The organism is Francisella sp. SYW-2 (genome assembly GCF_008711475.1).
Taxonomy (GTDB): Bacteria; Pseudomonadota; Gammaproteobacteria; order Francisellales; family Francisellaceae; genus Francisella; species Francisella salimarina.
This window is the reverse complement of record NZ_VXKO01000001.1, coordinates 1-115,343: the sequence shown is the minus strand read 5'-3', so window position 1 is coordinate 115,343 and position 115,343 is coordinate 1. Positions and strand designations below refer to the sequence as shown.

Here is a 115,343-nt window from a genome sequence, read left to right as displayed (position 1 = left end):
TTTCACGATCAATACTAATATCAACAACTGGGTTATCAAATTTAAGATCACTTTGAGCGAATACAAATAATCCGCTTTTCATCATTTTATCAATTACTTTGTTAGTAATTTCATCAATAGCCTCATAATCATTAACACTTTGAATAACTAATGATAGTGGGGCACCTCTTGGTATTCCTGGTAGTGCAGGAGTTTGATATGTATATGTTTGTATTCCTGGTAGTTCTGTAACCTTTGCCTGAGCTATCTGAGCAGCTTTTTGTTGAGAGATTTCTCTCTTATCCCATGGTTGCATAATAAAGCCGCCAAAAATCACATTTGACCCCATTACTCCATTAAGAATAAAGGTGTCTTGCTTGCCAGGTACTTCATCTAGTGTACTAGCTAATTTTGTACCAAAAGTTTCTAGGTAATTAATATTTGCAGAAGATGGAGCTTGTCCCATAATTCCTAGGAAGCCCATATCTTCATTAGGAGCTAATTCGGACTTAATTCCTTTACCCATTATGAAACAGCTAGCTAGTACAATCAGTCCTAGAACAGCTATTGCAGGTTTGATATCTAAGACAAACTCTAAGATCGCTTTATATTTCGCAGTTAATGCTGTAAAGAGTTTATCAATGAATTTAACAAGTTTTGTGCTCATCATTTCTCTATTTAAGATTTTTGAGCATAACATTGGTGAGAGCGTATACGCAACTATACCAGATATTACTACAGCTCCAGCAAGTGAATATGCAAACTCTGTGAATAGTTGTCCTGTGAAGCCTCCCATCATACCAATTGGAGCATATACTACGACTAGGGTTAGAGTCATTAATATAACAGGGTTAGCTATTTCTCTAGCTCCTTTGATGGCGGCTGCAAAAGGTTCCATTCCTTCTTCGATATGCCTATAAATATTCTCTAGTACAACGATAGCGTCATCAACTACAAGACCGATAGCAAGAATCATGGATAGAAGGGTTAGAAGATTGATTGAAAAGCCCATAAGCGACATTAAAAAGAATGATCCAATAATTGAAAGGGGAATTGCAACAATTGGAACAACAATAGCTCTAAATGATCCTAAGAATAAAAACATTACTACAGATACAATTATCACAGCTTCAAATAATGTGTGTAGAACTTCTTCAATAGAAACTTCAATAAATGTTGTTTGGTTATATGCAATATTGACATCTAGACCATTTGGTAAAGCGGCTTTAATATTTGGTAGCTCTTCAACTAGTCTATCAACCACATCTAGAGGGTTTTCCTCAGGGGAGACTACAGCACCTGCTAGGACAGCATTTTTGCCATCAAAATATACTGAAGAATTGTAGTCTTGAGCACCAAGCTCAACTTTCGCAACATCCTTGAGTCGTACTACCTGTTTATCACTTTTTTTGATAATTAAGTTTCTATACTCTTGAGCTGTAGACATACTTGTTTCAGGATTAAGTGTATAGTTTAAGTATGGTCCTTGTATTTGACCACCTGCTGAAACTAAACTGTTTGAACCTATTGCTGTTGCTAATTCTGTAGGAGTAATTCCATATTCTGCCATGCGAGTTTTATTTGGATAAATACGCATTGCATAAGGCTTATTGCCCCAAACATCAACAGATGAAAGCCCCCCTTGAGCTAATAGTTTAGGTGTTAGCTCGGAGTTGATATATGCAGATATCTCAGAAGTATTCATGGTCTTACTTGTGAAAGCTAGAATCAATGAAGGGAAGTTATCTGCAGGATTTAATTTAATAGCCGGAGAATAAGCGTCTTGAGGAAGTTGGTTAAGTACAGAGTTTACATTCTGGACTACTTCTGAAAGTACATCATTAGTATTTTGGCCAAGCTTTACATATACCGTAATTGTACTTGTACCTAGTGCTGATGATGATGTCATATAATCAATACCTTTAGAGGAGCCTACAGCTGCCTCTATCGGTCTAGTTACAAAAGCTTGGATCGTAGCAGGGTTTGCACCTGGATATGCTGTTGTAACTGTAATAGTGGCACTATCTATGTATGGGTATTGTCTAACTTGTAATTGAAAAAATGAGCCAACTCCTACAACAATAATCATAAAGCTTATTGAAAGAGATAGAACAGGTCTTCGAATAAAGAGATCAATTAAACGCATTACTGGATTCCCTGATTATATATATTATTGTCAATCTTTACACTATTGTTCAGTATTGCATCCATTCCTTTATGCACTTTATTTTGTCCTGACGTAATAATCGTAGTGCCAGGCTCTAAGCCTTTAACAAGAGCTAAGTTATTTCTAGTTTCTAAGACTTCAACATTAGCTTGTCCCACCTTGTATAAAGTCTTGTCGGTATCAACAGTTTTCATTCCTCCATCAGCGGTGGATGTGTAAGACGCTGTGACAGGTTTGCCATCTTTCATTACAGGGTTGAGTGTAAATACTGATTGACCATAAAGGCTATATGAAACAGCATTTCTAGGAATCACAATAGAGTTTTTCTTAACTGGTAAGCTAACATGAACAGTTAAAAACATTCCTGGGACAATTTTATGATGTGGGTTTTGGTATGTTGCTTGAACAGTTATAGATCTATTTGAATCATTAATAAAAGAGTTTATTGCCGTAATTTTAGCCGTAAAAGTTTCACCAGGATATGAGTCAGAATAGAAGTTAATTTCTTGACCAACATCAATCATGCTCACTTTGTTTTGTGGCACTGGGAATGTAATAAATATAGGATCAATCTTTGTAAGTGTAGCAGCATTATCACCGTTGTTGAAATATTGTCCTAAACTTATGTTTCTGATACCTATCTTACCGTCAAATGGAGCTCTAATTTCTTTGAAGCCTATTTGTGACTCTATATTTTGAACTTGAGCTAATTTAGAAAGGTAGTCAGCATTAGCTTTATCAGCGGACTCTTTTGAAGTTGCTCTTTGTTCAACAAGTTTGTTGTAACGATCTTTTGTGATCTTGGCAAGTTTAAGGTTTGATAATGCTTCTTCTAAACTAGCTTTTAGTTGACTGGTGTCTAGTTTAAATAAAAGATCACCTTCTTTAACTTCTTGTCCACTCTTAAAATTAATTTCACTTACAATACCACCAGATTGAGAAGATATCTCTGTGGATTGAATAGCTTGTGCTTCACCAATAGTGTTTATGACCTGTTTCCAGTCTGTTTTTTCTACAACTGAAGATGTTACAGCTACAGGCTGAGGCACGTATGAAGCCATACCTTTTTTAATCATACTTTGAATAAGTTCGGCAAATCCAAAAATACTTCCAAAGAGTATTAGTGTTGCTACTACAACAGCTATTGAGGCGGTACGCTTGTTTTTGAGAAGAGAAAGTTTTGTTTTTATATAGTTGATTTGGAAAATAAAGTAGACAATTGCTAGAGATATTCCAAGTTTGCCCAGTATGAGCCATGCTATGACAATGGTTGCTAGTACAAAAATCAGATAGTTTCTCTTACTAGAATTAATTTTTTCTTTAAGGTCTAAAAAAGTTTTTTTAAAATCCACTGTTATATCCCACTATTTTTTAAATATTCTTATAAATAAACTAATACAATTTATGCCTAATAGGCAAATGAAAAATATCAAGCTATATACTGCCAAACTAACACCAGAGATCTCTTCGGAAATACTAGTACAGCTACTAACAGTTCCTGTTAATGATTTTGTAGCATCAATTAACAATGGGTTACTAATAACACCACAGTCTGTTGGATCATTCGATATTGTTGATGAGAAGTACTGTAAATAAGCTTGATCGGCAGCGATATAGCAACCAACAATAGTGATTAATACAATTACTATCAGTACTATTGAACTAAATCCTTTTGAACTGTTTTTGATTAACCCTAGGATACTAAATATCATGATGCATATAACACATAGTTGTTGAATTAGGCACATTGGGCAGGGCTTCCAGTTTAAACCGAAAATGGTAATCATAACTACAGCCAATGCGATTAAGCAAACAAAAGTATTAAATAAAAAAATATTTCTAAATATGAATCTCATCATTAAATTTTTCTAAAAACAAAGAAATTTTTGTAATTGTATCATAGATTTAATTGCTTTTTTATATTATCAATATAAAGCGATTCTATAGCGTTTGAGAGATCTTCTTTTGGCACTGTTATGGTCAGGTCTTTAATATTAGAGGTATTTATGGCATGGAAAGTGTTTTTTAGCTGTTCAATAGTTTTGTTTGAAGTATTGGAATTATTTATTGTTAGATATTTTCTGTAAGTATTTGTGCCAACTTGTTGTAGCTCTTTATTTCTTATTAAATTTGCTTTTTTTAATAGTCTAAGAACATCTCTGGCACTTGTCTTTTTAAGTTCAAAAATTTTTCTTATAGTTATGACTGCATTTAAGAGTTTGTATTGATTGTTTGATAGAAGTAATTCCAGCTTTATATGTTTAACAAACTCATCTTTAATGTCTAGAAGACATAGGCATATTTTCTCATCATTTGAAGATTTTAAGTAAATTTTGCTCTCAAAGAAACTTATGTTTGGTATTGTGTCCAAAGATTTTTTTATATATGGGAATGTCACCTCCAAGGCTTCAAGATTGTCTAATGTCTCAAAAAAAATCCTTGGGTTTTTAAGTGCCTTGATAAACTCTATATGCAAGCGCTCCTTAGTTAGGTAGTTTAGCTCTCCTGACTTAATAACAGAATCGACTATATTTATAGTTTCGTCAGCAACTGAGAAGTTAAAAGCGCTAAGTTGGGCTTTGAAGCGAGCTAGTCTAACCACGCGTAAAGGATCTTCGATAAAGGCTTCTGAAGTATGTCGAAGTATCCTCTTTTTAATATCAACCTGACCATTAAAGGGATCGATTATATTATTGCTTTTATCTATTGCCATGGAGTTGATGGTCAAGTCTCTACGTTTTAAGTCTTCTTCTAATGTGATATTGCTTGAAAAATTAACTTCAAAACCATGATAGCCTTTAGCTATTTTTTTTTCTGATCTAGCTAAGGCATACTCTTCTTTAGTCTCTGGGTGTAAAAAGACTGGAAAACTAGATAGTATTTTTGTGAAGCCAGCTTTGATCATTTGAGCTTCTGTAGCACCAATCACCACCCAATCTCTGTCTTTGGGTGCTATACCAAGCAATATATCTCTAACAGCACCACCAACTAAATAAAATTCCATAGCCAAATAAACATCTTTCTGTTTGCTTTATGTTAACAGAAAAAAGTGTATAATTATCTGTTATTCGCGTTGGTTTTTTAACGGCTTTTTGTATTCTATGGCAAATTTGATTGATAAAATTGATCTTAAATCTCAGGGTTCGGGTAACCTAAGTGGTGAAATGACAAGTAAGCAAAGGGTGGGAACCCTTTATAAAAGGTTGTTGTCGCAGGTTAAACATTTGTGGCACTTTCTTGTTATTGCAGCTGTGGGTAGTGTGTTTTTCTCTGCTGCTGATGCTTCAATGATATATCTTATTAACCCTATATTGAATTATGGGTTTGGTCCTGGTGGCGATATTACTAAGCAAAGTGCTAGTATACTTATGCTTATGGGTGTTGGTATGGTAGGGCTTTTGACTTTGAGATCAGTAGGATCATTTTTGTCACAATACTTTATAGGGTCTTTAGGGCAGAAGGTTGTTTATAAATTTAGAAAAGATATTTATAAGAGATTTATGAATCTACCTGCTAGCTTTTTTGATAAGCATTCTTCAGGTCAGATTATATCGAGACTATTATATAATGTTGATCAAGTTACTGAGGCTACATCAACAGCTATTATCACAGTTGTGCAAGATGGTACTTTTGTTATAGGTCTTATAGTAGTTATGGTGGTTTCAAGTTGGCAATTATCATTGTTTTTAATAATTATTGGACCATTTCTAGGTTTGTTTATTTCTATAATAAATAAGAAATTCAGATCATTAAGTAGAAATACTCAGTCATCAATGGGTAATGTCACTCATACGGCAGAAGAAACGATAAGAAACTACAAAGAAATTAGAATCTTTGGTGCGCAACATAAACAACAGAATAAATTTTTTAGAAATCTTGATTATACTTACTCTCAGCAGATTAGAACAATTGCGTTAGATGCTCTTACATCACCTGTTATTCAGATTATTGCTTCACTAGTTCTTGCTTTTTCACTATTCACAATCGCAATCTTTGGGACTAATGAAGGAGGAGGTTCGTCTTGGTTAACGGCTGGTTCTTTTGCGTCATTCTTCGCTGCTGCTGCTGCCATTCTAAAACCAATTAAGAATCTTACCAAGGTTAATGTCGTTATTCAAAAAGCTGTAGCAGCTACAGAAGATATATTCTATATTTTAGATTATCCGGCAGAGAAAGAAACAGGTAATAAAGAGCTTGATAAGGTCCGTGGTAAAGTAACAATCAAAGATGTTAGTTTTGCATTTGGAGAGCAAAAAGTTCTTAATGGTGTAAGTACAGAGATTGAAGCAGGAGAAACCGTAGCTTTTGTTGGTAAATCAGGGAGTGGTAAGACAACGCTTACGAGCATTATTTCAAGATTTTATACCCAGCAGAAAGGTGAAATATTATTAGATAATGTTGATACACGAGATTTGACTTTAGAAAACTTAAGATCGCATCTATCTATGGTTTCACAAAATGTTCACTTATTTGATGATACTGTATTTAATAATATAGCATTTGGACTTTCAAGAGATGTTTCTGAAGAAAAAGTAGTTGATGCTCTTAAAAGAGCTAATGCTTATGAGTTTGTTCAAGAGCTTTCTGATGGTATTCATACTAATATTGGTAATAATGGTTCTAAATTGTCAGGCGGTCAACGCCAGAGATTATCTATTGCTAGAGCTCTATTGAAAAATGCTCCAGTGCTAATATTTGATGAGGCAACAAGTGCGCTTGATAATGAGTCCGAAAGAGTGGTTCAACAAGCATTAGAAAGCTTGACTAAATCTTGTACTACTATAGTTATTGCTCATAGATTAAGCACAGTAGAGAATGCTGATAAGATTGTAGTAATGGATGATGGCAAAATAGTTGAAAGTGGTAAGCATGAAGAGCTTCTGGCGAAAGGTGGACTTTATACTAGGCTATATCAATCAGGACTTCAGTAATACTAATGATAGATAACATTTGGTATAAACCTCAGCTAGGGATACTTAGTTATATTTTAAGTCCTATCGCTTTTATTTTCTCAAAAATTGCTCATAATCGTAAAATTAGGCTACAGAATAATCAATATGAGTCAAAAATTCCTGTAATTATAGTAGGTAATATTTCCGTCGGTGGAACAGGTAAAACTCCTGTGGTGAGGATGTTTGCTAATCAATACCTAGAGCAAGGTAAGAAGCCAGTTATAATTAGTCGTGGCTATGGCGCTAAGGCAGAAAGATATCCTTTTGAAGTCGACTCAAAGACACCTGCAAGTGTATGTGGTGATGAACCGGCAATGTTATTTGATGCATTAGATGGTAAGGTGCCAATAGTAATATCTCCACACAGGGTTGATTCTGTTAAATATATTGAAAAGAATTATCCTGATGCCGATGTTATTATATCCGATGATGGTTTACAGCATTATAAATTAGCTAGAACTAAAGAGGTGGTAGTAATCGATGCCAGTAGGATGTTTGGCAATGGATTATGTCTACCAGCTGGACCTCTCAGAGAACCGGTAGAAAGACTAAAATCAGTGGATCAAATAATCACTATAGGTAATCTTGATAACCAAAACTATAGTGAGTTATTAAATTATAATTCTAATATTGTCAGAGCTAAAATCAAGGCGACAAAATTTGTAAATCTTGTAACAAAACAAAGCATACCTATAGATAGTTTCTATGGTAAATCAATAGATGCTGTTGCTGGTATTGGTAACCCTGATAAATTTTTTAGCTCGTTGGATGAGCTTGGAGTGAATATCTACCATGAGCATATCTTCAGAGATCATCATAAATATACGCCTAAGGATTTTGAACATTTTGATCCTGAACAGATAGTTATTATGACTTATAAGGATGCAATTAAGTGTAAAGATTTTGCCAAGAGTAATTGGTGGTATCTTGATATAGCCTTAGAGCCTTATTGATTATTCGGTTAAGCTGAAAATTTGTCACTAGAATGGAAGTCTAGAGTATAAATCAGTTTGATATACCAAAGCATATATATTACTATTAACCTGATAAAAAAGTAGCTACAAAATCTATGAAAAAAATTGTTTTAGTTGATGGATCATCATATCTTTTTAGGGCATATCATGCTTTACCAAACCTTACTAATAGTCAAGGTGAGCCAACAGGGGCTATTATAGGTGTGATTAATATGCTTAAGAAACTGCCTGCTATGTATGATACCGAGTACGTCACAGTAGTCTTTGACCCTAAGGGTAAGAACTTTCGTCATGAGATGTATCCTGAATACAAAGCAAATCGTAAAGCGATGGATGATGAGCTTAGAGTACAAATCCAACCATTACATCAAATTATCGAGAATATGGGATTTCCATTGATAATAAAAGATGGCGTTGAAGCAGATGATGTAATAGGAACATTGGCAAGAGATCTTGAGCAACAAGGCTATGATGTCATTATATCAACCGGTGATAAGGATATGGCACAGTTAGTCACGGATAATGTGACTCTTTATGATTCTATGAAAAACGTAACTACTGATATAGCAGGGGTATTGGAAAAATATCAAATTAGACCAGATCAAATTATAGATTATTTAGCCTTGATGGGAGATTCTTCAGATAATATCCCTGGTATACCTAAGGTTGGACCTAAGACTGCAATTAAGTGGTTACAAGAGTATCAAGACATTGAAGGTATAATTGCCAATCAAGATAATATCAAAGGTAAAGTTGGAGAAAATTTACGCAATAATATCGAGTTACTCAAATTATCCTATAAATTAGCAACTATAAAGTGCGATGTGGAGCTTAATCTATCTATAGAAGATTTAAAATGTAAAAATGCAAATAAAGAATACTTATATGAGGTGTTTACACGTTATGAATTTAAATCTTTACTTAAAGATTTAAGTATTCCATCTTCACTAAAGTTAACAAAACCGCAACCTGAAAATATAGAGGTTGACTATAAGATAGTTGCAACACTAGAGCAACTTAATGATTTGGTCAAAGAATTGGAAAGTAGCAGTAGTTTTGCATTTGATACGGAGACAGATTCTCTTAATACTTATGAAGCGAACCTTGTTGGTCTATCATTTTGTGCAAAAGAGGGTCGAGCTTATTATATTCCTTTGCAGCATAGATACCTTGGAGTTCCACAGCAATTAGAACTAGAGATTGTTTTAGATAGTTTAAAACCTATTTTCGTAGATTCTCAAAAGTCTAAAGTTGCCCATAATTTTAAATTTGATGAAAAAGTTTTGTCAAAATATGGAGTTAAGATAGTTAATCAAGTTAATGATACTATGATTATGGCATATGTGCTAAAAAGTAGTGGTAAACATGATATGGATAGCTTATCAAAAGAGCATTTGGGTATTGAGCCAATCGCATATACGACATTAGCTGGAGCTGGTCGTAATCAGTTGACATTAGATCAAATAGATATAGAAAAAGTAGCTAAATATGCTGCTGAAGATGCTGATATTACATTTAGACTTTATAATCATTTCTTGAAAATGCTAAAAGATGATGAAGTGTTATATAGTCTATATTCTAAGGTTGAAATGCCGTTGACTATTATCCTTAATAATATGGAAAAAACTGGCGTTAAGATAGATGCTGATAAACTTATAGAACAAAGTGCTAATCTTGAGGACTCTATAAAGGAGCTTGAAGTTAAATGCTATGATCTTGCTGGTCAGGAGTTTAATTTAGCTTCACCTGTACAGTTAAGAGAGATTTTGTTTGAAAAGATGGGGCTTCCCCCAGTCAAAAAGACAGCAAAGGGTCAAGCTTCGACATCTGAAGAAGTTTTGGTCCAGCTAGCCGAAGAGTATGAAATAGCAGCATTAATAATGAAGTATCGCCATCTATCAAAGCTTAAAAATACTTATACAGATAAGTTGCCAAAAATGCTTGATATAAATGGTCGCGTTCATACTTCGTATAATCAGACAGGTACTGTGACTGGAAGACTTTCTTCATCAGATCCGAATTTGCAAAATATTCCTATTAAGAGTCCTGAGGGGCGTAAAATTAGACAGGCATTTATTGCTGAAAATGATTTTTGTGTAGTTGCAGCGGATTACTCTCAGATTGAACTGAGAATTATGGCGCATTTGTCAAAAGATAAAAACCTTTTAAAAGCTTTTAATCAAGGCTTAGATATTCATAGTGCTACTGCGGCTGAGGTTTTAGGTATAGGTCTTGATGAGGTTACTAGTGAGCAACGAAGAAGGGCTAAAGCAATAAACTTTGGACTTATTTATGGTATGAGTGCTTTTGGATTGGCTAAACAGTTGGAAATACCAAGAGCAGAAGCTCAAGAATATATAGATGTGTATTTTAATCGTTATCCAAGTGTAAAAGAGTATATGACTACAGCTAAAGAATTTGCAAAGCAAAATGGTTATGTTGAGACTATACTTGGAAGAAGATTGTACCTACCAGAAATTAGTGCTAAAAATACAATCCAGAGAAATGCTGCTGAAAGAGCTGCTGTTAATGCTCCTATGCAAGGTACAGCAGCAGATATTATTAAAAAAGCTATGATAGATGTTAACACTGTTATTTCACAAGAGTATAATGATGACATTAAAATGGTCATGCAGGTGCATGATGAATTAGTATTTGAAGTTAGAAAGCTCAATCTTGATGAAGTAACTGCGAAAATAAAAAGTATAATGGAATCGTCTATTAAGTTAAGTGTTCCCCTAGAGGTAAATGTTGATTCTGGTGAGAGTTGGGATCAAGCACATTAAATTATAGTTATAGGATGTTTTATGTTATTAGTAATGGATGTGGGGAACTCTCATATACATATAGGTGTTTTTGAGGGAGAAAATATAGTTTCTCAAATAAGATATGCTACTTCATCAGTCGATTCCACATCGGATCAGATAGGTGTATTTCTAAGGCAGGCATTAAGAGAGAACTCAGTAGATTTAGCTCAGATAGAAGGTTGTGCTATATCATCAGTTGTTCCTCACTTAAATTATTCTTTAGGCTCTGCTGTCATAAAATACTTTGATATGAAGCCATTCTTTATTAGTATGGAGACTACTGATCTTGATATGTCTTCTGTTGAAGCTCATCAAGTAGGAGCAGATAGAATAGCTAGCTGCATTGGAGCTATAGCTGATTATCCTAATAAAAATTTACTAATAATTGATTTAGGTACAGCAACTACTTTTGATTTAGTAACTAAGGATAAAAAGTACTTAAGTGGCTCAATTATGCCGGGCGTTAAGCTTTCACTGAATGCTTTGTGTCAAGGAGCTTCGCAGTTGTCTTCAATAACTATTGTCAAACCAGAGGTTGCTATTGGTTATGATACTAAGACTAATATTCGTTCAGGGTTGTATTATGGTCATTTAGGAGCATTAAGAGAGCTTAAGGCCAGAAGTTTAGAAGAATTTGGAGCCCCTGTTTATACTATAGCAACAGGTGGATTTGCAGGATTGTTTAAAGATGAAGGAATCTTTGATGAGATATCTCCTGATTTGATTTTGCGGGGGATTAGAATTGCATTCCTAGAGAATAACAAAAAAGGTGTTTAGTGATTATGTTAAAGAATAAAAAAGCGGTCATTTTATTATTTGATTCATTTGGTATAGGACAAGCACCTGATGCTGCTGATTTTGGCGATGAAGGATCAGATACTTTAGGTCATATTGTTGACTATTTTACTAACAATGGCATGAGTATCAAACTCCCAAACTTAGCAACAAAAGGTTTGTTGAAGGCTGCTGAATACAATAGGTGTAAAGAATTTAGTCAACAAGTTGGTCATATAGATGTTATTGAAAATGCAAAGTATGGCTATTGTGCTGAGGTTAGCAAAGGTAAGGATACACCGAGTGGTCACTGGGAGCTAGCTGGCGTGCCTGTTATGTTTGATTGGTACTATTTTACCAATAAAGGTGATCAAGGTTATTTTGATAAAGAGTTTATTGATGAATGGGTTGAACGAGCTGGACTTACCGATGGTTTTATAGATGCTGGTCATGCATCAGGAACAGAAGTTCTAAAAGAGCATGGTTGCGAGAGTTGTGTTACTAAGAAGCCAATTGTTTATACATCTGCAGATAGCGTTTTTCAGGTTGCTGCTCATGAAGATTATTATGGTTTAGATAAATTATTGAATATCTGCAAAATAGCTAGAGAAATTCTTGATGAGATGGGAATGAAAGTTGGTAGGGTTATTGCTCGTCCATTTATTGGGGAGTGTGCCGATGAATATACTCGTACTGGTAATCGTAAGGATTTTTCGATATTGCCACCGGCACCAACATTACTTGATAAGTTAACTAATCAAGGTGGTAAAGTTGTTTCAATAGGTAAAATTGCTGATATTTATGCTAATCAAGGTATATCTAAAAAAGTAAAAGCTACAGGACTAGAAGAGTTATTTGATAATACGATTAGAGAGTATGAATCAGCAAAAGAAAATACATTGGTGTTTACAAACTTTGTTGACTTGGATTCAAGTTATGGTCATCGTAGAGATCCTAAAGGGTATGGTAAAGCATTAGAGTATTTAGACTCAAGAATTCCAGACTTAGATGCTAAGCTAGATGAAGATACTATTGTTATACTGGCAGCAGACCATGGTTGTGATCCAACTGCACCAGGCTCAGATCATACAAGAGAATGTGTACCGTTTTTATTATGGGGCAGGAATATCGAAGCAGAGTTCATTGGGGCAAGGGATACATTTGCGGATATCGGTCAGAGTATCGCAGATTATATGGGTGTTGAGTCGCTAGAGTATGGTAAGTCAATATTTGGAGTTTGTGATGACAACTAAGCAAAAAATAGTATCTTTGATGGATTTGACTCAGCTAGGTGAGAGTGACACTGATGCTGATATCGTTAAGCTATGCGCAAAAGCTAAAAATTCTTTAGGTGAAGTTACTGCAATATGCGTTTATAAACAATTCGTCCCTGTAGTTAAAAAAACTTTAGGTAGTGATTTTAAAGTTGCAACTGTGATTAATTTCCCTAAGGGGAATAGCTCAGTTGAAGATATTGTCTTAGAAGCTAAAGAAGCAGTATCATTGGGAGCAGATGAGATTGATTTAGTAATTGATTATAATGAATATATCCAAAAAGGTCATTCACAAAAATCATGTGATATGATCGAGAAAGTCAAGAATGTATGCCAAGATCGTGTCTTGAAAGTCATAATTGAATCAGGCGAATTGGAAGATAACTTAATCAGTAAAGCAAGCCATGATGCGATAGTAAATGGAGCTGATTTTGTTAAAACATCTACAGGTAAAACACCAAATGGCGCAAGCTTAGGAGCCGCTAAAGTGATTTTAGAGACTATAAAAAACTCTGGATATGAGGTTGGTTTTAAAGCTTCTGGTGGTATTAGAGAAGAAGCTCAGGCCTTAGGATATATTAAACTAGCGGAAGAAATTATGTCAAAAAAATATGTAGTAGCAGATAGCTTTAGATTCGGAGTTAGTGGTTTACTCGATAACCTTTTAAATGGAGAAGTTAGTAGTGGCTACTAGGATATTGTTTTTTATACTCGGTATTGTTGTTGTTTTTGTTTTAGCTTATATATGGAGTAGTGATAGGAAAAAAATCAGGTACAAAAACCTAGTGGTTATTTTGGTTGTACAAATAGCTCTTGGCTTTTTCATGCTTGAGTCTGAAGTAGGTATAAAGGTTGTTGGTTTTATTGCCGAAGGTTTTGAGCATTTGCTTAACTATGCACATCAAGGATCAGCATTTATTTTTGGTGATCTTACTGATATGTCTAAAAATGGCTTCATTTTCTTTTTCAATGTGGGAATGCCTATTGTTCTAGTATCTTCACTGATTGGTATCTTACAGTACTTCAAAATACTACCTCTTGTAATTAAGGGCATAGGTTGGATTCTATCAAAAGTTACGGGTATGGGTAAGTTAGAATCATTTAATGCTGTTAGTTCACTTGCTGTCGGACAATCAGAAAACTTTATTAATTACAAAAAAATTATTGGCCATCTTCCTTCAAATGTATTGTATACAATGTCTGCAACGGCAATGTCTACAGTGTCTTTAGCAGTTGCAGGTGCTTATATGTCATTATTAGATCCTAAGTATGTATGTGTTGCTCTAGTGATGAATATGTTTGGGACTTTCTTTGTGTTAAATATTATTAACCCTTATGAAGCTTCCGAAGAGTTTAGTTATGATAAGTTACATGAAGAGTTTGAAGAAGAGAAGCAAGGCTTCTTTGAGATGCTTGCCGAGTACATACTAGATGGTTTTAAAGTTGCTGTTATTGTTTCTGCAATGCTTATTGGATTTATTGCTCTAATTGCAATGTTAAATGCGATATTTAGTAGTCTATTTGGTCTAAGTTTTCAGGATTTGTTGGGTTATCTATTTTATCCTATGGCTTGGATACTTAATATTAATGGCGATGAGTTGCACGCAGCAGGACAGCTTATGGGTACTAAAATGGTAACTAATGAGTTTGTGGCGATGCAGATGATGAGTACACAGTCACAGCAATTTACAGAGCACACTAAAGCGGTTATATCAGTATTTTTGGTTTCCTTTGCAAACTTTAGTTCAATTGGGATAATCATAGGAGCGATTCAGGCTTTGAGTAAAGAAGCATCTGTTAAAGTTTCTAAATTTAGTTTGAAAATTCTTTATGGTGCAGTGTTGGTTAGTTTTTTATCAGCATGTGTGGTCGGATTAATAGTTTAAAGGTAAAGTTGTGATCTCAAGACTTTTGTTCTTTATTCTTGGAGTTGTAGTTGTTTTTTTATTAGCTTTTATTTGTAGCTCAGATAGAAAAGCTATTAAATACCGCTCTTTATTTATAATAATGACTGTGCAACTAGTGATGTGTGTGGTTCTACTAGAAACACGTTTCGGTGTTGTTATTATGAATGGTTTTGCTAGTGTTTTTGATTTTTTGATTGATAAGTCTCAAGTTGGCGTAAGATTTGTTTTTGGTAATATTGATACTAATGAAAATAATGGTTTTGTTTTATTTTTAGATGTTTTGATGCCAATAGTCTTTATTTCTGCACTCATTGGTATCCTACAGTACCTTAAGATTCTACCTTTAGTTATTAGAAGTGTTGGATTTTTATTATCCAAGGTTAGTGGTATGGGTAAGTTAGAATCATTTAATGCTGTAAGTTCAATATCACTTGGGCAAGCAGAGAATTTCTTAGCATATAAAAATATTATTGGACATTTATCTCCGAATGTTTTGTATACAATGGCGGCTACGGCAATGTCAACAGTATCTTTGTCGATATTAGGATCATATATGACTATGATTGATGCAAAATATGTATGTGTGGCAATTATTATGAATATGCTAAGTACTTTTTTTGTACTACATATCATAAACCCCTATGATTATAAAAAAGAGTCTAGTTATGAAGAGTTAGAGGTTGATTATGATACGGACAGTAAAAGAGCTTTTTTTGTAGTATTAGGAGAATACATCCTCGATGGTTTTAAAATAGCTGTTGTAGTTGCGGCAATTTTAATTGGCTTTATGGCTCTAATAGCTACACTAAATTCAGTTTTTGAAAGTATATTAGGTATTTCATTTCAAAACTTATTAGGTTATCTGTTTTATCCATTTGCGTGGGTTCTACATATTCCTGCAAGTGAGCTTTTATTTGCTGGAAAAGTGATGGGTACAAAATTAGTATCAAATGAGTTTGTGGCGATGTTGATGGTTAAAGATAATATGGCTAATTTATCATTACATACTCAGGCGGTTATTTCTGTGTTTCTAGTGTCTTTTGCAAATTTTAGCTCAATTGGGATTGTGGTTGGTACAATCTACTCGTTAAGTAAAAGGTCTGGGGAGATAGTGGGTGCTTTTGGTTTAAAAATGCTGTTTGGAGCCACCTTAGTTAGTTTTCTATCAGCAGTAATTGTAGGATTGTTTATATAAAAATTATGTCAAAATTTATAGTTATAGAAGGTCTTGATGGTGCTGGCAAAAGTACAGCTATTGGTTTTATTAAGAAATATTTAGACTCTAAATCTTTAGCTACAGTGTATACTCGTGAGCCAGGGGGTACTAAGGTCGCGGAAGAAATAAGAGCTCTAGCACTTAAGGATTGTGAAGAAGAGATGGTTGCTTCGGATACTGAGCTTTTATTGATGTATGCAAGTAGAGTGCAGCATGTTGAAGCTCTAATTAAGCCAGCACTTGAAAGCAATCTTTATGTTGTATCAGATAGGTTCTACTGGTCTAGCATGGCTTATCAAGGTGGTGGCAGAGAGCTTGGTTTTGATAAGTTAAATGCTCTAAATGAGACATTCTTAAAAGATTGTCAGCCTGATTTAACAATATATTTAGATATTGATCCTGCTGTTGGATTGACTAGAGCAGGTAAAGTAGGTTCTCCTGATAGAATTGAGAAAGCAGGTTTAGCATTTTTTGATAGAACAAGAGATGTTTTCAAGAGTTTAGTGACAAAAAATAATAATGCCTATGAAATTGATGCTTCTCAGCCTATAGATGCCATCGAAAAAGAAATCTACACCATTTTGGATAAATATTTTTAGTTTTAAATAAAAATATTTCTAGTAAAATCTTTGTTAGTTGATTTATATAAGAAGATAAAAATTATGAGTGATATTTTAAAAGAAATTGCTAAAAGAAGAACTTTTGCAATTATTTCTCACCCTGATGCGGGTAAGACAACAATTACTGAGAAGATGCTTTTGTTTGGAAATGCTATTAAAACAGCAGGAACAGTAAAAGCTAAAAAAAGTGGTGTGCATGCGACATCTGATTGGATGGAAATGGAAAAAGAAAGAGGGATATCTATCACAACCTCTGTAATGCAGTTTCCTTATAATAATAAAATTGTAAATCTACTTGACACTCCAGGACATGAGGATTTTTCCGAGGATACTTATCGTACATTAACGGCAGTAGATTCAGCATTGATGGTTGTTGATGCTGTTAAGGGTGTAGAAGATCGTACAATTAAGCTTATGAATGTTTGTCGTCTCAGGGATACACCTATTTTGACTTTTATGAATAAATTTGACCGAGATACAAGAGATCCATTAGAGCTTCTGGACGAGGTTGAAGATATTATGAAAATCAAGTGTGCTCCTATGAATTGGCCAATAGGCATGGGTAAATTCTTCAAAGGAGTTTATGATTTGTATGAAGATGAAGTTACTCTTTTTGAAGGAGGGCATGGTCATGAAATTCATCCTTATAAAAAAATTAAAGGTTTAGCTAATGCTAAAAATGAAATTGGTACAGAGCTATTTGATGACTTGGAGATGGAAATAGAACTAGTACGTGGAGCTAGTCACGAGTTTGATCAAGAAGCATTCTTAAAAGGAGAGCTAACACCTGTATATTTTGGAACAGCGTTATCTAACTTTGGTGTAAAAGAGATGATGGATGGTTTTACAGCTTATGCACCTGATCCGCAGCCACGCGAGACAAATGAAAGGCTTGTAAATACAGATGAAGGTAAATTAACAGGCTTTGTGTTTAAAATACAGGCTAATATGGATGATAAGCATCGCGATAGAATTGCCTTTTTTAGGATATGTTCAGGTAAATATGAGAAAGGAATGAAAATTTATCATGAACGAACAGGCAAAATGATGCAAATATCAAAAGCTTTAACATTCATGGCAGGTGAGCGCGAGCAAGTTGAAGAGGGTTATGCTGGAGATATAATTGGTTTGCATAATCATGGTAGTATTCAGATAGGTGATAGTTTTACTCAAGGCGAGAAGCTTAAGTTTAAAGGTATTCCAAATTTTGCGCCAGAGATTTTTAAGAGAGTTAAGCTGAATGATCCACTCAAGATGAAGGCTTTACAAAAAGGATTAGTGCAACTATCGGAAGAGGGTGCAACTCAAGTCTTTAAGCCAGTGATTTCTAATGATCTTGTACTTGGAGCTGTTGGTATACTTCAGTTTGATGTGGTTGCTCAACGTCTTGCCTCAGAGTATAACGTTAAGTGTTCTTATGAAGGGGTCAATGTATCATTAGCTCGCTGGATTTTTTGTGATGATGAGAAAAAGCTTAATGATTTTAAGAAAAAATATGAGGCTAATCTATCATATGATGGTGCTGGCTATCTTACATATCTTGCGCCAACAGGAGTAAACTTGCACTTAGCGCAGGATAAAAATCCTGATATTATATTTAGTGCTACAAGAGAGCATTAAAATCATATACTTTTTAAGTAAAAAAAATATGCTATAATTTTCAAGTATTTGTTTATAAATTTATATTAGGGTGCTAGATGTTTAAGGGTATCAATAAGATTCTTGCCGCTGGATGTGCGTTGGTTATGGTAGCGCCTGCATTCGCGATGGAGATATATACAGTTAAGTCGAATGACTATTTGTATAAAATAGCAAAAAGCCATTCAGTGAGTGGTGTAAGTACTTCTGAATTAACTGATGCAATAAAAGGCATAAATAAATCTGAGATTCCAGGAATCGTTGATAATAGAATCAAAATTGGTGATAAACTTGCTATTCCTACTACTAAAGGTGAAGTTGAAGATGGTCTAACCTTGACAAGAAATCGGATGATTCAAGGTTCGTATAATCAGCCTTCTTCTAGTAATGATTCATCAAGTACACCTAAGCTTGGCGATCAAACAATGGTTTCAACAGATTCTGAATCTGATAGTTCATCATCCCCCAATGTATTAAGTGAGGATAAGATTCCAACCTTAATACCTGGAGAAGAAAATGCTCACGAAGCATATAAAAGTAATCTAGATAGCCAAATAAGTTCAGCAAATATTCAAGAAAATGAATCATATGAAGAAAGCTCATTTTCATTTTTAGGCTCACTATTTAAGTTTATTGTTTATATCGTAGTTTTAGCCGTGGCTGTTATTGTTGGTAGGAGATTTTGGGAAACAAGAAACTCGAAGAAAGAGCAGGAGTTAGAAATAATCTCAAGAAAGAAAAGAGATCACCTAATGTCACGTATTTCTCCTGTTGTTTCGGGAAATGAGTTTTATAGTTCTCGAAAGTCTAATAGTGGCCCTCAAGAAGAGTTTGATTTTTTTGATAATGCTAATAAAGTTAATTCTAATAGCCAAAACAAGGCTAGTTCAGAAGACTTTGAGCATGAGCTAAATCAAGATATTTCTGAGAACAATGAATCTGCTGAAATAACTAATAATATATACTCTGAAAGAGATAATGTTGTAGTTAAAACAGAACGAGGAGTTGTATTTGAAACTAATACTGATGAAGCACTTTTAAATGCTGATGATGAATCTAAAATTCAAGAATTAGATTCTCAAGAGCAGGCCGAGCAGGAGCTTCAATATGTAAATGAGCTTGTTGAGCAATTTTTGGATAGTGAAAAGTATGTTGAAGCAAGTATTACTATTCAAGATTCATTAGAGAAGAATCCTAATAATATTGATTTACGTTATAAGCTTTTAGAAGTTTATGCTCAGGCAGGGGACGAAATTGCTTTTGAAGGAGAAGTTCACTTTATAAAGTCTAAAAACATTGTAAGCATGTTTGATCCTTTGCATCAAAAGATAGCAAAGCTTAGAGATAAATATTTTGAGTAGTCGATTTTTATAATAATTTTTCTAGAGTATAACTAAATGTTTTTTAAAAAGAAGAAAGAAGTTCAGTCATCACCTGAAATAGAAAGAGTTCACGAACAAGATAATAAAAAAGGACTATTTTCAAGGCTTCAGTCAGGTCTATCAAAGACAGCTAGTAAGTTTGGAAGTGGCTTAAGCACCATTCTTATGGGGCAAAAAGTAGTTGATGAAGAGCTGCTAGAAGATATTGAAATGCAACTTTTAACATCTGATGTTGGTGTTGAAGCTACTGACGAAATAGTTGAGTATTTACGTGGGAAAGTAGCAAGAAATGAGCTTCAGACGGCAGATAAGCTTAATGAAATTATTCAGGATAAACTGACAGAAATTATTTTGCCGTGTCAGCAACCATTGCAGATTAATCATGAAAATACTCCTTATGTAATACTTATTGTCGGTGTAAATGGTGTAGGTAAAACAACAACTATAGGTAAACTTACCAAAAAACTACAGTCTGAAGGTAAATCAGTGATATTAGCAGCTGGAGATACTTTCCGTGCAGCAGCAGTTGAGCAGCTTCGAGAATGGGGTGATAGAAATAATACGCAAGTTGTCTATCAAAAAGAAGGAGCTGATAGCGCGTCAGTTATTTATGATGCTATAAGCTCTGCAAAATCTAGAGGTATCGATGTAGTAATAGCAGATACTGCAGGACGTTTGCATAATAAAGATAATCTGATGCAAGAACTAAAAAAAGTTGTTAAGGTAATTAAAAAAGTCGATGATTCTGCACCTCATGAAACAATGCTTGTTGTAGATGCTACAACTGGTGGTAATGCTCTTAGTCAAGCTGAGGCATTTAATGAGATTGTTAACCTAACAGGTATAACAATCACTAAACTTGATGGTACTGCAAAAGGTGGAATAGTCTTCTCAATTGCTAAGAAAATGGGACTACCACTTAGATTTATCGGTGTTGGTGAGAAGATTGACGATCTGCAAGTATTTAATGCAAAAAACTTCACAAGCGCATTGTTTAGCTCTAATTCACAACAGTAATAAGTTTAGTTATTGAAACTTCACATTAGTAGAATATTTTTTGTTAAAATATTGTCTATCTAGTTATATAAAATATTGATTCTAATGTCTAATAAAGACTTTCTTTCAGGGTTAAATCCCCAACAAAAAAAAGCGACCTTGCTAGAGGATCGTAATTCTTTGATACTTGCTGGAGCCGGTAGTGGCAAAACAAAAGTTTTAACTTCTCGTATAGCGTATCTTTGTCGTGATAAAGGAGTATCTGTAGAAAATATTCTAGCTGTAACATTTACAAACAAAGCAGCTAAAGAAATCCAACACCGAGTTGAGAAAATGCTTGGCATTTCAACTTTTGGTATGTGGATAGGTACTTTTCACGGTATTGCTCATAGATTATTGCGTAAGCATGCTCATGAGTTGGGTCTAGATAAGAACTTTAGAATTCTTGATCAAGATGAGCAGGCTCAATTAATCAAAAAAGTGATTAAGAGTTTGGATCTTGATGATAAAAAGTATCCACCAAAATTATTGCAAAATTTTATTAATAAGCAAAAAGACAAGGCTATTCGTAGTAACAAATTAACAAAACAGTATGATATTAATTATGCTCATATCTATACTGCTTATGAAGAGAGATTACAGTTAGATAATGCTTTAGATTTTGCCGACTTACTTTTGTATTTATATGAACTGTTCTCTCTTAATCAACAGCTTAGAGAATATTATCAGAGTTTATTTAGGTATATTTTGATAGACGAGTTTCAGGATACTAACCAAGTCCAATATATGTGGTTGAAGTTACTTGTTACAGATAATAACTATATGATGGCAGTTGGAGATGATGATCAGTCAATATATGGTTGGCGTGGTGCAGTCGTTGATAACATTCACAAATATGTCGCAGATCTAAACGATGTTGAAATCATAAAGTTAGAGCAAAACTATCGTTCAACAAAGAATATTCTTAAAGTAGCCAATTCTGTAATCAAAAATAATGATAATAGAATGTCAAAAGAACTATGGTCTGCTGCTGAAGATGGCGAAAAAGTTGAAGTGTATTGTGCAGTTAATGAGCGTGATGAAGCGAAATATATTATAGATAAAATTCGCCAATTACATGATGAAGGAGTTGACTATTCTGATATGGCAATTTTATATCGCTCAAACTATTTGTCGCGTGTCCTTGAGGAGAGTTGTATTTATGCAAGTATACCTTATAGGATTTATGGAGGTTTTCGTTTCTTTGATCGAGCTGAAGTTAAGGATGCCTTAGCATATTTGAGATTAGCTGTTACAAGTAATGACAACTTAGCATTTGAGAGAATTATTAATACTCCAACACGAGGAATTGGTAACAAAACTTTAGATACAATTCGTAATTTCTCACAGATTAATAATGTGTCATATTGGCAAGCCACTATAGATATTATCCAGAAAGAAATTGTAACAAAAAGAACCGCGTCTCTTCTGTTGAAGTTTATAGAAATTATAAATGCTATTTCATCACAAATAAAAGACTTAAGTCTAGATAAGCTTCTTGAAACTGTAATCAATGAAAGTGGTTTGTTGGCATCATATCAAGAAAAAGATACTGAAAAAGATCGTCAAAAAATTGATAACTTAAAAGAGTTAATAAGTGCAGCTAAAGATTTTGAACCGCAGATAGAGTTACTTGATGATAATATTGATATACTACAAGATTTTTTGTCTTTTGCGGTACTAGAAGCTGGCGAGATGCAGGCTGATGAAAATGCAGATAGTGTTCAGTTAATGACAATACATGCATCAAAAGGTTTAGAATTTCGCTATGTTTTCTTAGTAGCAGCAGAAGAAGGAGTATTTCCTCCTAGCTCGATTATTAATGCTGAAGAGGCATATACTAGTGCAGAATCTAAAAAAATCCAAGAAAAGCTAGCTGAAGAGAGACGTTTATTTTATGTTGCTGTTACAAGAGCTATGAAGGCTCTAACCATTAGCTATGCTCAAGTGCGTAATATCTTTGGTAGAAGCAGTTTCCAAGTCAAATCACGCTTTCTTATGGAAATAGACTCTGAACATATTAATGAGGGTAAACTAACTGTAGGATCTCAAAATAAACCAAAGTTAAAGCAAAAATCAAACTTTGGAGTATCTCCTTTTGACTTTCTTAAGTCAAATGATACGAAGGGCAATAAGTTCAAAAAAGGAGATAAGGTGTTTCATAAGGTCTTTGGTAAGGGAATTTTTGTCAAAGCGCAATCTCAAGGTTCAAAAGAGTTTTATACTGTGGACTTTGGTACAGATGTTGGTCAGAAAATACTGTTAGCAGATATTGCAAATCTAGTGAAAGTTTAGAATTAGTAGTATATTCATACCCAATATTATAAATTTATTTTTATCATGTTTATATAGTTGTATACAATATTGATCGAACGATCAGTATATGATACTATAAATGTGTTTAAACTTATCTAATTTGAAACTAATCATAATTATGAAATATAAAAAACCTCTTATAAAAATTCTAAGTATAATTTTAAGTTTAGTAATTATTCTTGAGATATACACAAGCTTTGATGCTGTATTTGTCAGAGATGCTTACCTATATAGTAATATATCTAGAGTTAACTCTAAAGTCAGTGGGCAAGTGCTTATAATGTATGTGCATGATGGAGACTTTGTTAAAGCGGGAGATATTTTATTTCAGCTTGACTGTAAAGATCAGTTATTAAAGAGGAATACAGTCAAAGCAGATATAAATTTTCAGAAAAATTATAAAAAGAGCTTGTTTACTAATCTTGATTTGGCAGAACAAAACTATAAAAATACAAAAGTAAGTTTGGAGCTTTCAGATCAAGATATTCTGAGGTATAAGAGATTGCACCAAGAAAAAGCTATTTCTGATATTGAATATGCTGGGAAGCAACATGCTCTTATCAATCAGCAGTCAAATTTGCTAAAAGCTAAGCAAGCAGTTCAGAGTGTGATATCTGACCTAACTGATACTAGTGATCGTATTAAGATTTTAGAAACACAAGAAGAAGCTATTCAGAATCAAGTAGATGAGTGTAATGTTCGAGCAAAAATAACAGGTAAGATAACAAACTTTAGATTAGTCAAAGGGGACTATGTTAAAAAGGGTAAGCCTTTGTTTTCAATTGTTGACAATGATTGGAAAGTTATTGCAAATGTTAAAGAGTCGTATTTATCCGAAGTAAAAATTGGGCAGAAGGTTGTAATAACAACTAGCTTAACAGGTTTGCATTTTCTAACTGGAACGATTGTTGATAAAGATGTGGCTATAAGTAAACCTGAGTATAGTGAAAACACAGCTTTGCCAGATGTTAATCCAAATATTGATTGGATTAAACTAGATAAACGCTTTCCAGTTATAATTAGGGTAAATGAAACTGATTTAAGTAAAGATTTTTCAGTAGGAGCAGATGCTCATGTCTGGTTTGTTTAGAGAGCTTTTTTATATAAGATACTCTAGTATAAATCTAAAGATTTCAATTGTCGGTGCTATAGCTTGTTTGCTAAGCATATTTATGTGTCTAGGGCTACATGTTGAAAATCCTTTTTGGGCAGCACCAGCTGTTATTGCTATCATAAGCCCGAATCTTAATGTAATTTTATATAAGGCTCCTAGAAGATTGTTGGCAACTTTTATAGGTAGTTTAATAGCTATTTTTATAGTTTTAACTTTTTCGGATTATCCATTTTTAACTTTAACAATACTTTTATGCTTAGGGGCAGTAGTTTTATATTTATCGAAAACGACTGCAGAGAATTATTTTAGTTTATTTTTAGCAGTTCATATATTGTTTTTGGGTATCGCTCTTATATTTGAGCCTGCTATAGGGTATAGCGTTGCTGAGAATAGATTTATTGCTAATGCTATTGGGGTTGCTATTACATGTGTGGTTTTTTCTTTTATTTATAAACTACCAAAGGGGGCACAAGTTAGTCCAAGAAAATCATCAAGTAATGAAGGAGTTTTGTATACTTCTACTCTTATAGTGTCTATTGTTTTGGCAGTGATAACTTGGGAGATATTTAAGGTTCCGGGCAGCTCTTTAAATATGATTATTTCAATAATAACTATAGTTGGTATAAATGACAGTTCTAGCCTTCTTAAAGGTAAGCAACGTCTATTTGGTTGTATTATAGGGATTTGTACGGCTCTTATTACTATTGGATTGTCTTCTGTTAGTATGCTTTTATTCTATATAAGTTGCTTTTGCTTTTTCACAATATTTTTATATTATAACTTATCTCATGAAAAACATACATACGGTGGCATTCAAGCTGCGATGGGGTTTGTTGTAATGTGTTTCCCAAGTGCTAGTATGGAGATATCAGTCTCAGGAGGGTTATACAGAGCTCTCGGTATTTTTTTGGGTGTTATTATTTTAAGTTCTGTTTTTAAGACTTTTAAGTATGTTTTTGATCAATAGTAATAGTAGGTCTATGAGGCGTCATGAATATTTCTGATCATGTTTCTCATGATAATAAATGCTAAAGTCAGAACAATAACAAATGCGATCGTTATACTTGTACTTGCGTTTATATTAAAATGATCACCACCATCAATAGCTAGTCCAGCGCTGAGTTGTCCAATCTCTATTACTAATGTTATAAGCATATTTGTGATTGCAATCCCAACTGCAGCAAAACTTGGAGGGCATATCTTATTAAAGTAATACCACACTAAGACTTGTGATGCTGAAAAAGTGCCGAATAAGAACGCAATACTAATAGCATAATTCTTAAATAAATGAGCATTTACTAGTACGGATATTAGAATAATTCCAACTATTGAAATGGTTATGATTTTTTTGCCACTGAATTTGTTACACATATGTGTCATTATTGGTGAAAAAATAATCCAACCAATGAAAATCGCAGTTATCATGGTTGTTGAATATATACTGTCAAAACCGTAAGACTGCTTGAAATACAGTACACCATATTGTGATGTTAAAATTACTGTTGGTGTATATAGAAGTCCTGCCCACATTGCGTTTTTCCAGATTAAACTATTTTTTATTAGCTGTTTACCTCGTTTTAGTATTTCACTAAACTTTGGCATAAGTGTCGAAGAATATCTTTCTTGTGGGATTATGATTTGAAAAAGCAGTGCTAGGGGTAGGGCTATAACCCCAGAATAGATAAAGATATTTATCCAAGAAGTATCATAGTGAGATATGATGACACTTATGTTTTGAGAAAATGCTGCAGCGAGTGTTCCGAGTGATATAACTAAACTTGTTATTATCGGGAAATATTTTGATTCAAAATTTTCTAAAGTAAGTTTTAGAACACCAATAAAAGCAAATGAAGATCCTAGTCCTACTAGTAATCTACCGAATAGTGCTAATTCGTAACCACCTGAGACAAAAATGATGTTACCAACTCCACAGAGTATAGTGGCACTGATAAGTACTTTCTTACTACCGTATCTATCAAGTAGTATTCCAGCAGGTATTTGCATTAGGAGGTATGTAATATTGTAACTAGATACTAAAAAAGAAAATCCAATATGTGTTGAAAGATTAAAGTGTTCAACTATTTGTTCTTGATAAGCACCTGTCAGTATTCTCAGAAAAAATTCATAGCAATAAAAACTAATTCCTACTACTAATACTAACGATAGTTTAAATTTTTGCATTACTAAATACCCAAAATGAATATTTCTTTAATTTATCTTTTCATTAGCTAAAAGTCTAATTAACTTTTTTTAACATGATCTAATTAGTATTAAATTGTGATAATATTGGTTTTAAATATGGAGGTGTCAATTATGAAGAATGTAGTAGCTTTTTCTATGTTATTTTTATGTTCTTTTTTTGCTTATTCTGATAATAAACTTGATCTAAAAACAGGTAAGTATTACATAACAGCAAATGATGCTTTTTATCGCCCAAGTACAGAGCGTGGAAATGAAGTGATAGATAGGGAAAATGCTTCTGATTTTTTGGTTAATGTTTCTGATAGTGCTATTGATATTACTGATAGTCTTACTTTTGATGCATATACTAGCTCTACTAACCTAATAGCTGAAGGATCTATGGGAGATCTCAAAGATACAAAGTTTTATACTCAGGAAACAAAGTTAGTTAAAAAATTGTGGAATGATAAGTTTGAGCTCTATGGTGGTACTGTGTTAGGAGCTAATCCATATCAGTTAAATAATGTTAATTCTGCATATGATACAGGGTCTCGTATAGCAGCGTTTGCTAGTGGAAGAACAGGCGCTAAGTATAATCTATCAGATAACTTTGGGCTTCTCTTGGAAGGGCAGTATAACTTAACTGGTGAAATGGCAGATAATACAGATATGTTTACAGGATTCGATGGAGCACAATATAAAGGCTCAAGAATGTTGAAAACAGGATTTGAATGGAATTTCTAAATTAGTTTTTAATGCTATCTAGATAGAGTAGCTAGTTTGGGCTCAAGAGAGATTATTTTATTTACATGTAGATGGTTTTCTAGCATAATTTTTTAAATAATTAATCTCTATATTTCAAACTATGCAAAAAATTACCAGGGTTGGATTTACAATATGGTTTATATGTGCGTTTTTTTATGCACTTGAATTCATAATACGAGCTTCAGGAAATTCACTTTATAATGACTTTTCTACAACACCATATAACCTAACGCCAGAGCAAATTAGTGTTTTAAGCTCAGCATTTTATTGGGCGTATGTTGCTTCACAACTTCCAGCAGGTATTTTATTAGATAAGTTTGGTGTCAAAAGAATTATGGCAGTCAGCACCTTGATATTTTCTATAGGGGTTTTTATCGCAACTAGAGCGACATCTCCAGAATATCTTATTTTATATAGAGTATTAGCAGGTATTGGTGGAGGATTTGCTTTCTTATCTGCACTAAAAGCGATAGCTATATGGCTTCCTAAAAGAACTTTCCCTCTATTCACGGGGGCGACTCAGATGCTCATGTATGGCGCGGGAACTCTGACTGGATTGCCACTAGTTATTTTGGCCAATAATTTTAGTATCCAAGTTATAATGTCTGGAATTCTTATTGTCTCAGTAGTGTTATTTTTAAGTGTATTGTTTTTTATACCGTTTAAGGAGCCGCATAACCAGACAGATACAGATGAGTTGGCTGATACTCATACAAAGATTGAAGATATTCCAATAGTTTTTAAAATTAAACAAATATTATTAAATGGTTTTTTTTGTTTTACAATTTATGGGACTACAGCTATATTTGCTGACTTGTGGAGCTATAGGTTCTTAAGTTTGGATGGATATTCTGAGCACTATGCTGGTTTAGCATCATCTATGATATTTATTGGGATTGCAATTTTTAGTCCTTTATGGGGAGTTGTAGCAACGTTGTTAAACAAACAAAAAGCCTTACTTACATGGGCTTCAATTTTTGGTTTGTTTATCGTTGTGGTTGTTGTGTACCTACATGTTAATCCAATAATTATGTGTATATTGTGCGTGCTATGGGGTGGGATGCAAGCAGCTCACGTGCTTAATTTTACAATTTTGCGCCAACACATCAGTCCAATGTATATAGCTACTGGTATCGCGGCAGTCAATTTATTTATACCTCTGAGTGGTGCTGTGCTTCAGCCATTTGTTGGATATATGGTTTCATCTTTGGAGAATTATGGTTTTGCGCAACTAGAGGCGCTTAAATATTCATTATTCATTTTACCAGTATTAATGTTTTTATCTGTGTTGCTGTCTCTTTTTATTAAAGAGAAAAAAGCATAAAATATTTATTTAGAAATTTATAGTTTTTTTACTTATGGAGTTTTTTATGTCAAAAGAATTTATATTAGCAGTAGACCAGGGGACCACTAGTTCTCGTGCTATTATCTTTGATAAGCAAGGTAATATTAAAAAGATAGCGCAAAAAGAATTTACTCAAATTTACCCAAAGAATGGTTGGGTAGAGCATGACCCTATGGAAATTTGGGCATCGCAAAGTAGTATTGTTAGAGAAGCTTTAGAGTATGCTAGAGTTTCTCCGCGAGATATAGCTGCAATAGGTATTACTAACCAAAGGGAAACCACAGTTGTTTGGGATAAGAATACAGGCCAGCCAGTTTATAATGCTATAGTTTGGCAGTGCCGAAGAACATCTCATATCTGTGATGAAATCAATAAAGATAAAGAATTTACTAATTATATTCGTAAAAATACAGGTCTTGTGGTCGACGCATATTTCTCCGGTACAAAAGTTAAGTGGATACTTGATAACGTAGATGGTGCTAGGGAAAAAGCAGAAAAAGGAGATTTACTTTTTGGAACAATCGATACTTGGTTAATCTGGAATTTAACTAAGGGTGAAGTTCACGCTACTGACTTTTCAAATGCTTCAAGAACAATGTTATTCAATATCAATACACTTGAGTGGGACAAAAAAATTCTAGAGTATTTAGATATTCCTGTATCAATGCTACCAGAGGTTAGATCTTCGAGTGGCGATTTTGGGCACACTCATCCAAGTACTTTGGGCGGCGCTAGAATTCCAATAGCTGGTGTGGCAGGTGACCAGCAGTCAGCTTTATTTGGTCATTGCTGTTTTGAGGAAGGTATGGCGAAAAACACTTATGGCACAGGGTGCTTTGCTTTAATGAATGTTGGTGATAAACCTGTGTTTTCTGATGCAGGGCTCCTTACGACTATTGCTTGGGCTGAGAATGGTAAGCCAACTTATGCTCTTGAAGGTAGTGTATTTATCGCGGGAGCAGTTATTCAATGGATTCGTGATGGTCTAGGTCTTGTACGCTCTGCTGAAGATAGTGAGTACTATGCTACAAAAATTGATTCAACGGATGGTGTTTATTTGGTGCCAGCTTTTGTTGGTCTCGGTACACCATACTGGGATATGTATGCTCGAGGGACTATTGTTGGTATTACTCGTGATACTAGGCGTGAGCATATCATAAGGGCAGCACTTGAGGCTATAGCTTATCAGGCAAAAGATGTTTTGGATTGTATGAAAGAAGGTACAGGTCTTGATTTAGCAGGGCTTCGAGTAGATGGTGGAGCGGTTCAAAATAATTTTCTAATGCAGTTCCAATCAGATATACTACAATCAAAGATTTCTAAGCCTAAAATTAATGAGATTACGGGTTTGGGGGCTGTGTTCTTAGCGGGTCTATCTGTAGGTTTTTGGAAAGATAAAGAAGAATTGAAATCTATTCTCACGACAGAGAAGACTTTTGAGCCACAAAAAGACCCTCAAACAGTAGCCCATGATTATAAGGGTTGGAAAAAAGCAGTAGATAGAAGTAAGGCTTGGGCTGAGTAGATAATATAGTAAAAGTTTCGTTGCTTACTGCGTAAGCTGTAACGACATACTTTTTGCATGGCAAAAAAAGTATGCAAAATTGCCTAGCACTACGCTATCGCATTTTAAGCCAATAAGAAAATAGAAAACTCGTTCAATTATAATTGAACTTAGACAGTTCTATTTTCGACTCATTGCCTTTAGTAAATGCTAATCGCTAATGTGCTTTTTATAAAGTTAAAAACATGTAAATATCAAATATGAAAAACGAATACGATATAATAGTTATAGGTGGTGGTGCAACTGGGTTTGGTTGTGCTGTAGAGGCGGTTTCTAGAGGGTATAAAACTTTGCTTTTAGAAGCCTATGATTTTGGTAAAGGAACATCTTCAAAGTCGACTAAGCTGATACATGGTGGCTTGAGGTATCTTGAGAATTTTGATTTTGCTTTAGTGAAGGAAGGGCTTGAGGAAAGATATTCATTCTTACATAATGCGCCACACTTGACTCATAAGCAGTCTTATCTTATTCCAACTCGTAGTTATTTTGAGACTATTAAATATACAATTGGTGTAAAGCTATATGAGTTTTTGTCGGGTAAGTATAAAATTGGCAAAAGCTATAATCTAAATAAACAGCAAACATTGGCAGAGCTACCAAATATTGATGATTCGAAATTGCTGAAAAGTTTAGTTTATTATGATGGTCAGTTTGATGATACTAGATTACTGATCTCATTGATGAAGACTTTTGAGGCAAAAGGTGGTACAGCTCTTAATTATCATAAGGTTGAGAAGGTCTTTAGCTCTACAAATTCAAAATTAGATACTGTAAAAGTGGTTGATACCCTGTCAGGCGAGCAAAAAGAATTTACAGCTAAACATATAGTGAATGCTACAGGGACATTTACAGATAAAACTATTGATATCGCAAATCAACAAGATTCTCATAAATATGTATCGGTTGCTCAAGGTACGCATATAGTTTTTGATAGAGAAAAGTTTCCGACAGAGCATGCAATTTTAATTCCAGAAACAGAAGATGGTCGAGTGTTATTTATATTGCCTTGGCATAATCATTTAATCGTTGGTACTACAGATATCAAAAAAGAAGCTCCAAGTATTGAGCCAAGAGCTGAGAAGTCTGAGATTGATTTTATCCTAGAGACATTTAACCAGTATGCTAAAACTAAAGCTACAGTAGCAGATATCAAGTCTGTCTATTGTGGCCAAAGACCATTGGTGTCGCCAAAGAATGCTAAAAATACAGCAAAAATTTCGCGTAAGCATGAGGTTATAGAGTCAAAAGATGGCTTAATCACAGTTGTCGGTGGTAAGTGGACAATCTTTAGAAGGATGGGGCAGGATGTTATAGATTTTATCGAGACTAAAAAAATTGCTCAAAAGACTTCCAAGACTTCTAATGAGTTACTTGTTGACGCTATTGAACCAAAAGATGCTTATCCACTAAAAGTTTATGGTAAAAATGCTGAAGATATTAAAGCAATCCAAACAGAGCTTGATAATTTTGAGTTGTTACATGATGATTTACCATATTATCAGGCAGAGGTTGTTTATCATGTTAGAGCTGAGAAGGCTCAAACTGTTGAGGATGTTTTAGCTCGCCGAACTAGAGCAGCCTTTTTAGATATTAAGGCTAGTATCGATGCAGCCCCAGTTGTTGCTAAACTTATGGCAAAAGAGTTGGATAAAGATGAAGCTTGGCAAAATCAGCAAATTGATAGCTTTATGGAATTTTCTAAGAACTTTAATGTTGATGAGTTGTATAATTAAGGGTTATTTATGTTTGAAGCGTGCATAGCTGAATTTATCGGCACAATGATTTTGATACTGCTGGGAAATGGTGTGGTTGCTGGAGTTGTTTTAAAAGGCACTAAGTCAGAGAATGGTGGTTGGATTGTTATCACATTCGCTTGGGGTTTGGCGGTGTTTTTGGGCGTGTTGGTTGCTGGCCCTATTAGTGGAGCTCACTTAAATCCTGCTGTTACATTAGCACTTGCTATTGCCGGTAAGTTCTCATGGGGGTGGGTTGTACCATTTGTTATTTCACAGATATTAGGTGCTATGGTTGGTCAGCTTCTAGTGTGGACTATGTATTATCCACACTACTCAGCTACTGATAATACTGACTTGAAATTAGCTACTCATTGTACATCACCAGCTATTAAGCATTTACCCTCAAACTTTGCTAGTGAGGTTATTGGTACTTTTGTACTTATTTTTGCAATTTTAACAATGCATGGTGTGGTTGCTCATGCTGGTGAGGCTAGTGTGACTACGGCTTATCCGATAGATATGGGAGCTTTAGGGGGAATTCCAGTAGCCTTTGTAGTTATTGCAATTGGTTTGTCACTTGGTGGTACAACTGGTTATGCTATAAACCCTGCTAGGGATTTTGGACCTAGATTGTTTCATGCTATTATGCCAATACAGGGCAAAGGCTCTTCACAGTGGAGTTATGCGTGGGTACCGATAGTTGGCCCGGTGCTGGGAAGTGTCATTGCTACAGGTTTATACTTATTTCTGAGAACAAAAGGAGTTTTCTAATAAAATGTGTGAGATGATTTATTTACCATTGTTAGCTGATGATATTCTGAGGTTATTTATTTCACTTATGCTATTTTTATGCTGTGCAATTTTAAGTTATATTTTTGCAAAGAAAAAGCCTTGGGATGCAGCCTTTTGGATTTGTTTTTCAATATCTTTGTTAGCTATGGGTGGTTTTGGATATGTTGCGCATCGTATATATTTAGAGAATACTTTTTCTTATGATGGATTTATTTCTGGTGCTGCTTTTATTACGGTATGTGGACTCTTGTTTTCAAAAAAAAGATATCATGAGTTTAATGATAGTGTTTTTAGTAGAGATGCTCTAATACTATTTGCAACATTTTTTGTTTTTGCACTTATATACATATCTACAATTAAATATAATTTTGAGTGTGTAGAAACATTCGAGTATTTCTTTATAGATGCTTTGCAGATAGTTATGTATCCATTATTGCTGTTGTTTGCAATATCAGCTTTTTTATATAGATTTTCTATATGCTTATCTGTTTTTGCTATAAGTATGGCATTATTTGTTGTGGAGAATGTGATTTTTATATTGAACACTTTGATGGGGAGAGTAAATCATCTCGAAGCTTTTGAGGAGGTTTTGTTTGCCTCAATATCAATAGTCCTTAGTTGCGCTGCTATTTTTATGCTTGCCAGTGCTAAAAAAACATATATGGAGAATAAAAAGAAATGTTTGATCAGATAGGTGTTGGAGGATCATTTTGGATGAACCTAATTATTTCAGTTTTAATTTTAGGTATAGGTTTTTGGATATCTAAATATATAAAAAAAGTAGTTTACCACTTACTTGAGGAGTATGATAAGACGGTATCACAATTTTTATCAAGCGTTGTGTATACCATTTTCTTAGTTTTAGTGGTGGTTATTGCACTAGCGAAGCTTGGAGTGCCTATATCGCCTGTTACAGGAGTTTTAACGGGGATCGTTTTTGGTATTTCTATGTCTCTTAAGACATCTTATAATATTGTGGCATCCGGGATTATGCTGGCGTTTAGTAAGCCTTTTGAGATAGGTGAGAAGGTGGACTTGGGTGGTGTAAAAGGTCAAGTTAAATCGATCGGTTTCCTGTATACAAAACTAAATGATGAAGCTGGTAATGAAATTGTTATGCCAAATAATCTAATTCTTTCTAGGGTTATTACGAGGTTTTCCGAGTTAGAAAATAAATAATGCAAAAAAACTTTCTCAATTCTGAAAATTATTTATATTTGCCGAATGGGCAGAAAATAATTCTTAATCAACAACAAATAGAAGCTATTCGCCTTATAAAAGAATTTATTGCGAGTAGGGAGTCTTATTTTTTACTCTCAGGTTTTGCAGGTACAGGCAAGACTACTGTGGTCAAAAAGATTTTGGATGAATATCCCAAAAGAGCGATAGTTTCTGCACCAACTCGTAAGGCAAATGCTGTTATTTCACAATCAACTACTAGGCAGGGTTATACTATTCATTCTTTACTTGGTTTGCAGCCTGATATAAATCTTGCTGACTTCAATCCGAATGAACCTGTCTTTGGACAAATTAATAAGGCGAGTATCAAAAATTATGACTTAATAATAATTGATGAAGCTAGTATGATAAATAAATCACTATTTGAGCTTATTGATTCAGAAATTACTAAATCATTATCATCTAAGGTTATATTTTTGGGCGATAAAGCACAAATACCACCAGTTGGCGATCAGGTTAGTCCAATTTTTCAATTAGAGAATAGATGTGAACTTACTCAACTTATGCGACAAGCAGATAGCAACCCACTAGTAGAGTTAAGTCAGCAACTAAGAGACGTTAGTGAAGAGCTACCTTATTTTTTGAATAAAAAAGAAACTGTCTTGAATAAAGAGAATGAGGGTGTACTATTTGTTAAGTCAAATGATGAATTTAGAGAGCAAATAAAAAAAGTTTTTGGGTCATCTTATGCAAAGACTGATTTGAACTATGCTAAGTTAATAGCTTGGCGCAATAAGACAGTCATGTTGGCGAATAGGATAATCAGGGACTTGGTGTTTGGAGAAGGCGCTGACTTAATTGAGAAAGGTGATGTTTTAATTGGCTATCGAGCCATAAAAGCCAATTCTAAAGAATCTTTCTTGATAAATAATTGTGTTGATTATAAGGTGGTTGAGGTATCAAAAAAGCAAAAAAATATGAATGGCCTTATGGGATATAGTGTAAAGGTGCATGAAAAAGCAAAAATTTATAAGGGTTTTGATGAAAAAAGTATTTTCATAATAGATTCAGATGATACTTGTAATTTAAATCAGTATGCTGAGATACATGATAACTTACTAGAGATTGCTAGAAGCGATAGAATGTGGTCAACGTATTATGAGTTTCGTAAAAATAACTTATTAATGATTGATGTTGAAAGATATTCTGATGGTAGTTTAAGGCCCAAGAATAGTATAATAAAAAAGGACTTGGATTATGGCTTTGCTGTTACGGCTCATAAAGCACAAGGGTCGACTTATAAAAAGGTATTTGTGCTTTTAAAAGATATTTCATTAAATAAGAATTTTATAGAAAGAAATCAAATACTTTATGTGGCGATGACAAGAGCGCAAAAAATGTGTGTGGTTTTATAAAAAACGATATAATAACTTTACATTTACACCTACGCATAGTAATATAACCTTAGTTTTTTGTTAGATGAGTTGTTGGCGTAAAGCAAAATGCAAATTATCATAAAAAAGCTTGATTTTTAGTCAAATAAACTTTATAGTTATCTAAAAGTTTTAGGGGAGGGATTCCCGAGCGGCCAAAGGGATCAGACTGTAAATCTGACGGCTCAGCCTTCGCAGGTTCGAATCCTGCTCCCTCCACCATGCGGGTGTAGTTCAATGGTAGAACTTCGGCCTTCCAAGCCGATAGTGTGGGTTCGATTCCCATCACCCGCTCCACCTAAATCTAATTTATAATAAAATATTAATAAGCTCGCATGGCTCAGTTGGTAGAGCACTCCCTTGGTAAGGGAGAGGTCACCAGTTCAAGTCTGGTTGTGAGCACCATATTTAAACTATTGTTTTTTGTTGAAAAAAAATGGAGCATGAAAATGGCTAAAGAAAAATTTGAACGTTTGAAGCCGCACGTAAACGTAGGTACTATTGGTCACGTTGACCATGGTAAAACTACTCTTACTGCTGCGATCACTAAAGTTATGGCTGAGAAAAATGGTTCTGCAGCTAAGAACTTTGATGAAATTGATAACGCACCAGAAGAGAAAGCGCGTGGTATAACTATTAATACTTCTCACGTTGAGTATGAGTCTCCAAATAGACACTATGCTCACGTTGACTGTCCAGGACACGCGGACTACGTTAAGAATATGATTACTGGTGCTGCTCAGATGGACGGCGCTATCCTAGTATGTTCTGCAGCTGATGGTCCTATGCCACAGACTCGTGAGCACATTCTACTTTCACGTCAGGTTGGCGTACCAAAAATCGTTGTTTTCTTAAACAAGTGTGACATGGTAGATGACGAAGAATTGTTGGAGCTAGTTGAAATGGAAGTTCGTGAGCTTCTAGATCAGTACGAGTTCCCTGGTGATGATACTCCAGTTGTTATGGGTTCTGCTCTTAAAGCTATCGAAGGTGAAGAGCAGTACGTTGAGAAAATTGTTGAGCTTGTACAGGCTATGGATGACTACATTCCTGCACCTGAGCGTGATACAGAGAAGCCGTTCATTCTTCCAATTGAAGATGTGTTCTCAATCTCAGGTCGTGGTACAGTTGTAACTGGCCGTGTTGAGCGTGGTGTTATTAACGTTGGTGATGAAGTTGAAGTTGTTGGTATTCGTCCAACTCAAAAGACTACAGTAACAGGTGTTGAAATGTTCCGTAAGCTTCTTGATAGAGGAGAGGCTGGTGATAATGTTGGTATCCTAGTTCGTGGTCTTAAGAGAGACGACGTTGAGCGTGGTCAAGTATTGTGTAAGCCAGGTTCAATTAAGCCTCATACTAAGTTTGAAGCTGAAGTATATGTTCTTTCTAAAGAAGAAGGTGGTAGACATACTCCATTCTTCAAAGGATATAGACCACAGTTCTACTTCCGTACTACAGACATTACTGGTGCTGTTGAGTTACCAGAAGGTGTTGAAATGGTAATGCCTGGTGATAATGTTAAGATGACTATCACTTTAATCAACCCAATCGCTATGGACGAAGGTCTACGTTTTGCTATCCGTGAAGGTGGTAGAACAGTTGGTGCTGGTGTTGTTGCTAAAATTATCGAATAATAGGTAATTTAACAAAAATATAGGTCAGTAGTTCAATTGGTAGAGCAGCGGTCTCCAAAACCGCAAGTTGGGGGTTCGAGTCCCTCCTGGCCTGCCACATAATTAAGGCGGTGTTGTATAAATTGCAACTCCGCCTTTTTTATTTCTTGATATTGTCTGTTTGCTATGGTATTTTATTGCCTACGTTTATAATTTCTCTAATTAAAAATACTCTTTTTAAGAAAAAGGATGTCTTGTGAAAAAGAATCAAGGTTTTAATAATAAGGTTTGGATAAGTGGTGCCACGAAGACCACAGAAGTTAAGAAGATTTCTAAGTCTAGTAGTGCGTTGTTGTGGTTGGTGGCTGTAGCGATAGTAGTTGCTGGTATTGCTGTTACTATGTATTCTGATGTTTTAGGTTCAAGCTACAGTTCGTATAACACTTCTTTAGCTGTAGTGGTGGTTCTGGCTGCATTAGTGGTCGCAAGATTTACAAATCAGGGTCGTCGTTTCTGGGCTTTTTTCCAAGCATCTAAGCTTGAGCTAGCGAAAGTCGTATGGCCTACGCGAAAAGAAACTATGACAATATCAGCTATGGTTATAGTTGTAGTTATAATTTTTGCACTAATTATATCTTTATTTGGTGTTATATTTGAGAATTTTATTCAGTATTTTCTGGGTTAATAAAAGGATATTGGTATGCTTTGGTATGTTGTGCAGGTGCACTCAGGTTATGAAAAAAGAGTTAAAACTCAGCTAGAAGAAAATATAGAAATAGCAGGCTTGAAAGAGAATTTTGGTAGAATACTTGTGCCGACTGAAAATGTTGTTGAGATGAGAGGCGGGCAGAAACGTAAAAGTGAAAGAAAATATTTTCCCGGATATGTTTTGATTGAAGCTAATTTGACAACAGAAGCTTGGGATATTATTAAAGCAGTTCCTAGAGTTTTAACAGTTGTTGGTTCAAGAGGGAAGCCTATTCCTCTTAGTAAGCCTGAGGTTGAAAGAATACTAGGTTTTGTGGAAGGAAATGCTTCTGCAGTTGAGCCAAGATTGAGAAAAACGTACCATGTTGGTGAGGTTGTTAGGGTTTTAGAAGGACCGTTTAATGACTTTACGGGTGTTATTGAAGAAGTTAACTATGAAAAGTCAAGATTAAGGGTTGCAGTATCTATTTTTGGTAGATCTACTCCTGTTGAGCTTGAGTTTTCACAAGTTGAAAAAGAGTCTTAGTGGTATTTACTAAGATGATAGGGAGCTTATATTTTCATATAAGTGCTATTAACCTAAATTTGGAGAATAAAAATGGCTAAGAAAAAAATAGAAGCTATTATCAAGTTGCAAGTTGCAGCTGGCAAGGCAAACCCTAGTCCACCAATTGGTCCTGCGTTGGGTCAGCATGGTGTTAACATTATGGGTTTTTGTAAAGAGTTTAATGCTAAGACACAAGGTATGGAACCTGGTATGCCAATACCTGTAGAAATATCTGTATATAGTGATCGTAGCTTTACATTTGAGATGAAGACGCCACCAGCTTCTTATCTGATCAAGAAAGCTATTAAAGTTAAGTCTGGTTCATCAAACCCTTCAAAAGATTTTATTGGTACTATTACTCGTGAGCAGTTAGAAGAAATTGCTAAGGTTAAGGATCCTGATTTAACAGCTGCAGATGTTGATGCTGCAGTAAGAATTATTGCAGGTTCTGCACGTAGTATGGGTGTAAAAGTAGAAGGGGTTGAATAATGGCTAAAATTTCAAAAAGAATGAAAGAGATCTCGGCTAAAGTAGACGCTGAGAAAAAATATCCTGTATCAGAGGCTTTTGATATCTTAAGAGATGTTTCTTCTGTTAAGTTTGTTGAGTCAGTTGATGTTTCTGTGGCTTTAGGGGTAGATCCTCGTAAATCTGATCAGGTTGTCAGAGGTGCTTCAGTTCTTCCTAATGGTACTGGTAAAACTGTGAGAGTGGCGGTTTTTGCTAAAGGCCCTGCGGCAGATGCTGCGAAAGCTGCTGGCGCTGATATTGTTGGTATGGAAGATTTGGCTGATGAAGTTAAAAAAGGTAATATGGACTTTGATGTTGTTATTGCTTCTCCTGATTCCATGAGAGTTGTGGGTCAATTAGGTCAAATACTTGGTCCAAAAGGACTTATGCCTAACCCTAAGGTTGGTACTGTAACTATGGATGTTGCCAAAGCTGTAACAGATGCTAAAGCAGGTCAGGTTAGATATAGAGTTGATAAAGCTGGTATAATTCATACTACGATTGGTAAAGTAAACTTTACTACTGATGCTTTAACACAAAACTTAGAGCAGCTTTTAGCTGATCTTAAAAAAGCAAAACCAGCAGTGTCAAAGGGTATTTATCTGAAGAAAGTTTCTGTATCTAGTACAATGGGTCCAGGAATAAGTGTTGACTTTTCGGATTTAAATATATAATATACTGCTTTGCAATTTCTTTGGGTTGTATGAAAATACAACGATCAAAGACCGTAGGAGCTGAGCTTGCTTGGCTTAATAATTTATCCTACGCAGACGATGTTGACAACCTTTTCGGTCTAAATGTCGTGTTAATTAAATAAAGTGTAGACAATAAAATAAGGAGTCGATATGGCACTTAGAATAGAAGACAAAAAAGCAATTGTCGCTGAAGTTGCTGAAAATGTCTCTACGGCATTGTCTGCAGCAGTTGCAGATTACCGTGGCTTGACGGTTAATGAAATGACTTCATTAAGAAAGCAAGCTCGTGAGTCTGGAGTTTATTTAAGAGTTGTGCGTAACAACTTAGCACGTTTAGCAATTAAAGGAACTGATTTTGAGTGTCTTGGTGATGCTCTTAAAGGTCCTCTTGTTCTTGCTCTTTCTAAGGATGAGCCAGGTGCAGCAGCTAAGCTATTCAAGAACTTCCAAAAAGAGCACAATGCTTTTGAAGTTAAGAATTTAGCTATGTCTGGTGAACTGTTTGGTCCTGAAAAGTTAGATGACTTTGCTAAGCTTCCTACTAGGGAAGAGGCACTTGCTACATTACTTAATGTTATGCAAGCACCAGTTACTAAGTTTGTTCGTACTCTTAATGAGATTCCGTCTCAAGCGGTACGAGTATTTGCTGCTGTTGGAGATAGTAAATAATTGCACTGGCTTATGAAAAAGCTGAAAAAGAATTAATTGTTAAATAAATAGGAGTTATAAAAATGTCTATAACAAAAGAAGATATCCTAAATGCTGTTGCTGAAATGAGTGTAATGGATGTATGTGATTTAGTTAAAATGATGGAAGAAAAATTTGGTGTATCTGCTGCTGCTGCTGTTGCTGTTGCTGGCCCTGCTGCTGGTGGCGAAGCTGCTGCTGCTGAAGAGAAAACTGAATTTGACGTTGTTTTAGTTGAAGCTGGTTCAAACAAAATCGCTGCTATTAAAGCAGTAAGAGGCGCAACTGGCCTTGGTCTTAAAGAAGCTAAAGAAGCTGTAGAAGGTACTCCTTTCACAGTTAAAGAAGCTGCATCTAAAGATGAAGCAGAAGCTCTTAAAAAGCAACTTGAAGAAGCTGGCGCTAAAGTTGAGCTTAAATAATAAAATTCTAAACTATAGTTTTTAGAAATTTACGACTAGTGGTCAGTTTTGGCCTCTAGTCTTTCTAGTATTGAAAGATACATAGATATTGGTGCAAATATAATCATATTTGCTTTTTATTTTGTGTAAACAAAATCTTAGGGATGTTTTTGATGTCTTACTCATACGCTGAGAAAAAAAGAATTCGCAAAGAGTTTGGGGTTCTTCCTCATATCTTAGATGTGCCATATTTACTTTCCGTTCAAACAGAGTCTTATAAGAAATTTTTAAATGCAGATGATGCAAAAGGTAGACTTCACTCTGGTCTTGAATTAGTGTTAAAGCAATCTTTTCCTGTCGAAAGTAAAAATGGTCAATATGAACTTCATTATGTTGATTATCAAATTGGGGAACCTACTTTTGATGAAACAGAGTGTCAAGTCCGCGGTGCTACATATGATGCGCCATTAAATGTAAAGTTAAGGTTGGTTGTATATAATAAAGAAGCTCTTCCTAACGAAAAGGTTGTAGAAGATATTAGAGAGGAATATGTCTACATGGGAGATATTCCTCTTATGACAATTAACGGTACTTTTATAATTAACGGTACTGAAAGAGTTGTTGTTTCACAATTACATAGATCTCCTGGTGTATTCTTTAGCAAGGATGATTCAGAAGATGGAGCGTTTTCGGCGCGCATTATCCCATACAGAGGTTCATGGCTTGATTTTGAGTTTGACTCCAAAGGTATTGTATGGGCCAGAATTGATAGAAAGAGAAAGTTTTGCGCTACAGTGATTTTAAAAGCTCTTGGATATACACAAGAGGAGATACTAAGTAATTTCTCTGATAGTAAGACAATTAGTTTTAATAATAAAGGTTTTGCACTTAAGCTTGATAATTTATCAGGAATGAAAGGTGAAGTGCTTAAATTTGATATTGTTGATGAAAATGATAAGACAATAGTCAAGAAAAATAAGAAATTAACATCTAGAGATATCAAGAAAATCAAAGACGCAGGCGTTGACTCTGTAGCAATTGATTTTGATTTGGTTAGTACTCTTAGAGTAGCAAAAGACATTGTTAATGAGGTAACAGGTGAAGTTATAGCTTACGCTAATGACGATGTTACAGAAAGTTTATTAGAAGCATGTGTAGAAGTTGGCATGCTTGAATTAGAAGTTATTGATTTTATAACTACTGAAAGAGGTAGATATATATCAGATACTCTTAAATACGATCTTACTAAAAATACAGATGAAGCACTTGTAGAAATATATAAAGTTCTTAGACCAGGTGATCCTCCAGCAGCAGCTTCTGTGAAAGCTCTCTTTGAAGGACTGTTCTTCATCGAAAGTAGATATAGCTTATCTGATATCGGTAGAATGAAGCTGAATGCAAGATTAGGTTCTGATAAAGTATCCGGAGATATTTATACTCTGGAGAATAGTGATATTGTAGGGGTTATAGAAGAGCTTATTAATATTCGTGATGGTAAAGGAAAGGTTGACGACATTGATCACTTAGGGAATAGACGTGTGCGTTCTGTTGGTGAAATGGTTGAGAACCAATTTAGAATAGGTCTTTACCGTGTCGAGAAAGGTATTCGTGAAAGTATGTCGTTAGTTCATAAAGATAAGCTTATGCCTAAAGATATCGTGAATTCTAAGCCTATTACAGCAGCAATTAAAGAATTCTTTACATCAGGTGCTTTATCGCAGTTTATGGATCAGGATAACCCTCTATCTGAAGTAACTCACAAGAGAAGAATCTCAGCACTAGGTCCAGGTGGTTTATCCCGTGACAGAGCAGGCTTCGAAGTTCGTGACGTTCACGCAACTCACTATGGTAGACTATGTCCTATTGAGACTCCAGAAGGTCCAAATATTGGTCTTATTAACTCATTGGCAAGCTATGCAAGAGTTAATGATTATGGCTTCTTAGAAGCACCATATAGAAAAGTCGTAAATGGTAAAGTAACTAATGAAATTGAGTATTTGTCAGCTATAGATGAAGATCATTATGTAATTGCGCAGGCATCGACTAAGCTTGATAAAAATAACCACTTTGTAGAAGATCTTATTCAGTGTCGTTCTGGTGGTGAAGCTATATTTACTGAGTCAAGTAGGGTTCAGTATATGGATGTTTCTGCTAAGCAGATGGTTTCGGCGGCGGCGGCATTGATACCATTTTTGGAACATGATGATGCTAACAGGGTATTGATGGGTGCAAACATGCAACGCCAAGCTGTACCAACTCTAAAATCTGAAAAACCTTTAGTGGGTACAGGTATGGAGAAGATAGTCGCTAGAGATTCAGGTAACTGTATTGTTGCAAGAAATGCTGGAGAGATAGCTGAAGTAGATTCTAATAGAATAGTTATTAAAGTTGATACTGAAAAATCACAAACAAGTAAGTTAGTTGATATTTATAGTTTGACAAAGTTCAAACGCTCAAACAAAAATACTTGTATTAATCAGCGTCCAATAGTTAATGTTGGTGATAAAGTTGAAGCAGGAGATATTCTAGCAGATGGTTTTGCAACAGATTTTGGCGAGTTGTCGCTTGGTCATAATCTTATGGTTGCATTCATGCCGTGGAATGGTTACAACTTTGAGGATTCAATTTTACTTTCTGAAAGAATAGTAAAAGATGATAAGTATACTAGTATCCATATCGAAGAATTTACTTGTGTGGCTCGTGATACTAAATTAGGTCCAGAAGAAGTAACAGCAGATATTCCAAATGTGAGTGAGTCAAGTCTTGCTAAGCTTGATGAGTCAGGTATTGTTCATATTGGTGCTAATGTTGAAGCGGGTGATATCTTAGTTGCTAAGATTACACCTAAGGCTGAGCAACAATTAACTCCAGAAGAAAGACTTCTAAGAGCTATCTTTAATGAAAAAGCTTCAAATGTTGCTGATAGTTCATTAAGAATGCCAAGTGGTACTTCTGGTACTGTAATCAATGTTCAAGTCTTCGAAAATGATAAAGGCGGTAAAAGCAAAAGAGCCCTTAAAATTGAGAAAGAGTTAATTGACAAGGCGCGCAAGGATTTTGATGAGGAATTTGCTGTAATAGAATCTGTAGTTAAATCATCAATTGAAGCAGATGTTATAGGCGCTAAGATTCAAAAGGCAAAAGGTCTTAAGAAAGGAGCTGTTCTTACAAAAGAGTTCTTGGAGAAGCTACCTTTTGCTAAGTGGTTGGAAATATCTTTTGAAGATGAAAGACTTGAGCAAAAAGTACAGAATGCTAGAGAATACTATGAAGAAGCTAAGATAGCTGTAGACGCTAGATTCGAAACTAAGAAGAAATCAATCACTCAAAGTAATGAGCTATCTCCTGGTGTGCTTAAGACTGTTAAAGTTTTTGTTGCTATTAAGAAGCGTATTCAACCTGGTGATAAAATGGCTGGACGTCACGGTAACAAGGGTGTGGTTTCAAGAGTACTTCCTATTGAAGATATGCCGTATATGGAAGATGGTACTCCGGTAGATGTTTGTTTGAATCCTTTAGGTATACCGTCGCGTATGAATATAGGACAGATTCTTGAAGCGCATTTAGGTCTAGCATCTTATGGTTTAGGTAAGAGGGTAGAGCAAACACTTGAAAAGACAAGAAAAGCAGCTGAGTTAAGAAAAACTTTAGAAGAAGTCTATAATAGTGTGGGCGATAAAAAAGTTAATCTTAAAACTTTGAGTGATGAAGAAGTACTTAATCTTTGTGAAAATCTAAAAGGAGGGGTGCCGATTGCAACTCCTGTATTCGATGGTGCAAAAGAGGAAGATATTAAATCATTACTAAAAATAGGTGGTTTTGCGGCAAATGGTCAGATGAAACTATTTGATGGTCGTACTGGTAAAGCATTTGATAGGCACGTAACGGTTGGATACATGTATATGCTTAAACTAGACCATTTGGTAGATGATAAAATGCATGCTAGATCAACTGGATCTTATAGCCTAGTTACGCAGCAACCACTAGGTGGTAAAGCGCAATTTGGTGGTCAAAGATTTGGTGAGATGGAAGTTTGGGCATTACAAGCATATGGTGCTGCTTATACATTAAGAGAAATGTTAACGGTTAAATCGGATGATATAGCTGGTAGATCTAAGATGTATAAGAACATAGTTGATGGTAAGTTAACTATGAATGTAGATGTTCCAGAGTCATTCAATGTTTTAAGAAATGAAGTTAGAGCGTTGGGTATAGACATGGATTTTGACTATTCATCTGAGGAAGAATAAGCATCTTAATTTAAAGCTACTTATTTTTTGTTATTTAAAATAAAAGTATAGGAGAATTACCTGTGAATAACGGTATCCTACATCAAAATTACAATAGTAAAAAGTTTGATATTATTAAAATATCTTTAGCATCTCCTGAGGTCATTCGTTCATGGTCTCACGGTGAAGTTAAAAAACCAGAAACTATAAATTATAGAACATTTAAGCCTGAAAGAGATGGATTATTCTGTGCAAAAATTTTCGGCCCAATTAAAGATTATGAGTGTCTATGCGGTAAGTATAAGAGACTTAAGCACCGAGGCGTAGTATGTGAGCGTTGTGGTGTTGAAGTAGAAAAAGCTTCTGTCCGTAGAGAAAGAATGGGACATATAGATTTGGTATGTCCTGTAGTACATATTTGGTATTTGAAATCTTTACCTTCTAGAATTGGCTTATTCCTTGATATGCCATTAAAGAATGTTGAGAAAGTTCTATATTTCGAGTCTTATATAGTTACAGATCCCGGTATGACTCCGTTAGAGAAGAAGCAGCTTCTTACGGATGATGAGTACGCAGAAGCTTTAGAGAACTATGGTTATGAGTTTGAAGCATCTATGGGTGCAGAGGCTATCAGAGATTTATTAGCAGATACGGATCTTGAAACTGAAATAGAGTCTTTACAAGCTGAATATGAAGAAAGTAAGTCTACAGCCAAAAGAGAAAAAGCAATCAAGAGATTGAGACTTCTTGAAACTTTCCAAGCATCTGGAAATAAACCTGAGTGGATGGTAATGACTGTATTACCAGTTTTACCGCCAGATTTAAGACCATTAGTTCCAATTGAAGGTGGTAGATTTGCAACTTCTGATCTTAATGACTTGTATCGTAGAGTAATTAATAGAAACAATAGACTTAAAAAACTGTTGGATTTAAATGCTCCAGATATCATTGTTAGAAATGAAAAGAGAATGTTGCAAGAAGCTGTTGATGCATTATTGGATAATGGTAGACGTGGTAGAGCAGTAACAGGTTCTAATAAGAGACCTCTTAAATCATTAGCAGATATGATTAAAGGTAAGCAAGGACGTTTCCGTCAGAACTTACTTGGTAAGCGTGTAGATTATTCTGGTCGTTCTGTGATTACAGTAGGTCCATCTCTAAGACTGCATGAGTGTGGTTTACCTAAGAAGATGGCATTAGAGCTATTCAAGCCTTTTGTATACTCTAAGTTAAGATTAGGTGGTTACGCAACAACTATTAAGCAAGCTAAGAGAATGGTTGAGCTTGAAGAAGCAGTTGTATGGGATATTTTAGAAGTTGTTATCAATGAGCATCCAGTTTTATTAAACCGTGCTCCTACACTTCATAGACTTGGTATTCAAGCTTTTGAACCTAAGCTAATTGAAGGTAAGGCGATACAGCTACATCCTTTGGTTTGTGCGGCATTTAACGCCGATTTCGATGGTGACCAAATGGCAGTCCATGTACCATTAACCGTAGAGTCTCAATTAGAGGCTAGAGTGTTGATGATGTCTACAAATAACATCTTATCTCCAGCGTCTGGTCAGCCAATTATTACTCCTACTCAAGATATTGTATTAGGTTTGTACTATATCACTAGAGAGAAAGAGGGCGCTCGAGGTGAAGGTAAATTATTCTCAAACTATGATGACGTTAGTAGAGCATATAATTCTGGCACTATAGATATCCATGCTAAAATCAAGCTTAGAATAGATAGACAAGTTTTTGATACTAAAGGTAATACTTATAACGAGAAAGGAGTTGTGAATACTACTGTTGGTAGAGCATTACTTCTTAATATATTACCTGAAGGATTATCATTCTCGCTATTAAATAAAGTGCTTGTCAAGAAAGAAATTTCTAAAATCATTAACCAGGCATTTAGAGTGCTAGGTGGCAAAGCAACTGTAGTTTTAGCTGATAAACTAATGTATGCAGGTTTCAAATACTCAACATTATCGGGTGTTTCTGTAGGTGTTGATGATATGACAATACCTGAAACTAAAGAAGCTAAAGTAGAAGAAGCAGAAAAAGAAATTAAGCATATTACAGAGCAATATCAGTCATCATTAATTACAGAAAATGAGAGATACAACAATATCATTAATATTTGGAGCAAAACTTCTGATGAAGTTGGTGCTTCAATGATGGATGCTATATCTAAAGATACTGTAATGGTGGATGGTGAGAATAAAGAAATTGAATCGTTTAACTCTGTATATATGATGGCAAAATCAGGCGCAAGGGGTTCTTATAACCAGATGAGACAGCTTGCAGGTATGCGTGGTCTAATGGCTAAGCCAGATGGAACGATGATTGAAACTGCTATTACGGCGAACTTTAGAGAAGGTTTGTCAGTATTGCAGTACTTTACATCTACCCACGGTGCTCGTAAAGGTTTGGCCGATACAGCATTGAAGACGGCTAACGCTGGTTACTTAACTCGTAGACTTGTGGATGTTGCTCAAGATTTAGTTGTTATCGAAGAAGATTGTGGTACTGATGATGGTTTAATGTTTTCGGCTATCGTTGAAGATGGTGAAGTTAAAGTTCCTTTAGTAGAGAGAGCTTTAGGTAGAACATTAGCTGCTGATGTTGTGACTGAAAAAGGAGTAGTTCTATTAGAAGCTGGTACTCTACTTGATGAAAACCTTGTTGAGATACTTGATGATAATGGTATTGACATGATCAAGGTTAGATCTCCAATTACATGTAAAACTCGTAGAGGCTTATGTGCTAAATGTTATGGTCGTGACCTTGCTCGTGAGAGAAAGGTTAATGTCGGTGAATCTGTCGGTGTAATTGCTGCTCAGTCAATTGGTGAGCCAGGTACACAGCTTACGATGAGAACGTTCCATACTGGTGGTGCGGCATCATTGGGTATTACAGTATCTGATATCAAAGTTAAAACTGCTGGTAAGATCAAGTTCAAAAACATCAGAACAGTTACAAATAAAGATGGCCAAAATATAGTTATATCAAGAGCTGGTGAAATTATAGTTTCTGATACTATGGGCCGTGTTAGAGAGCAACATAAAATCCCTATGGGTGCGGTTGTTCCTTTAGCAAGTGGCAAGGGTGTTGAGATTGGCGATGTTATTGCTACTTGGGATCCGCATGCTCAACCATTGATTACAGATGTTGCTGGTAAAGTAGTTTTAGAGGATGTTATTGATGGTATCACATCGAAGCATACATATGATGATCTAACAGGTCAGCAAACTATCGAGATAACTTCAATATCTCAAAGAACAACATCTAAGAACTTAAAACCTGTAGTTAAGATTGTTGATGAAAAAGGTAATGAGCTTAAATCAATTTCATTAGCTGTAGGTGCTGTATTGAATGTTGCTGATGATTCGGTTCTAGAGGTTGGTGATGTGGTCGCTAAGATTCCTTTAGAAGGGTCTAAGAACAAGGATATTACAGGTGGTCTTCCGCGTGTTGCTGAACTTTTCGAAGCTAGACGTCCAAAAGATGCTGCTATATTATCACCTTGTGATGGTGTGGTTAGATTGGGTAATAGAGACACTAAAGAGAAGCAAAGAATTGAAATCTTAGATAAGAATGGTCATATTACAGAAGAAATACTGTTACCTAAGTCTAGACACTTGGTTGTTTTTGATGGTGAACCAGTATCAAAAGGTGATGTTCTGGCGGATGGACCTACTGATCCACATGACCTTCTAAAGTATAAGGGACTTGAGGCGTTTGCTGATTATATCTTAATTGAGGCTCAGTCTGTATATCGTATGCAAGGTGTTGTAATTAATGATAAACATATTGAGACTATTGTCAGACAAATGTTAAGAAAAGCGACAATACTTGAGGAAGGTGATAGTAAGTTTGTCAAAAATGAAAGTATTGAACTAGTAAGAATACTTGAAGAAAATGACAGATTATCTAAAGAGGATAAATCATTGGTTGAGTATGAACTTACTTTAATGGGTATTACTCGATCATCTTTATCTACAGAGTCGTTCTTGTCTGCTGCATCATTCCAAGAAACGACTAGAGTATTAACAGAGGCTTCAATACATTCTCAAGTCGATCAGTTGAGAGGACTTAAAGAAAATGTTCTTATTGGTAGGTTGATTCCGACGGGTACTGGCTTAGCAGTTAGAAAAGAGTCTAATAAGATTGAGAAGATGAGAGAAGAGCTTGGTGTCGAAGATAATACACTGTTTACAGATGCATCATCATTTGACACTGAAGAGTCTTCTTCGTTTGAGAATCAAATTGAAAAAGAAGACAAGGATATCAATGAAGATATTGAAGAGTCATTGAGAAACGCCTTGGAATCTTTAGACTTCTAATAATTTTCAATAAATCCATATCACATATCTTATATATGTGATATTAAATAGTTTTTCTAATTTATCTATCAAATTAAGTTTTATAATTTCAAAAAAATTAACTATAATATTGTCAATATATTTTTTTAAGAATGTAATTTATGTTTAGTACAGTTAAAAAGTTATTTTGGCAAATATTGTTTGGTTTGGCAATTATTGTAATTGTGTTTTTGTCTATATTAAATACTGACAACGTTAGCTTTGATTATATATTTGGTAGTACAACATTGCCCTTAATGGTACTTTTGTCTATAGCTTTTGTTATTGGCTTAGTTGTTGGTTCTTTTATAACCAAGTTTATTCAGATTACAAAAACTAATGGTGGTGCAGGGACTGCTAAGAAGTAATGCTTGTTCTCGGTATAGAAAGCTCTTGTGATGAAACTGGCGTATCTGTTTATGACTATAAGTCTAAGACTATTATTGCAGATACTTTATACAGTCAAATTGAATTGCACAAGAAGTATGGTGGTGTAGTTCCAGAACTTGCATCTCGAGAGCATATAGCTAAGCTTAATGTGTTGACTAAACAAGTCCTCGAAGAGGCTGATTTAAGCTTTGATCAAATAGGTTGCATTGCATATACAGCAATGCCGGGACTGGTCGGCGCTTTGATGGTGGGGGCAACTTTTGCTAAAACTTTAGGGATGATTCATAATATTGATACTGTTGCTGTGCATCATCTCGAGGGACACCTACTATCTCCTCTTCTAGATCAAAATAGTGTTATAGAGTACCCATTTGTAGCACTATTAGTGTCTGGAGGTCATACACAGTTATTTGAAGTCAGAGGTTTTGGTAACTATTCTCTGCTGGGTGAGTCTATTGATGATGCTGCCGGGGAGGCATTCGATAAAACTGCCAAACTTTTAGGAATGCCATACCCTGGTGGAGTCGAAGTGGCTAATCTTGCTGATAAAGCTGCAGATAAAAATAGGTATAATTTACCTCGCCCAATGAAAAATAAGCCTAACTTAGATTTTAGTTTTAGTGGTTTAAAGACTGCGGTGCTAAATACTTGGTATTCAGAAGAGGATAAATCTCAAGAAAATAAGGCAAATCTTTGTTATGCTTTTCAAGATGCAGCTGTAGATGTCTTAGTATCAAAATGTAGCAAGGCTTTGAAGCAAACAAAAAATAGAAGATTAGTGATTTCTGGTGGTGTTAGTGCAAATAAATTGCTACGTTCTAAGTTGGATATACTATCCAAGAATAAGGGTTATGAGATATTTTTCCCTCCAATGAAATATTGCACAGATAATGGTGCTATGATAGCCCTTGCTGGCGCCTATAGATATGCTAATGGCTATAAGGATTCTGACTTAAGTATTAACGTCAAAGCAAGAGCTCAAATTTAGGGCTACTATAAATAACTATCAAAAATATTAGTTTCATGATATTATAGTATCGTAAATAATAAATTCCATACTCGCATCATGTGGGTTAAATTCAAAAAAAGGTTAAAGGTTCTAAATGAATAATAATGAAATAATACATCAGACCATTGAAAAAGAAGGTAGTATAGTCTGGAAGAGTGTCTTTGGACTTCTGCTTTTACCGTTGGTTACAATTATTGCTGTCCCATGGTATGCAATGACTATTGGGTTCACTACTGCTGATTATGTATGTCTTGTAGTTTTCTATGCACTTACGGGTGTGGGTATTACAATGGGATACCATAGGTTATGGTCTCATAAGACATACAAAGCTAATAAGATTGTAAGTTATGCACTTTTGCTTTTTGGTACTGCAGCATTACAGAATAGTGTAATTCAATGGTCATCAGATCATAGAAAACATCATAAAGATGTTGACGATCCTGTCAAAGATCCTTACGCTGCGACAAGAGGATTCTGGTTTTCACACTTTGGTTGGTTGCTAAGACATAGTAGCCCAGATGTTCAAGAAATTAGAGGTATTAATGATTTATTGAAAGATAAGGCATTGGTATATCAGCACAATAACTATACTGTGCTAGCTATTCTAGCATGTTTTGGTTTACCTGCGCTGCTTGGATTTGTTTTTGGTTTCTTATCTGGCGGTACATTAACTGCTGCTTGGCATAGTGCTTTGGGCTTCTTAATTTTGGGAGGTCTATTGAGAGTTGTATTAGTTCATCATGCGACTTTTTGTATTAACTCTTTAGCACATACTATAGGAAGAAGACCATACTCTACAAAAAACACAGCTAGAGATAGTTGGATAACAGCTATTGTAACTGGTGGAGAAGGTTATCATAATTATCATCATGCTTTTGCCGGAGACTATAGAAATGGTATAAGATGGTTTGATCTTGATCCTTCTAAATGGTTCATTGCTGGATTAGCAAAGATAGGTTGGTGCTATGATCTTAAAACTACGCCTAAGCATTTGATTGAAATTGCAAAAGCAAAGGTTAAACTTGATGAGGCATTAACTAAAAAGAATAAAACATTCCACTTAGGTATTGAAGAAATGTACGCTAAGTTAGTTACAAATGTCAAAAATATGTATAGTGCTAAGCAAGAATACTTAAAAGCTAAGAAAGAGAATGTATTATCTAAGGCTGATATAAGAGAAATTAAATCAAAGTATAAAGATTTAAAAATTGAATTTATTCAAGCAAAGAAAAAATATAATAAAGCTAGTACGACAGCATAATCTAAATAAATATTTCTTAAGTATTCTCTTTCAAAAACTTTCCCTCTAATCTTTTATAAATATAAGTCTTAAAACTATGTATCAAACGTTGTAGGTTATTTAGTAAATTTGTTCTTAATGCACATAATAATTTAAGTGATAATTGACTAAATGGTTCATATCTAAGCTATTTACTAGATTCTGTAGTCAAGCTCTAACAGAATGTAATATTGCCTTGATACTATATCCAAAAAGGTGTGTCTATAATCTTTTAACGAGCTTTATAACCAAAATATGCTATAACTTTATAGAAACTAGTAAGGGGTATTTAGACTTGTTGCTTTCAAGAACTACTCTTAAGATATAAATATTTAGTGATTAACGAACTATTAAATTATCTAATCTAGTCAGAGCCATCTGACTTAGAAATTTCATGAGCGCCTATAAAAGTCTATCTTAAAATTTCTAATTGAGCCAATTATATTTCCTAATATAAGTCTTTTTGCTATTATTTTGTATTTTCGATTAGATTGAAAAATAGATACTAGAAATGCTGGAGTATAGTGGCATACGAGTTTATATAATTATTCTCAATATTATATAAATAATATATAAGGTTAGTTATAAACTCTTAATAAAAAGCTAATCATTTTCATATTCACAAAGTGTTGTCATATTATTGTAATAGATTCTAATAATATAGGTGGTTGATTTTATTGAAATATAGAGAGTATAAAGAATAAATTAGATTTTAGCAGCAGACTTAAGATTATCTGCCTTATCTATTTTTTCCCAAGAGAATTCTGGTAACTCACGACCAAAATGGCCATAGTTAGAGGTTTTACGATAAATTGGTCTAAGTAGATCAAGATTTTCGATAATCTTACCGACTCTAAGATCAAAAGTTTCTGAAACTAGTTGTTCAATTTTGCTATCAGTAATTTTGCCTGTACCAAATGTATTAATCATAAGTGATACTGGCTTTGCCACACCAATCGCGTATGCTACTTGAACCTCGCATTTATCTGCTAGGCCAGCTGCAACAACATTTTTAGCGATATATCTACCCATATAGGCACCAGAACGATCTACCTTAGATGGATCTTTACCAGAGAATGCACCACCACCATGATGAGCTGCTCCACCGTAAGTATCAACAATGATTTTTCTACCCGTAAGACCGCAATCTCCTTGAGGACCTCCTATTAAGAATACACCTGTTGGATTGATGTGATACTTCGTATCTTTTGTAATTAGCTCAGAAGGAATTACCTCTTTTACAATTTCTTCTATTACAGCATCATGAAGATCTTTTTGTGAGATTGATTCATTGTGCTGAGTGGAAATTACGATTGTATCAATAAATTTAGGTTTATCATTTTCGTAAGCAAGTGTAACCTGAGCTTTTGCATCTGGTCTTAACCAAGCAAGTTTTCCTGATTTTCTTAACTCAGCTTGCTTTTTCATTAGCAGATGAGAGTAGTAAATAGCAGAAGGCATAAGAGTAGGAGTTTCATTCGTCGCAAAACCAAACATGAGCCCTTGATCTCCGGCACCAAGGTCTTCTAGTGATCCACGATCAACACCTTGGGCAATATCGCCTGATTGTTTACCAATAGCATTTATAACTGAGCAAGTCCTTCCATCGATACCTTTGTTTGCGTCATCGTAACCTGTTTCAACAATTACTTTTCTAACTAACTCTTCAATATCTATCCATGCAGAAGTTGTGATTTCACCAGCAACTAGAGCCATGCCTGTTTTTACAAGAGTTTCACATGCTACACGAGCATTTTTATCTTGTTTTAGGATTTCATCTAAGATGGCATCTGAAATTTGATCAGCTAGTTTGTCTGGATGTCCTTCTGAAACTGATTCGGATGTGAATAAATAATTTTTTGACATTTCGTTCTCCCTTTTAGTTTTGCTAAAAGGTTTCTAGAAAATCTTTTATAAAATTTAGTAGAAACGCTTTAGCTTATTATTTAGTGTCGCAAGCAAGTTGTTTGTTAAATTCAGCGACTTCGGGTATTATATATTATGTTTATGTAAAGTCAACTATTGACATTTTGGTTAAGAGACTTTAAAGTATTGCTATTAAATTTTTGCATAATTTTTGCTAGGTTTATGGCTGCTAAGCTTAGCTAAGAAAAGTTTGAAATATAAAAAGATAAAACCGGAGAATAATAAATGGTAGTAATTCGTATGGCTCGTGGTGGAGCTAAAAAGCGTCCTTTCTATAGAATCGTAGTTGCTGATAAAAGAAGCCCAAGAGATGGTAGATTTATCGAGAAGCTAGGTTTCTTTAATCCTTTAGCTAAAGGTGGTGAAGAAAGATTAAAGCTTGATGTAGCTAAAGCTGAAGCTTGGCTTGCTAAAGGTGCTCAGCCTTCAGATAGAGTAGCTAGCTTAATCAAAGAAGCAAAAAAAGTTGCTTAATAGCATCATTTTCATAATAATTTTTCTTTTATGTCACAGGACTTCGTAGAAATAGCTAAGATTGGTGCTACATATAAGCTTGATGGTGAGCTTAATTTATATCCTTTGGCGAATTCAATTGAAACTCTTTTAAGCTATGGTGACTGGTATATTCAATTGCCAGCTAATAATATTTGGCAACCCCTCAAAGAAGAAAGTGTTTTTAGAAGAGGGGATAAGTTGTATATTAAACTTGCTAGTGTTGATAGTGCAGAAGTAGCTAAGAAATATGTAAATTCCCTAATTGGTGTACCAAAAGAAGCCTTACCTAAGGTTGAAGAAGATGAAGCTTATTTCAAGGATTTGATAGGTTGCTCAGTAGTTAATACAGCTAATGATTCATTTGGTAATGTCATTGATATTATTGAAACTGGAGCTAACGAGGTTCTTGTTTGTAAGAATGATTCTGGTGAATACTTAATTCCTTATGTTAAGCAATATATAGTTAGCCAAGATCTTGAGTCTAAAAAAATAGTTGTTGATTGGGAATATGATTATTAGTCAATAATTTTTTCTTAACAATATGTCGCTACTTGCTGTGTAAGCATTAGCGACATATTCTTTTTATCTCGAAAAAAGTATGTAAAATCACTTAGCACTGCGCTATCGTATTTTATAAAATACTAATCGTTAATGTACATTCATTGCTACAAAGTGTATTTTATCTCTCAAATATTTGTGTTTGTTTGTTCTAGGTAATACAATTAGGGAAGATTTAGAATAGGTGTTCAAAATGAAATTCGGAATAATATCTATATTTCCAGAAATGTTTAGGGCAATAAGTGATTTCGGGATTACTGCTAGAGCAGTTAAAGACTCTAAAATATCTATAAATTATTTTAACCCTCGTAGTTATGCAACAGATAAGCATGCTACTGTAGATGACACTAGTTTTGGTGGTGGCGCTGGTATGGTTATGAAATATGAACCTTCATCTGAAGCTATTAAAGAAGCAAAAAGTACTTTAGGTTATAATGCAAAAGTAGTATACTTGTCACCTCAGGGTGGTGTGTTTAATCATGAGAAGGCTCTTGAGCTTTTGCAAAATGATTCACTGATACTACTTTGTGGCAGATATGAAGGGGTTGATGAGCGCCTTGTACAAGATCATGTTGATGAGGAAATCTCTGTAGGTGATTTTGTATTAAGTGGTGGTGAGCTCCCTGCTATGCTAGTTATGGATAGTTTAATAAGACTATTGCCAGATGTGTTGGGTAACAAGGATTCCATGATTGAGGATTCTTTTTATGATGGTCTTTTGGACTACCCACACTATACAAAGCCAGCTGTTTTGCCTGATGGTAACTCAGTACCTGGTGTTTTGTTATCTGGTAATCATAAGGAAATAGCGAAATGGAGGCGTAAACAGAAGTTGATAAGGACTTATGAGCGTCGTAAAGATTTAATCGAGTGCCTATGCCTATCTGAAGAAGATAAGCAAATTATAAATGATTATAAAATGGATATGGTAAGCACAAAAGGAGAAAATAATGAAAAATAAATTTGTTGAATTAGTAGAAAAGTCACAAATCAGAACAGATCTTCCAGAATTTAATCCAGGTGACTCAATCACTGTTAATCTATGGATTAGAGAAGGTGATAAGCAAAGAATTCAGGCTTTTAAAGGTTTTGTTCTTAGAAAAAGAAACAGAGGTCTTCACTCTGCTTTCACAGTGAGAAAAATGTCTTCAGGTATGGGTGTAGAAAGAACTTTTCAAACGCATTCACCTTTGATTGATAGTATCACTGTTGAGAAGAGAGCAGATGTACGTAGAGCTAAGCTATACTACATGAGAGGTCTTACTGGTAAGGCTGCTAGAATTAAAGAAAAAGTATAATTCTAGGAAAATCAAAAAGTGTCTACAGCTGTTGATGCTTTTCTTGATAATCTTTGGCTTGAGCACGGTTTAAGCCAAAACACTATTTCATCTTATCGTACAGATCTAAAGTTTTTACAAAATTATTTCTCGCAAGCAGAATTAGTTAGTCTTGATTTTGAGCAGTTATATGCTTTTATATCTTATCGTTCTAAGAATGGCTATAGTAGTCGGTCTAATGCGCGTATGATATCTACATTACGCAAATTCTATAACTGGCTTATATCGACAGGACAAGTTACTACTAATCCCACTACAAAATTAACCTTGCCGAAGTTAGCTAAAAAGTTGCCTAAAGATATGACAGAAACTGATGTCGAAAGACTACTTCAAGCTCCTGATTTAACAGATGATATCGGTATTCGTGATAAGGCAATGCTAGAGCTTATGTATGCCACAGGTTTGAGAGTTAGTGAGTTGGTTGGGCTAAATACTCATGATATTGATTTGAATGTCGGGGTAATACAAGTCATGGGTAAAGGCTCGAAAGAGCGAATTGTGCCGATAGGAGAGTATGCTCTTGAATATTTACATAAGTATTTTGAAGAGTCGCGCGAGTCTTTAGCTAAAAATTTTAAAGAGAAAGCTGTTTTTATTAGCAAACATTCAAAGAGAATAACTCGTCAATCTTTTTGGCATCGTATTAAGAGCTATGCGCTTATTGCGGGCATAAACACAGATATATCGCCACATACTCTAAGACATGCTTTTGCAACACATTTGCTCAATCATGGTGCCGATCTTAGATCGGTTCAGTTATTGTTAGGTCATAGTAATGTATCAACAACAACTATTTATACACATATATCTCAAAATCGCTTACAAGAAATATACCAAAAACATCATCCAAGAGGTTAAAATTATTAGAGCTAGCGTTATTTGCTTAACTTAGAAGGTATGTTTAAAAGTGATACTGAAACTTAAAAGTATAGTAAAAGCTAAACCAGGAAAAAGGTTTTATTTATTGCACAGATATTCTCGTAAAAAATTATCAAATCCTCTGGTTTTATTAATGTTTTTAATAATTTCAATTGTGGCTTTGATACTTGGTCTAATTATGCTATTTACTCCTGGACCAGGATTATTTTTTATAGGATTAGCTTTATTACCATTTATTGCAATAAGTAAAAAACTTGCAAGATCACTTGATAAGTTAGAGATATATTTGCGTAGAAAAATAAAGAAGAAGCTATAGAAGTTTATTTGATTAAGTTTTCCTATCTAAGATATCATCAAGTTAATGAAACATAAAAGTATTATTGATATAATTAAAGGCAGTCCTTGAATTGTTTCCCTCTAAAAATATGGAGTAAAAATGAATATTCGTAGCGTTGATTACTATGCAGATAATGCAGCCGAAGAGTTTACAAAGTCTTTGAAAGAAACTGGTTTTGCGGTTTTAAAGACTCATCCTATTGATTGGAATCTTATCCAAACTGTATATAATGAATGGCAAGATTTTTTAAAGTCAGGTGATGCTGATAAATATTTATTTGATGTTGAAAATCAAGATGGATATTTTCCAAAAGATGTCTCTGAGGTTGCAAAGGGTGAAACAGTAAAAGACATTAAGCACTTCTATCATTTATATTTTCCTAATGGTCGATATCCTGAGGAAGTAAGTGGTGCAGCTAGAGAAATGTTTGAAAAAATGATGAAGCTTGGCGAGACACTTCTTGAATGGATAGATGAGCATATGGATCCAGCTGTTGCTAGTAAGCTACCACAACGATTAAGAGATACTGTTTCTTATGAAAGTACGTTGTTAAGAATATTACATTATCCTGCTATGAAAGGTGATGAAGAGCCAGGTGCAGTAAGAGCTGCAGCCCATGAAGATATCAACTTAATTACATTGTTGCCAATAGCTTCTTCACCAGGTTTACAAGTTTTATCGCCAGTAACTAATCAATGGTATGATGTGCCATGTGATAGTGAGTCTCTAGTTATAAATATCGGTGACATGCTTCAAGAAATGACTAATGGTGAGTATATTGCAACTAAGCATAGAGTTGTAAAGCCAGAAGGTGAAATAGAGAATCTTGATCGAGTTTCAACACCTTGCTTTATACACCCTAAACCAGAAGTATATCTATCTGAAAAATATCCTCAAGCTGGAATATTTCTAGAAGAAAGATTGAAAGAATTAGGTCTAAAATAAACGTATATATGACACAAGAACAAGTTATTTCTTATTATGAGAGTCAAGCTCATGAAGATGAGGTAAGAAGTATTCTTGAAAAAGCTAAGCAAATAATAGATGCTCAATCCTCATTAAAAAATCATGCCATAGTTCTTGATATCGATGAAACTTCATTGAATCATTATTATCCTTTTAGAGAAGTAGGCTTTCCTCAACAGGAGAATCATCAAATTTGGGATGAACTACTTGCAAAAACTAGTGCTTATCCAATCAAGGCTACTTTAGACTTCTATCTTTACTGTCTTGCTAAAGGACTTAAAATATTTTTCATAAGTGCGCGTATTGCTAAGCATCTAGAAGCGACAAAACAGGCATTGTCTAATGCTGGTTATGTAGATTTTGAAGATGTATTTGTTTTTCCAGATAACTTGACAGAATATGATTCCAAGGGCTTTAAAAATTTTAAGGCAGAGAGAAGGGCTTATATTGAATCTCTAGGGTATAAGATACTTATCTCGATAGGAGATCAATCATCTGATCTAGTCGGAGGTTATGCTCTTTATACCTTTCAATTACCTAATTATTTATACGGAGAAAATTCAGTCTTTTAATAAACTGATTTTGATTTAAATATTAGATAATTCCCTATGAATATTAAAATTGCACAAGCTATAAGAAGTAGAATACTTATACTTTGATCGAATAATATAAATGCAAATAAAGGCCCCCAAATAATGTAAGTAATATTTAGTGACATTGCTAAAGTTACATTTGAGTACTTAAATGCTTGCATATATGCTAGATCTGCAATATAACCAACAACACCAATAGCGGTTATAAGTAATAGCACATAAATACTAACTGTATCGATTATAATCCAAGTGAATGGTAAGAATATTATAATTGTAGAGGTCTTACGTAGAAAAAGTAATGTATTTGCCGAGACATCAGCATTCAACACCATTTTGTAGATAACGCCTTCTAGTCCCCAAAAAATAGCTGCTAAAATTGCAAAGCTAAGACCTATAATGCTATTTGCCTGATCAAATAATTCATTATATGCTGTTAGGGTAATACCAATTAAAACAATTATAAATCCTAATATTTTCAGAGGAGTTAAGCTTTCTTTAAGAAAGATTCTCGCGCCTATCATTCCTACAGCAGGATAGCATGATGATATTATGATTGCCGTCCCAGTAGAGATATCTCTTGTCGAAAGCATGTACATAGTCATCGCAAGTCCACCTAGAAGCGGGATACAGCATATACTTATAATTTGCCAAAGCTTTAGGTCTTTAACTTTTTTTACAGATGATTTTGATACGACACTAACAGTTGCTGCAACTCCCAAATCATGTATGGATGTAAGCCACATTGAAACTAAAAAAGTCATTGTGAGAAGTGTGTGAACTTGTCCTGCTAATGTATAGTCAAGACCCCAAAATATTCCAGATAGCGAGCCAAATAGAAAAGCTCGTTTTTTAAAATTCAAACTAAAAAACCTGAGAATAAGAATAATTTATCTATACATTAGCTAATTGAATGAAATATTACAAGTATAGATGTTTATATAGTTTGAAGTTATCCGCTGATAGGCTCTTTTTGAGGTTCTATTAGTATTTCATTTATGGCAACATTTTTAGGTTGATTCATCGCAAAAATTATTGTCTCAGCTATTTGTTGTGGCTGTATGAAATTACCTGAATCATCGCTAGCATATTTTTTGACAGCCTCACTATCTGTAGACATGTTTTGCAATGGAGTAGCAACATTACCTGGTTGGATGTTGATAATTCTGACATTTTTATGAATTAACTCCAAACGAATGGCTCTAAGTGTATATTCCATAAAAGCCTTTGAACCCGAGTAAATCGCTAGACCTGGAAAGGCTTGCCTAGCAGCATCAGATGTTATGTTGATTAGCATGCCTTTATTTTTGATTAGTGATGGTAGTACAGAGTATAAAAGATTAGTAAATCCTATGACATTAGTATTTATGGTAGTTATCCATTCTTGGTAATTTCTATTCTCTATACATTGATAATACATAACACCTGCGCAGTTAATGACATAATCAAATTCACCAAAGTTATCTATACTTTGGTTTATAAAACTTTCTACTTGAATTAAATTCTGGATATCTACTGATTGAAAAAATACATTATCACCTTGAATATCAATTTCACGACGCGAGCATAAAGATATTTTCATTTGCTTTTCTCTGCATGCATTAGTAATAGCTTTACCCATACCACTAGAGGCACCGACTATTAATACATGTTTATTTGTAAGTAAGCTCATCTTTACCTCCTAGAAAAATATTATTTATATATTCAGCAGTTATTTTTGGATAATTGATATTGATTTCTTTCATGATTCTTTGGTAATTGGTTCTATCATAGTTACATATTGATGAGTCGATATTTAGCTTATCTTTTGCTAAGAATTTTGTTGAGCCATCTATAATAGCATCAAGCCAATTATTATATTCGATAGTTTCATAATTGAAACATTTAGCTAATATGTTTGCGTTAAGAAAATTTTTGTTAGTAATATTAAGGATGTTGTAGTCTGGTTTAGTCAATATAAGATGTTCTACAATCTTAGTTATATGATCTACTGGAGTCATTTCTAAGTTTATATTTTGAGGTACTTTTTTCTGAGTAATTATTTCTTTTAGTAGTAACCAGTTCGTATCAGATTTATTTATATAGCTAGGTGTTTGAGGTGAGATATTTCCTAGTCTTAAAACACTTGCATTAAGACCTTTTTCAATCATTTTATGAACAAGTTTTTCTGCTGCCCACTTTGTTTGCGAGTAGCCAGACTCTAGTGATTCAATCCAATTAATGGAATTAGATTCATCAAAAACTTTATTTAGATGTAATGGAAATATTCCATTAGTGGATATGTATATTAAATGTTTACTCTTATTAGTAAGACAAAAATCAATACAATGTGCTGTTCCATCAAGATTGCTTGGTTTCAAAGCATTATAAGGTAATAGTAGGTTAACAGAAGCTGCTGTATGAATAACTGTATCTATATTTTTAGATAGTTCTAACCATTTTTTACTATCTAAACCAAAGTTTGTTTTAGTAATATCTCCATTTAAATAGACTATTTTTGAGTTTGTTTTAACGTTAAGTTTTTTAAGAGTTTTTTCGACTCTTTGTCTCGCTTGATTTTCATCTGTAGCTCTTACCAAGCAGTAAATTGTTTGTATTTCATCATTTGATATTAAGTGAGCTAGAAGGTGAGAACCTAAAAATCCTGTTGTGCCTGTTAATAAGATATTTTTAGTATTGGCTGAGGATGAATCTTGACAAATATTTGGCCTTATTGCAGTTGTAAATTTATTAATGTCATCTAAGATCTCTTGGGTGATCTCTTGTTTTATTGAGGATTGATTATTTGTTATTAGATTATAACTATCTTGCAAAGAACTTTTTTCAACAAAATTACTGATACTAATATCAAAGCCAAACTCTTTTAGATTACTTATAAGTAACATTGCAGATAAGGATGATCCACCAAGCTCAAAAAAACAGCTTGTTAGAGATATATCATCTTCAGATATATTTAAGATATTTGACCATAATCTTTTATATTCTTGCAAATTATTGATTGCTTGAACTTCTTGAGTTTCAATGATTAAATCGTCATATTTGATACTATTTCTATCAAGCTTGTTTGAATATCTATTAAGAGGTATTTCATCGAGTAGAACAATATATTTAGGGAGCATGTAGTGAGCTAGATGAGGAGCAATTTTGTCTAGTAGTTTTTTAGAAGGCTTATTGTTATCTTTTAGATTCCACTGTTGGCGAAAAGTATCTTGATTCTCTTTGGGGATCTCTAAATATGCAATCAGTGATTCTGACATTCTTGTAGCACCAGTTTTATCGACTATACAGTGCATTATGTCGAGTTTATCTTTTATAACTGATTCAATAAATGGTAGTGAAAGGGTATAGCCTCTTAGTTTGATAATATAATCACATCGACCATATATTGTTATTAATTGTCCATCATCTGAGAGCTTACCAAAATCTCCAGTTTTATAAAGTCGCTTTTTGATAGGGCTATTTGCTGCAGAGATAAATCTTTCTGCATTCAGATCAGGCCTGTTAATATATTCATTAGCTAATCCTATAGAATGGATATATACTTCTCCTTTTTGACCATTCTTAACTATTTCTTTATTCTCATTAAGTACGACAGCATCAACCTTTGGTAGTACATGACCAACAGGTACAATGCCATCTTCTTCTAAATATTTATCATTTGGGTGTAATTTGTATACTGCAACATCGTGACATTCAGATATGGAATACAGATTATATATATTTGTGGAGCTCATGAATTTTTCTAGTTTGTATTGTAACCAGCTAGAAACTACTTCACCATTTAACCAGCATGTATCAATATTATTAAATATTTCTATAGCAGTGTCTTCAGAGGTTGATAATAAAGTTTCAATATACGAAGGTGTAAAAAGAATCTCATTAATCTTCTTGTTTTTGATATATTTTGCAAGAGCTTTAAAATCATAAAGAACTGTATCTGGAATTATATTAGTTCTTCCGCCTTTTAATAAGGGTCTAAATGCTTCCCAGAGATAATAAATATTACAACCAATCGAACTACCACTATCATATGGTTTGATAGTTTCTCTAATCTTGTATGATTCAAGTATCGCTCTATGAGATATTGAAATTCCTTTATTTTTACCTGTAGTACCCGATGAGTATACTAGCCAAAAATCTTTTTCTGGATCTATGTTTATATCAGTAGGTACTTGAATCTTAGAGTCATCACATTTTGAGATGATACTTATATAATTTATACATTTAACTGATTTAATATTTGGTATCTCATCACATAGGATTAGGTCTGAGTTTGTATCGTTAATAATATCTTTAAGCAAAGGTAAAGGAAATGATTTATCTAACTGTACGCAACTTGCTCCTATACTTGATACTGCTAAAAAGGCAATGATAATTTCATATCGTTTTGAACTATATATAGAGATTATACTATTATGATTATAGCCATTTTCTGACAAGTATCTCGCTAGATTTATAATTTGGTTAGCTGTTTGCTGATATGTAAGCTCAATGTTTTCATCAGCAATAGCTATATTATTAGGTGTTTGTTTAGCTTGTATAAAAAAGCAATTACTAAGAGTGTTCGGAATCACTATTTTAAGAGTGTTTATCTGAGTATTAATAACTATGTTAAATGATTTGACTGATGAAGATAAGTAAAGAATCAAAAAATGCTCATTTTATTAATATTTATGGAAGCTATTGTTATGAACTAAATATAATTATAAATTATCAAACTTACAAAAATTAGTTTACAATAAGGTTAGGAAGAAGATAGTTTTCTTTGAATAATGATAGATAAAAGTGGGTATCGAGCAAATGTAGCGATAGTTTTACTAAATAGACAAAATAGAGTGTTTTGGGGTCAAAGAAAGAGTAGAACTTCATGGCAATTTCCTCAAGGTGGAGTCGCAGTAGGTGAGACGCCTTTACAAGCGATGTATAGGGAATTGTATGAAGAGATAGGTTTACGTCCTCATGATGTTGAAGTGATTGCATCTACTAGAGACTGGTTTAAATATGACATTCCTGATTCGTTGGTAAGAAGTCGTGAGCCAGTATGTATAGGGCAGAAGCAAAAATGGTTTTTACTAAGGTTAAAAACTTCAGAAAATAATATTAACTTGGAGGCTAACGACTCGCCTGAGTTTGATAATTGGCGATGGGTAAGTTATTGGTATCCAATAAATCATGTGGTTTACTTTAAGCAAGAGGTTTATAGAAAAGCTTTGACCTATTTCAAAGAATATATAAATTGATTATTTGTTCAATCTTTTGTTTTCAACAAATGCTTTTGACCATAAGTAGGTAAAAATACCTATGTATCCAGCAAGAATTACGTCAGAAATGAAATGATCTAATATAATAATTCTACTAGTAGCAACAAAACAGCATATTACCAAAGCTATGACAGTGATAAATTTTTTATCAAAAAAGTTGGCTATCGCAAGTAAGCCAGCAAAAGTTAATGCTGTATGGCCAGATGGCATAGAGTTATAGGCCTTTTTGAGAGAGAAAAAGTGAAATCCATATCTATTATCAAAAAGTAACATTTCTGGTCTGTATCTTGCTAGTATGATTTTTATTATGGTAGTAATTATAATAGTCATTATCAAAGTTAATGACATAATATAAAGCTTCTCTGAAGGGTTTTTGGTTATATGCTTATATATACAAATTAGTGTTACTATAATTGCAAGTATAGCCCAAACCTTAGGGGAGAATACTTTAGATGTCATAGCAGCTACTGTACTAATTCCAGTGCCAAAAAAGTCACTAGTATGTATAAAGTTTGCTACTTTTATATCTAAGAAGCTATAACTGAGTGATACAACAATTAATATTACGATACCGTATAAAAAAGTTCTTTTTGCAAGCTTACAATCAAGACATTTCATAGCTAAATTTATTCAAAATTACCAAATTAGTTGATAAAGTATAATACTATTGTAAGTAATTTTAAATACTAAGATGTTTGATCAGGGCTGGTATAAAAAGGCTAAGTGTATAAAAAGCTCAAATTTTAATCAAAGACCTAATAGTAGTATCATCAGTCTAGTAGTTATACATTGTATAAGTTTACCGGAAGGTGAGTACAATAATACTAATGTTGAAAAACTTTTTACTAATAAACTTGATTGTAAGCAACATGGGAGCTTCTTGAGTTTGCAAGGTGTTGAGGTATCAGCACATTTTTATATTAGAAGAGATGGTGATGTAATACAGTTTGTATCCGTGGCTGATAGGGCTTGGCATGCTGGAGTAAGTCAATTCAATGGTCAAGAAGGATGTAATGATTTTTCGATAGGGATAGAGCTGCAAGGCACTGATAGTAGTTTGTATAGTCAACAGCAATATGAGTCGCTCAATATTTTATTAAAAGATTTACAACAAAGTTATCCAAGCTTGATTGATATCGCAGCTCATAGTGATATTGCTCCTGGTAGAAAAACAGATCCAGGTAGTTTTTTTGAATGGGAAAAAGTAGATTTTAAGTCTAAAGGAGGTCGCAGAGATGAGTAGAGAACAACAGTTAATAGATTTGTTGTACAAAGAAGTTGTGCCAGCAGAAGGCTGTACGGAGCCAGTTGCTTTGGCGTATTGTGCTGCAAAAACAAGAGATGTGCTAGGGCATATACCTGATAGGATAGATGTTTTTGCCTCTGGTAATATGATTAAAAATGTAAAAAGCGTAACTGTACCGAATAGTGGTGGAATGATTGGTATAGAAGCCTCTGTTGCAATGGGTACAATCGTAGGGAACGCAGCTAAAGAGCTTATGGTTATTTCTGGAGTGACTGATGCAGAGTTACCAAAAGTACAAAAATATCTAGATAAAGATTGCATTAAAGTGTTTAATGCATCTGTACCTGTAAAACTATATATACGTATAGAAGCATATCACAACGAAGATAAGGTTGTGGTTGAGTTTAAATATACACATACAAATATTACTTTAATCAAAAAGAACGATGAAGTTATTTATGAAGTTAATGATGAAGATAATAAGAGTAATCTTGTTGATGAAATAATTTCTAAATTTTCAATTAAAGAGATTTATGGAATCGCATTACAATTAGATACATCTAAAATTAGTGATATGTTAGATAAAATTGTTAAAGATAACTCTAATATATCTAATGAAGGCTTAGCTCATCAGTACGGTATCCAAACAGGTAGAAATATTCGTTCAGGAATTGATAACGGTTTCTATGGTGATGATATCCGTAATCGTGCGGCAGCTGCAGCATCGGCTGGGAGTGATGCTAGGATGGGCGGTTCGGCTTTGCCTGTGATGACAGCTGCGGGTAGTGGTAATATAGGTTTAACATTATCTTTACCATTGATCGAATTTGCTAAGTCAAAAGGTAAGTCTCAAGATAAGCTTTATCGAGCTTTATTTTTTGCAATTGTATCAACGGTTTATATAAAGTCACGTATCGGTAGACTATCTGCGTTATGTGGTCCTACATGCGCATCAGCAGGAATTGCTGGTGGTCTTGCAATGATGCTAGAACTATCGGAAGAAAAAGTTGAGAAATCTATTATTAATGCCTTAGCAGGAATTATTGGTATTATGTGTGATGGCGCTAATTCATCATGCTCTATTAAGATAGCAAACTCCGTATATGCAGCGTTTGATGCTGTAAATGCTGCAATGCTTGGTAATACGGTAACTCCACATGACGGTATTGTTGGTGATGATGTAGAAGATACTATCAAAAATATTGCAATATTGGCTACGGGCAAAGGAATGAATGAAACAGATGATGCTATCTTAGGGGTGATGACAGGAAGATTAGCTGAAGTTTGCAAATAAATTACAAAATTTATTCAATTTCAGCTTTATCACCATGATTTTCAAGCCAATCACGACGGTCTTTGGCTCTTTTTTTCGCCAAAAGCATATCTAAAATTTCAGCATCATCATAAGTATTAGAAACTGTAAGCTGTAAAAGTCTTCTCGATGAAACATCCATTGCAGATTCACGTAATTGGATAGGATTCATCTCGCCAAGACCTTTGAAACGCATGATATTTATTTTGCCAGTTAGTTTAGAATTTTCAGCTAAAATTTTTTCTTTTTCATTTTCATCAAGAGCATAAAAGGTATTCTTACCAATATCAACTCTAAATAGTGGTGGTTGGGCTATATAAATGTGCCCATACTCGATAAGTTTTCTAAAATGTTTAAGAAACATGGCACATAAAAGAGTGGCAATATGCAGACCATCAGAGTCAGCATCGGCGAGGATACAGATCTTATTATATCTTAAACCAGAGATGTCTTCGCTATCTGGATCAACACCAATTGCTGTAGCGATGTTATGAACTTCTTGAGAGTTCATAATGGTATCTGCATCAAGCTCCCAGCTGTTTAGGATTTTACCTTTAAGAGGTAGGACGGCTTGAAAGTTTTTATCACGAGCTTGTTTAGCGGAGCCTCCAGCGGAGTCACCTTCTACTATAAAAAGTTCAGTAGAACTAACATCAGAGCTAATACAGTCTGTAAGCTTGCCGGGTAACCGAATTGAAGTATTCATAATACGCTTACGAGCTGTTTTTTTATCAGCGTTGATTCTTTTTTGAGCAATACTATTAATATTTTCAATAATTTGACGCGCTTCTTCAGGATTTTGGTTTAGCCATATTGTTAGCAAATCTTTGACAGCAGTGGCTACAAATGATGTTACATCCTTATTGGAAAGTTTCTCTTTTGTTTGTCCTGCAAATTGAGGATTTGTTATTTTTACTGATATTACGTAGTTTAATTTAGCAAAGGAATCATTAGCTGTAACTTTGATGTTCTTTGCTCCAAGAGAGTTTTTTTCAATATACGCCTTAATTGCATCATAAACTCCATTTTTAAGACCTGTAACATGTGTGCCATCTTGCGGTGTTGGAATTAGATTAACATAACTATTTTTGATGCTTTCTAAAGGATCTTCACACCAGCAAAATACAGCATCTAAATAAGAATCACCATTTGAAAAATTATCTATCATAAAAGGCTCAAGAGGAAGTGTTTCAGCCTCTAATTTATGATCAAGATAACCTTTTAACCCTGTTTCAAAATGCCATGTAATCCTTTCTTTTTTTATTTCATTTAAATATTTAATTGTAAGAGCTTTACATAGTATGGCTTTGGCTTCCAAGAGATTTTTAAGAGCTTTGATATTAACTTTGATATCATCAAAATATTTTTTGTTAGGCCAAAATCTAATTTTAGTACCAGTATTCTTTTTACCAACGCTATCAATGATCTCTAAATCTTTAGTTTTTAGGCCATCTTCAAAAGTTATTTGATAAACATTACCATCACGTTTGATTTCTGCTTCAAGTTTGCTTGACAGAGCATTGACAACGGACACTCCAACTCCATGAAGACCACCTGAGTGAGTATAGTTTTTGTTACTAAATTTACCACCTGAATGTAGTTTGGTCATAATAAGCTCAATCCCAGACATTTTATGCTCAGGATGAATATCTACAGGCATACCTCGACCATCATCAGCAACTTCTATACTGTTATCATTATGTAGAGTGATATTTATTTTACTGGCATATCCCGCTAGAACCTCATCAACACTGTTATCAACAATCTCTTGTATAAGGTGATTCGGGTTTTCAGTATTTGTATACATACCAGGTCTTTTTTTTACAGGATCTAATCCTGTGAGGACCTCGATAGATTTAGCATTATAATTTTGCATTTATAAATTATTAAATATTTGAAATATATTACTTAGAGTAGATTCTATCATATAATTATTTTAATTCGTAAGCCTAAGACTATAAAGGCTTTGGATATTTACTTCTTAAGGAAGTAACAACTATAAGGGAAGAATATTATTAGTCCAATAAGTGGTAGCAATACAAAAGCAAAAGCTAAAGTAAATTCACTACCAAAATGAATTTGACTAATTACAGCAGTTGTGATTGAAGCGATGCCCATCTGCATAAACCCCATGACTGAAGATGCAGCACCAGCAGTAGTAGTAAAGTTTTCTAATGCTATGGGTGTTAATAAGGGTACACTGAATGATACACCTATGAATGTGAGAGAAAGAACACCGGTTAAAGCTATAGAAAGAGTTAGTCCTGTTAATTTTTGGAAGGCATAAATAAAGAGTATTCCTGATATCAAAGTACAAAGCATACCAAAATTAACTAGATGCTTGTATGCTATTACGCGACTTAATTTTGAGCAAATAATTGATCCTAATACTACTGCTGTAACCATAATTGTAAGTAAGTATAGGAAATTAGCTTTTTCAAGTTTCAATATATTGATAAATATATCTGGAGCTGTAACTAAACATGCGTATATCACACTAATATTTATTCCTAATACAAAGGTTGCAAAGAAGAATTGATGATCCTTAAAAAGAGAGAAGTAGTTCTGAAAGAATGATTTAATAGTCAGTGCATCCATGTTTTTTTCCTTGACAGTTTCTGGGAAAAAAAGTGCTACTTTGATAAATAATAATGTAGCTGCGACTAGTAGGATCCAAAAAATTAAGTTAGGACTAAGAAATACTCCTAAAACTGAGCCAAACGCTGGAGCTAAAGCAAAAGCGATATTCATAATAGCAAATATAGCACCCTGTTCATTAACTTTGAAAGCATCTTTAACAGCAACTGTTGCTATAACCCCTCCAGCTGCGGCACCAAACCCTTGTAGTAATCTTGCATAAATTAGAGTATCAATATTTGTACTAAGTAAACATATTATTGAGCTAATGATAAAAAAGCTTGAGCCTACTAGCATTACAGGCTTACGTCCAAATCTATCTGAAAATGGACCATATAGAAGTTGGCTAACTGAGTAACCAAGTAAATAAGAAGTGATGGTTAGTTGTACATGTGGATAATCAGTACCTAAAATAGTTTTGATCTCTGGTAAGGCAGGAGCATAAATAGTATCGCCAAAAGGTCCTAGTGAAACCATTAGTATTAGAATAAAAATTGATGGTCTTATACCTTTATACATTAGTCAGAGTCGCCTTTACTAAAATCACCAATAATTATAGTAGCATTTTTACCTTTTGGTGTAGGTTGTACTTTGTTAGATGTAACAACTCCTTCAGCTATTGAAGAGTCAGTATTTTCATTTTTCTCAGCCTTTGTTGAGGTATTTGATACCGAGGTTGAGTTTATCATTTCTTGATTTGCTGGGTTTTGTATATCTTTAGTGTTTGTAGTAGTAGCAGTAGCAGACTTTGAGCTAGTATCGTTTTTGCTGGTTTTATTAGAGTCTACCTTTTTATTTGGTAGAGCTTTCGGAGAGCTTTCAATAGAGCCTGATTTTGGTTGCTCTAGAGGATATATGACTTTGACATTTTTGCCTCTGTTGACTTTGTAGTCGCCAAGGATATTTTCATAAATAACTCTATCACTATGAGCATCGACTAAGTATGTTGTTCCACTGTCAGCTTCTATCAGTATACCTTTTTCAGTTGGAACTAGCTGTCCTGAAATTCCATAATCAAAAAAGTCACTTTTAGGTGTAAGTTTGTATCTACCTAAGTAATCTCCATTCAATGAGTTAAAGAAATGTAGGAAGCCTTGATAGTCAGCAACTACTATTAAACCTTTGTAATAAATGGGAGCAGTTATTTTACGCCATTCTAGTGTACTTTGGGTCCAGACAGTATCCCCTGTTTGGATATCATAAGCCTTGAGTTCGCTATTGGCTTGTGCTGTGAAAATCACACCGTTGTTGATAGCCATATTATTGATTATAGAGGCTTTCTTTGCCCAAAGCATTTTGCCAGTATCTTTATCTAGAGCTACAATAGCTCCTTGAAAAGCAGCGAAAATTAGGTAGTTACCGTATAGCATTGGATTAGCTGTAATATCAACCATTTTGTCAGCTGGGGACGAGCCATGTGCTATGGCAACAGGTAGGTTAATAGTTCTATCGCCACTTTCTAAAGTGAAGCCTAATACTGTACCAAAAGCAGACCCCACCATCACGGTGTCATTAAGTATGATGGGCGATGAGTCACTTGGTAGAGTTATCTCTGGTATGTTATTCGTTACATTCCATACTTTGGATCCATTTGTGGCATCAAAAGATGTTACGGAACCATCATGAGTATGAGTATATAAATGATTACTATATATTGTTGGTTGAGAAAAAATGCTACTTGGAGCATCAGTACGCCATAGTATTTTTCCATCTTTTTGATCAACAGCAGTTAATACACCTTTTACAGACCCAAAAATTACTGCATTTGCTATCGTGTTTGGTTGTGACGATAGTATGGTACCAGTATCATGTTTCCAAATTATTTTACCGTCTGTAATTGATAAACCATAGGCTACACCGTTTTGGTTGGGGACAAATACTGTATTATTTGCATAAGTAGGGGATACATTATAAATGGGTAGTCCACCGTTGCCATTACCTGTTTTTTTACTCCATTTAACTTTTACCTTTGCTTCCTTAGGAGGTTTTTCAGCAAGCGGGGTTGGTGGAGGAACATTACTTGTAGAACAGCTAGTAGCTAATAATGATAGTAGCAATGGAACTATTACTAGAAATAATTTTTTCATGATTAATTGGCGTTATTTAGAAGTTGAGTAATTATTTGCTTGAATTCAGGTGAACTGTTAGGATCTTTTAGAGCTTTGTTCCAAGCTTCTGATGCTTTAGCTTTATCTTTTTTCTCACTATAAGCTTCGCCTAATAACATTAACGGGTATGCATTGCTATCTAGAGAGTTAATGCTTTGAAGCGTACTGATAGCTTTATCTGGGTCATTACTGGATATGTATAGTTTAGCAAGTCTAACTTTTGTAATATCAGTTAAGCTATCATCAGGGTTGCTTTGGACACTCTGTTGTAATACATCAATAGCTTTAGGAAGGTTGGATATATTAATATTGAAACTCTTAGTATCTAGATCTGTTGGAGCCATATATAAATCTGCTAATTGCCAACTAGCAAATATTCCAAAACTAGTATTTGAATAGTTTTTTGTTACCTCTTCAAATTTTGATATCTTTATACCTGTCGGAGATTTTGGATTTTCGTTTGCAATCAGAGCTCTTTGGTACATATCAGATGCAGCAAACATCTTTTTTTCATTATTCGAGTTATAAAATTGTAAAATTATAGCGCAGATGATAGCTACAATTATTATACCCGCTATAGTATAGAGAGCTTGACTTTGTTTTTTAGATAGATTTTTCATAATTAATTAGCGTCTACAAATTAAGTTTGTTTATAGTAAACTTACAACATCTTAACATAAAAGTTGCCAACGTTCTAAGTTTATTGATTAGATTGGAATGTAATGTTCGAGTCTTTTATGTTAGAATATTGATTTATTTTTCTAAGTTTAATTACTAGTTATTTACATTTAAAAATTATTTGAACATGGCATTAATATCTTTAGCAATTGATTATAAAAAATCCCCAATAGAAGTTCGTAGTGAGTTTGCACTTTCAGGGCTTGATGTATCGATGTTATATAAATCAATATTAGCAATAGATAATGTCATCCATGCGGTTATTCTATCAACATGTAATCGTACTGAAGTATATCTTGAAATAACAGATCTAAGAGTCGTTGATGATGTCTTGGTTTGGTGGCAAGGATATGTTAGGAATCCAGATTTCAAAATAAGAGATTATTTTAAATTACGTCAAGGTACAGAAGTGATTATGCACTTGATGAAACTAGCTTGTGGCTTGGAATCTATGGTTTTAGGAGAGCCACAGATATTAGGGCAAGTTAAGGATTCATATACTCTTAGTAAAAAAAATCATGCTATAGGTAAAGAATTAGATAGAGTTTTTCAGAAAGTTTTTGCAACTGCTAAAAAAGTTCGTAGTGAAACTAGAATAGGGCATTGTCCAGTATCTGTAGCATTCTCAGCAATTAGCTTAGCTAAAAAGCAATTGGATAATATTTCTGCTAAAAATGTACTCATAATAGGTGCTGGCCAAACAGGAGAGCTTTTATTTCGACACGTAACAGCTCTTAATCCTAGGCATATTATGCTAGCTAATAGAACTATAGAGAAAGCCGAAAAAATTACATCTAATTTTAGTAATGCTAGTGCCTATTATTTATCAGATTTGTCTAAACTAATTAAAAAAGCGGATATTATAATTGCAGCAGTTAATGTTACTGAGTACATAGTTAAATGTGAAGATGTAGGAGAAAAGCCAAGAGTTTTTATTGATATTTCTATACCGCAGGTATTAGATCCTAAACTTGGAGATCTAGAGCAGAATGCGTATTACTGTGTCGATGATATTAATAGTGTTATAGAAGGTAATAAAGATAAAAGAAAGCATGAGAGCTCAAGAGCTCAAAAAATTATCGTAAAATCATTAGAAGATTATTTAGAAAAAGAAAAGGCAATTATTTCTAATAGTGCTATTAAGGAACTGTTTCAGAAAGCAGATGGTTTAGTGGATTTATCATTAGAAAAAAGCTTAGCAAAAATAAGAAATGGTAAGGATCCTGAAGAAGTACTAAAGAGATTTGCTTATGAAATTAAAAAGAAAGTATTACACTATCCTGTTGTTGGCATGAAAGAGGCTTCTAAGCAGGGTAGAAGTGACTGTCTTGTATGTATGAAACGAATGTTTGGTTTAAATGTGGAAAAGTAAATGAAAGATTCTATTAAAGTAAAACTACAGAGTTTGATAGAAAGACATGAAGAGGTTAGTGTTCTTTTGGGTGAGGCTGACGTTATTTCAGATCAGAATAAGTTTAGAGATTTATCGAAAGAGTATTCTCATCTTGAACCTATTGTAAAGGCATTTAAGGAATATACGCAAGCTCTTGAAGATAAAGAAGCTGCTTATGAAATGTTAAATGAGAAAGATGCCGAACTTGTTGAAATGGCAAAAGAAGAGTTAAAGTCAGCTAATGAGGCTATCGAAAGACTTGAGGACGAATTGCAGATACTTCTTTTACCTCGTGATCCAAATGATGACGCTAATATATTCTTGGAAATTAGAGCTGGAACAGGTGGAGATGAAGCATCGATATTCTCTGGAGATTTGTTTAAGATGTATTCAAAATATGCTGAGCAAAGAGGTTGGAAAATAGAAGTTATTTCAGCTAGTGAAGGAGAACATGGCGGCTATAAAGAAATTATCTCAAAGATAAATGGTGATGGTGTATATTCTCAGTTGAAGTTTGAATCTGGTGCCCATAGAGTGCAAAGGGTTCCAGCTACAGAGTCTCAAGGTAGAATCCATACCTCAGCATGTACTGTTGCAGTTATGCCTGAAGCAGATGAGGTTGAGGGAATTGATATAAATCCTGCTGATATTAAAGTTGACACTTTTAGAGCATCTGGAGCAGGGGGACAGCACGTCAACAAGACTGATTCAGCAATTAGAATTACGCATATCCCAACAGGTGTAGTTGTCGAGTGTCAAGATCAAAGATCACAACATAAAAACCGTGCTGCTGCAATGTCTATGCTTAAGTCAAAACTTCTACAAGCAGAGATTGATAAACAACAAAAAGAGCAATCTGATACACGTAAGAATCTAGTAGGTAGTGGTGATAGATCTGAGAGAATTAGAACGTATAACTATCCTCAAGGTAGAGTTACTGACCATCGTATTAACTTAACTCTTTATAAACTTGATGAGGTTATGGAAGGAAGTCTAGATAGTATTATCCAGCCACTAATCTTAGAGCATCAAGCTGATCTTCTAGCAACTATGTCAGATGAGTAATATCTCAATATCTCAACTGTTAGCTTCAGCTGTAGCTAAATTTCCTCAAAGTGACTCATCAATAAAATATGATCTACAAATGATTATTTGCGATGTTTTGGGTGTTGATAAGACTTATCTTTATCTAAATTCTGATAAGCAGTTAGATAATGCCATACTTACAAAAATAAATGGGAAAATTTTACGTCTTTTAGCGGGCGAGCCATTAGCTTATATTCTTGGTTATAAATATTTTTGGAATCAAAAGCTATATGTAACTAAAGATACTCTTATACCCCGAGCAGATACTGAAGTTATAGTTGCTGCAGTGTTAGATGATATACAAGATAATAATGCTCAACTAAAAATATTAGATCTTGGTACGGGCTCTGGCGCGATTGCTTTAGCTTTGGCCGATGAGCTCCTTAAGAGTCAAGTTGTGGCTGTTGATTTATACTCTAAGACTCTAGATGTTGCTAAAAAAAATGCTCATGCCAATAGTATTACTAATGTTAAATTTATGCTAAGTAGTTGGTATGAAAGTTTAGATGAGACTAAGTTTGACATCATAGTATCAAATCCACCATATATAGATATTGACGATGCTAATGTTGATGATAGTGTTAGGAAATATGAACCTTCAAGAGCTTTATTTGCAGGGAGTGATGGCTTAGCAGATATTAGAACAATAATATCCCAAGCAGATGCTTTTCTAAAGCAAGGAGGATATTTATATATAGAGCATGGCTTCACCCAAGCGAATGATATAGCAAATATATTTTCTCAGTATAGTTTTTGTGACATTCAGACTATTAAAGATTTAAATCATAAAGATAGGTGTACAAAAGCTAGGTTTTGTGGTTATTTATGATACGGATGACCTTCTAATATTGTATAGGCTCTATATAACTGTTCAGCAATAATGATACGTACTAGAGGATGAGGGAAAGTCATTTTTGATATGGATATTCTCTCTTTAGCAATATTTTTGATACTTTGATCTATACCATCTGGTCCACCAATTAAAATCACAACATTTGGATGGTTAAACTTCCAATTTTGCATTTTTTCAGCTAGTTTTTCCGTTGAAATTATTTTAGAGTTAACATCAAGAATTACTAAGTGATCAGAATCACTAAGTTTAGTAAGGATAGTTTTTGCTTCTTGTTCCATCCAAAGTTTGGGATTACCAGTTTTAGTTCGTTTAGCTATTGGCAATTCAATCAGTTCAAGCGGGATTGATTTGCTTAGGCGTTTTTTGTATTCATCGTAACCGTCACTAACCCATTTGGGTGGTTTTTCTCCTAAAGAGAGTATTCTTATCTTCATAAACTATCTCGTAAAGCACATAAGATTTTCAGTTGAAAGTTCTGGACTATATTTATAGTTAGCTATATTGAAATTTTTAATATTACTGATATTTTCTATTCTATTTTCAAGAATGTACCTTGTCATTAAGCCACGTGCTTTTTTAGCATGAATCCCTATAGTCTTATATGTACCATTTTTATTCTCCTTAAAATCAATATTTAACCACTTTGCATCTAACGATTTTTTATCTATTGCTTGGGAATATTCATTAGAAGCAAGGTTTATCAAAACTTTATTTTGTTGCTGGCTGAAGTATTCATTTAATTGAGCAGTAATCTTATCTTGCCAATACTTATATAGAATTTCTCCATCAATTTTAATTTTTGTACCCATTTCTAATCTATAAGCTTGCATTAAATCAAGAGGGCGTATCAGTCCATACAGTCCAGATAACATCAAAAGATGATTTTGAGCATATTCGATAGTTTCTTTATCTAGTGTATCTGCCTCAAGACCTTTATAAACGTCTCCACTAAATGTAAAAATAGCAGCTTTTGAATTTGATTCGTTATAACTCTTAGGGTCAAAGTTATTATGTTTAGTAAATACTTCTTCAGCTAATTTAGGACTAATTTTCATTAGCTTTTCAATCTCATCAACTTCATAGTGTTTAAGGGTGTTTATAAGCTTAGTTATCTGATCTTTGAATATTGGCTGTGTAAATTGATATTTTGCCGTTGCAGTTTCAAAATTTTGACTTTTAGCAGGTGATATAACTATTATCATAATATTGATTAAATTTAACTATTTTTGATAATAATACCAATTTATCTTAGATAATGGAATTTGCTTTGTTAGCTTGTAATTCTTGGATATATCTAGTAATATACCTAACGCTGACTTGGTTTCCACGCAATGATAGATTGTGAACCCCGCCAGGTCCGGAAGGAAGCAACGGTAACTTTTGATTCATGTGCCGTGTCAAGGCTAAGTCAGCACTTTTTAGAAAAAGTCAGTATTTTTGATCAGAAATTATATATAATAGTTTTCTATTATGTAAATTGTTTAAACTTTATAGATGTTCAGTACAAAATCAAATTTAAGATATCAAATTTTTATTTATGTTTTGATATTTGCTTATTTCTTAGTTCTAAACTTATGCCAACCTCTGATGATGGATGATCTTTGGCGTTCAAATATAAATGCACTTTATAATGGAACAGTTTTTGCCCATTTAAAAAGCGATTATTTATATTGGACTGGTAGAGTTTCGGCACAATTACCAGTTTATATTCTTTTTAACAAAAGTTACCCTTCTTTGATTTATGTTGTAGATATGCTAAATGCACTTGCATTAACAGTGTTGGTTGTTTACTTATATAAATTAATATTTAGAGATCAGGTAAGTATTTTATCTAGAAAGTTCGTTATATATGCTTGTTTATTTATGGGTTACTTCATAGAGAATACTTTTTTGGGTAATGCAATGTGGAAGACCATAGGCATTCAGTATCTTTGGGGTATTAGCTTGCTTGTATGGGGTTTTTATTTTCTTTTCGTAGAGAACAAGCACTCAAAAGTATTAAGTATTATTTTGGGTATTTTTCTTGGTTTATATAATGAAGCATTTTTCATGGTAATTTTTACCATTTGCTTTTACTATATAATTCATCAAATTTTCAAAAAAGATAAACTAAATAAAAATACTTTATATTTTGTTGTACCATTTGTGATTGCTGGAATTGTTATGATGACGGCTCCCGGGAATTTTGCTAGAACTAATGGGATGCTTGAAGGGCAGTCTCTTTTAAGTTATATATTGTATAATTTATCTAGTATTACGATGACCTTTTTTTCAAGAAAAGAGCTTTCATTACCTTTTATTTTTTCTTTGCTTGTAGTTTTGATCTTTGAAAAAAATATTAAAACTAAGATTTTTACACTTTTATGTTTAGTATCTGTGTCTTTAACAACATTTCTTATAATGTTTGGAATTGCCGTAAGAGTCGAAATGATATATATGCTAATATATTTTTATGTAATATGTAAGTATTTATTTAACTCAAGATTTTCATATATATTCGATAAGTTATATTTGTTGTTTGCAGTTGCTTTATTATTCTTTGCAGGAAAGTTTTTTTATGCATATCTTCAATTAGGGTATTATAATCATCTCAGAATGAATGATGTAAAGCACTATCAGCAGTTACATGAGAAAAATATATTTTTGCCATCTCTTCCTCTGATGAAAAACTCGGGAGTAATTTATTTTGAACTTATGCCTTATTCTGATGATCAGGAGTATATCAAAAGAGTAGGCTGGCATACTCAGTTATTTGCGGAGTACTATGGTTTTGATAGTGTTTTTTCAAAATAGAGTATCATCAAAAAAACTATTGATCTAAATCTGTTATGTTAATAATATAGTTGTAGTGATAGTTGTGAATAGTTATTTTTTTATTATTATCACTGTATTTTATTGTTAGAATTTTTTTGCCGTCTTTAGAAGTTAAAATCCTTTCATTTGCTTTTTCTGATACGCTAATATTTGTATTAGCAAACATCTCTTTGACAATATTGACAGGTGCATGGCTTATAATAAACTCTGTGAGGCTTTGTTTAACACCAATATTTTGGTTTGGCATTGGCAGGCTACTACTTTGGATATCTTTACCATTATAGTCAAGCTTAAATAAAGATCCCCCCCAAGCTGATAATGCTACCATTATGATATGTTTTGAGTTGGCTTCAATAATCATATTTGTTGTTAGGTTTTTTTGTTTGCCATCTTTATTATAATAAGTAGCAGAGACTATTTGCGATATTGTTTTATCAATACCTAGTTGTTGTGGTTGGGGTAGTGTTACAGTTGTATCTGGTGTTATAGCTACCTTTACATCGATTTGCTGTTTTGTTTGCAACAATGAGCAACCGCTTAAAAAGATGAATATAAAAATAGTTGAAAGAATTTTACTTTTCATAACCTTGTACCTTAATTGCTATAGGAGCTAATAAAAATGCTGCCGAAATACCTACTAGTACAGTTAGACCAAAATATTCAATAGCTGGAGTATTACTTAACGCCAAAAGCCCAAATGATAGTATAGTAGTAATAGCTGATAGTGCCAATGCTAGCATAGTACTACTGAATCTATTATGACTCTCAGCTAAGAATAAAACATAATCCATACTTATTCCTAAAACAAGTATTATCGCAAGGATGCTAAATAATGTCAGAGGAATATTGAGTAATCCAAGAAATGCTATAGATATGAAACATGATAATAATGGAACTACAATATAAACTATAGATTTTCTAAAAGAATATCTAAGAGTTAATCCTAACCATAGTAAGACAAATACAATTGCCATTATGTAAGAAATCATATTACGATAATGACTAAAAATATCACTTATCTGACTTACCTTATCAACAATATAAACATTATCGATAGAGCTAAGCAAATTTTGTAGTTTAGCAATATTAATATCTTTTGAAAGTGCTATTGCCACAGCTTTATAATCATTTGGCTGGTCTCCTAACCACAAAAATCTCATCTGTGCTGAAACAGGTTTATCTAACCATGCAGATAGTTCCAGAGGCTTAAATTTTGTATTTTTAATTTCATCTATCACTTTTACTTGTTGAGCCTTTGAGAAACCTATTTGTTTAAGATACTCTTGTGGATATTTGGTATTAATAAAGTTTTGTATAAGATTATAGTTTTGTTGTTGCTGCTCTAAGCTTGGTACATAGTCACTTATGCTAATTAGTGGATTTTTAATATTAGCAAAGCTACTACGAATAATGCTTGTTACATGATTAGCTTTTGATAGAAGAGTATTACTATCTTTAGCTAATACGACAATATAGCTGAGACCTATATCACTACCAATTATGTTTTTAAGCTGTTGTTCTTCATCTCGGAGCTCTTTAGGTGTGGATTGTAATATATGAATATCATCATTAGGTTTTATTTTATATATTCCCGCAATAATTATTATCACTAGAGCTAGTAAGATAAGAATAATTTTTTTTGTACTAATATTTTTCCATAGATTTAGATATTTATCCGTAAGCCTTAATAGAGGAATACTTTTATGGCTTTTTGATTTGATATTGATAATATATGGGAAAAAGCATATCACTGTTAGATATGATACAGCTAAGCCAACGATACCAAAAACTGCTAGTTGGTGTAGTCCAGGAAAAGGTGCAGTTGTTATGACTAAAAAAGCTATAACAACATTTAAAAGTCCTAATGTTATGCCTTTGAAAATACGATTTAGTCCTATTTTTGGAGTCCAATTAGCATCAGCTAAAAGCTTCTCAGAATAGTAAAAGAAAGCATAGTCGACAGATATACCAATTAAACTTGCGCCGAAAACTAGCGTAAATAAGAAGACACTACCAAACATATAGTGTGTAACAACAAACGCAGCAATAAATCCACAAAAGATTGAAAATAGTGTAAAAAAAAGAGGAATAATTGATCTAAATGTTAGAATTATCAAAATCAAGACGCCTATCATAGAGCCAATACCAATAGTATTTATCTCATGATGAGCATCTTCGGCTCCAGCATTTGCATAAAAGAGCATGCCAGTTTTTAGAACACTAATATCATTTGATTTAATTTGTGTGATAGCATTATTAATGCTTTTGATAATTTCAGTTTGAGTAGTTAATGAAAAGCTCTGTCCTTTAATTTCGGCTTTAATGAGAACATAGTAAGTATTATTTTTTTCAGCTACTAGAAAGCCATTACTAAGCTTCAAGTTGGAGCTTGGTTTGGGTAAACTAAAAAGATAGTTTTGATATGTAAAGAAAGGATCATTATTAAGTAGGTTACGATTAACTACTCCTGTTGGGTTATATATATTTGCTAGAGCATTTTGGTATAGTCTTTCGTAGTTTTTATCAACTAATAGTTGTTGGTCTTTATCGTTAAGTAATTGTAGTCTGTATGGGAAATAAAATTTTGCCCAAGATAGTTGTTGGTCTTGGTTTACTCCAGTATTTACCGTTGTGAAGTTATTGCTTTGTTCTAGTAAATGGCTAAACTTTGCTGCAGCATTTGTAGCCTTAGTTTGATCTTTAGAACTTATTAAAAATACAACATCATTACTTATACGGTCAGAAAATTTATTTGATGCTGAGTTAAGTTCAGGTAATGTCTGTTGGTTTGGTAACAAAGCTAGAATGTTTGTATTTAAGTTTAGTCCTTTTGTAATAATAGTTATAAATAGGATTGTGCTACTTAGAACAATTACACTCCAAATAATAAGACGGATAAAATATTTATTAATCATAATATTTAGTTTGTTGTAATATCAAAAAGTTGTATTTTGATTATATTATCTTGGGTATCAGCGACGTCAATATTTGTAATATATCTATTACCTTTTAGAGTTATCTCTTTTATAGCCTTATTAAGAGGGCTAGATTTCGGTGTGAGGGTGATAGTCCAGTTTTGAGTATTACCCTTAAAATTGATATTAAAAAATTCTGATATGGTTTTTGTATCACCTTTAAATACAGACATGAAGACACTTGTGAATGTGAACACTACAGGTTGGTCATCACGTGTAAGAACAGTAGGAGGATTATCCAAAATAGTTTGTGTAAGCTTATTTTTAGACATTTGCATTGTGGTTTTGATTGGTTGTTGCTGTTGCCATAACAGAGATCCATCATTAGTTAGTTTAAATGTTCCTGAAGATTTTAAACTTGAGTTTAAACCTGCAATTTGTCTGATTTGTATAAATTTACCCGAGATATTAGTATCTTTGGTTAATTGCTTTTCAACCGCTTGAAAGTCAGAATCGTTAGAAAGGTCTGAAGCATACAAAGGAGCCACAATAGTTAAAAAAATGCTAATTAAAGTAAATAGTTTCTTCATCTTCTAATAATCTCTTTTATTTTTTGTTGCCATTGGTGAGGTGTTACGAAACAAGTTTCTTTCTTGTTAATATCAACAGCAAGCTGTGTAGTATAACCTTGACATAACTTTATTTTAGTTAAGCTATCTAAGATAGTATAGTTTATTTTTAATCGGTTCTCGAACTCTATTAGATCACAATAAATATCAATATCTTGTCCAAATCTTGCAGATTTAATAAATTTGGCTTTTATATCAACTATAGGCCAAGCGAAACCATCTTTCTTCATAGCTATATAATCATAGCCAATTTCTTTGAGCATACTGCATCTAGCCATTTCAAAGTATTTAACATAATTACCATGCCAAACAATTTCGAGCATATCAACATCAAAAAATGGGATAGTCATTTTGTAAACATGAGTAAATAAACTATCTTTAAGCATTTACTTATTCTCCTTGATGCCAAAAATCAAAAAAATTAAACCATTGTTTTGGATACTTTTTACAATATAATTCAAGCATTTTGGCATATTTTTGTGCATATTTTTCTAAATCTTGTTGTTTTGTTTTTCTATTTAAAATAATGCTATTTTGATCAAACTCTTTGAAAATAAAATCAAAGTTATTACGATCTTTTTTTGGACATAGCATAAAGTATGTAGGGCATTTTAGAATACTTGCTAATATAAATGCACCTTGCGGGAAAAATGCAATATCATCTAAAAATGATAGTCTAAGATTTCTCTCTGGTTTAGTTACAGAAGTTCTATCAGCAGGGATAACGATAAATTCACCATTAGCAATGCGCTCATATAACTCAATTGCCAAATCTGGAGTAACATCTTGTATACATATCATATTGATCGAGTATTTAGGATTAATCTTTGTCAAAAGTTTGTTAAATGTAGGAGCTTGCTTGCTAAATACTAGAGCATTTATCTTCATACTACTATCAAAGTCTGCTAGAGATCTTGCAACATCAAGATTACCAAGATGAGCCGTAAAAATAACACCACCTTTTTGTGATTTGATAGCTTGGTTCATGGTTTTGCGATCTTGTAATGAGAAGTCTACATTATCTATAGTGATCTTATTACTCCAAACAGCTATTTTGTCTATAACCATTTCACCAAATGCTAAAAAATGTTTAAAGCTATAAAACCATAATTTTGAAGTTTTAATATTTTTATCGAGGTGTTTAATATATTTAAAAGAATAGTTACGTGCACTTTTGTACAATAAAAAATAATAGATCATAACTACTGACATGATTGAGTAGGTGAGTCTACGACCTAACAAACGAAATAAAATAAAAGTAGTTCTAAGCCCGAATAGACCACCGGCTTCTTTTATCTTAGTCCAATGTTTCACCTAATTTTTCTCCATAATAGTAATGGTAATCTAATAATCATACCAGTAACTAATTTTGTATGAGTCCAAGATATCCTGACATTATCTCGAAACATTCTAAAATTGGAGTAACCATCTTGAGGGTAAATTACTTTCGTATTTATATAGACTATAGGAAGACCTAACCAGTACATTCTCACGATTACATCTATATCAAAATCCATCTTCACTGAGAAAGTTCTTTTCTGCATAAGCTTTGTATAAGCCTCTAGTGGATATATACGAAAACCACACATTGATTCTTTGAGATTAAACGATAGAGTTTCTATTGCTACCCAAAAATTTGTAATTTTTCTACCATGAAGTCTACTTTTGGGAATACTATCATCATAGATAGGCATACCAGATATTAGTGCATGAGGGTTTTGCTGCGTTGCTTGTATAAATTTAGGGATATCGGTCGAATCATGCTGACCATCAGCATCTATTTGAAGCATATGTGTATAACCCATTTTAAAAGCTAAATTGGCACCATAACTTACAGCAACACCTTTACCTTGATTTTTATCAAGTGATTCTGTCAAAACAATATTATTAAATTCATCAGCAACTTCTCTCATGATTTGTTTAGTGTTATCTTGGCTACCATCATTTATAAGTATGATAGGTAAGTCATATCTAGCGATATTTTTGATGGTGTTACGTAGTTGCTTTCCATGGTTATAGATTGGTACTACAATACATAAATTACAATCACTACTACTCATATTTTATTTTACCCTGAGAAGCTACTTGATTATTGACAGAAATTTCAAAAGTAATTGTATTGTTGTTATTTGTGATTTTTATTTCTATATCATCATTAGGTAATATAACTTTTTTGAATTTTACTTGTGGAATATTACCAAAAGAGAGTTTATTAATATCGAATATCTGGCTTGCCAAATTTATGACAAAATCAACTTGAGCAATACCCGGTAAAATGGCCTGCTCTTGAAAGTGACCTTTAAAAAAATCACACTCGTGGAGTACTTGTGCCGATACTAAAACACAGCAATCATCAATATTTTGTATATTATTTATCTTAAGATGTTTGTTCATAGTTTATTTCGCCATAAATTTTAAATAAAGTCCCTTAATAAGCTTAAATCTTATCAAACTTATAAGCTCTAACCTATTTAATTATCATCTAATAATTCAACTAATAGTTCTAGAGTTCTTTTTCCTTGAAAGTTAGTCGGTATTTCAGTTACAAAGCGCCATTGTTTAGGTATAACTACATTTGAGTAATAGTTTAATAGATAGCTCTTTATTTGTTTAATTAAATTTTGTTTACCAAAATTTTGTAATAAGTCTTGTCCAGCTTGATTTAGACATATTATTGCTGCTATATATTCACGATAGCTTTGACGCTTGATACATACACAGTCTTTTATTAAGTCATAATCAATTAATATATTTTGCATTTGTGATATTGATAAACGATTACCAGCAATTTTGACAATCTTATCGACCCTACCTTTTAGCTCAAATTTATCGTTGTATAATGTAACGATATCTGCCATTAGTTGTTTCTTTTGCTTAAAAAAAGGAGATCTAACAACTAGTTGATCAGACTCTGTAGTAATACAAACATTATCAAAAGGCTTCCATAGTTTATCAATTAACTGTTGTCTATACGCAATAACTCCAGTTTCACTACTGCCATAAGCTTCAAGAATAGGGATGTTGTAACTATTTTGAAATTTAATCGCGATATCGGTATTTAATGCACTAGCTGATGAAATGAGCAAAGAGTTAGTGATAGGACTACTGATACTACCATCAAGGTGAGAAATAATTACAGGAGTTGTTATCAAAATATTGTTATCTTGAAGTAGCTTTTTGTGGATAAGTTCGGGTACAAATAGCCTTTCTGTGTGGATGGTTTTTTGGTATAGTAGTGGCCATATTATAGCCCAGCTAAAGCCATATAGGTGCTGGTGTGATACTGTTGTGAGCACATTGATATTCTTAAGATTAAAGCTTTGTATGACACTGTTGATCGCGGAAGACTCTTGTTCAAGATTGTCTACGGTTTTGCTATAGCTTTTATATTCACCAGTAGATCCAGATGTGAAAAATATAGTTTCACAATTTTTTAATGCATATTCATTGATGATTTTTGCTGATAAGTCAAGATCATTATCAGTTATTAAAGAGTCGTAATATTTTGCAAGCTTGGTAATTGTGCCAGGTTTGTCATTTGGTATCATTATAGTAGTTTTACCTAAAAACTGACATGCTATCCATGTGCAACAAAATAAGTACATATCATCAATAGATAACGCAACTTTGCAACTATTACTTAGAATGATATCAAGATGATTAGCTAAAGTTTTTATATCATTTAAAAACTCTTTTGCGATAATATTATTTGAATCTTTGATAAATATGATTTTAGAAGGATTTTGTGCATAAAATTCTAGTATTGATTTAAGTGTGCTTTTCAAAATATCTCCTAACAACAATTCTAATTATAATCTCACTAAGCATCATTAATCCTATAAGGATATAACTGATAAAACCGTTATAAAGTGTCCAAAATTGTATCGAACCTAATATAACAGTATATGTTGAAATACTGGCATTTATAGCAAAAAACACACACCAAGCTAATGTTACATACCATGTGTATTTTATTGCATAATCCGGTAGATGCTCTTTGCTCATACGAATTGCAAGTTTGGTAATCAAGCTTTTGTCTTGGAATAATGAATAACAAAAAACACAGAAGAGGCTAATACTTACAAAGACAGGGTATAGTAGCATAACGGTGATATTATCGACAATGATGGCTATACCTGCAAGAAGTATCCCTACAATAGTAATAAGTTTCCAAGTGATGCTAGGATCTTTTTTTAAAATCAGTAATCTTAGTATAAATATTAAGACGACAATTAAGCCAAGATACTTTATCGAGAGTGAATTTAGGCCAATATAGACTATAAATGGATATAGTATAATTATTATCAATATAAAGAATTTAAGTAGAGATTTCATTAAGTTTGTATTTAGTCTTGTGCTAGAGCTGCAATTATAGTGTCAACAACATCCCCAACAGTACGAACAGATTTAAATTCCTCAGGTTTAAACTTGCGACCTGTGAAGTTTTGCAGTTGTACTACTAAATCAACGGCATCAATACTATCTAAATCAAGATCTTCGTATAGTGTTGAATCTAGAGTGACATCATCCTTATCTATTTCAAAAAGATTATTAAGAATATCCTGTAATTGTGCGAAAATTTGTTCTTTAGAAAAGCTCATCAGTATATCCTTAAGATTTATTTTCTTCTACAAATTTAGCCAAAGATGCCACAGATTCAAAGTGTTTTTTGACATCTTCATCAGCAACTTCAAGACTTATATTATAGCGTTTTTTTAACGCAACCCCTATCTCTAAAGCGTCAATTGAATCTAGTCCTAAACCCTCTCCAAAAAGTGCTTCATCAGCATCTATTTCATCAGCTGTAATATCTTCAAGATTTAAGACCTCGATGATCATTTCTTTTATTTCTTGTTGCATGTTTTAAAGTACCTATTTTATAAAAAATCTAATTTAGTAGAGAGATTATACTGTAAAAATTTAGTTAGCCTACGAGCAGCTAGAGATGGTATTCCATCTGCCTCATCAATAAAATCTTGAGGGTTAATCTTGTCTCCTACAACTACTCTAAACAACGGCGTTGTTTCGGCAATGTTATACCATTTGGTATTTTTTGTCAAAGTAACAGGAGAGCATGAGATATGTATTATTCTTATAGGAGCATTTGTTCTAATTGCTAGTTGCGCGGCACCTCGTTTTAGTTTTGGTAACTGATTAGGAATAGTTCTGGTACCTTCTGGAAATATTAACAAATTTCTACCTTCTGCAAATATTTCATTTAAGCGTGAGAATGTTTGGTCAGGATTGATATTTGGTATATATCCAGCTGTTTCTATTACATGCTTATAATATGGGTTTTCCCATAAGCTTTGTTTGACAATATTATCGCAAAGCTTGAGTCTAGACACTATTGCAACATAGTCGATTAAAGTAGGATGATTAGCTATGAAAATACAACCTTGATCTTGATATAGTTTTTCAATACCTTCAAATTCAAATCGAATAATTCTAAAATGATGAATAATTCCAATAAAAATCTTAAAACCAATGTTTATAGTGTGTTGAGCATGTATTGTGCGAGCACTTTTATCTTTTATAAATATTCTGACTAGAGGGAAGTATATATAACCTAATATTGCTCCAAAAAAGCTAAATAAAAAGAAACATATTCCTGTAGCAATTCTGCGATAAAATCTATTTAAGTATTTATACATAATTACATCTTCTCTATAGATATACTCTTCAAAAATAATGGTTTAAATTCATTACAAGCATACCAGTTTGCAAAAATAATTGCAGATGGGAGTCGATTAAATTTTTGTAATAATGTTTTGTTGTTATTAATCTCTAATTTTAAGCCCATACTTGACTGTGATAGTGGTTCTCTTGATATGACAAAACTAATTCCATAAGCAAGATTATCTGAGATATTAAGTTCATCGAAGATTTCTGGCACATTATCATCATAACAAGTAAACAAAACGTTATCATAGTCTTGTAACTGTGTGATAGCATCAATTAAACCCATTTCAAAAGTCTCGGTACCAGCAGCTATTGAGTTAAAAGGTATTTTTAGTTTTTGTTGGATTGATAGAAGTCCAGAAGGAGTATTATGTACAGATTGAGAAAATGCGTTTGGTGAAAGGATTTCTTGATTAGAAATATCTTTAAATATAGATAATGTATTCGCTAGTTCACCATGTTGAGATGCAAATACTACGGCACCTATTTTATATTTATGGAGTTGAGGTATAGATACTGAAAGAGCGATTTTGCTAGATTTACTACATCTTCTTCTCACTGATGCAGCAATGAGGCTAGTATCGATGTAGATGTCCTGTTTTATCATTTCAAGGTATGATATATCTTTAAAATTTGATATGTCGTTTTTTCCTTGAGCTATGGCTAAAACCGAATCTATATAAAATCTCATCCAATATGCTATTTTATTCTCTTTACTAGAATCTATCATATTGAAGTAAAAAAATGTATATCTATAACCTTTTTAAGTATTAAATACAGTTAACATACACTTAATTGTATTTAAACTAATTGTAATTGTATTTATACTTACAGGAAGTTATTCAAAATTATACAGAATATGAGTGGCAATGAAATCTATCTGAATTCGCTGGGTATAATCAATTGTTTAGGTGATTCTAAACAAGCTGTTTTGCAATCATTGCTTAGTAATCAAACTGGCTTGGTAACTGATAAGAATCTATTGTCGGGTCGCAAGACAATTGTAGGGCAAGTAAATGATAATATACTTCCAGAAATTCCTCACCGATTAAAAGAATTTGATTGTCGTAATAACCAAATGGCTCTTCATGCCTGTATGCAAATAAATCATGATATAAGTCGAGTTATAGATAAATATGGAGCTGATAGAGTGGCTGTGGTTTGCGGTACTAGTACATCAGGTATAGATAATGGTGAACGAGCTTTAACTAAAAAGTTTATATCAGGTCAATTCCCCAAAGAATTTAGCTACAAGCAAGAAGAAACCGCAGGTCTTAGTGAATTTTTGAGGGAGTATTATAATCTTGAAAATATTGCTTTTACTATATCAACAGCTTGTTCATCAAGTGGTAAAGCATTTGCCTCAGCTGCTAGATTATTAAAACAGAATTTGTGTGATGCAGTTATTGTTGTCGGTTGCGATACTCTTTGTGAATTAACATTAAATGGCTTTGATTGTTTAGATGCGATATCTCAAAGCTTGTGTTTACCCTTTCATAATCAAAGAGGTGGTATAAATATCGGTGAAGGCGCTGCAGCATTTATTATGTCTAGAGATTGCTCAGAAATAGTACTTTTAGGTGTTGGGGAATCATCAGATGGTTATCATATTACAGCACCAGATCCTAGTGGTGAAGGTGCTAAATTAGCTATGATACAGGCATTGAGCTCTGCAAATCTAGCTCCTGATGATATCGGTTATCTAAATTTGCATGGTACAGCAACTATACTGAATGATAATATGGAAAGTAATGCAGTAAAAGATATATTTAAAGCACCTGTTGCGTGCAGCTCTACTAAATCATTGACAGGTCACACTCTAGGTGCAGCGGCAGCTACAGAGGTAGGGATGTGTTGGCTATTATTATCAGATAATTACAATCCTAACAAAAAACTACCAATGCAATACGATTCAGATAAGGATATTATTTCTGATATTGGTATAATAACTAGTGATATTCGATACCACAAGCCAAATTTTATGAGTAACTCGTTTGCTTTTGGCGGTAATAACGTAAGTGTAATTATAGGAAAGAAATAGATGCATAATATTGGCGATTTGATACCGCATGAACCACCTATGAGACTCGTTGATGAGTTTATCGCTTTTGAAGACAATACAGTACACTGTAGAACCATTGTGACTGATGGCAATATATTCTTCGATAAGCAATTAGATGGTATACCACACTGGGTAGCGGTTGAAATCATGGCTCAAACGGCTGCTTCCTATGGTAGAGCTAGTAAGCTTGCTACATCTGACGCTAGTACCAATGAACCTCCAGTAGCATTTTTACTCAGTGTGAGAGGTTACAAGACAGATGTTAAAAGATATAAAACTGGTAGTGTTTTAGATATATTTGCTGAATGTATTATTCTTGATAAAGGGACAGGGGTATTTAGTTGCAAAGTAGTATTGGATCAACAAGAAGTTGCATCACTTACGATCAATGCCTATCAGCCACAAAGTTTTGAAGATGTAAAAAAAGTTATTAGTAGAGAAATATAAAATATGAAAAGAATATTAGTCACAGGTGCGAGTAAAGGAATCGGTAAGGCTATAGCACTGAAACTTGCGGCTGAAAATAGGCATATAACTATACACTATAATACGGACAAAGTTGGTGCTGAAAACGTTCGTGATAGTATTCTTGATAAGGGTTTTCAAGCAGATATCATAAGTTTTGATATCTCTAATAATCAGCAGACAGAACAAGCTATTGGCGAGTATATCGAAAATCATGGTGCATTTTATGGAGTGATTAGTAATGCCGGTCTTTGTAGGGATGCTGCATTTCCAGCAATGACAAAAGATGATTGGTCAAGAGTTATAGATACTAATTTGGATGGTTTTTATAATGTTTTAAAGCCTTGTATTATGCCAATGATACAGCTTAGAAAAGGTGGCAGGATTATTACTATGGCTTCTGTATCAGGTATTGTGGGTAATAGAGGACAGGTCAACTATAGTGCTGCAAAAGCTGGTATTATTGGAGCTACAAAAGCTTTGGCTGTAGAGTTAGCAAAAAGAAAAATTACAGTTAATTGCATAGCACCAGGTTTGATAGATACAGAAATGACTGATGATATTGAGCATTATGATGAGATCATTAAGCATATACCAATGAAAAGGGCAGGTAGTGTGGATGAGGTAGCAAGCTTAGCAGAGTATCTAATGTCGGATGCTGCAGCTTATATAACAAGACAGGTGATTTCTATTAATGGAGGACTTGCTTAATGCATAGAGTTGTTGTTACTGGTATGTCAGGCGTTACAGCTCTTGGTAGTGATGCTGATACTATTTTTGAATCACTATTAGCTGGAAAAGTCGCAACTAAGAGAATGCCGTGGGATGATATTCAAGGTCTTAATACTAAACTTGCTGCTCCTGTAACAGATTTTAAAATGCCAAATTATCCTCGTAAAAAAATACGTGGTATGGGTATGGTGTCAAAGTTAGCAACCGTAGCAACCTCGCAAGCATTAGTAGATGCTGGTTTAATTGATAAGACAGATATATTAACTAGTGGTAGAACAGGTGTTGCTTATGGATCATGTTCTGGCAGTCCACAACCATTGTCTGATCTTTTGATGATTCTTACTGACAAAAAAATTGGCAATGTTAATGCAACAACTTATATCAAAGGTATGAGTCATACTTGTGGAGTTAATATAGCTTTATTCTTTGGGTTGACTGGTAGATTAATCCCGACATCTAGTGCATGTACCTCAAGTAGTCAAGCTATAGGATATGCTTATGAAGCTATTAAGTATGGTATGCAGGATGTGATGGTTGCTGGTGGCGCAGAAGAGCTTTGTGTAAGTCAGGTTGCAATATTTGATACATTATTTGCGACAAGTCAGATGAATGATACGCCAAGTCTTGCACCTAAACCTTTTGATCGAGATAGAGATGGTCTGGTTATTGGCGAAGGAAGTGCTACTTTGATATTAGAGTCATTAGAGCATGCTCAACAGCGTGGAGCAAAAATTTATGCAGAAGTTGTTGGGTATGGTACGAACTGTGATGCTGAGCATGTTACGCAGCCAACAGCCGAAAAAATGCAGATTGCTCTCAAACTTGCTTTAGAAGATGCACAGATAACACCAGATATGATAGGTTATGTCAATGCTCATGGTACATCAACAGAGGTTGGCGATATAGCCGAGAGTATTGCCACGCGTGAGGTTTTTGCTAGGGATATTAGCATCAGTTCATTAAAGGGCTATTTTGGTCATACATTAGGTGCTAGTGGCTCGCTTGAAGCATGGCTAACTATAGAGATGATGAATAGAGGTGTATTTATCCCAAATGTGAATTTACAAAATGTAGATCCAAGGTGTGCTAGCTTAGACTACCTTGTAGATAAACAAAATATAGAGACTGAGTATGTGATGACTAATAACTTTGCTTTTGGTGGGGTTAATACATCTTTGATTTTCAAAAAAATTTAGAATAAAGATTATACTTTAGTCACAAAATTGATATGATATTTAACACAATTTTCTGAAAAGTTATAGGATACATAATATGAAAAAGATGTTACTTTCATTGGTTGCTGCAGGCTGTTTTGTTTTACCTTTATCTGTTTATGCTTCGGATGATATTCATGATGTGAGTATCAAGAATGCTATGGAAGTAATGCCTGAAAAAGTCAAAAATAAACTTGGCGATTTTAAGTTTTATTTTGGTAAAGATTCTAAGCCATTTGATTATTCAGCTGAAGGAACAATATATACTAGCAAAAGGACTAATGGTGTCTTTAAAAATTATCAGAAGTCTTGTAATTGGGCTTTTTATTCAGCATTAATTGATCTAAAAGAGCAATCACAAGCTGCAGGTGGCAAAGGTGTTGCAGATATCGAATCTAACTGGAAAAATAATCCTACATCAAGTGAAGATACTTATGTTTGTGGCGAGGGTCTCTTAATGTCTGGAGTTGCATTAAAAGGAGTTATTATCAAATAGTATTTTTTTAACAGCATAACCTTGATAATGCTTTAATTCCTTGTCTAGGATTTCTCACAAAAGGGTTATTTTTATCCCAAGCATATCCCGCTAAGATTGATACGATTTGTTCTTTTATGTTTTTGGTGCTATTTTTATGAAATATTATATCCTGCAAGCTACCTTCATACCAAGCGCTAACAAATTCTCTAAAAGTATTTATACCTATATACAACTCATCAACAAATTCCTTTTGCCAATCTACATCTATACCCCTTAGATGTCTATCAAGAGTATTTGCTGCTAAGGATGCTGATTTAACGGCAATGGTTATACCTGATGAAAATACAGGGTCTAAAAATTCAGCGGCATTACCAAGCAATGCAAATCTTTCGCCATAAAGTTTAGAAACATTTGATGAGTAACCTTTGATAGTTTGAACATCAGATCTAAGTATTGAGGCGGATGTTAAGTTTGCTAAATATGGCATTTGCTTTATAAAGCTATCTAGATTTTGTATATTGGTATTGTTATCAATGAAGTTCTCTGGCTTTGCAACTACTCCAATGGATGAAGTTCCATCAGCAAAAGGTATTAGCCAGTACCAAATATCTCTATGTTCTGGATGAACGCTTATAAGAATTTTATCGCGATCAAAACTTCCAGCAACAATATTATCCTCTATATGACAAAAATATGATTGTCGTATTGGAAAGTTAGAGGGTTTCTCAAGATTAAGTAATTTTGGTAGCACCCTTCCAAAACCACTAGCATCAAGTACAAAATCAGCTTCTAATTTATATTGTTTTTGAGTTTCAAGATTTCTGACAGTCAGAGTGATACTATCTCTTTCTTCAGCTACATGGGTAACTTCAGTAGTATAAAATATTTTTGTACCTAGACCTTGAGCCTTATCAGCTAAAGCTTTGTCGAAGATCCCTCGCTTAACCTGAAAAGTATCACCATAACCTGCCGTGAATTTTTGATTAAAATTTATAGAAATAGAGTTAATATTATTATTAAAAGCAGCTCCATTTTTATGCTGAAATATTGCTTGTTGTTTAATTACATCAAGCATATCAGCTTCTTCAAAATACTGCATTGATTGAGGTAAGAGACTTTCACCTATTGAAAATCTTGGGAATATTTGTCTTTCAATGATAATTACATCATAACCTTTTTTGACTAGTATTGCTGCTGCAACCGAGCCGGATGGACCAGCGCCAATTATTGCAACCGTAGCCTTCAAATTATTATTGAGCATGCAAGCCTTAAACTTAGATTTACATCTGAATTTTAGCACTATTAATTATTATTAGATACTTTCATCGCAATTTTAGTCATAGTTTATGTACAAGATAAATACTTAGAAGGATGAGATATTTTTATTTTCTGACCTGACAACTTGAGCAGCCAGTTAAGTTTGCAACAAATTTGATTCTGGTTGATAAATATCTCATTATGGCAATTACAATACCTAACCCAACTATGGCAATTGCTGTATACACGATAGATTTAACTGGTGTATTAAGTATATTGCCTAGTTGATATACCACAACTGCAGAAGTATATGCCATTGCCGAACTCCATATAATAGATAAAATAGCCCATCCTCTGGTAGATTCTCTAACTGTGGCACCAATTACAGATATACAAGGTATATATAATAGTACGAATAGTAAGTATGAAAATGCAGCTAGACCAGAGCTAAATTTACTTGTCATATTACCCATAGCAGAGCTACTCATATTAGCATCTGCCTCGTTACTTGTGATTGGGTTAAGATCCATATTGAAAAGGTTATCCCAAGTACTATATATAGCGTCTTTAAAGTTATCTGTAATACTGTAACTATCTGGAATACCCTGACTATCATCTTGTGTATAAAGAGTATTTAAAGTACCTACAACAACCTCTTTTGCAAGCACCCCAGTCATTAAACCAACAGTAGCTTGCCAGTTATCATTATTAACTCCCATAGGTGCAAATATTGGAGTTATCTCTTTACCTGCATAGCTAAGAGCAGATTCGTTTTTAGTTACATTGATGCTATTTAGGCTTCCGATGATAACTGCTATTGGTACTATAACTTTACCTGCTTTAAGTAGGAATGATTTTAGACGATTCCAACTGTAGAGCATAATTGTACTAAAGTGAGGTAAGTGATATTTTGGTATATCTAATACAAAAGGAGTTGCTTCATTTTTTAGGAATGTAAATTTAATAACATATCCTGTCAAAATTGCTGCAATAATTCCTAGTAAATAAAGTAAAAATATTACTGAAGCACCGTGGTCAGGAAAAAATGCTGTTGCAAATACTGAGAAGATAGCAAGCCTAGCGCCACATGACATAAATGGTGACATCATAATTGTCATTAAACGATCTTCTCGAGTTTCTAGAGTTCTTGAGGCCATAATTGAAGCAACATTGCATCCAAAGCCAACAATCATAGGTACAAAAGCTTTACCAGAAAGTCCTATAGATTGCATAAATCTATCAATGACAAAAGCAGCTCTTGACATATATCCAGAGTCTTCAAGTAGAGATAAGAATATAAATAGGAAGCCAATTTGAGGGATGAATGCAAGTACTGTGTTAATACCTGTACCAAAGCCTTGGGATAATATCATAGTCAATTGTTCAGGTAGACCAATCATATTCGAGTAATATGCAACACCATCAATAAATACTGAAGCTGTAAAATCATCAAATAAAGGCTGTACTGCAGAACCAAATGTTATTGAGAAAAAGAACATTAGGTACATCATCATTAGGAACACAGGTATCCCTAAAAAACGGTTCATACATACAGAGTCCAATACTTGTGTTATGCTTCTACTGGATTTTGAAGCTGTATAGCTAACCGTGTTTTTAAGGATATCATCTACTATGCCATAGCGAGTTTCTGGTATTTTGTGTCCAGATTTAGCTATTAATTCTGAGTGCTCTGAAAGTAGTGCTTCAATATCAATATCTTGATTATCCTGTTCAAGTTGGATAGTTCGACCCTCATAAAGCTCTCCAGCTAGCCATAAGTTTGCTGTATCTGATTGACGTAGTTCTTGAAGTTGATTATCTAATCTCAATATCTCTTTAGGATAGTGAGATTTTAAGTCATAGTGTGAGGCCGACTGTGGTTTAGTGAGAGCGTTTTTAAGTTCATTTATTCCAACACCTTTTGAACCAATTACTGGAAAAACATTTATTCCTAAGAGTTTAGATAATTTGTCAAAATCAATTATAGTTCCACTTTTATTAGCGACATCTACCATGTTTACAGCTAGTATTATTGGAACATTTAACTCTAGTAGTTGTATGGTTAGATACATACTTCTTTCAAGATTAGATGCATCTAAAACATTTATTATTGCATCTGGTTTTTCTTGTATAACATAGTTGAAAGCTATTTGTTCATCAATAGAGCTACTATCGGATGCTGATAGGCTGTATATACCGGGTATATCAACTATTTCAACTTGTTGATCATCAACTTTAAAATAACCAACTTTTTTATCTACTGTAACGCCAGACCAGTTACCTACCTTTTGATTAAGTCCTGTCAGTACATTGAAGATTGTTGTTTTACCACAGTTTGGATTACCAACTAAGGCATATCTCATGATTTGATCTCCTCTAGATCTAATAGGTCTAGTTCTTTTACACGTATGGAAATATCAGCATTTCTTACACTGACTTGGCATGGACCACCAAAAATAGCTTTACGTTTTATTTCTAGGGTTTTACCAGGCAATAAACCTAAGGATAAAAGTCTGTTTTTATAGGCGACTGGACAGCTCTGGAGGTACCCTTTGATTAAATATTTAGTATTAGTCTTATATTTTGACATTTACCTATTCCATAAATGATAATTATTATCAGTATCGGTGAATTGTAATTCATATCCCATTTTTTTTCAATATTTTTTGATTATTACTTAGGTGCTACTACTATTTCCATCTCAAAAGTTTTTATAAGAGTAGAAATTATTATTTGTGCTGAAATTTTAGTAGTAATATATGTTTTAAGTAGGATTGTGTAATATAACTCAAATTGTTGTCCTGATTTGGCACACCCAGAGGGACTCGAACCCCCGCATTCGCCTCCGGAGGGCGACGCTCTATCCAGTTAAGCTATGGGTGCTATATCTAATTATGTATAAAACCGAAGTAAATCTTATCGAAAATATAATTATACACAAAAGCATATACAAGATAAAAAATAACAAAGCCAATATCAACAATAACTGCTTCTATTAGCCCCATATCTAGCATATATGCAACAAGAGGGATAGTAACAATTAAAAGACCAGCTTCAAAGAGAATGGCATGCAACACTCTTATAATAACTCCTCTTTTTGAGCGACACCCGCCTGTTTTATTCTCGACGATGTCAAAAATATAGTTATATACAAGATTCCATAGCATGGCTATTATTGATACTATGATAGCTAGTCCTGCGATATGAAACATATCTTTGTGTAGGACAAACATGGCAAATGGGGTGAAAATCACTATTCCAAAAAATTCAAAGCCTATTGTGTGAACTAAACGGGCAGTGAAGCTCATACTTTTATTGTTCAAAGTTATACCTCATGTTTTGTTGTTAATACTATATGTTTAATTATGCTAAGTTATTTATGATATTCGCTAATTTGAAAGATTGATCCCAATCAATAGCATGTCCGGATTTATCGAAATTTATAATATTTATAAAAGACTTATTCTTGATAAGAGCTATAGTCTTTTGTGTATCTTTAGGGTTAAGTATCTTATCATTTTTAGCCAAAAAAATAGTTGTTGAAATGTTCAGGTTTATAAAATTATCAAGGTTATTTTTATTTTTAACCCATTGGCTTATACTTTTTTTCTGTTTAGTATATATATTGTTATTTGGAAAAAGGTTAGCAATATCTGGATTTATGAATCGATTAACTTCACTTTCTAGGTTTTTAGGATTATAGTCGTAAAGATTATTATCAAATACAAAGTTATATATTTGTCTCGGGTTTTTTAGGTCTGGTGTTTCGCTGAGTTTTTGTGGTAGGCTAGGATTATTGTCAAGAGGGACTGCTGGAGATATTAGGAAGGCTTGCTTAAAAGTGTTTGTATTATCAAATAAAGTTTGCTCAGCAACTGCTCCACCCATAGACCAACCAAGTATATAAAGGTTTTTGAGTTTGAGTTTTTTTATAAAGGCGTTAGTGTCTTCAGATAAGGATTTTATTGAGTAATTTAAGTCATCACCATTTTGATCAGTATTAAGACTTCTATAATCAAGAATATATAAGTTATACTTTTGCGAGAGTATATCTATAAAATCTTTTGGCCAAAAGTTAGCAGTAGTACCAATACCAGTTAACATAATAAGATTTAAGTCGCTCTTGGAATTGTTAACTTGATAATAATGAACCTTATTTTTGTTTATCATTATTTCTTTACTTTGGATATCTAAAGCAAAAATACTTGTTGTAATAGTAATAAGGAATATGGTTAGTACTATTTTCTTCATCTTTTTGGAGTATTTGATTTTTATCAAGGAGATTCTAACAAAAAAAATACAAAAAAATCTTGAAAATGACTTTTTTGGCTCAATATCTAGTCATGCAAGAACTTAGAATAGGAGAATTTCTAAGCTGCACAAAAATTAAAAAATTTTTGAAAACATAAAATAGCAATAATTAACAAAGGAGTAAGATTGTTATGAACATTCGTCCATTACAAGACAGAGTATTAGTACGTCGTGCAGAAGAAGAAACAAAGTCTGCAGGTGGGATTATCTTAACTGGTAGTGCTCAAGAAAAGCCAAGTGAGGGTGAAGTTGTAGCTGTTGGGAATGGTAAGAAATTAGACAATGGTTCTACTCAACCTATGGATGTGAAAGTAGGCGATAAAGTACTATTTGGTAAATACTCAGGTAGTGAGGTAAAAGTAAATGATGAGACTCTTCTGATGATGAGAGAAGATGACATTATGGGTATTATCGGATAATTAAAAAGAATCTTAGAAATTTCAAAGGAGAAATAAAAATGGCTGCAAAAGAAGTTTTATTTTCAGATGACGCTCGTGCAAAAATGCTAGATGGTGTTAACACTTTAGCTAATGCTGTAAAAGTTACTTTAGGTCCTAAAGGTCGTAATGTCGTATTAGACAAATCATATGGTGCTCCAGCAATTACTAAAGATGGTGTATCTGTTGCTAAAGAAATCGAACTAGAAGATAAATTTGAGAATATGGGTGCTCAGATTGTTAAAGAAGTAGCATCTAAAACTGCTGATGTGGCGGGTGATGGTACTACTACTGCCACTGTATTAGCTCAAGCGCTACTTACAGAAGGTCTAAAAGCTGTTGCTGCAGGTATGAATCCTATGGATCTAAAAAGAGGGATTGATAAGGCTGCTACTAAATTAGTAGAAGAGCTAAAAGTACTTTCTAAGCCGTGTTCTGACTCTAAATCAATCGAGCAAGTGGGCACAATCTCTGCTAACTCTGACTCTACTGTAGGTAAGCTTATCGCTGAAGCTATGGCAAAAGTTGGCAAAGAAGGTGTGATCACTGTAGAAGAAGGAAAAGGTTTTGAAGATGAGCTTGATGTCGTTGAAGGTATGCAGTTTGATAGAGGTTATTTATCTCCATATTTCGCGACAAACCAAGAGAACATGACTACTGATCTAGAGAGCCCATATATATTACTAGTTGATAAGAAAATCTCTAATATCCGTGAATTACTTCCTGTATTAGAAGGTGTTTCTAAGTCTGGTAAAGCTCTATTGATCATCGCTGAAGATGTTGAGAGCGAAGCTTTAGCTACTTTAGTTGTTAACAATATGCGTGGTGTAGTTAAAGTATGTGCAGTTAAGGCTCCTGGCTTTGGCGATAGAAGAAAAGCTATGTTAGAAGACATTGCAATTTTAACAGGTGCTACAGTTATATCTGAAGAGCTTGGCATGAAGCTAGAAGAAGCTAATATGGAGCACTTAGGTACTGCAAATAGAGTACAAGTAACTAAAGATGATACTACAATCATTGATGGTGCTGGAGATAAAGATGCTATTGCAAATAGAGTTTCTCAAATCAAAGCAAATGTTGCAGAAGCTACTTCTGACTATGATAAAGAGAAGCTACAAGAAAGATTAGCTAAGCTATCTGGCGGTGTTGCTGTAATTAGAGTTGGTGCTATTACAGAAGCTGAGATGAAAGAGAAGAAAGACCGTGTTGATGATGCTCTACATGCTACTCGTGCAGCTGTAGAAGAAGGTATTGTTGCTGGCGGTGGTGTTGCACTTATTAGAGCGCAAAAAGCTCTTGATGGCTTGACTGGTGATAATGATGATCAGAACCATGGTATTGCCTTGCTTAGAAAAGCAATCGAAGCTCCTCTAAGACAAATTGTACAAAATGCTGGTGGCGAAGCTTCTGTAGTTGTAAACGAAGTTAAAGCTAAAGAAGGAAACCATGGCTACAATGCAGCTAATGATACTTATGGTGATATGGTTGAAATGGGTATCTTAGATCCTACTAAAGTTACTCGTTCAGCTTTACAACATGCTGCTTCAATTGCTGGTCTAATGATTACAACAGAGGCTATGGTTGGTGAGATCAAAGAAGATGCTCCAGCTATGCCTCCTATGGGTGGTGGCATGGGCGGTATGCCAGGCATGATGTAATAAAGTCTTAATATCCAAAAGTATCTCTTGTTAGATATGTTTTGGATATCATCTAAAGACTACATTTCAAATTCTCATATATCTTTTATCTAAAAATTAAATTCATCATTAAAAAATAAGCTTCTAGAATATTTATTCTTAATTATGATGTATATAATCATTCTATGAATTATTAACGAGTAATATATTTTATGGGTTCAATCTCAACAGATAATAAAGTTCTTGGATTAAAAGATGTCACTATAATGGCAGTCACTGCTAACTTTGGTATTCGTTGGATACCTGTTGCCGCAGGCTTGGGGGCATCTGCAATATTCTTTTGGGTACTTGGAGCTTTGGTATTTTTCCTACCATTGGTTGTTATAGCTACTCAGTTGTCACGTAAGTATCCGGATGAGGGCGGTATGTATGCTTGGACTACTAGAGCTTTGGGTGAAAAATCAGGCTTTATGGTTGCATGGCTTTATTGGATTAATACAATATTTTACTATCCAGCAGTTCTAATATTCTTGGCTACAAATTTTGCTTACTTCATCGGTAAGCCTGAGTTAGTCGAGAATCATTATTATATTACTGTGGTGGTATTAATCGCTTTTTGGTTGATTACGGTAATTAGCTTTTATGGTCTAAAGGCAAATAAATATCTAGTAGATATTGGAGGTATTTTAGGCTCATTTATACCTGCTATTGTGATAATCATTTTAGGGTTGGCAGCATATATAGCCGTAGGGCATAGTGCTACTGATTTTTCTATGGCTAATATAGCTCCTCATGGTAGCTCGTGGGACAATCTTTCTACTTTGACTATTATTATGTTTGCTATGGCTGGTATTGAGATAATTCCTACTTTTGCCAACTCTGTTAGAGATGCTAAGAAAAATCTATATTACGGCTTGATTTTATCTGCTTTTATATTACTTGGACTATATATACTAGGTACCGTAGCTCTAAATCTGGTAGCATCTCCAGATGATATTGGTAAGGCATCTGGATTAATGACTGCATTTGAGATTATAGGTCATCAATTTCATTGGGCATGGTTTCCTAAACTCATGGCATTTTTATTAACATTTGCTGAATTTGCCGCAGTTAGTATTTGGTTATTAGCACCTGTTATTATGTTTTTTAAATGTACTCCTAAAGGAATTTTGCCGGACTGGTTGCATAAAACTAACAAGCACGATTCTCCAAGAAATGCTTTGATATTTATGGGAGTGTTGGTCACCTTTATAGTCGTATTTACAAACTTGTTGCCATCAGTTGATGCGATGTATCAAATCTTGATTCTCATGGCAACTGTACTTTATTTTATCCCTTATTTATATCTTGTAATCGCTTATATCAAGCTTATGAATCATAAGATAAAATATCTGTTTGCAGTACTAGTTTTTGTATCGACATCATTAGGTATAATATTTAGCTTTCAACCACCAAGCGATATGAATGATGCTTATGAGATTGCAATATATGAATCAGAACTAATTTTAGGGCCAATGATTTTTATATTTGTAGGATGGCTTTTGTATAAGTTTAGAAAATAATGGTTAATACTTTCCTACAACCTTGTCAAAAGCTTTTGTTGTCAAGAATCTTTTAAGAGTTGTCATAATCCAAGTTGCTTTTGTTATAAAGTACCTAGGTTTTGGTTTTTTTGCTATAAGAATTTTTTCAACAACTTTGGCTACTTCAATTGCTGGTAAGTTAAAAGGGATAGGTTTGTGATTACCAAGCATTATTCTATAGTATTCTTTATTGTGAGGTGAATTTTCTACTTCAACATTATCGATAGTCTTTAGTGCATTCTCTCTAAATTTACTTGTTACAGGGCCAGTATTTAATAGACTAATAAAAATATTGGTATCCCTAAGCTCAAGGCGCATAGTATCAGTCATACCTTCTAGAGCGTACTTACTAGCCACGTATGATCCACGATACCTCATACCAATAAGTCCTAATATTGAGCTATGCTGTATTATTTTCCCATGACCTTGTTTCCGCATGATTTTTATAGCTTTGTTAGTTAGATTGTGTACTGCAAATACATTGGTTTCAAACTGCTTTTTGATAAATTGTGTATCGATATCTTCTAATGCGCCAACTTGTCCAAATCCAGCATTATTAAATACAGCATCTAATTTGCCACCAGTTTTAGCTAAAATAGACTCTAAAGCCTGATCAACTTGTTTATAATTAGTGACATCTATCAAGTAAGTATCAAAGCCTTCAGCTTTGAGCTTATCTACATCTTCTTGCTTTCTAGCAGAAGCAAAAACTTGATATCCTTTATCTCGAAGATAGATGGCTGTAGCGTAGCCAATGCCACCATGAGAGCAACCTGTTATTAGAATATTTTTTTTGTTATCCATATTTATAAAATCTAAAGTATCCTACTAAGTTAGTTTATTTTAAGTCTATCGAATAGTCAAAATAAGGGAAAATTAAATTCTAAGCTGCTGTAAAAATATTTAAAAAGATTTGCTTTTATATAATGATATTGTAAACCATTAAAATAAATGATGGCTTACAATTTGTGAAATATACAACTTAAGGACAAACTATATGTTTAAAAAAATATTTTTAATAGGAGCTTCTTTGTATGCCTCAGCGTATGCAAACGATATTGAGTTAATCGTTAAGTATAAAGATAATCAAAATAAAATAGGGACTGTTAGTGCTAATTCTGTAGCTACTATGAGTACAGTTCAAAACTATCAAGTCCTTGAAGACATAGATTCGAGAACAAAAGTTGTAAAAGTAAGTGATGGCCAGGCTTTACGGCCAACTACTACTAGTTTAAAAACTCAGTCAAGTAGTGTAGCCCAAAAGGTATCAAACAATAATGCTTATGCCGCTGCCAAAAATTTTATGGATAGTAATCCAAATGTTGAATATGCTATCCCAAAAAATTCAAAAATGTATGCTTATGATTTAAACAATACACAAACAACCAATACGACTAACTTTCAAAATAACATCATAAGCTGGGGACAACAGTGGGATATGCAGAGTCCGAAAGAGGTCATAGGTGGGATTGATGCTTATGGTGCATGGGACTTGGTTTTAGATAACCCAAAGAGAGTTGATGTCGCTGTAATTGATTCGGGATTAGCTTATGCTGCTCCTGAAGATATATCAAAAAAAATAGATAGAGATCATAGTCATTACTATTTTTTTATGAAGAATAGAGAGCTTAGAGTATCTAGCAATATCTATGATAATGGTAGTTTTCATGGTACACATGTAGCAGGGACAGTGGCTGCAAATGGTCCTAAAGTCAAAGGTGTTGCAGGGCCAATAGATAGTATTAAGATTTTGCCTATTAGAGCTTTAGGAGATGATGGTAGCGGTGATACTTATGCTATTTTAGAATCTGTCAAATGGGCAGCAGGAGCGCAGGTATATGCAAAAAATAGTAGTGGCCAATATTTAGAGGACAACAGAGCTCCAGTTAAAGTTATTAATCTTAGCCTTGGGATGTCTAGGATTCATCCATATACTGGACAGCCTATAGTCAGTCGAGATGAGTGGAGGGAGAACTATATGGGCACATTATGCCCAGCATGGAAAGAGGCCATTCAAGCTGCACATGAAAGAGGTGTAACAGTAGTTATTGCCGCAGGTAATGATGGTGAAAATTTATTTAATGACATACCATCAGGCTGTAGAGATATTAATGCTATAGTTGTTGAATCTACAGGGCCGGAAGGATTGTTAGCACCTTACTCGACATACTATGCCCCTGATGGGATACTAAAGTGGGTAGTAAACAGTCTAGTTGTTAGAGCTCCAGGTGGAGATAGTTATAATTATGGCAAAACAGCTCAAATATACTCTACTCTAAATAACTATGAATATGGTTATATGCAGGGTACATCTATGGCTACTCCTCATGTTGCTGGTATCATTGCATTATTGTACGCCAATTTACAAGAGTCTCAGTCTTTAGGGCAAGATGTAAGTGTAGTAAGAAAAGCATTGCAAGATTCTAAAGATATTTATAGCCCTAATATTGTTAATGCGAAGAATTCATTGAATAATTTGAAGAGTACTGCACAAACAATAGCAGCATAGAGATGACTTTGAAGACAAAAATTATTTAAGATTTTTAAGGGCTTCTTTTATTTCTAGATTTCTAATATTAGCATCAAAAATACATTCTGTTTTCTCTAAAATAAATTTTTGGATTTTCTCAACATCATTAGTAAAGTGAGCAATTAACTCTTTTACAGTTTCTTCTGATATATGGTTTTTATGTGCAAATTCTGCAACGTCTTCAATAATTTTTGTCATGTTATTTCCTTAAATTATCTTTTTTATTTTGCCAAAGACTTTGTTTAGAAAACCTTTTTTAGTTCGCGATTTATTGGCTCTCTTCAGTTCGTTAAGCTTATGCATTTGATCTACTGAGTTTTGAATAGATTCTATATTTTCTGAATCGTTACTTTGCAGACAGTCTTCATTAGGAGAAGTCTCTTCTTCAGTTTCAGTTAGTTGTATTTCTTCAGAATAAATATTTGGGTCATTTAAATCAGTATATTTTAAATCAAGGCTAGCAGTTTTTGGGGCTTCGGGTTTCATAGAGAATTTATTCTCAGTTATAACATAAACATCATTTTCATTTTTTTTGATGAAACCCTGATCTCTGAGTGCCCTACGATATTTGTATATTAAACTTCTAGAAACTCCAAAACCATCTGCTAATTGGGCAACGCTATAGCCCTGTTCAATAGCTTTTAGAATAGCTTTTTTTATAGCAAATTCTTTCTCATTAGGTATTTTCATATTAAAATATTTGACCCGAAAAATATTTATTTAATTATAGCTTAGCGATTAGATTTATACAACTTGTCCCGAGGCCCAACCAGAAGCCCAAGCCCATTGAAAATTATATCCACCTAGCCATCCAGTTACATCAATAACTTCGCCAATAAAGTATAAACCTTTGACTTTATTTGTTTCAAGAGTTTTTGATGATATTTCATCACAACTAATACCACCCAAGGTAACTTCTGCAGTTCGGTAGCCCTCTGTTGTCTGAGGGTATATTACCCACTCATGGAGCTGTTGATGAATCTTATTTATTTGTTCAGCAGACAAATCACAAATTCTTTTTTCAAGTAGAAAGTTCTCAAAAAATGTATTAATAAGATTTTTTGGTAGTAGCTCCGATAGGGTATTTTTTAAAGTGACTTTTGAAGTTTGTTCTTTTTTTGAAGTTAAAAAATCACTAATATTTATATTTGGAGAAAGATTAATTTCAACACTCTCCCCTGAGTGCCAATAAGATGATATTTGTAAAATCGCTGGACCACTTAATCCTTTATGTGTAAAAAGGATATTCTCATCAAAACTTGCTCGATTGTTTGAGACTCTACAGTAAGTTGATACACCACGTAATTGTCCAAATTTTTGTTGATCTTCGGAGTTTAAAATAAAAGGCACAAGACCAGCTCTTTGAGGATTAACTTTTAATCCAAATTTTTTAGCGATTTTATAACCAAATCCAGTTGTACCCATAGTGGGTATAGATAAGCCACCAGTAGCGATCACCAGTGACTGACATGCATATTCGCCAGAATTAGATTTTAGATAAAATAAGTCTTCTTTTTTTATGGCGCTATCAATAGTTGTATGTAGTTGTATCTTAGCTTGATATTTTTGGCATTCATCTAGAAGCATATTAACGATATCTTTAGCTTTGTTATCACAAAAAAGCTGGCCTAGAGTCTTCTCATGATAAGAAATATTGTATTCACTAACCAAACTGATGAAATCCCATTGGGTATATCTTGATAGTGCGGATTTCATGAAGTGCTGATTATCTGCTAAGTATCTATCGGCTGCGATATTGTAATTTGTGAAATTACACCTTCCACCACCAGACATTAGAATCTTTTTGCCTACTTTATTGGCATGGTCTAATACTAGTACACTACGCCCTCTTTTAGCAGCTTCTATAGCACACATAAGTCCAGCAGCGCCTGCACCAATTATTATTACATCATAGCTTTTTATAGACATAAGACTTTAAAGATCCTTTAGTTTATACCAGTATAACCCAACAATTATAAACATTAAAACCAAGTAAATGCTTATAATATTTGTAATACTGTGAGCATGAACGTAGCTTTGTAAAAATGATGTTAGACTAGTCATTGAGATATTCACAAAATACATAATTGCTGCTGCAGTTCCAGGGATATGGCGAAACATTGATATACCTTTACCCATCGATAATGGAAAAATTGATCCACATGTGAAATAAACAGCCATAGTAGCAATAATGATCAAAGATATATTATTGCTTATTAAGCTAATTATAAAGAAAATACTAGTCAATACTATAAATAGATGTATAACTACAAAAAATATTTTACCAACAGAATAGTGATCTAATAATCTACGCCCAAGTATCGGTGCTGGTAGGAAAGCACAGCCTAAAAATATAGCTAATTTACCAAAGTAAGCGGCTGAATATCCCATTACATCTTGAATTAAAAAAGGTCCCAAAGTATTGAAACTAATGATAAGTGAATAAGCTATCCCCATAGCTACACAGAGAGTCATGAATTCTCTATTAGTTACAACCTCTATTATATCTTGTTTGATTTTAGTTATGCTTAGTTTTGATTTTTTGCTAAGCGTTTCTGGGATATAGATAAAAACTAATATTGTCAGCAATGCTACTACTATACTAAAGAAGTAAAATCCAGATTTCCAACCAAAAGCATCTTGTAAGAAGCCACCGATTATAGGTCCTGCAATAGGTCCTAATCCCCATAAAAATCCCATTGTAGGCCCAAGTTTTAGCAGCTTCTCAGGTGGCAGAATATCTGAAAAAACTCCTCGAGTAACAACTCCCATTGACCCCATAAGGAACCCTTGACAAAATCTTGAACCTAGCAATACATATTCGTTTGGTATTAGAGTAGGTAGTAAGCTAACTATGACAAATAGTACGCATGATGATCTAAGTAGAACTTTGCGACCTATACCATCAGTAATGATACCTATTAGCAGATTACCTATAGCATATCCTATCAGATATATTGAGATCACCATCTTTGAAATAGATGCTGTAGTATTTAATGAAATACTTATACCTGGTAAAGATGGTGCAAATAAATCTATACTCATGCCCATCAATATGGGGAATGACAGTAATATAAGCATTCTTACCCTATGCTTATAATTATTGGACGTAAAATTATTTTGTTTAATCAATTTGTTTTAAGAAAGAACTTTAAGAGAAAGTGATTTTAGCAGATTTTGCTAGTGATTGAATAGTCACTAGCAGTATATATGTAATATAAATTTTAGATACTAATATCTACCTTGTTGAATCATAGCTTCTGCAACTTTCTCAAAGCCGGCCAAGTTTGCACCAGCAACCAAGTTGTATCCTAGGTTGTATTTGCTACTAGCAAACTTACAAGCGTGGAATATGTTAGCCATAATTTGTTGTAACTTAGCTTCAACTTCTTCTGCTGTCCATGCTAATCTAGCAGAGTTTTGACTCATTTCTAAACCAGAAACCGCAACACCACCAGCATTGGCAGCTTTACCTGGAGCTAGGCATACGCCTTTTTTCATTAAGAATTCGATTGCTTCGTTAGTTGTAGGCATGTTAGATGCTTCAACAACATATTTAACACCAGCATCAATAAGCTTTTGAGCTTCTTCAACATCAATTTCATTTTGAGTAGCTGCAGGGATAGCGATATCTGCTTTGATTCCCCAAGGCTTCTCACCTGGATGCCAGCTAGCATTGAATTCTTTAGCATAGTCTTGCATAGAAGCTTTACCTTCGCGAATTTTAAGTAAGAATTCAATCTTCTCATCTGTTGTGATACCTTCAGGATCATGTACGAATCCTTTTGAGCCAGAAATAGTAACAACTTTACCACCAAGTTGTGCAACTTTTTTACATACACCCCAAGCAACGTTACCATAGCCAGATGTCACAATAGTTTTACCTTCCATAGTTTCACCATCATGCTTGAGCATTTCATCTAAGAAGAAAACAGCACCGTAACCAGTAGCTTCTGGACGAATCAAGCTTCCACCAGACTCTAACGACTTACCAGTTAATACACCATTTTCAAAAGAATTTCTTACTCTTCTGTATTGGCCATACATATAGCCAATTTCTCTACCACCAACACCAATATCTCCAGCAGGAACGTCTCTGTCTGGGCCAATATGACGCTGTAATTCCATCATAAAACTTTGACAGAAGTTCATGATTTCTTGCTCTGTTTTGCCTTTAGGGTCAAAGTCAGCACCACCTTTACCACCACCCATTGGAAGTGTAGTTAAGCTATTTTTGAAAACCTGCTCAAAACCTAAGAATTTGATAATTCCAGAATATACGCTAGGATGGAATCTAATACCACCTTTGAAAGGACCGATAGCTCCGTTAAACTGGTATCTGAAACCTCTGTTAACTTGTACGTCACCATTTCTATCAACCCATGGTACTCTAAAAGAGATGCCTCTTTCAGGTTCAACAATACGTCCTAAGATATTTTCTTCGATATACTTAGGGTTTTGTTCTAGAGCTGGTTTAAGAGTAGAAAATACTTCTTTAACGGCTTGGATGAATTCCTTTTCATGTCCGTCTCTTTTTTCAACATCAGCAATTACGCTATCAATATATTTCTGAGCATTCATTTATGCATCTCCTTTGTGATTTGAAAATTTATTTAGAATATTTCTCATATACCAAGTAAACTCAGCCATGATCTTTCATGATGAATAAAATATAAGAGAATATCCTACATATACAAGTTTGCATTTTACCAAATCAGTTTACAACGAACTTGGTTTAATTAACATGATTTTATAATAATATTTTATTAATAAAAACCAAATAATCTAATTTAATATACAAAATATTTTACAACTTATTGATTATTGTTTAGTCTAATGAGATAAATGATATTTTTCGTTAAATTAAACCAAAAGGAATAGAACATGAGTATGTCATTTGGTTATAACTTTATGAGTCGTATTTGGAACCTCTAACATTAGGAGAATAGTGTATGTATATTTCAAACTTTTATATCAAAATAAATTATTCATTAATACCCAAAAACCATAAAACATACACTAAGCGAAAACCTCTTATCCTTTAAATTTATTTTATTGATTGAAGTTTAGGAGGACAAAATGGTTAGTCAAAATCTAAGTATACAAAAAATATCAAAGGCTAAGCAATTAATTGTAGTAACCACATCAAATTGGCAGAGTGTATCGGGGAAGCTTTGGTTTTTTGAAAAAGACAATCAAAATAATTGGTTGGCTAAGAAATTAGCAACTGCTGTAGTAGTTGGTAAGAATGGCTTAGCTTGGGCAGATAGCATATATCAAAGAGCAGATGCTGACTTAAAAAAAGAAGGTGATAGTAAGTCACCAGCAGGTATTTTCGATATTGGTAAAACTTTTGGATTTGCTAATATCTCAGCAGTTGAATATGTACAGCTAAAAACTGGAATCGAATGTGTAGATGATAGTAATTCAAAATACTATAACCAAATAGTTAATAGTAATCTTATTGATGATAAAGATTGGCTATCAGCTGAAAATATGTCAGAGATTGCTATCTATAAATATGGTGTAGAGATTTTGTACAATACTAATCCAGCGATAGCCAAAAAAGGCTCTTGTATTTTTATGCATATCTGGAAGTCTCCGACGACAGGTACAGAAGGATGTACTGCTATGGCAGAGGATGATATTAGAGATATTCAATCTTATTTGGATATGAATAAAAATCCTATATTGGTGCAATTAACTCAAGATATTTATAAACAAGTACAGGATGATTGGCAGTTGCCGATTTTATATTAAAAAGGATAATTAAATGAGTAACTATATAGTTTTTGATAAAGCTAGACTAGCTAATTATATAAAAGAGCATAAACTCACAACACCATGTTATATATATGATAGTAGACTTTTAGAAGATACATTTGCTAGTGCAAAAAAAGCATTAGATAAAAATTTCAAAAACGCTGAGATTCATTATGCAATTAAGGCAAATCATCATCCAAAGATAGTAAGTATTGCTAAGAAATATGGTATGGGAATTGATTGTGTAAGTGGAGGCGAGATTAAAAGGGCACTTGAGCAGAATGTAGATCCTCAGCATATTGTTTTTGCAGGGGTTGGCAAAGCTGACTGGGAGATTGAGTTAGCTATTGATAATAATATTTTTGCTTTCAATAGTGAGTCTTTAGAAGAAATAGAAGTTATTAATGAAATAGCATCCTTGAAGAATAAACAGGTAAATATTTGCTTACGTGTAAATCCAAATATAGATGCACAGACTCATCATTATATAAGTACGGGGCAGTTTGATGATAAGTTTGGTATTGCTTTTATTGATGTTCTTAAGTGGTTAAAAAATGATTTTCAAAACTTTGACAACATAAATATTATAGGATTGCATTATCATGTCGGTTCACAGATATTGAATTATCAGGTTTTTCAATCACTAGCTATAACGACAAATGAGCATATAAAACTTCTCAAGCAAAATGATATTGATATTGAACATATTAATTTTGGTGGTGGTTTGGGGATTAATTATCAAAATCCACAACATAATCCTATAGTAGACTTTGATAACTATTTTGCTAGATTTAGAGAGTTTTTTGAGTATTGTGATGATGTTAAGCTACATTTTGAGCTTGGTAGATCATTAGTGGGGCAGTCAGGCGTGCTTGTATCACAGGTATTATTTAATAAAGTGACTCAAGATACTCATTTTGCGATTATAGATGCAGGTATGACAGAGCTTATTAGACCAGCATTGTATCAGGCACAACACAAGATTGAGGCTTTGGTTGATGAAAGTGTGAATGAAAAGCAACATTATCATATAGTTGGGCCTATCTGTGAATCTAGTGATGTATTTGCAAAATATTATCAGCTTCCTAAAATAAAGCGTGGTGACTTATTAGTTATATATTCAGCAGGAGCTTATGGTAAGGTTTTAGCTAGTGAATATAATCTAAGACCAACTGTTCAAGAGTATTTTATATAAGGTTTATTTAAATTATGCATATATCTAACAAAAAAATTTCGACACTATCGCTAACAATGCTAAATATCTCAGCGATAATTAGTTTAAGTTCGATAGCTTATATGGCAACAATTGGTTTACAAAGTATTTTCTTTTATCTAATTGCTGCAGTTACATTTCTATTACCAACATCACTTATCTGTGCTGAGCTTAGTAGTATGATAACGCAAAATAATGGCGGTGTATTTAGCTGGGTTAAGGCAGGTCTTGGTGAAAAAGCCGGTGTACTTGCGATGTGGTTGGAGTGGTTTAATAATGTAGTAGGCTTCCCAAGTTCGGTGACAGCATTAATCGCGACATTTTCATATATTGGCTTTAGAGGTTTTGCTGAGAATACTCAAACAAGTATTACTTTTTGGTTAATAATGGTTGCTGTATTTATCGCTATAAGTTTATTTAACTTTTTACCAATGCGCAAAGTAGTACTATTGAATATAATTGGTGCAGTCTTTGGTATGATAATACCAGGAGTACTATTAGTTTCTGGTGCAGTATATTTCTTAGTTACTGGGCAAAGTAATTTGGAATATCATGGTTTTAGTGATCTTTTACCAGTGTTTTCTGTAGGTACTTATGCTCTTTTAGTTAAGACTTTATCTTCATACTCAGGTATTCAGTCAGTAGCTTTCCATATGACAAATATCGAAAATCCTCAGAAAAATATTCCCAAATCAATACTTATAGCTACTTTGATAATAGTATCATTAACTATTTTAACAACTATTGGTTTAACTATTATTATTCCTGTACAAGATGTTAATGTTTTAAATGGTTTGATACAGGGTATCTCACAAGTATTAAACATAATAGGTTTAGGTAATGTTAAGCCGGTAGTTGTGATAATGATAAGTTTGGGTATGTTAGCTGCTCTTAGTACATGGGTGTTAGGACCTGCTCGTGGTATGCAGACAGCAGCAGAACAGGAGCTTTTCCCAAGAATTATGGCAGGTAAAAATAGATTTGGCATGCCAGTAAATATGCTAGTTATTCAGATTTTGATAGTTTTGGTTTTATCTTCGGTATTCTTAGTAATGCCTTCAGTATATGCAGCATTTGCGTTATTGATTGCTATTACATCACAGTTCACTGTAGTTATGTGGATAATGGTTTTTGCCGCGGCGATTAGACTTAGATTTACACAACCACATACTCATCGAGTATTTCATGTAGGTAGAAGAAACTCTAATTGGCTACTCGTAACTATGTCATTAGTTGCAATATTTATGTGTATGTTAGGCTTTATACTTGGGTTATTTCCACCAAGCTTCTCACATGTTAAGAATGTCTTCCAATATACAATGATTTTGGTTGTAGCGGATATTATAATTATAGCAATTCCATTGATATGGATTTGGTTACATAGAAAAAGAATTTTATAATAAAATCTTATATGTAAGAGTTGCTTCCAAGCGCTAATTACCTTCTAGATTTAACAAAAACTCTTTTTTATATAATCCACCAGTATAGCCACCAAGTTTACCGTTGGAGTTGATTACTCGATGACAAGGGATAATTATGGGCAATACATTCTTACCGTTAGCATTAGCTACGGCTCTAAAAGCAGTTGGTTTACCAATATTTGTAGCTTCTTTACGATAGCTGATAGTTTCTCCATAAGGGATCTTTATCAGCTCATGCCAAACTTGTTTTTGAAAGTCAGTACCAGTTAGTCGTAAGGGGATAGAAAATGTTTTTAATTCTTTGTTAAAGTATTTATCAAGTTGATTTCTAGTTTGGTTGGTTATGTCATTTGTTTTGAATGATATTTTCGCATTATAAATTTTTAATAATTTTTCTATAGCGCAGATATTTGAATCATTAATAAAAAAGCAAGCATATAGGTAATTATCATCAGCAATAGCAATCAGATTACCAATAGGGGTTTTAATTTCTTCGGTATAAAATACTGTTTTATAATTTCCTTTGTTAATTACAGCTAAATAAATTTGATGAGTTTCTTTGAGCATAAGTATATTATGTAATTTAGATACATTAGATAATAGCGAAGTAATGGCAAATAGTAAATTTTATAAATTTTTTCCAATAGCAATACTAATCATTGGCATAATCTCTTTCTTTAGTTTTGGGGGACAGCAGTATTTATCTCTTGAAGCACTCAAAAATAACTATCAAACAATATTGGACTTTGCTAATCAGCATTTTTTAGCTTGTATGTTAGTGTTTTCGGTTGCATACATAGTTGTTGTAGCATTATCTATACCAGGGGCTACTATTATGACTTTGTTAGGTGGTTTACTATTTGGTTTGGTATTAGGTTCAATTATTGTTGTATTGGCTGCAACATTAGGAGCAAGTGTAGTTTTCATTGCTGTTAGAACAGCGTTGGGAGATTCGCTAAAAAACAAGGCCAAAGGCAGTATCGAAAAAATGCGACGAGGTTTTGAAAAAGATGTCTTTAATTATTTATTAATACTTAGATTGATACCTATATTTCCATTCTTTATTATAAATATCGCTGCTGGGATGTTTGGTGTTAAATTCAGAGACTTTTTCTGGGCAACACTACTGGGGATAATTCCTGGTAGTGTTGTTTATGTATGGGTTGGTACAAGCTTTGCTTATGTGATTCAGCAAGGAGCAGATATTAACTTAGGTATCATATTAGAGCCTCAATTTATTTTGCCATTAATAGCCTTGGCAATACTGTCAATTGTCCCAGTAATTATTAAAAAGAGAAAGTAGCTATGATTAAAACAGATATTTGTATTATAGGTGGTGGTTCTGGTGGACTTTCTGTAGCAGCTGGTGCGGTACAAATGGGTGCAAGCGTAGTTCTTTGTGAAGGTAGTAAGATGGGAGGTGATTGTCTTAATTATGGTTGTGTGCCATCTAAGGCAATTATAGAAGCTTCAAGAGTTATTACAAAATTAAATAAGGCTAAAGACTTTGGTATAAATGTAGATAGTATAGGTATTGATTATGCCAAGGTACAAGCACATATCAAAGCTACTATAGCAAAAATAGAGCCACATGACTCAGTCGAGCGTTTTGAGAAATTAGGTGTCAAAGTTATCCAAGAATATGCGGAGATAGTTGATCGCTATACAGTCAAAGCTGGTGATAATATTATCAAGGCTAAATATATTGTTATAGCTACTGGTTTAAGAGCAAGTATTCCTAATATTAAAGGTTTGGATACGATTGACTATCTAACCAATGAAACAATTTTTGAGCTTAGAGAAAAACCACAACATTTAATGATTATCGGTGGTGGACCCATAGGTGTAGAGTTAGCACAAGCTTATGCTTTGCTTGGTAGCCAAGTTACAATTTTTGAAGCTTCAGATACTATCTTAGGTATGCTTGATAGTGAATGTCGCAAAGTTGTGATTAAAGAGTTTGATCGTCTAGGTATCAACATAATTACAAATGTAAATATCACAGAAATTGAACAGCAAAATCAACAGATAAATGTTTGTTGTGGCGATAAGTACTACGAGGGGTCGCATCTATTAGTTGCAGCAGGGAGACAGCCAAATTTAGCTAAGTTAAATCTAGATAATGTGGGTGTTAGATATACTTCTAGAGGTATAAATGTTAATAAGCGCTTGAGAACAAACTATAAAAATATCTATGCTATAGGTGATATTACCGGAGGGTATCAGTTCACTCATGTGGCAGGTTATCATGCTGGTATAGTGATCCAAAATATCTTATTCAAGTTACCAGCAAAAGTTGATTATAGTAGCTTGCCATGGTCTATATATACTAGTCCTGAAATCGCACATGTTGGTCAAGATATCTCACAGGCTCAAGATCAGGGTGCAAAAATTCTGAAATTGTCATATCAGAATAATGATAGAGCAGTCGCAAGTCTAACAACTAATGGCTTAGTCAAAGTGGCTGTTAGCCGAAAAGGTTATATATTAGGTGTTACTATCGTTGGTGAAAGCGCTAGTGAGCTAATTGTACAATGGACTTTAGCAATTAAAAACAAGCTAAAGATAAAAGATATAGCTTCTCATATTGTGGCATATCCAACTTTGAGTGAAATAAACAAAAGAATTGCTGGAAGTTATTTCACACCGAAGCTATATAGTAACAAAGTTAGACGCTTAGTTAGACTGTTAATGAAAGTATTTGGTAAAAGGTTATGATAGAACAAAAAATCAGACCAACTTTTCAGAAAATCTTTGTTGATAATGTTGCTAAGCTTGTAGCGCCTATAATAGCTCCTAACGTGGTTACAATACTAAAGACTGTTGATTTAATCTTTCATTAAACTTATGAACTTTTGTAAAATATAGATATCGTAGATATTTATATTTTTAGTAGTTATGGATTTTTTCTTTTTAGGTTTAGAAGAATCATTAGGTAATGATAATAAATTTGTAAAACTAAATA

Annotated in this window: 105 protein-coding genes, 5 tRNA genes, 1 other RNA gene and 1 pseudogene (1 of these 112 running past the window's edge); 70 read left to right on the top strand and 42 right to left on the bottom strand. The window is 33.8% G+C overall.

Annotated features, from left to right (window positions below; genetic code table 11):
• The 4 genes in view from F3D57_RS00560 to F3D57_RS00545 are tightly spaced (at most 41 nt apart) and all read right to left on the bottom strand, a layout consistent with a single transcriptional unit that may run on beyond the window.
• Nucleotides 1-2,125, bottom strand: partial view of an efflux RND transporter permease subunit gene (locus F3D57_RS00560; protein WP_150464844.1) — the 5' portion only. Its footprint begins 992 nt before the window's first position; the window shows 2,125 of its 3,117 coding nt (coding positions 1-2,125); its start codon is at nt 2,123-2,125; the stop codon falls past the left edge of the window.
• On the bottom strand, nt 2,125-3,498 hold the full coding sequence (locus F3D57_RS00555; protein WP_013922381.1) for an efflux RND transporter periplasmic adaptor subunit: 1,374 nt from the start codon (nt 3,496-3,498) through the stop codon (nt 2,125-2,127). Before F3D57_RS00555 ends, F3D57_RS00560 begins: the two co-directional genes overlap by 1 nt.
• 12 nt (nt 3,499-3,510) lie before the next feature.
• Nucleotides 3,511-4,002, bottom strand: a complete 492-nt coding sequence (locus F3D57_RS00550) for a disulfide bond formation protein B (RefSeq protein ID WP_041263888.1) — start codon at nt 4,000-4,002, stop codon at nt 3,511-3,513.
• A gap of 41 nt (nt 4,003-4,043) precedes the next feature.
• Nucleotides 4,044-5,150: a CCA tRNA nucleotidyltransferase gene (locus F3D57_RS00545; RefSeq protein ID WP_150464843.1), complete on the bottom strand. Its 1,107-nt coding sequence runs from the start codon at nt 5,148-5,150 to the stop codon at nt 4,044-4,046.
• 97 nt (nt 5,151-5,247) lie between these two features.
• Here F3D57_RS00545 and msbA point away from each other — a divergent pair, with 97 nt between their 5' ends.
• The 15 genes from msbA to F3D57_RS00470 all read left to right on the top strand — a co-directional run bounded on the left by msbA (nt 5,248) and on the right by F3D57_RS00470 (nt 25,122).
• Entirely contained in the window at nt 5,248-7,077 is a 1,830-nt protein-coding gene (gene msbA / locus F3D57_RS00540) for a lipid A export permease/ATP-binding protein MsbA (RefSeq protein WP_150464842.1), read from the top strand.
• A 5-nt stretch (nt 7,078-7,082) separates the two neighbouring features.
• On the top strand, nt 7,083-8,051 hold the full coding sequence (lpxK, locus tag F3D57_RS00535; RefSeq protein ID WP_150464841.1) for a tetraacyldisaccharide 4'-kinase: 969 nt from the start codon (nt 7,083-7,085) through the stop codon (nt 8,049-8,051).
• Nucleotides 8,052-8,167: 116 nt separating this feature from the next.
• Nucleotides 8,168-10,858, top strand: a complete 2,691-nt coding sequence (polA, locus tag F3D57_RS00530; protein WP_150464840.1) for a DNA polymerase I — start codon at nt 8,168-8,170, stop codon at nt 10,856-10,858.
• Between the two features lie 21 nt (nt 10,859-10,879).
• Entirely contained in the window at nt 10,880-11,656 is a 777-nt protein-coding gene (locus F3D57_RS00525) for a type III pantothenate kinase (RefSeq protein ID WP_146420866.1), read from the top strand.
• A 5-nt stretch (nt 11,657-11,661) separates the two neighbouring features.
• Entirely contained in the window at nt 11,662-12,906 is a 1,245-nt protein-coding gene (locus tag F3D57_RS00520) for a phosphopentomutase (protein WP_150464839.1), read from the top strand.
• On the top strand, nt 12,869-13,621 hold the full coding sequence (gene deoC / locus F3D57_RS00515; protein WP_191092321.1) for a deoxyribose-phosphate aldolase: 753 nt from the start codon (nt 12,869-12,871) through the stop codon (nt 13,619-13,621). Before F3D57_RS00520 ends, deoC begins: the two co-directional genes overlap by 38 nt.
• Nucleotides 13,611-14,813 (top strand): NupC/NupG family nucleoside CNT transporter, encoded by a 1,203-nt coding sequence (locus F3D57_RS00510; RefSeq protein WP_146420973.1) that lies wholly within the window; start codon nt 13,611-13,613, stop codon nt 14,811-14,813. The genes deoC and F3D57_RS00510 overlap by 11 nt, the downstream gene beginning before the upstream one ends.
• Nucleotides 14,814-14,823: 10 nt before the next feature.
• Nucleotides 14,824-16,029: a NupC/NupG family nucleoside CNT transporter gene (locus tag F3D57_RS00505; RefSeq protein ID WP_150464838.1), complete on the top strand. Its 1,206-nt coding sequence runs from the start codon at nt 14,824-14,826 to the stop codon at nt 16,027-16,029.
• Nucleotides 16,030-16,031: 2 nt separating this feature from the next.
• Nucleotides 16,032-16,649, top strand: coding sequence for a dTMP kinase (gene tmk / locus F3D57_RS00500; RefSeq protein ID WP_191092324.1), 618 nt, complete (start codon nt 16,032-16,034; stop codon nt 16,647-16,649).
• Between the two features lie 63 nt (nt 16,650-16,712).
• Nucleotides 16,713-18,290: a peptide chain release factor 3 gene (locus tag F3D57_RS00495; RefSeq protein ID WP_013922393.1), complete on the top strand. Its 1,578-nt coding sequence runs from the start codon at nt 16,713-16,715 to the stop codon at nt 18,288-18,290.
• A 77-nt stretch (nt 18,291-18,367) separates the two neighbouring features.
• Complete coding sequence (locus tag F3D57_RS00490; RefSeq protein WP_149368836.1) at nt 18,368-19,669, top strand: LysM peptidoglycan-binding domain-containing protein; 1,302 nt, start codon at nt 18,368-18,370, stop codon at nt 19,667-19,669.
• 36 nt (nt 19,670-19,705) lie between these two features.
• A complete protein-coding gene (ftsY, locus tag F3D57_RS00485; protein WP_146420860.1) occupies nt 19,706-20,707 on the top strand; it encodes a signal recognition particle-docking protein FtsY in 1,002 nt (333 codons plus the stop codon).
• Between the two features lie 84 nt (nt 20,708-20,791).
• Nucleotides 20,792-23,020: a UvrD-helicase domain-containing protein gene (locus F3D57_RS00480; protein ID WP_150464836.1), complete on the top strand. Its 2,229-nt coding sequence runs from the start codon at nt 20,792-20,794 to the stop codon at nt 23,018-23,020.
• Nucleotides 23,021-23,159: 139 nt separating this feature from the next.
• Nucleotides 23,160-24,131 (top strand): HlyD family secretion protein, encoded by a 972-nt coding sequence (locus tag F3D57_RS00475; protein WP_191092320.1) that lies wholly within the window; start codon nt 23,160-23,162, stop codon nt 24,129-24,131.
• Nucleotides 24,115-25,122, top strand: coding sequence for an FUSC family protein (locus tag F3D57_RS00470; protein WP_191092319.1), 1,008 nt, complete (start codon nt 24,115-24,117; stop codon nt 25,120-25,122). Before F3D57_RS00475 ends, F3D57_RS00470 begins: the two co-directional genes overlap by 17 nt.
• 11 nt (nt 25,123-25,133) lie before the next feature.
• Here the strand turns inward: F3D57_RS00470 and F3D57_RS00465 are convergent, their stop codons facing one another.
• Nucleotides 25,134-26,336 carry an MFS transporter gene (locus tag F3D57_RS00465; protein WP_150464833.1) on the bottom strand — a complete coding sequence of 401 codons (1,203 nt, stop codon included), beginning with the start codon at nt 26,334-26,336 and terminating at the stop codon, nt 25,134-25,136.
• Nucleotides 26,337-26,468: 132 nt separating this feature from the next.
• Here F3D57_RS00465 and F3D57_RS00460 point away from each other — a divergent pair, with 132 nt between their 5' ends.
• From F3D57_RS00460 to F3D57_RS00345, 24 genes are all read left to right on the top strand, one after another.
• Entirely contained in the window at nt 26,469-27,080 is a 612-nt protein-coding gene (locus F3D57_RS00460) for a hypothetical protein (RefSeq protein WP_150464832.1), read from the top strand.
• 121 nt (nt 27,081-27,201) lie between these two features.
• A complete protein-coding gene (locus F3D57_RS00455) occupies nt 27,202-28,425 on the top strand; it encodes an MFS transporter (RefSeq protein ID WP_150464831.1) in 1,224 nt (407 codons plus the stop codon).
• 46 nt (nt 28,426-28,471) lie between these two features.
• The gene (gene glpK, locus F3D57_RS00450) at nt 28,472-29,971 is read left to right on the top strand and encodes a glycerol kinase GlpK (RefSeq protein ID WP_146420856.1); all 1,500 of its coding nucleotides are present in this window, start codon (nt 28,472-28,474) and stop codon (nt 29,969-29,971) included.
• Nucleotides 29,972-30,210: 239 nt separating this feature from the next.
• A complete protein-coding gene (locus F3D57_RS00445) occupies nt 30,211-31,743 on the top strand; it encodes a glycerol-3-phosphate dehydrogenase/oxidase (RefSeq protein WP_150464830.1) in 1,533 nt (510 codons plus the stop codon).
• A 9-nt stretch (nt 31,744-31,752) separates the two neighbouring features.
• Nucleotides 31,753-32,517, top strand: coding sequence for an MIP/aquaporin family protein (locus F3D57_RS00440; RefSeq protein WP_149368829.1), 765 nt, complete (start codon nt 31,753-31,755; stop codon nt 32,515-32,517).
• Between the two features lie 4 nt (nt 32,518-32,521).
• A complete protein-coding gene (locus F3D57_RS00435) occupies nt 32,522-33,232 on the top strand; it encodes a hypothetical protein (protein WP_146420853.1) in 711 nt (236 codons plus the stop codon).
• On the top strand, nt 33,217-33,717 hold the full coding sequence (locus tag F3D57_RS00430; RefSeq protein ID WP_146420852.1) for a mechanosensitive ion channel family protein: 501 nt from the start codon (nt 33,217-33,219) through the stop codon (nt 33,715-33,717). Before F3D57_RS00435 ends, F3D57_RS00430 begins: the two co-directional genes overlap by 16 nt.
• Complete coding sequence (locus F3D57_RS00425; RefSeq protein ID WP_150464829.1) at nt 33,717-35,132, top strand: ATP-dependent RecD-like DNA helicase; 1,416 nt, start codon at nt 33,717-33,719, stop codon at nt 35,130-35,132. Before F3D57_RS00430 ends, F3D57_RS00425 begins: the two co-directional genes overlap by 1 nt.
• A gap of 155 nt (nt 35,133-35,287) precedes the next feature.
• Nucleotides 35,288-35,372 (top strand) — tRNA-Tyr (locus F3D57_RS00420).
• Between the two features lies 1 nt (nt 35,373).
• A tRNA-Gly gene (locus F3D57_RS00415) sits at nt 35,374-35,447 on the top strand.
• 32 nt (nt 35,448-35,479) lie between these two features.
• Nucleotides 35,480-35,555: transfer RNA gene (locus tag F3D57_RS00410), tRNA-Thr, on the top strand.
• Between the two features lie 44 nt (nt 35,556-35,599).
• The gene (tuf, locus tag F3D57_RS00405) at nt 35,600-36,784 is read left to right on the top strand and encodes an elongation factor Tu (RefSeq protein ID WP_013922406.1); all 1,185 of its coding nucleotides are present in this window, start codon (nt 35,600-35,602) and stop codon (nt 36,782-36,784) included.
• A 21-nt stretch (nt 36,785-36,805) separates the two neighbouring features.
• Nucleotides 36,806-36,881, top strand: a tRNA-Trp gene (locus tag F3D57_RS00400).
• Nucleotides 36,882-37,019: 138 nt separating this feature from the next.
• The gene (gene secE / locus F3D57_RS00395; RefSeq protein WP_150464828.1) at nt 37,020-37,448 is read left to right on the top strand and encodes a preprotein translocase subunit SecE; all 429 of its coding nucleotides are present in this window, start codon (nt 37,020-37,022) and stop codon (nt 37,446-37,448) included.
• 15 nt (nt 37,449-37,463) lie between these two features.
• Nucleotides 37,464-37,997 (top strand): transcription termination/antitermination protein NusG, encoded by a 534-nt coding sequence (nusG, locus tag F3D57_RS00390; RefSeq protein WP_013922408.1) that lies wholly within the window; start codon nt 37,464-37,466, stop codon nt 37,995-37,997.
• A gap of 72 nt (nt 37,998-38,069) precedes the next feature.
• A complete protein-coding gene (gene rplK, locus F3D57_RS00385; protein ID WP_013922409.1) occupies nt 38,070-38,507 on the top strand; it encodes a 50S ribosomal protein L11 in 438 nt (145 codons plus the stop codon).
• Nucleotides 38,507-39,202: a 50S ribosomal protein L1 gene (rplA, locus tag F3D57_RS00380; RefSeq protein WP_013922410.1), complete on the top strand. Its 696-nt coding sequence runs from the start codon at nt 38,507-38,509 to the stop codon at nt 39,200-39,202. Before rplK ends, rplA begins: the two co-directional genes overlap by 1 nt.
• Before the next feature lie 171 nt (nt 39,203-39,373).
• Nucleotides 39,374-39,892 carry a 50S ribosomal protein L10 gene (gene rplJ / locus F3D57_RS00375; protein ID WP_013922411.1) on the top strand — a complete coding sequence of 173 codons (519 nt, stop codon included), beginning with the start codon at nt 39,374-39,376 and terminating at the stop codon, nt 39,890-39,892.
• A gap of 62 nt (nt 39,893-39,954) precedes the next feature.
• Nucleotides 39,955-40,332 (top strand): 50S ribosomal protein L7/L12, encoded by a 378-nt coding sequence (gene rplL, locus F3D57_RS00370; protein WP_013922412.1) that lies wholly within the window; start codon nt 39,955-39,957, stop codon nt 40,330-40,332.
• 152 nt (nt 40,333-40,484) lie between these two features.
• On the top strand, nt 40,485-44,561 hold the full coding sequence (gene rpoB / locus F3D57_RS00365; RefSeq protein WP_150464827.1) for a DNA-directed RNA polymerase subunit beta: 4,077 nt from the start codon (nt 40,485-40,487) through the stop codon (nt 44,559-44,561).
• Between the two features lie 62 nt (nt 44,562-44,623).
• A complete protein-coding gene (gene rpoC, locus F3D57_RS00360; protein WP_150464826.1) occupies nt 44,624-48,877 on the top strand; it encodes a DNA-directed RNA polymerase subunit beta' in 4,254 nt (1,417 codons plus the stop codon).
• Nucleotides 48,878-49,017: 140 nt separating this feature from the next.
• Nucleotides 49,018-49,263 (top strand): lipopolysaccharide assembly protein LapA domain-containing protein, encoded by a 246-nt coding sequence (locus F3D57_RS00355; RefSeq protein ID WP_013922415.1) that lies wholly within the window; start codon nt 49,018-49,020, stop codon nt 49,261-49,263.
• Entirely contained in the window at nt 49,263-50,273 is a 1,011-nt protein-coding gene (tsaD, locus tag F3D57_RS00350; protein WP_150464825.1) for a tRNA (adenosine(37)-N6)-threonylcarbamoyltransferase complex transferase subunit TsaD, read from the top strand. Before F3D57_RS00355 ends, tsaD begins: the two co-directional genes overlap by 1 nt.
• Before the next feature lie 115 nt (nt 50,274-50,388).
• On the top strand, nt 50,389-51,555 hold the full coding sequence (locus F3D57_RS00345) for an acyl-CoA desaturase (protein WP_150464824.1): 1,167 nt from the start codon (nt 50,389-50,391) through the stop codon (nt 51,553-51,555).
• Nucleotides 51,556-52,278: 723 nt separating this feature from the next.
• On the opposite strand, the gene metK is transcribed toward F3D57_RS00345, so the two are convergent.
• Complete coding sequence (gene metK / locus F3D57_RS00340) at nt 52,279-53,439, bottom strand: methionine adenosyltransferase (protein WP_150464823.1); 1,161 nt, start codon at nt 53,437-53,439, stop codon at nt 52,279-52,281.
• A gap of 285 nt (nt 53,440-53,724) precedes the next feature.
• Between metK and rpsP the strand changes: the two genes are divergently transcribed.
• From rpsP to F3D57_RS00300, 8 genes are all read left to right on the top strand, one after another.
• Entirely contained in the window at nt 53,725-53,973 is a 249-nt protein-coding gene (gene rpsP, locus F3D57_RS00335) for a 30S ribosomal protein S16 (RefSeq protein WP_004287066.1), read from the top strand.
• A gap of 30 nt (nt 53,974-54,003) precedes the next feature.
• On the top strand, nt 54,004-54,513 hold the full coding sequence (gene rimM, locus F3D57_RS00330) for a ribosome maturation factor RimM (RefSeq protein WP_149368821.1): 510 nt from the start codon (nt 54,004-54,006) through the stop codon (nt 54,511-54,513).
• Between the two features lie 232 nt (nt 54,514-54,745).
• Entirely contained in the window at nt 54,746-55,513 is a 768-nt protein-coding gene (trmD, locus tag F3D57_RS00325; RefSeq protein WP_150464822.1) for a tRNA (guanosine(37)-N1)-methyltransferase TrmD, read from the top strand.
• Complete coding sequence (rplS, locus tag F3D57_RS00320; protein WP_013922421.1) at nt 55,503-55,850, top strand: 50S ribosomal protein L19; 348 nt, start codon at nt 55,503-55,505, stop codon at nt 55,848-55,850. Before trmD ends, rplS begins: the two co-directional genes overlap by 11 nt.
• Before the next feature lie 18 nt (nt 55,851-55,868).
• Nucleotides 55,869-56,747, top strand: a complete 879-nt coding sequence (gene xerD / locus F3D57_RS00315) for a site-specific tyrosine recombinase XerD (protein WP_150464821.1) — start codon at nt 55,869-55,871, stop codon at nt 56,745-56,747.
• Between the two features lie 154 nt (nt 56,748-56,901).
• On the top strand, nt 56,902-57,084 hold the full coding sequence (locus tag F3D57_RS10300) for a PGPGW domain-containing protein (protein ID WP_224728109.1): 183 nt from the start codon (nt 56,902-56,904) through the stop codon (nt 57,082-57,084).
• A 120-nt stretch (nt 57,085-57,204) separates the two neighbouring features.
• Nucleotides 57,205-58,050, top strand: a complete 846-nt coding sequence (locus F3D57_RS00305) for a 2OG-Fe(II) oxygenase family protein (RefSeq protein ID WP_149368817.1) — start codon at nt 57,205-57,207, stop codon at nt 58,048-58,050.
• A gap of 8 nt (nt 58,051-58,058) precedes the next feature.
• Nucleotides 58,059-58,643 carry an HAD family acid phosphatase gene (locus F3D57_RS00300; RefSeq protein ID WP_150464820.1) on the top strand — a complete coding sequence of 195 codons (585 nt, stop codon included), beginning with the start codon at nt 58,059-58,061 and terminating at the stop codon, nt 58,641-58,643.
• On the opposite strand, the gene F3D57_RS00295 is transcribed toward F3D57_RS00300, so the two are convergent.
• The 3 genes from F3D57_RS00295 to F3D57_RS00285 form a co-directional block, all read right to left on the bottom strand.
• A complete protein-coding gene (locus F3D57_RS00295; protein WP_150464819.1) occupies nt 58,640-59,524 on the bottom strand; it encodes a DMT family transporter in 885 nt (294 codons plus the stop codon). The genes F3D57_RS00300 and F3D57_RS00295 overlap by 4 nt on opposite strands.
• Nucleotides 59,525-59,613: 89 nt before the next feature.
• Nucleotides 59,614-60,333 (bottom strand): SDR family oxidoreductase, encoded by a 720-nt coding sequence (locus tag F3D57_RS00290; protein ID WP_150464818.1) that lies wholly within the window; start codon nt 60,331-60,333, stop codon nt 59,614-59,616.
• A complete protein-coding gene (locus tag F3D57_RS00285) occupies nt 60,314-63,310 on the bottom strand; it encodes a thioester reductase domain-containing protein (protein WP_150464817.1) in 2,997 nt (998 codons plus the stop codon). The genes F3D57_RS00290 and F3D57_RS00285 overlap by 20 nt, the downstream gene beginning before the upstream one ends.
• Before the next feature lie 123 nt (nt 63,311-63,433).
• On the opposite strand from F3D57_RS00285, the gene F3D57_RS00280 reads away from it, so the two are divergent.
• Nucleotides 63,434-63,901 carry an RNA pyrophosphohydrolase gene (locus tag F3D57_RS00280; protein WP_013922429.1) on the top strand — a complete coding sequence of 156 codons (468 nt, stop codon included), beginning with the start codon at nt 63,434-63,436 and terminating at the stop codon, nt 63,899-63,901.
• On the opposite strand, the gene F3D57_RS00275 is transcribed toward F3D57_RS00280, so the two are convergent.
• Nucleotides 63,902-64,540, bottom strand: a complete 639-nt coding sequence (locus tag F3D57_RS00275; protein ID WP_150464816.1) for a phosphatase PAP2 family protein — start codon at nt 64,538-64,540, stop codon at nt 63,902-63,904.
• A gap of 73 nt (nt 64,541-64,613) precedes the next feature.
• Here F3D57_RS00275 and ampD point away from each other — a divergent pair, with 73 nt between their 5' ends.
• Nucleotides 64,614-65,165 carry a 1,6-anhydro-N-acetylmuramyl-L-alanine amidase AmpD gene (gene ampD / locus F3D57_RS00270; RefSeq protein ID WP_150464815.1) on the top strand — a complete coding sequence of 184 codons (552 nt, stop codon included), beginning with the start codon at nt 64,614-64,616 and terminating at the stop codon, nt 65,163-65,165.
• Nucleotides 65,158-66,462 carry a serine dehydratase subunit alpha family protein gene (locus tag F3D57_RS00265; RefSeq protein WP_150464814.1) on the top strand — a complete coding sequence of 435 codons (1,305 nt, stop codon included), beginning with the start codon at nt 65,158-65,160 and terminating at the stop codon, nt 66,460-66,462. The genes ampD and F3D57_RS00265 overlap by 8 nt, the downstream gene beginning before the upstream one ends.
• Before the next feature lie 10 nt (nt 66,463-66,472).
• On the opposite strand, the gene parE is transcribed toward F3D57_RS00265, so the two are convergent.
• The 4 genes from parE to F3D57_RS00245 form a co-directional block, all read right to left on the bottom strand.
• Nucleotides 66,473-68,356: a DNA topoisomerase IV subunit B gene (gene parE / locus F3D57_RS00260; protein WP_150464813.1), complete on the bottom strand. Its 1,884-nt coding sequence runs from the start codon at nt 68,354-68,356 to the stop codon at nt 66,473-66,475.
• 98 nt (nt 68,357-68,454) lie between these two features.
• A complete protein-coding gene (locus F3D57_RS00255; protein WP_150464812.1) occupies nt 68,455-69,636 on the bottom strand; it encodes a multidrug effflux MFS transporter in 1,182 nt (393 codons plus the stop codon).
• A complete protein-coding gene (locus F3D57_RS00250; protein WP_150464811.1) occupies nt 69,636-71,204 on the bottom strand; it encodes a PQQ-binding-like beta-propeller repeat protein in 1,569 nt (522 codons plus the stop codon). Before F3D57_RS00250 ends, F3D57_RS00255 begins: the two co-directional genes overlap by 1 nt.
• A gap of 2 nt (nt 71,205-71,206) precedes the next feature.
• The gene (locus tag F3D57_RS00245; protein WP_150464810.1) at nt 71,207-71,845 is read right to left on the bottom strand and encodes a YfgM family protein; all 639 of its coding nucleotides are present in this window, start codon (nt 71,843-71,845) and stop codon (nt 71,207-71,209) included.
• A 185-nt stretch (nt 71,846-72,030) separates the two neighbouring features.
• On the opposite strand from F3D57_RS00245, the gene F3D57_RS00240 reads away from it, so the two are divergent.
• The 3 genes from F3D57_RS00240 to prmC are packed head-to-tail and all read left to right on the top strand — an operon-like array spanning nt 72,031 to nt 75,211.
• Nucleotides 72,031-73,275 carry a glutamyl-tRNA reductase gene (locus F3D57_RS00240; protein ID WP_150464809.1) on the top strand — a complete coding sequence of 415 codons (1,245 nt, stop codon included), beginning with the start codon at nt 72,031-72,033 and terminating at the stop codon, nt 73,273-73,275.
• Nucleotides 73,276-74,361, top strand: a complete 1,086-nt coding sequence (gene prfA, locus F3D57_RS00235) for a peptide chain release factor 1 (protein WP_149368805.1) — start codon at nt 73,276-73,278, stop codon at nt 74,359-74,361.
• Nucleotides 74,354-75,211: a peptide chain release factor N(5)-glutamine methyltransferase gene (gene prmC, locus F3D57_RS00230; protein ID WP_150464808.1), complete on the top strand. Its 858-nt coding sequence runs from the start codon at nt 74,354-74,356 to the stop codon at nt 75,209-75,211. Before prfA ends, prmC begins: the two co-directional genes overlap by 8 nt.
• Here prmC and rlmH read toward each other — a convergent pair.
• Both rlmH and yaaA read right to left on the bottom strand, forming a co-directional pair.
• On the bottom strand, nt 75,202-75,669 hold the full coding sequence (gene rlmH / locus F3D57_RS00225; RefSeq protein ID WP_150464807.1) for a 23S rRNA (pseudouridine(1915)-N(3))-methyltransferase RlmH: 468 nt from the start codon (nt 75,667-75,669) through the stop codon (nt 75,202-75,204). The genes prmC and rlmH overlap by 10 nt on opposite strands.
• A 3-nt stretch (nt 75,670-75,672) precedes the next feature.
• Entirely contained in the window at nt 75,673-76,437 is a 765-nt protein-coding gene (gene yaaA / locus F3D57_RS00220; RefSeq protein ID WP_150464806.1) for a peroxide stress protein YaaA, read from the bottom strand.
• Nucleotides 76,438-76,550: 113 nt separating this feature from the next.
• Here yaaA and ffs point away from each other — a divergent pair.
• Nucleotides 76,551-76,647, top strand: an RNA gene (ffs, locus tag F3D57_RS00215) — signal recognition particle sRNA small type.
• Between the two features lie 82 nt (nt 76,648-76,729).
• Nucleotides 76,730-78,028 (top strand): DUF6056 family protein, encoded by a 1,299-nt coding sequence (locus F3D57_RS00210; RefSeq protein ID WP_191092318.1) that lies wholly within the window; start codon nt 76,730-76,732, stop codon nt 78,026-78,028.
• A gap of 16 nt (nt 78,029-78,044) precedes the next feature.
• Here the strand turns inward: F3D57_RS00210 and F3D57_RS00205 are convergent, their stop codons facing one another.
• From F3D57_RS00205 to F3D57_RS00145, 13 genes are all read right to left on the bottom strand, one after another.
• Nucleotides 78,045-78,632 carry a DUF3261 domain-containing protein gene (locus F3D57_RS00205; protein ID WP_150464805.1) on the bottom strand — a complete coding sequence of 196 codons (588 nt, stop codon included), beginning with the start codon at nt 78,630-78,632 and terminating at the stop codon, nt 78,045-78,047.
• A complete protein-coding gene (locus tag F3D57_RS00200; protein WP_150464804.1) occupies nt 78,622-80,964 on the bottom strand; it encodes an MMPL family transporter in 2,343 nt (780 codons plus the stop codon). The genes F3D57_RS00205 and F3D57_RS00200 overlap by 11 nt, the downstream gene beginning before the upstream one ends.
• 5 nt (nt 80,965-80,969) lie before the next feature.
• Complete coding sequence (locus tag F3D57_RS00195; RefSeq protein WP_150464803.1) at nt 80,970-81,554, bottom strand: LolA family protein; 585 nt, start codon at nt 81,552-81,554, stop codon at nt 80,970-80,972.
• Complete coding sequence (locus F3D57_RS00190) at nt 81,551-81,979, bottom strand: acyl-CoA thioesterase (RefSeq protein WP_150464802.1); 429 nt, start codon at nt 81,977-81,979, stop codon at nt 81,551-81,553. The genes F3D57_RS00195 and F3D57_RS00190 overlap by 4 nt, the downstream gene beginning before the upstream one ends.
• A 4-nt stretch (nt 81,980-81,983) precedes the next feature.
• Nucleotides 81,984-82,907, bottom strand: a complete 924-nt coding sequence (locus F3D57_RS00185) for an acyltransferase (protein ID WP_224728130.1) — start codon at nt 82,905-82,907, stop codon at nt 81,984-81,986.
• Nucleotides 82,904-83,653 carry a glycosyltransferase family 2 protein gene (locus F3D57_RS00180; protein ID WP_150464801.1) on the bottom strand — a complete coding sequence of 250 codons (750 nt, stop codon included), beginning with the start codon at nt 83,651-83,653 and terminating at the stop codon, nt 82,904-82,906. Before F3D57_RS00180 ends, F3D57_RS00185 begins: the two co-directional genes overlap by 4 nt.
• Nucleotides 83,646-83,987 carry a hydroxymyristoyl-ACP dehydratase gene (locus tag F3D57_RS00175; protein WP_013922449.1) on the bottom strand — a complete coding sequence of 114 codons (342 nt, stop codon included), beginning with the start codon at nt 83,985-83,987 and terminating at the stop codon, nt 83,646-83,648. The genes F3D57_RS00180 and F3D57_RS00175 overlap by 8 nt, the downstream gene beginning before the upstream one ends.
• Nucleotides 83,988-84,064: 77 nt before the next feature.
• Complete coding sequence (locus F3D57_RS00170) at nt 84,065-85,378, bottom strand: AMP-binding protein (protein ID WP_150464800.1); 1,314 nt, start codon at nt 85,376-85,378, stop codon at nt 84,065-84,067.
• Nucleotides 85,362-85,928 (bottom strand): hypothetical protein, encoded by a 567-nt coding sequence (locus F3D57_RS00165; RefSeq protein ID WP_150464799.1) that lies wholly within the window; start codon nt 85,926-85,928, stop codon nt 85,362-85,364. The genes F3D57_RS00170 and F3D57_RS00165 overlap by 17 nt, the downstream gene beginning before the upstream one ends.
• 11 nt (nt 85,929-85,939) lie before the next feature.
• A complete protein-coding gene (locus F3D57_RS00160) occupies nt 85,940-86,194 on the bottom strand; it encodes an acyl carrier protein (protein WP_012280472.1) in 255 nt (84 codons plus the stop codon).
• Nucleotides 86,195-86,204: 10 nt separating this feature from the next.
• Complete coding sequence (locus F3D57_RS00155) at nt 86,205-86,453, bottom strand: phosphopantetheine-binding protein (protein ID WP_013922452.1); 249 nt, start codon at nt 86,451-86,453, stop codon at nt 86,205-86,207.
• A 17-nt stretch (nt 86,454-86,470) separates the two neighbouring features.
• Nucleotides 86,471-87,247, bottom strand: a complete 777-nt coding sequence (locus F3D57_RS00150; RefSeq protein ID WP_150464798.1) for a lysophospholipid acyltransferase family protein — start codon at nt 87,245-87,247, stop codon at nt 86,471-86,473.
• Nucleotides 87,248-87,249: 2 nt separating this feature from the next.
• Entirely contained in the window at nt 87,250-88,005 is a 756-nt protein-coding gene (locus tag F3D57_RS00145) for a beta-ketoacyl synthase chain length factor (RefSeq protein ID WP_187985977.1), read from the bottom strand.
• 129 nt (nt 88,006-88,134) lie between these two features.
• On the opposite strand from F3D57_RS00145, the gene F3D57_RS00140 reads away from it, so the two are divergent.
• The 5 genes from F3D57_RS00140 (at nt 88,135) to F3D57_RS00120 (ending at nt 92,244) form a co-directional block, all read left to right on the top strand.
• The gene (locus F3D57_RS00140) at nt 88,135-89,316 is read left to right on the top strand and encodes a beta-ketoacyl-ACP synthase (protein ID WP_150464797.1); all 1,182 of its coding nucleotides are present in this window, start codon (nt 88,135-88,137) and stop codon (nt 89,314-89,316) included.
• Complete coding sequence (locus F3D57_RS00135; RefSeq protein WP_150464796.1) at nt 89,317-89,784, top strand: beta-alanine--pyruvate aminotransferase; 468 nt, start codon at nt 89,317-89,319, stop codon at nt 89,782-89,784.
• A 3-nt stretch (nt 89,785-89,787) separates the two neighbouring features.
• Nucleotides 89,788-90,513, top strand: coding sequence for a 3-oxoacyl-ACP reductase FabG (gene fabG / locus F3D57_RS00130; RefSeq protein WP_150464795.1), 726 nt, complete (start codon nt 89,788-89,790; stop codon nt 90,511-90,513).
• Nucleotides 90,513-91,730: a beta-ketoacyl-ACP synthase gene (locus F3D57_RS00125; protein ID WP_150464794.1), complete on the top strand. Its 1,218-nt coding sequence runs from the start codon at nt 90,513-90,515 to the stop codon at nt 91,728-91,730. The genes fabG and F3D57_RS00125 overlap by 1 nt, the downstream gene beginning before the upstream one ends.
• A gap of 76 nt (nt 91,731-91,806) precedes the next feature.
• Nucleotides 91,807-92,244 carry an excinuclease gene (locus tag F3D57_RS00120; protein ID WP_150464793.1) on the top strand — a complete coding sequence of 146 codons (438 nt, stop codon included), beginning with the start codon at nt 91,807-91,809 and terminating at the stop codon, nt 92,242-92,244.
• 7 nt (nt 92,245-92,251) lie between these two features.
• On the opposite strand, the gene F3D57_RS00115 is transcribed toward F3D57_RS00120, so the two are convergent.
• The 6 genes from F3D57_RS00115 to F3D57_RS00090 all read right to left on the bottom strand — a co-directional run bounded on the left by F3D57_RS00115 (nt 92,252) and on the right by F3D57_RS00090 (nt 97,734).
• Nucleotides 92,252-93,487 carry an NAD(P)/FAD-dependent oxidoreductase gene (locus tag F3D57_RS00115; RefSeq protein ID WP_150464792.1) on the bottom strand — a complete coding sequence of 412 codons (1,236 nt, stop codon included), beginning with the start codon at nt 93,485-93,487 and terminating at the stop codon, nt 92,252-92,254.
• A 121-nt stretch (nt 93,488-93,608) separates the two neighbouring features.
• Complete coding sequence (gene feoB / locus F3D57_RS00110; protein ID WP_146420809.1) at nt 93,609-95,846, bottom strand: Fe(2+) transporter permease subunit FeoB; 2,238 nt, start codon at nt 95,844-95,846, stop codon at nt 93,609-93,611.
• Nucleotides 95,843-96,073, bottom strand: a complete 231-nt coding sequence (locus tag F3D57_RS00105; RefSeq protein WP_041263635.1) for a FeoA domain-containing protein — start codon at nt 96,071-96,073, stop codon at nt 95,843-95,845. The genes feoB and F3D57_RS00105 overlap by 4 nt, the downstream gene beginning before the upstream one ends.
• A 217-nt stretch (nt 96,074-96,290) precedes the next feature.
• Nucleotides 96,291-96,366 (bottom strand) — tRNA-Arg (locus F3D57_RS00100).
• A 5-nt stretch (nt 96,367-96,371) separates the two neighbouring features.
• A complete protein-coding gene (locus F3D57_RS00095) occupies nt 96,372-96,806 on the bottom strand; it encodes a PACE efflux transporter (protein WP_041263637.1) in 435 nt (144 codons plus the stop codon).
• Between the two features lie 40 nt (nt 96,807-96,846).
• Complete coding sequence (locus F3D57_RS00090; protein ID WP_150464791.1) at nt 96,847-97,734, bottom strand: alpha/beta fold hydrolase; 888 nt, start codon at nt 97,732-97,734, stop codon at nt 96,847-96,849.
• A 191-nt stretch (nt 97,735-97,925) separates the two neighbouring features.
• Here F3D57_RS00090 and F3D57_RS00085 point away from each other — a divergent pair, with 191 nt between their 5' ends.
• From F3D57_RS00085 to F3D57_RS00075, 3 genes are all read left to right on the top strand, one after another.
• Nucleotides 97,926-98,213 (top strand): co-chaperone GroES, encoded by a 288-nt coding sequence (locus F3D57_RS00085; protein ID WP_013922465.1) that lies wholly within the window; start codon nt 97,926-97,928, stop codon nt 98,211-98,213.
• 38 nt (nt 98,214-98,251) lie between these two features.
• Complete coding sequence (groL, locus tag F3D57_RS00080; protein ID WP_150464790.1) at nt 98,252-99,889, top strand: chaperonin GroEL; 1,638 nt, start codon at nt 98,252-98,254, stop codon at nt 99,887-99,889.
• Nucleotides 99,890-100,080: 191 nt separating this feature from the next.
• Nucleotides 100,081-101,430 carry an APC family permease gene (locus F3D57_RS00075; protein WP_150464789.1) on the top strand — a complete coding sequence of 450 codons (1,350 nt, stop codon included), beginning with the start codon at nt 100,081-100,083 and terminating at the stop codon, nt 101,428-101,430.
• Nucleotides 101,431-101,433: 3 nt separating this feature from the next.
• Here F3D57_RS00075 and F3D57_RS00070 read toward each other — a convergent pair whose 3' ends face one another.
• Nucleotides 101,434-102,255 (bottom strand): SDR family NAD(P)-dependent oxidoreductase, encoded by an 822-nt coding sequence (locus tag F3D57_RS00070; RefSeq protein WP_150464788.1) that lies wholly within the window; start codon nt 102,253-102,255, stop codon nt 101,434-101,436.
• A gap of 193 nt (nt 102,256-102,448) precedes the next feature.
• Here F3D57_RS00070 and F3D57_RS00065 point away from each other — a divergent pair, with 193 nt between their 5' ends.
• Entirely contained in the window at nt 102,449-103,960 is a 1,512-nt protein-coding gene (locus F3D57_RS00065) for a S8 family serine peptidase (RefSeq protein WP_150464787.1), read from the top strand.
• A gap of 21 nt (nt 103,961-103,981) precedes the next feature.
• On the opposite strand, the gene F3D57_RS00060 is transcribed toward F3D57_RS00065, so the two are convergent.
• The 5 genes from F3D57_RS00060 to gdhA form a co-directional block, all read right to left on the bottom strand.
• Nucleotides 103,982-104,179 (bottom strand): hypothetical protein, encoded by a 198-nt coding sequence (locus F3D57_RS00060; RefSeq protein WP_013922470.1) that lies wholly within the window; start codon nt 104,177-104,179, stop codon nt 103,982-103,984.
• A gap of 9 nt (nt 104,180-104,188) precedes the next feature.
• Nucleotides 104,189-104,671, bottom strand: a complete 483-nt coding sequence (locus tag F3D57_RS00055) for a helix-turn-helix domain-containing protein (protein ID WP_150464786.1) — start codon at nt 104,669-104,671, stop codon at nt 104,189-104,191.
• A 54-nt stretch (nt 104,672-104,725) separates the two neighbouring features.
• A complete protein-coding gene (locus F3D57_RS00050; protein WP_150464785.1) occupies nt 104,726-105,910 on the bottom strand; it encodes an NAD(P)/FAD-dependent oxidoreductase in 1,185 nt (394 codons plus the stop codon).
• Between the two features lie 6 nt (nt 105,911-105,916).
• Nucleotides 105,917-107,062 carry an MFS transporter gene (locus tag F3D57_RS00045; RefSeq protein ID WP_150464784.1) on the bottom strand — a complete coding sequence of 382 codons (1,146 nt, stop codon included), beginning with the start codon at nt 107,060-107,062 and terminating at the stop codon, nt 105,917-105,919.
• Between the two features lie 150 nt (nt 107,063-107,212).
• Nucleotides 107,213-108,562, bottom strand: a complete 1,350-nt coding sequence (gene gdhA / locus F3D57_RS00040) for an NADP-specific glutamate dehydrogenase (protein ID WP_150464084.1) — start codon at nt 108,560-108,562, stop codon at nt 107,213-107,215.
• A gap of 498 nt (nt 108,563-109,060) precedes the next feature.
• On the opposite strand from gdhA, the gene F3D57_RS00035 reads away from it, so the two are divergent.
• Genes F3D57_RS00035 through F3D57_RS00025 form a run of 3 tightly spaced genes read left to right on the top strand, consistent with a single transcriptional unit; the run spans nt 109,061 to nt 112,357 of the window.
• Entirely contained in the window at nt 109,061-109,741 is a 681-nt protein-coding gene (locus F3D57_RS00035) for a L,D-transpeptidase (protein WP_150464783.1), read from the top strand.
• Nucleotides 109,742-109,754: 13 nt separating this feature from the next.
• Entirely contained in the window at nt 109,755-110,939 is a 1,185-nt protein-coding gene (gene lysA, locus F3D57_RS00030; RefSeq protein WP_150464782.1) for a diaminopimelate decarboxylase, read from the top strand.
• A gap of 14 nt (nt 110,940-110,953) precedes the next feature.
• The gene (locus tag F3D57_RS00025; protein WP_150464781.1) at nt 110,954-112,357 is read left to right on the top strand and encodes an APC family permease; all 1,404 of its coding nucleotides are present in this window, start codon (nt 110,954-110,956) and stop codon (nt 112,355-112,357) included.
• Nucleotides 112,358-112,390: 33 nt separating this feature from the next.
• On the opposite strand, the gene F3D57_RS00020 is transcribed toward F3D57_RS00025, so the two are convergent.
• Nucleotides 112,391-112,945 (bottom strand): methylated-DNA--[protein]-cysteine S-methyltransferase, encoded by a 555-nt coding sequence (locus F3D57_RS00020; protein ID WP_150464780.1) that lies wholly within the window; start codon nt 112,943-112,945, stop codon nt 112,391-112,393.
• A gap of 43 nt (nt 112,946-112,988) precedes the next feature.
• On the opposite strand from F3D57_RS00020, the gene F3D57_RS00015 reads away from it, so the two are divergent.
• The 3 genes and pseudogenes from F3D57_RS00015 to F3D57_RS00005 form a co-directional block, all read left to right on the top strand.
• Complete coding sequence (locus F3D57_RS00015; RefSeq protein WP_150464887.1) at nt 112,989-113,681, top strand: TVP38/TMEM64 family protein; 693 nt, start codon at nt 112,989-112,991, stop codon at nt 113,679-113,681.
• A gap of 2 nt (nt 113,682-113,683) precedes the next feature.
• A complete protein-coding gene (locus tag F3D57_RS00010; RefSeq protein ID WP_150464779.1) occupies nt 113,684-115,096 on the top strand; it encodes a dihydrolipoyl dehydrogenase family protein in 1,413 nt (470 codons plus the stop codon).
• Nucleotides 115,093-115,203, top strand: a pseudogene (locus tag F3D57_RS00005) (CDP-alcohol phosphatidyltransferase); the annotation flags it as partial. The gene F3D57_RS00010 and the pseudogene F3D57_RS00005, both read left to right, overlap by 4 nt.
• Nucleotides 115,204-115,343 lie beyond the last annotated feature (140 nt).

Coding starts and splice junctions, on each gene's coding strand:
- F3D57_RS00550 (WP_041263888.1), bottom strand. CDS start 4,002: ATGAGATTCATATTTAGAAATATTTTTTTATTTAATACTTTTGTTTGC.
- F3D57_RS00545 (WP_150464843.1), bottom strand. CDS start 5,150: ATGGAATTTTATTTAGTTGGTGGTGCTGTTAGAGATATATTGCTTGGT.
- msbA (WP_150464842.1), top strand. CDS start 5,248: ATGGCAAATTTGATTGATAAAATTGATCTTAAATCTCAGGGTTCGGGT.
- lpxK (WP_150464841.1), top strand. CDS start 7,083: ATGATAGATAACATTTGGTATAAACCTCAGCTAGGGATACTTAGTTAT.
- polA (WP_150464840.1), top strand. CDS start 8,168: ATGAAAAAAATTGTTTTAGTTGATGGATCATCATATCTTTTTAGGGCA.
- F3D57_RS00525 (WP_146420866.1), top strand. CDS start 10,880: ATGTTATTAGTAATGGATGTGGGGAACTCTCATATACATATAGGTGTT.
- F3D57_RS00520 (WP_150464839.1), top strand. CDS start 11,662: ATGTTAAAGAATAAAAAAGCGGTCATTTTATTATTTGATTCATTTGGT.
- deoC (WP_191092321.1), top strand. CDS start 12,869: ATGGTAAGTCAATATTTGGAGTTTGTGATGACAACTAAGCAAAAAATA.
- F3D57_RS00495 (WP_013922393.1), top strand. CDS start 16,713: ATGAGTGATATTTTAAAAGAAATTGCTAAAAGAAGAACTTTTGCAATT.
- F3D57_RS00490 (WP_149368836.1), top strand. CDS start 18,368: ATGTTTAAGGGTATCAATAAGATTCTTGCCGCTGGATGTGCGTTGGTT.
- ftsY (WP_146420860.1), top strand. CDS start 19,706: ATGTTTTTTAAAAAGAAGAAAGAAGTTCAGTCATCACCTGAAATAGAA.
- F3D57_RS00480 (WP_150464836.1), top strand. CDS start 20,792: ATGTCTAATAAAGACTTTCTTTCAGGGTTAAATCCCCAACAAAAAAAA.
- F3D57_RS00475 (WP_191092320.1), top strand. CDS start 23,160: ATGAAATATAAAAAACCTCTTATAAAAATTCTAAGTATAATTTTAAGT.
- F3D57_RS00470 (WP_191092319.1), top strand. CDS start 24,115: ATGTCTGGTTTGTTTAGAGAGCTTTTTTATATAAGATACTCTAGTATA.
- F3D57_RS00465 (WP_150464833.1), bottom strand. CDS start 26,336: ATGCAAAAATTTAAACTATCGTTAGTATTAGTAGTAGGAATTAGTTTT.
- F3D57_RS00460 (WP_150464832.1), top strand. CDS start 26,469: ATGAAGAATGTAGTAGCTTTTTCTATGTTATTTTTATGTTCTTTTTTT.
- F3D57_RS00455 (WP_150464831.1), top strand. CDS start 27,202: ATGCAAAAAATTACCAGGGTTGGATTTACAATATGGTTTATATGTGCG.
- glpK (WP_146420856.1), top strand. CDS start 28,472: ATGTCAAAAGAATTTATATTAGCAGTAGACCAGGGGACCACTAGTTCT.
- F3D57_RS00445 (WP_150464830.1), top strand. CDS start 30,211: ATGAAAAACGAATACGATATAATAGTTATAGGTGGTGGTGCAACTGGG.
- F3D57_RS00440 (WP_149368829.1), top strand. CDS start 31,753: ATGTTTGAAGCGTGCATAGCTGAATTTATCGGCACAATGATTTTGATA.
- F3D57_RS00435 (WP_146420853.1), top strand. CDS start 32,522: ATGTGTGAGATGATTTATTTACCATTGTTAGCTGATGATATTCTGAGG.
- F3D57_RS00430 (WP_146420852.1), top strand. CDS start 33,217: ATGTTTGATCAGATAGGTGTTGGAGGATCATTTTGGATGAACCTAATT.
- F3D57_RS00425 (WP_150464829.1), top strand. CDS start 33,717: ATGCAAAAAAACTTTCTCAATTCTGAAAATTATTTATATTTGCCGAAT.
- tuf (WP_013922406.1), top strand. CDS start 35,600: ATGGCTAAAGAAAAATTTGAACGTTTGAAGCCGCACGTAAACGTAGGT.
- nusG (WP_013922408.1), top strand. CDS start 37,464: ATGCTTTGGTATGTTGTGCAGGTGCACTCAGGTTATGAAAAAAGAGTT.
- rplK (WP_013922409.1), top strand. CDS start 38,070: ATGGCTAAGAAAAAAATAGAAGCTATTATCAAGTTGCAAGTTGCAGCT.
- rplA (WP_013922410.1), top strand. CDS start 38,507: ATGGCTAAAATTTCAAAAAGAATGAAAGAGATCTCGGCTAAAGTAGAC.
- rplJ (WP_013922411.1), top strand. CDS start 39,374: ATGGCACTTAGAATAGAAGACAAAAAAGCAATTGTCGCTGAAGTTGCT.
- rplL (WP_013922412.1), top strand. CDS start 39,955: ATGTCTATAACAAAAGAAGATATCCTAAATGCTGTTGCTGAAATGAGT.
- rpoB (WP_150464827.1), top strand. CDS start 40,485: ATGTCTTACTCATACGCTGAGAAAAAAAGAATTCGCAAAGAGTTTGGG.
- F3D57_RS00355 (WP_013922415.1), top strand. CDS start 49,018: ATGTTTAGTACAGTTAAAAAGTTATTTTGGCAAATATTGTTTGGTTTG.
- tsaD (WP_150464825.1), top strand. CDS start 49,263: ATGCTTGTTCTCGGTATAGAAAGCTCTTGTGATGAAACTGGCGTATCT.
- F3D57_RS00345 (WP_150464824.1), top strand. CDS start 50,389: ATGAATAATAATGAAATAATACATCAGACCATTGAAAAAGAAGGTAGT.
- metK (WP_150464823.1), bottom strand. CDS start 53,439: ATGTCAAAAAATTATTTATTCACATCCGAATCAGTTTCAGAAGGACAT.
- rpsP (WP_004287066.1), top strand. CDS start 53,725: ATGGTAGTAATTCGTATGGCTCGTGGTGGAGCTAAAAAGCGTCCTTTC.
- rimM (WP_149368821.1), top strand. CDS start 54,004: ATGTCACAGGACTTCGTAGAAATAGCTAAGATTGGTGCTACATATAAG.
- trmD (WP_150464822.1), top strand. CDS start 54,746: ATGAAATTCGGAATAATATCTATATTTCCAGAAATGTTTAGGGCAATA.
- rplS (WP_013922421.1), top strand. CDS start 55,503: ATGAAAAATAAATTTGTTGAATTAGTAGAAAAGTCACAAATCAGAACA.
- F3D57_RS10300 (WP_224728109.1), top strand. CDS start 56,902: ATGTTTTTAATAATTTCAATTGTGGCTTTGATACTTGGTCTAATTATG.
- F3D57_RS00305 (WP_149368817.1), top strand. CDS start 57,205: ATGAATATTCGTAGCGTTGATTACTATGCAGATAATGCAGCCGAAGAG.
- F3D57_RS00300 (WP_150464820.1), top strand. CDS start 58,059: ATGACACAAGAACAAGTTATTTCTTATTATGAGAGTCAAGCTCATGAA.
- F3D57_RS00290 (WP_150464818.1), bottom strand. CDS start 60,333: ATGAGCTTACTTACAAATAAACATGTATTAATAGTCGGTGCCTCTAGT.
- F3D57_RS00280 (WP_013922429.1), top strand. CDS start 63,434: ATGATAGATAAAAGTGGGTATCGAGCAAATGTAGCGATAGTTTTACTA.
- F3D57_RS00275 (WP_150464816.1), bottom strand. CDS start 64,540: ATGAAATGTCTTGATTGTAAGCTTGCAAAAAGAACTTTTTTATACGGT.
- ampD (WP_150464815.1), top strand. CDS start 64,614: ATGTTTGATCAGGGCTGGTATAAAAAGGCTAAGTGTATAAAAAGCTCA.
- F3D57_RS00265 (WP_150464814.1), top strand. CDS start 65,158: ATGAGTAGAGAACAACAGTTAATAGATTTGTTGTACAAAGAAGTTGTG.
- parE (WP_150464813.1), bottom strand. CDS start 68,356: ATGCAAAATTATAATGCTAAATCTATCGAGGTCCTCACAGGATTAGAT.
- F3D57_RS00255 (WP_150464812.1), bottom strand. CDS start 69,636: ATGTATAAAGGTATAAGACCATCAATTTTTATTCTAATACTAATGGTT.
- F3D57_RS00250 (WP_150464811.1), bottom strand. CDS start 71,204: ATGAAAAAATTATTTCTAGTAATAGTTCCATTGCTACTATCATTATTA.
- F3D57_RS00245 (WP_150464810.1), bottom strand. CDS start 71,845: ATGAAAAATCTATCTAAAAAACAAAGTCAAGCTCTCTATACTATAGCG.
- F3D57_RS00240 (WP_150464809.1), top strand. CDS start 72,031: ATGGCATTAATATCTTTAGCAATTGATTATAAAAAATCCCCAATAGAA.
- prfA (WP_149368805.1), top strand. CDS start 73,276: ATGAAAGATTCTATTAAAGTAAAACTACAGAGTTTGATAGAAAGACAT.
- prmC (WP_150464808.1), top strand. CDS start 74,354: ATGAGTAATATCTCAATATCTCAACTGTTAGCTTCAGCTGTAGCTAAA.
- rlmH (WP_150464807.1), bottom strand. CDS start 75,669: ATGAAGATAAGAATACTCTCTTTAGGAGAAAAACCACCCAAATGGGTT.
- yaaA (WP_150464806.1), bottom strand. CDS start 76,437: ATGATAATAGTTATATCACCTGCTAAAAGTCAAAATTTTGAAACTGCA.
- F3D57_RS00210 (WP_191092318.1), top strand. CDS start 76,730: ATGTTCAGTACAAAATCAAATTTAAGATATCAAATTTTTATTTATGTT.
- F3D57_RS00205 (WP_150464805.1), bottom strand. CDS start 78,632: ATGAAAAGTAAAATTCTTTCAACTATTTTTATATTCATCTTTTTAAGC.
- F3D57_RS00200 (WP_150464804.1), bottom strand. CDS start 80,964: ATGATTAATAAATATTTTATCCGTCTTATTATTTGGAGTGTAATTGTT.
- F3D57_RS00195 (WP_150464803.1), bottom strand. CDS start 81,554: ATGAAGAAACTATTTACTTTAATTAGCATTTTTTTAACTATTGTGGCT.
- F3D57_RS00190 (WP_150464802.1), bottom strand. CDS start 81,979: ATGCTTAAAGATAGTTTATTTACTCATGTTTACAAAATGACTATCCCA.
- F3D57_RS00180 (WP_150464801.1), bottom strand. CDS start 83,653: ATGAGTAGTAGTGATTGTAATTTATGTATTGTAGTACCAATCTATAAC.
- F3D57_RS00175 (WP_013922449.1), bottom strand. CDS start 83,987: ATGAACAAACATCTTAAGATAAATAATATACAAAATATTGATGATTGC.
- F3D57_RS00165 (WP_150464799.1), bottom strand. CDS start 85,928: ATGAAATCTCTACTTAAATTCTTTATATTGATAATAATTATACTATAT.
- F3D57_RS00160 (WP_012280472.1), bottom strand. CDS start 86,194: ATGAGCTTTTCTAAAGAACAAATTTTCGCACAATTACAGGATATTCTT.
- F3D57_RS00155 (WP_013922452.1), bottom strand. CDS start 86,453: ATGCAACAAGAAATAAAAGAAATGATCATCGAGGTCTTAAATCTTGAA.
- F3D57_RS00150 (WP_150464798.1), bottom strand. CDS start 87,247: ATGTATAAATACTTAAATAGATTTTATCGCAGAATTGCTACAGGAATA.
- F3D57_RS00145 (WP_187985977.1), bottom strand. CDS start 88,005: ATGATAGATTCTAGTAAAGAGAATAAAATAGCATATTGGATGAGATTT.
- F3D57_RS00140 (WP_150464797.1), top strand. CDS start 88,135: ATGAGTGGCAATGAAATCTATCTGAATTCGCTGGGTATAATCAATTGT.
- F3D57_RS00135 (WP_150464796.1), top strand. CDS start 89,317: ATGCATAATATTGGCGATTTGATACCGCATGAACCACCTATGAGACTC.
- fabG (WP_150464795.1), top strand. CDS start 89,788: ATGAAAAGAATATTAGTCACAGGTGCGAGTAAAGGAATCGGTAAGGCT.
- F3D57_RS00125 (WP_150464794.1), top strand. CDS start 90,513: ATGCATAGAGTTGTTGTTACTGGTATGTCAGGCGTTACAGCTCTTGGT.
- F3D57_RS00120 (WP_150464793.1), top strand. CDS start 91,807: ATGAAAAAGATGTTACTTTCATTGGTTGCTGCAGGCTGTTTTGTTTTA.
- F3D57_RS00115 (WP_150464792.1), bottom strand. CDS start 93,487: ATGCTCAATAATAATTTGAAGGCTACGGTTGCAATAATTGGCGCTGGT.
- feoB (WP_146420809.1), bottom strand. CDS start 95,846: ATGAGATATGCCTTAGTTGGTAATCCAAACTGTGGTAAAACAACAATC.
- F3D57_RS00105 (WP_041263635.1), bottom strand. CDS start 96,073: ATGTCAAAATATAAGACTAATACTAAATATTTAATCAAAGGGTACCTC.
- F3D57_RS00090 (WP_150464791.1), bottom strand. CDS start 97,734: ATGAAGAAAATAGTACTAACCATATTCCTTATTACTATTACAACAAGT.
- F3D57_RS00085 (WP_013922465.1), top strand. CDS start 97,926: ATGAACATTCGTCCATTACAAGACAGAGTATTAGTACGTCGTGCAGAA.
- groL (WP_150464790.1), top strand. CDS start 98,252: ATGGCTGCAAAAGAAGTTTTATTTTCAGATGACGCTCGTGCAAAAATG.
- F3D57_RS00075 (WP_150464789.1), top strand. CDS start 100,081: ATGGGTTCAATCTCAACAGATAATAAAGTTCTTGGATTAAAAGATGTC.
- F3D57_RS00070 (WP_150464788.1), bottom strand. CDS start 102,255: ATGGATAACAAAAAAAATATTCTAATAACAGGTTGCTCTCATGGTGGC.
- F3D57_RS00065 (WP_150464787.1), top strand. CDS start 102,449: ATGTTTAAAAAAATATTTTTAATAGGAGCTTCTTTGTATGCCTCAGCG.
- F3D57_RS00060 (WP_013922470.1), bottom strand. CDS start 104,179: ATGACAAAAATTATTGAAGACGTTGCAGAATTTGCACATAAAAACCAT.
- F3D57_RS00055 (WP_150464786.1), bottom strand. CDS start 104,671: ATGAAAATACCTAATGAGAAAGAATTTGCTATAAAAAAAGCTATTCTA.
- F3D57_RS00050 (WP_150464785.1), bottom strand. CDS start 105,910: ATGTCTATAAAAAGCTATGATGTAATAATAATTGGTGCAGGCGCTGCT.
- F3D57_RS00045 (WP_150464784.1), bottom strand. CDS start 107,062: ATGCTTATATTACTGTCATTCCCCATATTGATGGGCATGAGTATAGAT.
- gdhA (WP_150464084.1), bottom strand. CDS start 108,562: ATGAATGCTCAGAAATATATTGATAGCGTAATTGCTGATGTTGAAAAA.
- F3D57_RS00035 (WP_150464783.1), top strand. CDS start 109,061: ATGGTTAGTCAAAATCTAAGTATACAAAAAATATCAAAGGCTAAGCAA.
- lysA (WP_150464782.1), top strand. CDS start 109,755: ATGAGTAACTATATAGTTTTTGATAAAGCTAGACTAGCTAATTATATA.
- F3D57_RS00025 (WP_150464781.1), top strand. CDS start 110,954: ATGCATATATCTAACAAAAAAATTTCGACACTATCGCTAACAATGCTA.
- F3D57_RS00020 (WP_150464780.1), bottom strand. CDS start 112,945: ATGCTCAAAGAAACTCATCAAATTTATTTAGCTGTAATTAACAAAGGA.
- F3D57_RS00015 (WP_150464887.1), top strand. CDS start 112,989: ATGGCAAATAGTAAATTTTATAAATTTTTTCCAATAGCAATACTAATC.
- F3D57_RS00010 (WP_150464779.1), top strand. CDS start 113,684: ATGATTAAAACAGATATTTGTATTATAGGTGGTGGTTCTGGTGGACTT.